Source organism: Tsukamurella soli (genome assembly GCF_039541155.1).
Lineage (GTDB): Bacteria > Actinomycetota > Actinomycetes > Mycobacteriales > Mycobacteriaceae > Tsukamurella > Tsukamurella soli.
The window spans coordinates 1-112,547 of record NZ_BAABFR010000002.1 but is presented as its reverse complement, the minus strand read 5'-3'; the positions used below and the strand labels follow the sequence as shown (position 1 = coordinate 112,547).

Genomic DNA, 112,547 nt, shown 5'->3' with positions numbered 1-112,547 from the left:
TCGAGGAACGCGTCGTCGACGCGCGCACCGACCCGGTCCGCGTTGTCGGCGCCGGCAACGTACAGGTCACGCACCCGACCCCCGAGCTCGAGCAGCTTGGCAGCGTCGAAACCGGTGAGCCGAATCTGCGGTGCCCGCGGGTTGTCGAACTTCGGATTCGAACCGAACTCGGTGTGTAGGCGCTGAGCGAGCGGTGGCAGCGACGCGATCCCCATCTGCCCTTCGAGGAATGCCGGGGTTCCGGTGACCATGAGGTAGAGGCCCGAGAACGAACCGTCCGAGATCTGGTCCACCAGCTGCCGCAGCACGTTGAGGCTCTTCTCCCGGGAGTCGCGGCGCATGCGCTGCACGGTCTCGACCTCGTCGATGACCAGGAACAGGCCGGCGTGACCGCTATCGCGCATGATCGTGACCACGCCGCGGAGGAACTCGAGCGCCATCCGGTTGTCGAGGTCACCCTTGACTCCTGCGGCGCGCTTGATCGCGGCGCTGATGTTCGGCTGCCCGCCCAGCCAACTGATCAGGCCGTCCGCAACATCCCGGTCACCCGACTCGGATGCCTTCCGGTACGCACGGATCACCTGGGGGAAGACGGGCGCGGTCGCCGCCACCACCGCGAGTCGCCGGTCGAGCACGTCGTCGAATGCGCGGCCCTGTTCGTACGCGTCGCTCTCGATGGTGTACAGCCAAGCGTCGATGAGCTGTCGGAAGCCGCCCCGCGGCACCGACGACGTGCGGATCCCGCTGATGCACTGCCGGTAGACAGCGTCGAGGCGGTACAACGGCGTCTCGATCTCGTTGACCTGGAGCTCGGACGCCGCGAAGCCTGCTCGCAGCGACCGCTCGGCGAGCCAGCGGGCGAAGAAGGTCTTGCCCGAACCGTACTCACCGCGGGCGACCTTGAACACGCCGCTGCCGCCCTTGACGACGTCGAGTTCGGCCCCGAGTGTCGCGGCGAACGGGGTCAGACCGACTGCGAGCTGGCCGAGCCCGGCCTCGGGCACGCTGCCACGACGGAGCGCGTCGAGCACCTCCCGACGACGGCGCTGCGAGATCTTTGGCTGTGCTGACAAAATCACCCTCCCCCTTGATGTTTCACTCCGTAATCACCGGGATGCCAGACTACAACGCCTCGAGCACGGTGCGGCCCCGAACAGGAGTGCCCCGGGTACCCTCGCGCCCACCGCGCAAACGCCGCGCGCGCTGCCAGGATCCGTAGACGTCCCCACGATCGGGGCGACGCGGAGTCGAGGAGGACTCGCCCGGGACGAGGAGCGACTGACCACGCTGCCGCCGTCACGGCCTGCGGCCTCGTCGTCACTCGCTCATGCGACGAATCATTGAGGCGACGGTGGGCGCTAGGGATTCGACGCCGAATCCGCAAGTTTGCACGCGGACCTCACCCTCGACCCGACCACCGATCCAATCGCGCGGGCACCGCTCGACGAAGAGGCCCTGCGCAGCACTGCGCGGCTATGCGCCCAGCGGTCCAGATCGCCGATGGCGCAGCAGCTAGGCCGCGTCGAGGACGTGGAACGAGAGGTCGACGCGGGGGACGTCGCGCGGCACCGCTGCGGTCTCGGGCACCCAGTCGTCGAGCAACACCCGCACCGCCCACCCGGTGAACTGCCCCTCCTCCTCATCGAACCCGAGGGGCAGTGAGAGTTCCAAGCGGACACCGTCGACGCCGCGGTGGTACAACACGATCCAGTTGCCGGGCGGCGGGTCGCCGGCGGCGTCGACGACTCGGCTGAACACGAGATCGGTCAGCGGGATCAACGACTCCTGTTCGCGCACCGCGCGCGCCGTGGCGGCGCCCTTTCGGCGCGCCGCGCGGGGCCCCACGACGCTGCCCGGGTCGCCGGTGGCGGCGTCCCCACAGACGACGGCGACGCTCCAGTCGCCGGTCCGATGGCGGCACACGGGCCGGTTTGCCGCGTCTCCCAGGCTCCACCGTCCGGTCTCGTCCAGCCGCCGGCGAAGCGATCCCACCATTGCGATCCAGCGCGCGAGGCCCGCCACGTTGTGCGGGTGATAGCCGGTGATCGTGGTCGCGGCCACCTCGCCGTTGGCGACGGCCGCATGGATGTCCGCGACGTCGACGTCCATCCGTGCGAGGTACCCGGCGGCTTGGTCCGGCGGGACGATCACGGGGCCCGAGACGGTGATGGGTTGTGTCATGGTGTACTCCTCCCTGGTGATCACGACGATAGAACAGGGGTACGACGGGTTTGCGAAAGTCGTTGACGCTCCGCTCCCGTCAGTGAGATGCCGACGAGCGTTCCTGTCAGTTCGCGTTCGTCAGGCAGTTGGCCCAGAGGCTCGACGCGAAGTCGTTGGTGACGATGTCGCCCGTCGTCATGTCCTTCACCTCGCAGTACACGTCGTCGTGGTCACCGACGGCGATCCGGGCCCCGAACACGTTGCCCGGGCGGATGTCCGACTGGACGACGCGGTACTGGCCGCCACACTGCGTCGTTGTATCGCCCCGCGGCCACGTGATCTGGGCGCAGTCGCTGCCGCCGTACCAGTCGAGCTCGACGAGCACGTTGCCGCCGATGGTGTAATCCGCATTGGCGACGCCCGTGCCGAGCGCGGTGAGCAGGAAGGCGGTGACGGTGGCGGCTGCGATCTTGGTCTTCATTTCGGTTCCTCCTCATCCCGGCGCGGTCTCGGCCAGGACCCCTGATGTTTTTCATTACCGCTGCGACACAGCTTGTTTGGTTCCCCGTTCTGTGTCAGTCATCAAGGTAGACGGAGGGTCTGACAAGTTTCGGCGACGAGCGGCACCCGGCTTCTCGGATGGCCCGAGTCTGTGCGCAGCGATGCGGTGCCCGCCTAACGACACGGGCGAGCGGGCGAAGAACCTGACGGCTCGTGGAGCATCACATCCGCGAGGACCGGTACCCGTATCCGAGCGCGCCGGCGAACACCGAGCCCCTCGGCCGCGACACCGCCACGAGACGATCCGCTCAGGTCGCCGCGGCGGACGTCGCGGCGCGCCCGCCACGCCCGAGGAGACATCGCCGCTTACCGACGGTGCAGACACTTACCGGCAGCGCCGGCCCCGACAGACGGTTCAGACGCTGACCGACGAGGACCTCCCCGATCGGCGCCTGGACGTTCGGTAAGGCGGTGCACCGTCGGTAAGCAGCTGAAGGCGCCGGAGCAGCCGATCGCACGTACCAGCCACATCAGCGGCGACACACCCACCTATCTCGGTGCCTTCGACGCCGCCAGGGCGGCGATGCGGAACGCGCGGTCGCACTCCTCCGCCTGCGTGCGCCGGGACGCGGTCTCGAAGTTCACGGCAGTACCCACCAGCGCAGTCCCCGAGGTGAAGACGACATAGCACTCGACCGACTGAGTAGTACGTCGGTTGCCAAGGGCGAATGTCCTTCCGTCCACGAAACGGTCTGATACCCAGGCATACTCGTGGTGGCTGGCCTTGTAGCTGGTCAGCGGGGGCTGATTGCCGACGATCTGGCTGACCCAGTTCCACCACCGCCCTCTGCTGTCACCATCCCGTCGCGTGAGCTCCCAGTGGCAGCCGCGATAATTCGGCGAGTCCGAGATCGCGGCGTCTTCGAGGGTCCTCGGATCCATCCCGAGCGCGAGAGCCTCGTTAGCCGAGTACGCGATGCACGGTTCGAATGACGTGCCGTCGTTGCGGCGGTTCCACCGTTCGGCAATCGTGGGCGCGAACGGCAACGGCGGTGCCGCGGACGCCATCGCCAGACCCGACACTGCACTTGGTGTACCTGCGACCGTCGTCGTGCAGCCAGCGGTCGCCAGAGCGACCGCGACCAGAGTCGCGCAGCCACCGCCCCTCACAGGGATGCCGTCCCCGATTCACGAATCGACGCTTCGCTCACCGAATCCGCGCGTTCGATCATCCCTGAGATTGCGCGGAGGTTGTCTGCCATGGCCCGCGCCCCGTGCTCGTTCGCCATCAGCGACGCCCTGAGCGACCGTGGATGTTCCACCGCCGAGGCGCGAATGTTCGTCGTTGCGGTGCGTCCTTCGGAGGTATTGCCGAGATGATTCAGCCGCCCGACATCAGTCAGCTCCAAGATTGACTTCCGCACCCTTTCCGCGTGCCGCTCGAAGGCCCGCGCCAACTCCTCGATCACGTCACCGTCGACCACCATCGACTGTCTGCCGGCCACGCGCTCGCGGGCGCGCGCCCGGATCGTCTCGACGTCCTCGGCCACCGTCTGCCCCCTCGCTCGTGCCCGGCACCGCAATACGGCCCTCGACAATTGGACGCACCAGCACCCCGATCGGTTCCCGATCCGTTCGATCCACGGCGAGCGCAAGGGTTCACCCAAGGGCCGCAACACATGACACTCGATGCCACCACCCACCCGAAGGGACACCCAGTGACTCGACAGCTTCACCTCGGCGGCTTCCAGATCGCCTCGCATGTCACCCACTCGCATGCGGCATGGCGCCACCCGGCGTCCGATCCGGCGTTCCTCACGCCGGAGTACTACCACCGCATCGGCCGGATCCTCGAGCGCGGCAAGTTCGACTTCGTGTTCTTCGCGGATCTGCTCGCGATCCCCACCAACTTCGGCGACGACATCGACGAGCCGCTGCGCCGTGGCACGCAGGCGAGTGCGACGCTCGATCCGTCGATCGTGGCGGCGTCGATCGGGGCGGTCACGAGCAGGCTGGGCATCGCGATCACCAAGTCCACCACGTACTTCCACCCGTTCGAGCTGGCCCGCATCTTCTCCAGCCTCGACCACATCACCCGCGGCCGCATCGCGTGGAACATCGTCACCTCGCTGAGCACCTCGGAGGCGCAGAACTTCGGCTACGACCAGCACCTCGACCACGACCTGCGCTACGCCCGCGCGCAGGAGTTCGTGGAGACCGCAGTGGAGCTTTGGGCGTCGTGGGAGCCGGACGCCCTGGTGCAGGACAAGGCCGATGGCATCTTCGCGGACCCCAGCCGTATCCATACGGTCGAGCGGGACTCCGAGCACTTCCGCACCCGCGGCCCGCTCCCCACGCCGCGGTCCCCGCAGGGGCGGCCGGTGCTGATCCAGGCCGGGTCATCCGACCGCGGAAAGGATTTCGCTGCGCGGTGGGCCGAGGCCATCTTCGAGATCGACCCCACGCAGGAGGGCCGGCGCGCGTACTACGACGACGTGAAGTCCCGCGCGGTGAACTTCGGCCGCAGCGAGGAGGACGTGAAGATCTTCCCGTCGTTCATCCCGTTCGTGGGCGAGACCGAGTCGATCGCACGCGAGAAGCAGGCGTTCCACAACGAGCTCGCCGACCCGATCTCGGGCCTCATCACGCTGTCGGTGCACACCAACCACGACTTCTCGCAGTACGACCTCGACAAGCCGGTGGAGGACGTCCAGGTGACCGGCACGCAGGGGCTGTTCGCGGTGGCGAAGCGTCTCTCGGACCGGGACAACCTCACCCTGCGCGACATCGGCAAGCTGTACGCGCAGGGTGTGCTCCTCCCCCAGTTCGTCGGCACCGCAAGCGATATCGCAGACCAGATCGAGGCGGGGTTCACCGGCGGCGAGGCCGACGGCTACATCCTGTCCGCCGCCAGCTCACCGGGCACATTCAACGACTTCGTCGACTTCGTGGTCCCCGAGCTGCAGCGGCGTGGACTGTTCCGCACCGAGTACACGGGCTCGACGCTCCGCGAGCACCTCGACCTGCAGGCCGACCCGTTCGCGAGCCGGCTGCAGACCGCGGGCTGAGCCCCGCGCCGAGGGGTCACCGCCGCAGGTGGTCCGTGGCCGTGAGGTGCACGGCCCGGACCGCCGCGCACACGGCCGCGACGGCCGCCAGCACCAACAGCGGCGGCACCACGCCGACGGCCGGGCGGATCGCCACGAGCAACAGCGGCAGCCCGAAGCCGAGATACGTGAACACGTAGAAGATCCCCGTCAGCATGCCGCGGGATCCCGACGGCGCGAGGGTCTCCACGTCCACGAGGCCCTCGCGCAGGCACAGTCCGTACGCGCAGCCGAGCACCACCCCGCACACCAGGAACATGGGCATCGACGGGTGCGAACCGGCGGCCGCAGCGACGCACATCCCGACGGCGGCGAGGGCGGCACCGCCCACACCGGCCCACGCGCCCCACTCGCCGCGCCGCGCGGCGACCTGGATCAGCACGCCCGCACCGAGTGTCACTGCGGCGGCCATCCCCGGCACCCACGGCCCGCCGAAGCGGTCGGCCATGAGCCCCACCATCGTCACCATCGGGACCGTGACGCTCGCGAACACCCACAGCGCCATCGGTACCGAGGCGGCCAGCGCCACGCGGAAGCCGCGCCGCGCATCATCGGGCCCGGGCCGCGCGACGACGGTGACGGGCGCACCCCCGCCCGCGGCGCCCGCCCGGGCCGCCGCCGCGACCACGGCCAGCGAGAGGACGACGGTGACGGCGAACGGCACCGTCAACCCCGGGCCGGCAGGCAGGAACTGCGCCAACAGCCCCGACACCACCGGACCGGCCGCGAACCCGATCGTGAGGATCGCACCGGACAGGGTGGTGCCACGCTTCCCGCCGAGATCGGCCGCCCACGCGGTGCCGGCGCTCACGGCGAGCCCCACCCCGACACCGACCACCGTGCGTCCCACGAAGATCCCCGCCGCGCCGTGCGTGAAGAGCATGATCAGGTTGCCCGACCCGGCCGTGGTCGCGCCGATCAGGACCACGGGCCGCCGGCCGACCCGATCCGACAGCCCGCCCCCGCCGAGCAGGCCCGGCAGCAGGCCGAGCGCGTAGACGCCGAACGCACCGTCGAGTACCGCGCTCGACAACCGCTCGGCGACGCGGAGCGCAGGGAGCATCGCCGTGAAGTGATTGGCGGCCCAGCCCGTCGCGAACAGCAGGAGCAGCACCGCGGCGAGGCCGCTCGCCGGTGGGACGCCGCGCCGACTCGCCGGTATGTCCGGATCATTCGTCACACGCAGTAGTCTCGCGTATGGGTACGACACCGCGCCGCAGCCCCTGATGAGGAATCGGCCACTTCCGGACGAACCACCGAAATGGCGTGGCGTCGAGCGGAGTCGATGCGCAGACTGGCGCCGGGAGGGGGACACGATGGATGACCTCGCGTTCACGTCGATGCTCAGCGTCGACGGTGCGGCATGCGCGCGGTACTACCGGATGCAACCGATCGCCGACGTGATGGGTGTGTGGACCGGGCTGCCGTACGTCTTCGGCGCCAGCTCGGCGGGCTGGGACGCGGCGCTCAGACGGCTCGCCGCCCAGGCGCGCACCCATGACGCCCAGGCCGTCATCGGCGTACGCCTCGAGAGTCGTCACCTGGGCGAGAACATCCACGAGTACCTGGCTTTCGGTACGGCCATACGATTCACCGACGGCACCGACACCGGCGCCCAGGTGCTGATGTCGATGCTGCCGATGGACGAGACCGTCTCGCTGCTCGAGTCCGACTTCATGCCCACCCGAATCCTGTGCGCCGCGACGTACAGCCGGTTCCCCAAGACGTCCTTCCTCACCACACGCGGCCGCAACATCGAACTGGCCGGGGCGACTCGGGCGCTCTCCGGCACGCGCCGGGCGGTGCGCGACGCCATCCAACACCGCGCGACCAAGCTCGGCTGCTTCGGCGTGGTAGGGATGTACTTCGAGAGCGACGTGGGCGACGCCCCGTACAACGACTACGAGCTCCAGGTGAACACGTGGGGCTTCGCGCAGGGCGTCAACCGCGTCGTCCGCGGCCGCAACGCCCCACGCACCATCGATCTGACCCCCACCCCCGTCGTCTCCCTCGCCGACGGTGACCGAAAGGATGCGCCGTGACCTCACCTACCGGAGTCCCCCAGGACGGCCTCAACCGGCTGCACACCAAGGTCTTCACGTCCGACCTCACCGTCAACGAGTTCCTGCTGGTGCGCCAGGCCGGGTTCCGTCCGCTGGGGCTGGTGTTCGGCAGCAGCGTCTACCACGTGGGTATCCAGCTCGGGCGGTGGAGCAAGAACCAGGAACTCGAGGTCCTCTCCCAGGCGATGTACCACGCGCGCGAGCTCGCGATGGCACGCATGGAGGTCGAGGCCCACGAGCTGGGCGCCGACGGTGTCGTGGGCGTACGCCTGGACATCGAGTTCAAGGAGTTCGGCAGCGACGTCGCCGAGTTCACCGCGATCGGGACCGCCGTGAAGGCCGATACCGCCGACGCGCCCGACGGGCACTCGTGGATCCCCAACACGGGTAAGCCGTTCACCTCCGATCTGTCCGGACAGGACTTCTGGACCCTGATCAACGCCGGCTACGCCCCGCTCGGAATGGTGATGGGCTCGTGCGTCTATCACATCGCCCACCAGGGAATCCTCAAGTCGATGAGCAACATCGGCCAGAACACCGAGGTCCCGGTCTTCACCGAGGCCCTCTACGACGCCCGGGAGTTGGCGATGACCCGGATGCAGGCGGAGGCGGAGGCCCTCGAGGCCGAGGGCATCGTCGGCGTCCAACTGCGCGGCCTACCGCACCAGTGGGGCGGGCACACCACGGAGTTCTTCGCGATCGGGACCGCCGTGCGGCCGATCCGCCCGGACCATACGATCCCCGTGCCCACGATGGTCCTCCCGCTCAACGACTAGCACTCGATCACCAGTGCTCGTCACCAGCGGAAGAGGGTGCCCATGAACAAGCCGGCGTTCACGTCGATGCTCAGCGTCGACGGTGCCGCCTGCGCGCGGTATCACCGGCTGCAGCCGGTGGCCGACGTGATGGGTGTCTGGGTCGGCGGCCCGACACAGTACGGGCTGAGCGAGAACCCGTGGGACACCGTGCTGTGGCGGATCGCCAGGGAGGCGCGGGATCGCGGCGCGCAGGCGGTGATCGGCATCCGGCTCGAGACCCGCCGCCTGGACGAGCAGTACCTCGAATACCTGGCATTCGGTACGGCCGTGCAGTTCACCGACGGCACCGCCACAGGCGGACTGGTGCTCACCTCCATGCTGCCGATGGACCAGACGGTATCCCTGCTCGAGGCCGGCTTCCTGCCGACGCACGTGCTGTCCGCGTCCGTCGGCGAGCGCTTCTGGAACACGGGGGCACTCGGCATGAGCAGCCGCAACTTCGAACTGGTCGAGGCGTCCCGGGCGTACGCGGCCGGGCGCCGGTGGGTGCACGACCGGATCCACAGCGAGGCGGCGCGACGCGGCTGCTCGGGCGTCCTCGGCATGCGGTTCGACACGTATCTCAGTGTCGACCCGCTACGCAACACGGCACTGGTGGTGAACACCTGGGGCTTCGCCCAGGGCATCGCCCCGTTCGTCCGCGGCGGGGGCGTTCCCCGCACGATCGACCTCACCCCGCGCCCCGTCGTCTCGCTCCGCTCCGACGGCCTGTAGGGCGCGCTGTGAGCGCCTCTCGGACCGAGGCGACTAGATTCGCGGCAATGACGGACGAATACTCGAGCGGGCTCGGCCCGCTGGGCGACGCCGCGATGATCGCGTCGATGGTGGGGCGGGACCGGTCGGACGCCGCGTCCTACGCCCGGCTGCTCACCGAGACACTGGCCGGGGTGCTGCCTGCCGACCTCGTACGGGTGGAATACCGGCGGTCCCTCGCCGACCGCATGGCGGGCCGCCCCGGCGAAGCCCGGCGGATCACCCTGGCGACCGACGCGGGCGAGTTCAGCCTGGACGCCGACGGTGACCGCCTCACCGGCGAGGCCCGCCGGATAGTCGGCGGCGTGGTGCTCTCCCGCAAGCCGATCACGGTCGAGGAATGGACGCATCGTCTCGCGGCCGAGCTGCGCACGCTGGCGGCGCGAAGCGACGCGACGCGACAGGCGTTAGGACGTGTGCTCGGTGTCGAATAGTTCGGTGTCCAACAATTCGGTAGCGCACAGCGACGACCTCTCGGTGCCGGGTCGAGTCGACGCAGCGGCACGGGGCGGGGAGCCGCTGCACGGGGGTTCGGGACCGGACGGCGCGGTCCCAGCGCCCCCGCCGATGGCGTGGCGGGAGGTGGGCGCGGTCGTCCTGATCGCGGCGATCGTCACCGTATTCACCGCCTGCCGCTATCACCTGTTCGGCGACGAGCTGTACTTCGTGGCCGCCGGGCGCCACCCGGCCTGGAGCTACGCGGATCAGGGCCCGATGATCCCCCTGCTCGCGCGACTGGGCGACGTCATGCCGGGGCACACGCTGCTGGGGTTCCGGTTCGTCGGCGTGATCCTGACGGTGGCGGCGGTCCTGATCGCCGCGCTCACCGCTCGCGAGCTGGGCGGCGGACGCGCGGCCCAGGTGCTCACCGCTGTGGCGTGTGCGACGTCGCCGATCCTGGTCCAGTGGGGCGCACTGCTGTGCACGAACTGTGTCGACACCCCGATCTGGACGACCGTCACCTGGTTGATGGTGCGCTGGGTCCGGACGAGATCGGATCGGCTGTTGCTGGCGGCCGGGGTGCTCACAGCGATCGATATGCAGGACAAATGGCTGATCCCGCTGCTGTGGGTCGGTATCGGCGTCGGCTGCCTCGCGTACGGGCCCCGGGAGCTGCTGCGGCGGCCGCTGCTGTGGGTCGGCGGAGCGATCACGGTGGCCTCGACGATTCCCGGGGTCGTGTGGCAGGCGCAGCACGGGTGGCCGCAGCTGAAGCTGACCGGCGTGGTCGCCTACGAGGACGGCTTCGTCGGGGGGCGGTGGATCCTGATCCCGGCCGCGATCTCGGGGGCCGGGATCCTGGGGGCGATCCTGCTGGTCTACGGCGCCTGGCGGCTCGCGAGATCGCAGTTCCTCCGCCGGTACCGGTTCGTCCTGGTCGCGGCCGTGGTCGTCGTCGCGGCGGTGGTGATCTCCGGCGGACGGGCCACCTACCCGTCCGGTCTGTTCGCGGTGCTGATCGCGGCCGGCGCGGTGGAGGCGACCCGCGGCGGCGCGCGGCGGTGGGCGCGGTGGGCGGTGACCCCGGTGGTCGTCGCCTCCATGGCACTCGTCTCGGCCACCATCCCGTACAAGCCCGCCGACACGGTGACGGTGCCCACCACCATCTATCCCGTCGCCGTGAACATGGCCGTGTACGGCCAGTTCGGCTGGCCCGGGCTGAGCCGTGAGGTGGAGGGCGCCATTGCCGCGCTACCGCCGGACCGGCGGCCGAGGGCCATCGTCACCGACTTCTACTGGACCTCGTCGGCGCTCGAGTACTACGGGCGCGACGCGCTGCCGCCGGTGTACAGCTACAACCGCGGGTACTACTACTTCGGCCGGCCCGCGGGCTCGGCGGTCGTGCTCTGGATCGGGGACCGGGACGACCTGACGCGCCCGCGGGCCGCCTGTGCGGAGATGACCCGGATCGGGACTGTGGGTGGGGATCTACCCGGAGTGGTTGCACGTCAACTCGTCATGCATCACATCGGATTCCCGGTGAGCTCGGCGGGTCTGGCCCTGGTGCTGTGTACGCCCCGCGCGCCGTGGGCGCAGACGTGGCCCACACTCGACAAGATCTGACGGCGCCGCGATGGCAGCCGAACGCGGACGCCGGTACGGTTGAAACCCGACCCCGTACGAATGGAGCAACCGTATGCGCATGCTGGCCGCGCCACCTCCAGGAGATGAGCGGCGGCCGGTGTACGGGCCGCGGTGGAACTCGTTGACCGCTGCGCTCAAGCTGAGCCGCGACCCCAAACAGATGGCACGCGAGCTGCGCGCCGAGTTCGGTGACGTGAGTTTCATCAGCGTCCTGGGCCGCAAGGTGGTCGTGGCCCTCGGGCCCGAGGCCGCCGAGCAGCTCACCCGGAACCGCGACCGGACGTTCGCCACCGGACCGGTGTACGACTTCGCGTTCGGTAGCTTCTTCCGCCGCGGCATGATCCTGCTGGACGCCGACGAGCACCGCAGTCACCGTCGGATCATGCAGCACGCCTTCACCACCGCACGGCTGGCCACCTACACCGACCAACTGCAACCCGTGATCGCGGACTCGATCGACGCGCTCCCCGACGGGCCCGTGGACATGCGGGCGGCGTTCAAGGCCCTGACCCTGGACGTGGCACTGCGCGTGTTCGTGGGCGTCACGTTGCCCCGCGCCGAGGCGGACGAGATCAACAAGGCGTGTGTCGACATGATCGAGGCGGCCGGCGCAGTGGTGCGCGCACCGATCCCCGGGACCAGATGGCAACGCGGCCTGCACGGTCGCAAGCGGGTCGAGCGGTTCTTCCGGGAACTACTCCCCGGCAAGCGCGCGACACCGGGACCGGACCTGTTCTCCGCGCTGTGCGCCGCCGAGGACGAGCACGGCGCGGTGTTCACGGACGACGACGTGATCAACCACATGATCTTCATCCTGTTCGCGTCGCACGACACCGCCACCGTCGCCCTCACCGAGGCCGCCTACCAGCTGGCCGAGTCCCCCGAGTGGCAGGAGAAGTCGCGGGCGGAGGCCCTCGCCGCGCCGGCGGCCCTCGCCTACGACGGGCTGGCCGACCTGCCGCTGCTCGACATGGTGGTCCGCGAGGCACTCCGGATCCGGCCGCCGGTCCCCGTGATCCCCCGGGCCGCGGTAGCCGACACCCACATGGTCGGCCACTTCGTCCCCAAGGGCACGTTCGTGGTCACGCTCACCGAGGCGAACCATCACCTCCCCGACGTGTGGCAGGACCCCGACACGTTCGACCCGCTGCGGTTCTCGCCCGAGCGGGAGGCCCCGGCACACCGGATGGCGTGGATGCCCTACGGCGGCGGCGTGCACCACTGCATCGGGATGATGTTCGCGCGCATGGAGGTATTGACGGCGCTGCACCACCTCCTGCGGGCGGTGGAGTGGTCCGCCGAACCGGGCCACACGATGCACGACCGCGGCCTCACCGCCCACGCGGGCTTCACCGCCGTCGTCCGGCGCCGCACGCCCGACGAGTGCTGCGGCGCCGTCCAGAGCCTGGTCGGCGACGAGCCGTGACCCGCGTCCTGGCGTACACCTCGCCGGGCCGCGGCCACCTGTTCCCCATGACACCGCTGCTCACCGAGCTCCGCGACCGCGGCGTCGAGGTGCACGTGCAGACGCTCGCCGACGAGGTCGAGCGGGTCGATGCGAGCGGGCTGCACGCGCGCGCCGTCGACCCGCGCATCGAGGCGATCCACGCCGCCGACGGTGACGCGCGGTCCGTCCGCGACGCGTTCGCGAGGTCGGTGCGGATGTTCGCCGACCGCGCCCGCCTCGAGGTGCCCGACCTGCGCGCGGCGGTGGACCGGGTCGACCCCGACTTCCTCCTGGTCGACGCGAACACGTGGGGCGCCATGGCCTACGCCGAATCCGCGGGCCTGCCATGGGCCTGCTTCAGTGCGTCGCCCATCCCCCGGCGCTCGCCCGGGCTGCCGCCCTTCGGCCCGGGGCTGGCACCGGACCCGTCGCCGGCCGGCCGGATCCGGGACGCCGTCGCGAACACCGTGATCACCAAGGCGATCACGAGCTCCGTGCGGCCCACATTGAACGAGATCCGCCGCGACGTGGGGCTGGCGCCGATCCACGATGCGGACGACGTGTTCCGGAGCCCGCCCATCCTGTTCCTCGCCACAGCCGAGCCGTTCGAGTACCGCCACGCCGACTGGGACAACCTGGTGTACCTGGGCGCGTGCGACTGGGATCCGCCGCAGCCGCCACCGCCGTGGCTCGGCGCGATCACCGACCCGATCGTGCTCGTGACCACGTCGTCGGACCCACAGAAGGACGAGGTCCTGGCGCGCCGCACGCTCGCGGCCCTCGCCGACGAGCCGGTGCACGTGGTCGCGACCATGCCGAGCGGGGTGCCGGCGGACCTCGACGTCCCGTCGAACGCGACGGTCGTGCGTTTCGCGGCCCACGGCCCGATCCTCGACCGTGCGGTGTGCGCGATCACCCACGGCGGCATGGGCGCCACCCAGAAGGCGCTGGCGCGCGGCGTGCCCGTGGTGGCGGTGCCGTTCGGCCGAGACCAGCTCGAGGTGGCGCGACGGGTCGTGGTGAGCGGGTCGGGTGTGCGTGTGCCGGCCCGTCGCCTGCGCCACCCCGGCGCCGGCAGCTGAGCCCGCGCAGGCACCCGAGCCGGTAGCGCCCGAGCCCGCCCAGGCCGAGGCGGAGGTCCGGGCTGAGGCCCAGACGGACGCCCCCGCGGCCGCCGAGAGCGCGCCGAAGCCCAAGGGGCTCGGCATCGCCGCGGGCGCCAAGCGGCCTGGTGGACGAAAGTGACGCGAGGGACGAGGCGCCGATCGGCGGCGTCTCGTCCCTCGCATACGGCAGACTGGACGACGTGCCGCGCTACCTGACCTACGAAGAATTCGGCCGCCGCTTCTTCGAAGTCGCAGTGACCGAGGAGCGTGTCGGCTCCGCTTTCGCGGACCTCGCCGGCGACGACTTCAAGGTGGGCCCCATCCCGTCCGGCCCGGGTGGCATGGCGCGGGTGTGGGCCGACGTCCGGATCGAGGAGCCCAAGCTGACCCGGGAGGTCGGCCGGCTGATCACGTTCACCGTGAAGATCCCGCTGCGCATCGGCCTACTGATCGACCTGCGGGTCGACCGCATCAGGTACGACGTGGACGGCCTGATCACGCTGCCGCTCACGGTGCAGGCCGCCGAGCCGCTGGAGCTGCGGATCGAGGTGCAGCCGCCGCGGCCGAGCGACGTGTGGGTCGACGTGTCATCGCATAACATCCGCGGGTCGATCGTCCGCGTGGTGGCCAGCGTCGACAACGAGATCCGGCGGTTCATCGCCCAGTACGTGGCTGAGGAGATCGACAAGCCCGAGGTGAAGGCCGCGCGGATCATCGACGTCGAGAAGGGCATCGAGGGCGCGTTCCACAGCCTGTAGCCCCCGAGATCGACACGTCGATTCCAGAGCTCTCGCGTCCGGCCGTCACGTCTCGGCGGGTGCGGATAAATCGGTTTGCCCCGTCCTGACACCATGTACTCATGAGTAGACCCCATGTGCACCACTCCCACACCGAGCTCAAGCCGCTCGAGCAGTCCGCGAAGCTGCAGAACGTGCTGTACGAGATCCGGGGACCCGTGGTGGCACAGGCGGCACGGCTCGAGGCCGAGGGGCACCGCATCCTCAAGCTGAACATCGGCAACCCCGCGACGTTCGGGTTCGAGGCACCCGACTCGATCGTCCGCGACATGATGGCCGCGCTGCCGATCTCGCAGGGCTACAGCGACTCGAAGGGCATCGTCTCCGCTCGCCGCGCGGTGGTGACGCGGTACGAGGAGATCGCAGACTTCCCGTTCTTCGACATCGACGACGTGTACCTCGGCAACGGCGTGTCCGAGCTGATCACGATGACGATGCAGGCGCTGCTCAACAACGGCGACGAGGTGCTGATCCCCGCACCCGATTACCCGCTGTGGACCGCGATGACCAGCCTCGCCGGCGGCACCCCCGTGCACTACCTGTGCGACGAGGACAACGGCTGGAACCCGTCCATCGAGGACATCGAGGCCAAGATCACCCTGCGCACCAAGGCGATCGTGGTGATCAACCCCAACAATCCGACCGGCGCGGTGTACTCCACCGAGACCCTGCAGCAGCTCGTGAACCTCGCTCGCCGCCATTCGCTGCTGATCCTCGCGGACGAGATCTACGACCGGATCCTCTACGACGACGCCAAGCACACGTCCATCGCGACGCTCGCGCCCGACCTGCTGGTGATGACCTTCAACGGCCTGTCCAAGGCGTACCGCGTGTGCGGCTACCGCGCCGGCTGGGCGGTGCTGACCGGGCCGAAGGACCACGCGGCGGGTTTCGTCGAGGGCCTCACGCTGCTCGCCTCCACCCGGCTGTGCCCGAACGTGCCCGCGCAGCACGCGATCCAGGTCGCGCTCGGTGGGTACCAGTCGATCAACGACCTGGTGCTGCCCGGCGGGCGGCTGCGCGAGCAACGCGACGTGGCCTACGAGAAGCTGAACGCGATCCACGGCGTGAGCTGCGTGAAACCCAAGGGCGCGCTGTACGCGTTCCCGAAGATCGACCGCGACGTCCACGAGATCCACGACGACGAGAAGCTGGTCCTCGACCTGCTGAACGAGGAGAAGATCCTCCTGGTGCAGGGCACGGGCTTCAACTGGCCCGACCCCGACCACCTGCGGGTCGTCACACTCCCCTGGGCGCGCGACCTGTCCGAGGCGCTCGACCGGTTCGGCAACTTCCTCAGCTCCTACAAGCAGAGGTAGTGCGGGCAGGCCCCGCAGTCAGACGGTGACGGTGTCCCGCTCCGGCTGCCGGGCCCGCGGCAGCGCCGGCCGCACGCCGAGGGCGAGCATCGCCAGTACCGCGCCCACCAGGCACGCGCCCACCGCGACGAGCGTGGCTTGGTGCATGGCGGCCACGAAGGCCGACCGCACGACAGCCTCCACCTGCAGGCCGACGGTGCCCGGCGCCGTCCGTGCCACCTGCGCGCCCGCGGCGACCGACGTGGCCGCCGCGTCCTTCAGCGGCGCGGGCAGCGGTAGCGCCGCGAGGCCCGACGCGACGTGCGAGGCGAACACCGTCGCCATCACCGATCCGAGCACGGCCACGCCGAGCGTGCCGCCGATCTCGCGGGTCGTGTCGTTGACCGCCGACCCCGACCCGGCGCGGTCCATCGGCAGCGTGGTCATGATGATCTCGGTCGCCGGTCCCTGCACTAGTGCCAATCCGGCGGCCATCAGCGACATCGAGACGATCACCACCCGCCAGTACGAGGTGTCGACGCCGGTCACGGTGACCAGCCCGAACCCTGCGGCCATCGTCAGCATCCCGGCGGTGATCACCAGGTGTGCGGGCAGCCGTTTGCCGGCGTGCATCGCGAGCGGCGAGAACACCGCCATCACCACCGCGAACGGCAGGGTGTGCAGGCCTGCGGAGAGCGTGCCGTAGCCGCGCACCAGCTGGAAGTACTGGGTGACCATGAAGATGAAGCCGAACAGCGAGAAGAACGCCACCGCGATCACCAGCGCGCCCACGGTGAACCGTCGATTGTAGAACAGGGTCATGTCCAGCACGGGGTGCGCCGCGCGCAGCTCCCGTGCGACGAACGCCACCGTCAGCGCGGCGGCCACAGCGAAACCCGCCAGACTCGCGGGCGACGCCCACCCGTGATGCGGCCCCTCGATCACCGTCCACACCAGCGTGCCGACGGCCGCGACCGACAGCGCCAGCCCGGCCCAGTCGAATCGCCCGGGCAACGACGGCCCGCGCGACTCGGGCAGCAGGACCGCGCCCGCCACCAGCAGCACGGCACCATAGGGCACCGTCACCCAGAACACCGAGGCCCACGAGTAGTGCTCGAGCAGCCATCCGCCTACGACGGGGCCGATCGCCACGCCCACACCGGCCATCGCGGCCCACAGTCCGACGGCGACGGCGCGGTGCGCCCGGGCCCTCGTGTCCTCGCCACCGAAGGTGTCCATGATCAGCGCCAGGGTGGCGGGGAAGATCAGGCTCGCCGCGACGCCGAGCCCAGCGCGGGCCGCGATCAGCGCATCCAGGCTGGTCACGGAGGCGGCGACCGCCGACATCGCGGCGAACCCCGCGACACCGAGCAGCAGCATCCGCTTCCGACCGAACCGGTCACCGGCGTGGCCGGCGCCGAGCAGCAGACCGGCGAATACCAGCGTGTAGGCGTCCACGACCCACTGCAGGCCCGACGTCCCGGCGTGCAGGTCGACGGCGATGGTGGGCAGGGCGACGTTGACGATCGTGTTGTCGATCATCACCAGCAGGACCGTCGCGCACAGGACGGCGAGCACGACCCACTTGCCGGTGCGCCCGCGCGAGGCTGCGGTGGGGAGGTCGGATGGGGGGAGGTTCGAGGAGAGGGGCATGAGCACTCCGAATCGTTGTAGAACGATGTTCTGCATTAATGGAACATCGTGCTACAGCTGGTGTCAAGACCGGTAGCATGTGTGGCCATGCCCAACGTCACGCCCCGGACGCGGACTGTCGATGTCCGCACCGCTCTCGTCGACGCCGCCATCGCGGTGCTCGAGCGTGACGGCCTGCGGGGCCTGACGGTGCGCGCGGTCGCGCAGGAGGCGGGCGTCGCGCCGATGGGCGTGTACAACCACTTCACCGACAAGCAGGGGTTGCAGCGGTCGGTGGTGGACTTCGGCTTCGCCCGGCTCACCGACACCATCCACGCGTCCGCCGATCCCGATCCCGGCGAGCGGATGATGCGCTGCGGGCGTGCCTACCGGCGGATCGCGCTGGAGCACCCCCAGGTGTACCGGCTGATGTTCGGGCCCGACCTCGGCCACGGCACGCTCGAGAATCCGGCGCGCGCGTTCGAGGCGTTGGTACGGACGATCATGTTCGCGCAGGCAGGCGGCGTCATCCGTGCGGGCGATCCAATGACGATCGCCAAGAACGTCTGGGCGGCCATCCACGGCGCGGTGATCCTCGAGATCGAGCGCGCCGGCCCGGAGATGCCGTCCAGTGCCGACGACGAGTACGAGTCGCTGCTGACGATGATCCAGCGCGGCCTCGCACCCGCGGGGTAACGCACAGCCTGATCCCGCGGGGTGGCGCCTGGCGGAAACGCCCTGCCACTCTCTGTAGGGTGCATCGCGTGAGCCCCGACCAGCACGAACACCACGAGCCCGAGTCGACCCTGCACACGCACAACCTGGCCCCCGTCTCCCTCGGCCGCGTCGCGTCCCGCACCGTCGTCGGCCTCCTCGTCGTGGTGGGAATCGCCGTCGTGATCGGCGCGATCGTTCTGTGGCCGGCCCACCTGCGCGTGTCGTTGCCCGGAGTGCCGGGCGCGTCCCCGACATACGGCGGAACCGTCGAGCAGCAGGTGGTCGGCGACTGCGACTTCACGGTCGCGGCCAACGGCACCGTCGCCAGCTCCGAGCCGGACCTGAAGGCGAACCCGCAGGGCGGCTGCCTCAACAGCTCCGTGCGGATCACCGACGGCCCCGACAAGGGAGCGTGGACCGAGTTCTCGGTCGGGACCCTCCGCGTGTCGACCTCGCTCACGCCCGGGGCCGCGACCGCAACACCCGTGGGCGCCGGCTCGTCCGGCGTCGACACCAGTAGGCCCGCCACTCCCGGGATCGGGCAGCCGAACCTCACGCCTGGCACCCACATCCGGATGGGCTACACGCCGGGCCAGAACGGTGCGGCACCGTCGTACCAGTTCTACGACTACGCGCGCACCGTCGCCCTGTGGGTGTGGGGCCTGCTGTTCGCCGCTGTGGTGATCGCGGTGGCCGTGTGGCGCGGCCTACGGGCCCTGATCGGCCTGGCCGTGGCGGCCGTGGTCGTGGTGGGCTTCGCGCTCCCGGCTATCCTTGAGGGTCACTCGGCGGTGTGGGTCGCACTCGTGGCCTCGGCGGCGATCCTGTTCGCGGTGCTGTATCTCGCGCACGGGCTGTCACTGCGCACCTCCGCCGCATTGCTGGGCACGCTCACCGCCCTGGCGATGAGCGCGTTACTGTCCTGGCTGGCCGTGATGACCACCCACGTCACGGGCCTGTCCAGCGACGACGCGACCAACCTGCAGGCCTACTCCTCGACCGTGTCGATCTCCGGGATCCTGCTGGCCGGCTTCGTGATCGGAGCGCTGGGCGTACTCAACGACGTGACCATCACCCAGGCCTCCGCGGTGTTCGAGCTGGCACACCTGTCTCCGAAGTCGTCTCGGCGGCGCACGTTCTGGTCGGCCATGCGTGTGGGTCGCGACCACATCGCCTCCACCGTGTACACCCTGGTGTTCGCGTATGTGGGGTCGGCGCTGCCGCTGCTGCTGCTGTTCTCGATCGCGGGCCGACCACTCACCGAGGTGCTCACGTCCGACACGGTCGCGATCGAACTGCTGCGCGCGTTCGTCGGCGGCATCGGGTTGGCGCTGTCCGTACCGCTCACCACGGCGATCGCGGTGCTGCTGGCGAAGCCCCGCCGGGCCGCGGTGAGTGAGGCCGCAATCGAGCGGTTCGCGACCGCCTACCCGGCGCTGGACATCTCCGACGTGCCAGTGCGACCGCCCCGCCCAGCGCCCCGCCGGGCACCGTCGGCGCCTCACTCGGCACCGTCTGCGCCCCAGCAGCAGGCACCGCCCGAGCCCCGGGGCGGCGGGCGGCACTCGCTGCCCGAATAGACGTCAGCCCTGCGGGAAGTTGAGGTACGCCTTGGACGGCGTCGGTCCGCGCTGCCCCTGATACTTGGAGCCGACGGCGGCGCTGCCGTAGGGATTCTCGGCCGGGCTCGACAGCTTGATCAGACACAGCTGGCCGATCTTCATCCTCGGCCACAGGGTGATCGGCAGGTTCGCCACGTTGGACAGCTCCAGCGTGATGTGGCCGGAGAAGCCTGGGTCGATGAACCCGGCGGTGGAGTGCGTCAGCAGGCCGAGACGCCCCAGGGACGACTTGCCCTCGAGCCGCCCGGCGAGGTCGTCGGGGAGGGTGCACACCTCGAGCGTGGAACCCAGCACGAACTCGCCGGGGTGCAGCACGAACGGATCGCCGTCAGCCGGTTCGACCAGGCTGGTGAGCTCGTCCTGCCGCTCGCGCGGGTCGATGTGGGTGTACCGGTTGTTGTTGAAAACCCGGAACAGCCCGTCCAGGCGCACGTCCACGCTGGACGGCTGGACCAGGGTGGGGTCGAGGGGATCGATGCCGAGGCGCCCCGATTCGAGCTGGGCGCGGATGTCGCGATCGGAGAGCAGCACGACTGCCAGGGTAATCACGGCCGCGGCGTGGTCAGGATCGCGGTCCCTCCGGGCCGACGCCCCATTATTCGCGACGCCCGCCCGCTACAGCCGTGATCCTGACCACCGACTACTTCAACGCGGCAGCCAGAGCCCGATAGCCCGAGGCCGGATCGTCGCCCAGCACCTGGATCGCCACATGATCGGCACCGGCGTCGAGGTGTGCGCGGATCCCCGCGGCCACGGTGTCGGTGTCTCCGTGCAGCGCGAGCGCGTCGACCAGCCGATCGCTGCCCTCGCCCGCGAGGTCGTCCTCGGTGAAACCGAGCCGCAGCAGGTTGGCCCGGTAGTTGCTCAGACCCAGGTAGAACTTCACCGTCTTCCGGCCGATCGCGCGGGCCCGGTCGGCGTCGACGTCGAGCACCACCTTCTGCTCGGGCGCCAGCAGCGGTCCGGCGCCCAGGATCTCGCGGGCGGAGCGGGTGTGTTCCGGGGTGGTGAGGTACGGGTGCGCGCCCGCGGTGCGCTCCCCCGCAAGCCGCAGGACCTTCGGGCCGAGCGCCGCGAGTGCCCGCTCACCGGTCGGCACACCTTCTGCGTCGAGTCCGTCGAGGTACGCCACCAGAGCCTCGTACGGCTTGACGTACCCCTGGGTCGCCTCGCGGTGACCGGCGCCGACGCCGAGGAGGAATCGGCCGGGGAACCTGTCCACGATCCGACGGTGCGCCGCCCCGATCGCCGCCGGATCGTCCTGCCAGATGTTGACGATGCCTGTGGCCACCACGAGGGTGTCGGTGGCGGCGAGGGCCTCGTCGACGAAAGCGAGATCACCGCCGGGTGAGCCGCCCGCCCACACCGCGCCGAAGCCGAGTCGCTCGGCGTCCGCCGCCAGCTGCGGGGTGATCGCGGAGTAGTGGGTCCAGATTCCGATGCGTCCGAGCTGTGCCGTCATAGCACCAGTCAACGCTCGCCGGCACCGGGTGCTTCCCTGCGCACTCGACGTGCATCGGTTCGACACCCGACCGGGCCGCAAGGGACCCGTGTTATGCTTTTGGCCGCGCGTTCGGAGCACCCGAGCGGGCAGGCCGATGTAGTTCAATGGCAGAACTCCTGCTTCCCAAGCAGGTAGCGCGGGTTCGATTCCCGTCATCGGCTCCACAGAGAATCCCCTGATCACAAGGGGTTCTCATAGTTCTGGAGTGCATCCACTCGGGCTCGTCACGCGTCCCCTGACACGCGGGTTGACACGCTAGGTGCCGCCAAAGCAGTTCAGCACAGTCTACGACGCGGATGAGAGCGAACCGGCGCCGGCGAGCGCACCCGACAGAGCATTCTGGTTGCCACCTCCGAACTGGTTTTGAGCGGGGTGTCGCGGGTACCACGATCGAAGACGTCCAGGCTGCGGCCGGGGTCAGTAAATCCACCTGTATCACTACTTTTCCAGTAAGAACGCTTGGTTCACACTGTCATCCAGTTCCAAGAAGAGGGAGTTGTGGGCGCACAAGAGCGAGCATTGGCGCATGTGGAGACCCTTGACGGCCTGCGATCCTCGGCCGACGCGGTTGTTGAAGTACAGCGCCAGTTGCGCTGTTGCGTCGGCTGTCCAATCGGCTCTCTCGGCAGCCAACTCGCCGAGTCCGACCTCGAGACCCGCTTCGACATCGCTGCGAGCTTCCAGCGCTGGGCCGATGCCATCCGCGACGGTCTGCACTCGATGCGAGCTTCTGGCTACCTCACCGCATCGGCTACCCCGACGATCTCCCCGTCGCTCTGTTCGCCTCCCTGCAGGGCAAATTCATCCTCGGTCAGGCCCAACGCTCTACTCGACCCCTGCGGATCGCTCTCGATGCGATGCTCGCCCTCATCGAGACCCACGCTGCCTTCCCAACCACATCGCCAGGGGCGTAGGAATGGGCTGCCACCTCGGCGACCCCAACGCCTGGACCTGAACCCCCCGACAAACTGACGGACAGAACCACTGGCGAGAGCGAGCGACCACGTCAGTCATGTGCTGCGGCCGGGATGCTTAGCCAGCGCGTCCGCCGCTGCGGTGACGGCGATGAGCAGCGCCTCGCGGTGCTGCTTGAGACGTTCCTGGCCCGGTCCGTCGGAGTCACGTATGGATCCGCCGGTCGTGGTCCATGCTTGAGCCATCGCCAGGCACAGCATCAGGATGTCCATCCCCCTGGTCTCCGTGACCCCTACCGACTCTGCGAGCTCGCGGACCTTGTCGGTCTGGGATTGGTATTCCTGCCATGCGGCTGCGGGGCGCTCGAGGAACTTCCATTGTGTGAGCCGAACCAGTTCCGGGTGCTCGACCAGGTGGTCGAACAGTGCGGCGATGTATCCGGGCAGGTCGTCGGGGGTGAACGGGACGAGGTCGGCCAGGGCTCCGAGGCGAGATCCGAGCATGGCGTCGAACAAGCCCTCCTTGGAATCGAAGTAGAGATAGATCGCCTGTTTGTTGGCGCCGGCCTCGGCCGCGATGCGATCGACCCGGGCACCGGCGAAGCCGCGCTCGGAGAACTCGGCGTATGCGGCGTCGATGAGCCTTGAGCGCGTTGCTGCGGAGTCGTAGACCATGACCCCAGTATAAATAAACTGTTTGGTTGACATCAAGACGCCAGCGAGCTACCGTGACTAAACCATCCGGTTGGAATAGTTGTGAAAAAGGGGAATGCCATGAGCACATGGTTGGTCACGGGCGCGACGTCAGGTATCGGTCGTGCCGTCACGGAGAAGCTGTTGGACCGAGGCGACCGGGTAGCCGCACTGGTTCGTCGGCCCGAAGCGCTCGAGGATCTCAGAGGGCATGGCGACCGGCTGTGGATCGCCTCGGTCGACGTCACGGATACGCCTGCTCTTCGTGACGCGGTGGAACGCGCTTTTCGTGACCTGGGGCGGGTCGATGTGGTCTTCTCCAACGCGGGTTCGGGTGCGTTCGGCGCCGGAGAGGAACTCTCCGATGACACTGTCGAACAGCAGATCGCGCTCAATATGGTCGCCCCGATCCAACTGATTCGCGCGGTGCTGCCTCATCTGCGCGAGCAGGGTGGCGGCCGAATCATCCAGACCTCGACGATGGGTGGCCAGATCACGACCACAGGCGGCAGCATGTACCACGCATCTAAATGGGGGATCGAGGGTTTCACCGAGACGATCATGGGCGAGGTCGCTGCGTTCGGGATCGGGATCACCCTGATCGAGCCCGGCGGCGTGCGTACACCGTTCGGCGCTGCCCTCTCGATCTCTCCCGCTCTGCCCGCGTACGCGGACACCCCGGTCGGCCGGTTCCGCCAGCTCATCGAAGGGGCCGGCGACAATCTGACCGGCGGCGCGCTCGGTGATCCACAGAAAGTCGCGCAGGCCATCATCGAGGTCGCAGCACAATCGCCGGCACCGCGACGCCTCGTCCTCGGCAGCGACGCCTACGCCGCAGTCCACGACGCGCTCAGCACCCGCCTCGCCGAATTGGAGGCAGCGAAAGCAATCTCCCCGACGACAGACCACCCGGCCGACGTCTAACCGGCGGGCCAGGCGATCCCGGAATAGTCACTGGTCGACCCGTGATGGCGCACTGGACCGACGGCGGCGAGGTCAGAGCATCGGGCTGCGGACCGAGATGGACATCGAAACCCTCCGCCCGGTTCGGCCCAATACCTCGCATGTCACGACCTTCGGCGCCGACCGCGACCCCGATCACCCCTCGCACTTCCTTTCCCTCACTTCGCTCACTCACTTCCCTCACTGGAGCCCCGCATGTCCACGTCCTCTGGCAGCGAAACCCGTACCGATCCGCCCTCCCTCGCAGGCAAGGCCGTCGATCCTCGACGACGATGGTTCGCTCTCGTCGTCTTGGCCCTCGCACAGCTGATGGTCGTGCTGGACGCGACGATCGTCAACATCGCGCTTCCCACAGCGCAAAGCGACCTCGGCTTCTCCAACGACTCCCGCCAGTGGGTCGTCACCGGGTACGCCCTCGCCTTCGGCAGCCTGCTGCTGCTCGGCGGACGCCTGGCCGACTTCTTCGGCCGCCGCCGCCTCTTCATCATCGGCCTGATCGGATTCGCTCTCGCCTCTGCGCTCGGCGGCTTCGCTGAGTCACTCGGTGTTCTTCTCACGGCGCGCGTCCTGCAGGGAGCATTCGGCGCCCTCCTGGCCCCGGCCGCGCTGTCCTTGCTGTCTGTAACGTTCACCACGGCCAAAGACCGAGGCCGCGCGTTCGGCATCTTCAGCTCCATCTCCGGAGGCGGCGGCGCCATCGGCCTCCTTCTCGGCGGCGTACTCACCGAGTACGCGTCCTGGCGCTGGTGCCTTTTCGTGAACCTCGTCATCGCCGCGATCGCACTCATCGGCGCAGCCATGTTCCTGGACCGAGACACCCCGGCGACAAGGCCCAAACTCGACCTTCCCGGAGTCTTCACCTCCGTGCTCGGGCTCGTCGGAATCGTGTACGGACTCGGAAACACCTCCACCCACGGCTGGACCGAGATCCTCACCCTGGGGCCGGTCATCGCCGGAGCCGCGCTTCTCGTCGCGTTCGTCATCATCGAACGACGTGGAAGCCGCCCCCTGCTACCGATGCGGGTCGTCGTCCACCGGAACCGCGGCGCCGCCTATCTCGTGGTCGCCATCACCGGCATCGCAATGTTCGGAATCTTCCTGTTCCTGACCTACTACATCACCGACATCCTGAAGTTCACACCGATCGAGACCGGCGCGTCGTTCCTGCCCATGATCGTGTTCCTCATAATCGGCGCCACGGTGTCAGGATCCGTCCTCCTCCCGAAGTTCGGACCCAGGCCCATCGTCCCCGTGGGCGCCGCGATCGCCGCGGTCGGCCTTGTCCTGCTCACCCGCCTCGATTTCGACAGCTCCTACGCCGCCGGCGTCCTTCCCGCTCTGACGATCATCGGCCTCGGTCTGGGCATGGTCTTCGGCCCGATCCAGAACGCCGCCACATCTGCCGTCGAAACCCGCGATTCCGGTGTCGCGTCCGCCATGGTCAACACGGCCTCGCAGCTCGGTGGGTCCGTCGGCACGGCGATCCTCAGCTCGTTCTTCGCCACTGCGGTGACGACCTACGTCTCCGACCACGCCGCGAAGGCTGCAGGAGCATCGAAGGCCGTCCTTGCACAAGTCACCGCCGAGGCGAACCTCGCCGGATATCACACGGTGTTCTGGTACGCCGCCGGATTCCTCATTCTCGGTGCCATCATCGCGACGGTCATCTTCAAGAGCGGCCCCCTCGAGATCGACCCCGACGCCGACCTGGTCGTCGCCCACTGACCCGGTTCGCGTGCCAGCAACTCGCTGTAACGCGCCGGCCGAATGGGCCATCCAGGCAGCCGACAGCCACGTCGACAACGCTGGCGTCGCCTTTCTCGGGCCGACCGAAGCCGCCTCCGAAAAGAGTTCGATGAGACTTTCGGACTCAACGTCAAGACTCGAGTCCAGGCGGGCGCCAAGCTGTCCCAAGCGGACCCAGACCCGCGCATCCGGACGGTCCCTCCCGCTGTCTCATCACCTCATCGCGGTGTTGTCCGCCGCGAAGAATCGGCACGACAGGCATGCGACGCGGTTGGGTGACGCATACGACCCGGGCGGCTACGTCGCGGCCAACGAGGCTGGACGCCCGTACTCGCTCAGCACATTGAATCGACGGTGGCGCACGGTGAGCGACGCAGCCGGGGTGAAGCGAATCAAGCTCCACGAGGCGCGCCACACGGCTGGCACGTCGATGCACCTCAAGGGAGTACCGCTCGCGGTGATCGCGGCATGGCTCGGCCACGCAAACGCCAGTATCACCGGCGCGATCTACGCACATTCACAGGACGGCGCACTCGTTTCAGCGGCAGAGCTCTTGGGGCAACTCGGGGCTGCATCCGGTGACACGCGAGAATTCCGAATGACACGGAAAATGACATGGACACCATATCGGTCTGTCACGCACACCGACGCAGGTTGTGGCCATCTCAAGCCGCGGCGCGCACACGGTAGCAGGTTCCGTACGTGCTTCCCAAGCAGGTAGTGCGGGTTCGATTCCCGTCATCGGCTCCATATCTCGTCATGGCCGCCGGCGCGATCACGGTCAGTCTGCAAGTACCTGCTCGCGCAGGATGTCGGCGTGCCCGCAGTGCTGGGCCAGCTCGCGCAAGACCTGTAGATACACCCAGCGGAGCGTGCGCGGTCCGGTCCGGTGCCCGGTCACGACGGTGTCCAACGACACGCCTGCGACCGCCGATCGGGCCGTGGCGCAGGCCTCCCGGTAGGAGGCCCGGACCGAGGCGACGGTGTCGTCGTCGGAGAGCCGGAAGGATTCGTCCGGGCTCTGCACCAGGCCGAGTTCTCGCCGGGACGTGCCGCCGACGCACTCCTCGAACCACACCCGCTGCATCCACGTCACGTGCTTGAGCAGGCCGAGCAGCGTCGTCGCCGACGGGACCAGCCGACGCCTCGCCTGCTCCTCGGTGAGGCCGGCGAGCGTCGCCTCGATGGCACCGCGACACTCCTCTACGAAAGCGTCGAGCTGCGCGCGCTCGTCACCCAGCGGTACGTCGAACGAACCCATGAGAGCCTTCTACCACGCCGCGGGCACACCGTCGTCATCGTCGCACCCCTCGTCGCGGCTGATCTCCCGGTAGTGCCGGTTGCGTGCGCGCAGCACGAAGGACGCGAGCACCGCGGCGGTCGACGACGCGATCAGCACCGCGACGGTCACGTGGTCGCCGTGCGGCGAGCCGGGTCCGTACGCAAGGTCGCCGATCAACAACGACACGGTGAACCCGATCCCGGCGAGCATCGCGATGCCCAGCACGTCTACCCACGCGATGGTGTCGTCCAGGGAGGCTCGCGTCACCGCTGCCAGCAGCCGGGTGGTCCCGAAGATCCCCACGGTCTTGCCTACCACCAGCCCCACGATCGCCCCGAGCGCGACGGGGTCCGTGACTGCGGCGACCAACCCGTGCCACCCGCCGATCGTCACGCCCGCCGCGAAGAACGCGAAGACCGGCACCGCGACGCCCGCCGACAGCGGCCGGAACCGGTGCTCGAAGTGCTCCGCGAGGCCGGGTCCCGCGTCGGGTCCGCCGCCGCGCTCGCTGCGAACGACAGGGACGGCGAACCCGAGCAGTACGCCGGCGACGGTCGGGTGGATACCGGACTCGTGCATCAGGGCCCAGGTCGACGCGGCGAGCGGCAACAGCAGCCACCACGAGCGGATGCGGCGCTGCACGCACACCGCGAACAGCGCCAGGGGCACCAGCGTCAGCGCGAGGTAGGCCGGCTTCAGGGTGTCGCTGTAGAAGACGGCGATCACCGTGATCGCGAGCAGGTCGTCGACCACCGCGAGCGTCAGCAGGAACGTCCGCAGCGCCGACGGCAGGTGCGTCGACAGGACCGCGAGCACCGCGACCGCGAACGCGATGTCCGTGGCGGTCGGCACCGCCCAGCCGTGCACCGCCTCCGGTCCGGCGTGGACGGTGATCGCGACGAACAGCCCGGCCGGCACGATCATCCCGCCGACTGCGGCGGCGATCGGCAGTGCGGCGCGGGACATCTCACGGAGGTCACCGGCCACGAACTCCCGCTTGAGCTCCAGGCCCACGACGAAGAAGAAGACCGCGAGCAGCCCGTCGGCCGCCCAGTCGTGCAGGCTCAGGTCCAGATGCAGCCCCGCGACGGTGGCGCCGACACGGGCCTCGGACAGCCGCATGTAGGCGTGCTGCCACGGCGTGTTCGCCCACAGCAGCGCCGCGACCGCTGCGGCCAGCAGCAGGAATCCTCCGAAGGTCTCCTTACGCAGCAGGTCGGCCACCCGGGACGCCTCGGCCCAGGACCCGCGGGCGAACAGCGCCCGTCGCCGATTCTCGCCCACGCCGATCGCCCCCTACCGCCGGTATCTGCTACGAGGGGACCGCGCGCATTACGAGTCGCCCCGCCGACCAGACTTCCCGGCACACCGCCGCCCAGACTACCGGCAGAGCGCCGGCCCGTCCCCCGGCTGCCGAGCACCGGAACTACGCTGCTGGCGTGGCAGAGGACAACACCCGCAGCTGGACCGCGAACCGCAGCCTGGGGCGGGGGATGGTCCCCGGCCGTCTCGAGCTGTCCCCCACACACGTCACGTTCGAGCCCGGCAGGGTCGCGCGGCGCACGGTCGGACTCCGCTTCAGCGTGCGGCTCGAGCACATCGCCGCGGTCGGCGTCGCGCCGGGCGCCGGACGGTGGCTGGGCGGCGGCAAGCGGGAACGCCTCGTCCTCACGCTCGGCGACGGCTCGGAGGTGCTGTTCGTGGTACCCGAGCTCGAGCCTGCGGTGGCGGCGATCCGGGCCGCCCTCCCCCGGCGGGCCTGAAGGTGCGAGCATCGTCGGCATGAGCGACGAGCGGTTCGAGGCCGGGATGGCGATTCGGCGGCGGGTGATGGGCGACGGTTACGTCGACCGCGCCGTCGCGCGCACCGAAGGGACGGAATCCGCGCAGGTACAGCGCTTCATCACCGAGAACGTCTGGGGTTCGGTGTGGACCCGAGACGGCCTCGCGCCGCGGGACAGCAGCCTGCTCACCATCGGGATCCTGACCGCGCTGCGGACCACCGAGGAGCTCGCCGGCCACGTCCGCGGCGCGCTCACCAACGGCCTGACCCGCGACGAGATCACCGAGGCGATCGTGCAGACGGCGGGTTACTGCGGCGCCCCCGCAGCGCTGGCCGCGATGCGCGCCGCGCAGCAGGTGTTCGACGAGGCCTGATCGCTGCCCAACGTCACCCCGCGCCGGTGACCTCCGCCGTCGCCTCCGCCGTGATCCGGTCGAACTGCGCGCCCATCGCCTCGGCGAGCGCGGTCGCGCCGGACAGCGGCCGCACCATCACCATGAAGTCGTCGATCAACCCGTCGGCATTCGTGTGGATGAAGTCGCAGCCGGTGATCCGGCGGCCCGACACCGTGGCCTCGAACACCAGGGCGTGGTCGGCGCCGCCCCCGATCTCGCGGACGTAGCGGAAGTCCTCGAACACCCGCAGCACAGCGCGCAGGATCGCCGCGGTGACCGGCTTGCCGGGGTAGGGCTTGAAGGCGACCGGGCTGGTGAAGACCACGTCGTCAGCGAGCAGGGCGGCCATCGCGTCGGCGTCCCGCGCCTCGACGGCCTGTCGGAATGAATGCATACCGGCACCCTAGCTCCGGGGCCGGACATCCAGCCCGACGATCCCGTCGACCAGGCGATCCACGTCGACGTCGGACACGAACGCGTGCGCCGACGCCCGCACGGCTGCCGTCAGGCCCCGCGCGGTCATGTCCCGCAGCGTGGAGCCGCGCCGCGTCACCGAGACGACGACGCCCCGGTCGAACAGGGCGGCCTGCACGCGGTCGGGGTCGACCCCGTCGACGGTGAACGACACGATCCCGCCCAGCGCACCGCCCACGGGATCGCGGACCGTGACAGCCGGCAGCGCCGCGAGCCGCTCGCGGATCCCGGCGGCCCGGCGCGTGATCGCGGCGAACACGTGGTCGGGCCCCAGCTCGAGCAGGTACCTCACGGCGGCGCCGAGCCCGAGGCGCGCCGCGACGTCGGCCTCCCAGGTCTCGAACCGGGCCGCGTCTGACGCGACGCAGTACTCCCCCTCTGCCACCCACTGCGCCGAGTGCAGGTCCAGCGAGCGCGGCTCGATGCGCTCGATCAGCTCGGGACGGACGTACAGGAAGCCGGTCCCGCGCGGCCCGCGCAGCCACTTGCGCCCGGTCGCGGTCAGCGCGTCGACGCCCAGTTCGCGGGCGTCGACGGTGACCTGACCCACCGACTGGCAGGCGTCCAGCAGCACCGGCGCACCCACCGCGTGCGCGCGGTCGGCGATCTCGCGCACGGGCGCCACCAGGCCGCTGTTCGTGGGCACGTGCACCAGCGACACCAGCGCGACCCGCTCGTCGAGCACCGCGTCGAGCGCGTCCAAGTCCACCCGCCCGTCGGCGTCGCTGGGCAGGACCACCACCTCGGCGCCCGCGGCCCGCGCCCGCTGCAGGGCGGCGATGGCGTTGCTCGCGTAGTCGACGCCGGTCACCACGATCCGCTGCCCGGCCCGCAGCGGGACGGCGTAGAAGAAGTCGCACCACGCGCGGGTGGCGCTGTCGCTCAGTGCGATCGTCCCGGCGGGAGCCCCGATCAGCGCGCCTATCGCGTCCTTGACCGCCGCAAGGTCCGCCGCCCGCTCGGCCGCCGCGCGGTAGCCGCCCACCTCCGCCTCACGCCGCAGGTGGCCGATGACGGTGTCGAGCACGGGAGCCGGCGGCAGCGACGATCCGGCGCTGTCGAAGAACGCCAGGTCGTGGCAGCCGGGCGTCTCCGCCCGAATCCGGTGCAGGTCCAGCGCCATGCCCCGACCCTACCGAGCGGAAGGATCCGCCCTGGTCGGCCCTCGCTCCACCCGAACCCGTGTGTCCTGATGGGACAGGTTACGAACTCCGCTCGTCCCTCGCTTCGCTCGAACCTGTCGGACCCTCGCCGTAGGGTGGCGAACATGACCCCCCAGCGAGCGGGCATCACCCGACGAGCGGCCACAACCGCCCTCGACGGGCGAGCCGGCGCGGAGGAGTACACGGCCCGGCACTACATCAGACTCGGGCCCCCGCAGCGCGTCGGCGCCGAGATCGAGTGGTTCGCCGCACTGCCGGACGGGTCGCGGCCGCCGCTGGCGCTCGTGGCCGAGGTACTAGGCGACCACAGTCCGCGGTCGCTCGCCCCGGCTTCCCCCGCGCTGCCGCTCGCGGCGGGCGGCCGGGGCACCGTCGAGCCCGGCGGGCAGGTCGAGGTGTCGAGCGCGTCGGCACCGTCGGCCGGTCGGCTGATCGACGCGCTGGCCGCCGACGCGCAGCAGCTGCGCCGGCTGCTGGCCGCGCGCCGCATCCGGCTCGTCGCGGGTGCCGCTGACGCCGCGCGACCCCCCGAGCGGCTGCTGCGGCTGCCCCGCTACTCCGCGATGGAGGCGCGATTCGATGGGATCGGCCCGTTCGGGCGGGCGATGATGTGCGCCACCGCGGCCACCCAGGTGTGCGCGGACGCCGCCGCCGACGCGGCCGACGACGGGTCCCGGTGGGCAATGCTCGACGCCGCCGGCCCCGCCCTGATCGCGGCGTTCGCCGCATCCCCCGAGCTCGCCGGGGTGCCGGACGGCCGGTGGGCGTCGCAGCGGATGCGCACCTGGCTCGCGCTGGACCCGGCGCGCACCGGCTCCGTCGCCCTCGCGGACTACCCCGCATGGGCGGTCGGCGCGCCTCTGCTCTGCCTGCCGCGCGACGGCGACGACTGGACCGCCCCGCCCGGCGCGACGTTCGCCGACTGGGCCGACGGCGCGCTCGACCATACCGTCGACCGCCGCCCCGGGCCGTCGGACCTCGATTACCACCTCACCACGCTGTTCCCGCTGGTGCGCGCGAGCGGGTACTTCGAGGTGCGCTACCTCGACGGGCAGCCCGACGGTGGCTGGCACGTCCCGATCCGGGCCGTGGCCGCACTGACCGCCGAGCCCGACACCGTCGCCGCCGCGACCGACCTCTCGCGCCCGACCGCCGGAAGGTGGCGCGACGCGGCGCACTCCGGCCTCGCCGACCCCGAACTCCGCCGCGCAGCGGCCGACCTGCTCGAGCTCGCCCACTCCGTCGACCCCGACCCGTCGCTCGCCCACGCGGCCCGCCGAACCCGGGCCGGCCGCAGCCCCCTGGAGGACCGCCCATGACCACCCGACCCGACTCCCGCCCCCACTCCGCCGACACCGACGATCTCCGCAGCCGCATAGCTGCCGTCCTGACCCGCGCCCGCGACCGCACGCGCGCGCTCACCGACTGCCTCGACGACACCGAACTCATGGCACAGCACTCGCGGATCATGAGCCCGCTGGTGTGGGACCTCGCGCACATCGGCAGCCAGGAGGAGCTCTGGCTGGTGCGGGACGTCGGCGGCCGGGATCCGCTGCGCCCGGATCTCGACGACATGTACGACGCGTTCAAGCACGCCCGGTCCGATCGTCCAGCGCTGCCGCTGCTCGACCCCGCCGCCGCCCGCGGCTATGCGGCCACCGTGCGGGACAAGGCGCTCGACGTCCTCGACCACAGCCGCCTGTCCGGCAACGCGCTGGAGCGGGACGGCTTCGCGTTCGCCATGATCGCGCAGCACGAGCAGCAGCACGACGAGACGATGCTCGCGACGCATCAGCTGCGCGCGGGCGCCGCCGCCCTCACCGCCCCACCCGCTCCCCGCGGTGAGTACCGCGGCCCGGTCGAGATCACGGTCCCCGCAGGCCCGTTCGCGATGGGGACGGACACCGACCCGTGGGCCCTCGACAACGAACGCCCCGCCCACGTCGTGGACGTTCCGGCCTTCGCCATCGATGCCGTGCCGGTCACCAACGCGCGGTTCCTCGAGTTCATCGCCGACGGCGGCTACCAGCGACCCGAGCTGTGGACCGAGCGCGGCTGGGCACACCGCACGGCCGAAGGCATCACCGCCCCACGGTTCTGGGAACGCGACACCGACGGCACCTGGTGGCGGAGACGGTTCGGGACGACGGCGGCTGTGCGCCCGCAGCAACCGGTGGTGCATGTCAGCTGGTTCGAGGCGGACGCGTTCGCGCGCTGGGCCGGCCGGCGGCTGCCCACCGAGGCGGAGTGGGAGAAGGCCGCCCGGTTCGATCCCGCGGCCGGTCGTTCGCGCCGGTTCCCGTGGGGCGACGACGATCCCACGCCCGACCGGGCGAATCTCGGCCAGCGGCACCTGGAGCCGGCCGACGTCGGTGCGTACCCCGCGGGCGCGTCACCACTGGGCGTCCAGCAGCTGATCGGCGACGTGTGGGAGTGGACGTCCTCGGAGTTCCACGGCTATCCCGGCTTCGCAGCGTTCCCGTACCGCGAGTACTCGGAGGTGTTCTTCGGCGGCGACTACCGGGTGCTGCGCGGCGGCTCGTTCGGCACCGACGAGGTCGCGTGCCGGGGCACGTTCCGCAACTGGGACCACCCGATTCGGCGCCAGATATTCTCCGGGTTCCGCTGCGCCCGTACCCTTCCCGAGCGACGCTGACATGTGCCGCCACCTCGCGTATGTCGGCCCCGCGGTGCCCGTCGCCCACCCGGTTACCGGCGGGGAGCACTCGCTGCGCACCCAGGCCTGGGCGCCCCGCGACATGCGCGGCGGCGGCACGATCAACGCCGACGGATTCGGCGTGGCGTGGTGGCCCGACCCCGGCGGCGCTCGCGGAGGTGAGTCCCCCGGCGCTTCGAGCACGGCGGTGCGCTATCGCAACCCCGCCCCGATCTGGACCGACCCCGCGGTCGACGAGGTGCTGCCGCTGCTGACCGCGCGGGCCGTGCTCGCGGCGGTGCGGTCCGCCACCGTCGGCACACCCGTCGCGCGCGAGGCGTGCGCACCGTTCACCCACGGCCGATTCGCGTTCAGCCACAACGGCGTCGTACCCGACTGGGCCGAGCTCCTGACACCCGCCGCCGCGGACCTGGAGGCACTCACCGACTCCGCAGCACTATGGGCCCGCCTGCTGGCCGCACTGCCCGGCTCCGACCCGGCAGACGCGCTCGCCACGCTGGTCCGCGACGTTACGGAGCAACGCCCGGGCGCCCGCATCACCACGCTGCTATGCGACGGCGAGAGTGCCTGGGGCACAACGTATTACCACTCGCTCTGGTTTCGCGACACCGGCGATTCGGCGTGGCTGGCCTCCGAGCCGGTGGACGACACCGACGACTGGCACCAGATCCCCGACCACAGCATCGTCGTCGCCCGACCCGGGCGCGTCACCGTCGCACCCCTGTAGGAGGCCCATTTTGACCGCCCATCAGTCCACATCCACCTCTCCCCTCGAGGTGCACCTCACCGACGCCGACCTCGCCGAGGCGCTCCGCGCGGACGTGCACGCGGGGCTCACCGCCCACCCGAAGCAGCTGCCTCCCAAGTGGTTCTACGACGCCCGCGGCAGCGAGTTGTTCGAGCAGATCACCACGCTGCCGGAGTACTACCCCACCCGCACCGAGCGGGAGATCCTGCGCCAGGGCGCGCCCGCGATCGCCGCTGCCGCCACCCCGGACGTACTGGTCGAACTGGGCTCCGGGTCGTCGGAGAAGACGCGGCTGCTGCTCGACGCGATGGCCGACACACTCACCACGTATGTGCCGCAGGACGTATCGGTGTCCGCGCTCACGGGCGCCGTCGACGCCCTCGCGGCGAGCCACCCCGGGCTGCGGGTCCGCGGAATGGTCAGCGACTTCACCGACACGCTGCACCACCTCCCGGCCGGCGGTCGACGGATGATCGCCTTCCTGGGCGGCACGATCGGCAACATGATCCCCGCGGAGCGCGCGGAGTTCCTAGCGTCCATCGCCGCAGCGCTGCGCCCGGGCGAGACCCTGCTGCTGGGCGCCGGCCTGGTGGTGCCGCCGGCGGTCGTGGTGCCCGCGTACGACGACGCGGCCGGCGTCACCGCCGAGTTCGACCGGAACGTGCTGCGCGTGGTCAACGCGCGCCTACACGCCGACTTCGAACCGGACGCGTTCCGGCACGTCGCCCTGTGGGATGCCGCGAACGAGTGGATCGAGATGCGGCTCGAGGCGACGCGCGCGATGCGCGTCACGGTCGCCGACCTGAATCTGGCCGTCGACTTCGCGGAGGGCGAGCAGCTGCGGACCGAGATCTCCGCGAAGTTCCGGCTCGACGGGATCGCCCGCGAGCTCGCCGACGCCGGCCTCACCCTCGTCCATACGTGGACGGACGACGACCACCGGTTCGCGGTGCTCCTGGCGGAGCGAGGCCGACGGTGACCGCCCACACCTGCCCTGATCTGCCCGCGGCCACACGATTCGGCACAATGGTGAGATGCCCGACGGCCCCCTGATCGTCCAATCCGACAAGACGCTGCTGCTCGAGGTCGACCATGACCTCGCCGATGCAGCGCGTCAGGCCATCGCACCGTTCGCCGAATTGGAGCGCGCGCCCGAGCACGTGCACACCTACCGCGTCACGCCGCTGGCGCTGTGGAACGCCCGCGCGGCGGGGCACGACGCCGAGCAGGTGGTCGACGCGCTCGTCACCTACTCCCGCTACCCGGTCCCCCAGCCGCTACTGGTCGACGTCGTCGACACCATGTCCCGGTTCGGCCGGCTGCAGCTGGTCAAGAACCCCGCGCACGGCCTCAGCCTGGTCAGCCTCGACCGAGCGGTGCTCGAGGAGGTGCTGCGGCACAAGAAGATCGCGCCGATGTTGGGCGCCCGGATCGACGACGACACCGTCGTCGTGCACCCGTCCGAGCGCGGGCACCTCAAGCAGCTGCTGCTCAAGGTCGGCTGGCCGGCGGAGGACCTCGCGGGCTACGTCGACGGCGAGGCGCACCCCATCACGCTCGACCACACCACGCATCCGTGGGAGCTGCGTGACTACCAGCAGTTCGCGGCGGATTCGTTCTGGGCCGGCGGGTCCGGCGTCGTGGTGCTGCCGTGCGGCGCGGGCAAGACGATGGTCGGCGCGGCCGCGATGGCGAAGGCGAAGGCCACCACCCTGATCCTGGTCACCAACACCGTCGCGGGGCGCCAGTGGAAGCGCGAGCTGATCGCACGCACCTCGCTCACCGAGGAGGAGATCGGGGAGTACTCGGGCGAGCGGAAGGAGATCCGCCCGGTCACCATCGCCACCTACCAGGTGCTCACGCGCCGCTCGAAGGGCGAGTACCGCAACCTCGAGCTGTTCGACTCGCGCGACTGGGGCCTGATGATCTACGACGAGGTGCACCTGCTGCCCGCGCCGGTCTTCCGGATGACTGCTGACCTGCAATCCCGCCGCCGCCTCGGCCTCACCGCGACGCTCGTGCGGGAGGACGGCCGCGAGGGCGACGTCTTCTCGCTGATCGGCCCCAAGCGCTACGACGCACCGTGGAAGGACATCGAGGCCCAGGGTTGGATCGCGCCGGCCGAGTGCACCGAGGTCCGCGTGACGCTCACCGACAACCAGCGCCTGCAGTACGCGACCGCCGAGCCCGAGGAGCGCTACAAGATGTGCGCGACGACGCCGGCCAAGGTCCCCGTCGTCAAGTCGATCCTCGCGCGCCACCCCGGCGCGCCCACGCTGGTGATCGGTGCCTACGTCGAGCAGCTCGAGCAACTCGGCGCCGAGCTCGACTGCCCGGTGATCCAGGGCTCCACGCGGAACAAGGAGCGGGAGCGGCTGTTCGACCTGTTCCGCGCCGGCGAGATCCAGACGCTCGTGGTGTCGAAGGTGGCGAACTTCTCCATCGACCTGCCGGAGGCGTCGGTCGCCGTGCAGGTGTCGGGGACGTTCGGCTCGCGGCAGGAGGAGGCGCAGCGCCTGGGCCGTCTACTCCGTCCCAAGCACGACGGTGGCCAGGCCCACTTCTACTCGATCGTCTCCCGCGACACCCTCGACGCCGATTACGCCGCCCACCGGCAGCGGTTCCTCGCCGAGCAGGGCTACGCGTACCGGATCACCGACGCCGACGACCTGCTCGGCCCCGCCATCGGCGACGCCGGGCAGTAGCGCGCAGGCCGTGACGTCGCCAGGGCGGCAGCGCCGACGGTGACCGCTCAGGACAGGTCGCGGAAGGCGAGCGCGAAGCCGGAGACGGCCAACACGACCGCGATCACGTAGCCGATCGTCGACCACCATCCGATGTGCATATAGGCGGTCACCGCGACGAGCGCCATCGCCGCGAACACCAGAACCATCCCGTACAGGGGCGGTCGCGCCGCATACCGATTGCTTGCCATGGGATCTCACTCCTTGCTAGCGGGCGTCTGCTACTCGTCGTCGGCGGGCTTCTCGGGGTCCACCGGGCGGTTCGCCACGACCGGGAACCCGCCGGTGTAGCCCTCGCGCACCCGCGCCTCCGCCAGGACCCGGCCGCGCACCAGGTACCAGCCCCCGATCAGCATCGGGATCAGCACCACCAACGTCGCGACGGTCCACGTGCCGATCGGGTGGTCGAACGCCATCAGCACGAGCACGGCGAACAGGAACAGCAGCGTCAGGTAGCTCGACCACGGTGCGAACGGCATCCGGAAGTTCGGGCGCGTCATCAGCCCGGCCTCCGCCTTGCGCTGCAGCCGGATCTGGCACAGCACGATGGTGCCCCAGGAGGCGACGATGCCCAGCGCCGACATGTTCAGCACGATCTCGAACGCCTGTCCCGGCTGGAAGGCGTTGAGCACCACACCGAACAGGCAGATCACGGCGGTCAGCAGGATGCCGCCGAACGGGACGCCGTTTCGCGACATGCGTGCCGTGAACTTGGGGCCGCTGCCGTTCATGGCCATCGACCGCAGGATCCGGCCGGTGGAGTACAGCCCCGCGTTGAGGCTGGAGAACGCGGCGGTGAGCACCACGACGTTCATCAGGTCGCCGGCGCCGGCGAAGCCGATCTTGCTGAAGAAGGTCACGAACGGGCTCTCGCTGGACGAGTAGGCCGTGTACGGCAGCAGCAGCGCGAGTAGCACCACCGATCCGACGTAGAAGATCGCGATGCGGGCCACGACCGAGTTGATCGCGCGGGGCATGATCTTCTCCGGGTCCTCGGTCTCGCCGGCCGCGGTGCCCACGAGTTCCACTGCCGCGTAGGCGAACACGACGCCCGAGGTCACCACCACCAGCGGGATGACGCCCGTCGGGAGCAGCCCGCCGTGGTGCGTCCACAGGCTCAACCCCGTGCTCTGCCCCTGGATGTGGTAGCGCCCCGCCAGGAATATGGTGCCGACCACCAGGAAGGCCATCAGCGCGACCACCTTGATCAAGGCGGCCCAGAACTCCAACTCGCCGAACAGCTTCACCGAGATCAGGTTCATCGCGAGCACGATCGCCAGCGCGATCAGCGCGAGCAGCCACTGTGGCACAGCGACGAAGGTGTGCCAGTAGTGGAAGTAGGTGGCGATGGCCGTGGTGTCCACGATGGCCGTCATCGCCCAGTTGAGGAAGTACATCCAGCCGGCGACGAATGCCGCCTTCTCGCCGTAGAACTCACGCGCGTACGACACGAACGAGCCCGACGACGGCCGGTGCAGCACCAACTCGCCCAGTGCCCGCAGGATCAGGAACACGAAGACGCCGCAGATTCCGTAGATCAGGAACAGGCCGGGCCCGGCGGACGCGAGGCGGCCGCCCGCGCCGAGGAACAGCCCGGTGCCGATGGCACCGCCGATAGCGATCATCTGCAGTTGCCTCGGCTTGAGGCCCTTGTGGTAACCCTCGTCCTCGCGCTGGAGGTTGGGATCGTGGCCCTTCCCGACGCCGGAGGGTGTGGTGGGGTGCGTAGTCATCGGGATTCCTGTCGCGCGAAGGAATATCGGACCATACCTGTTCGGCTGTCAGACAGCTTCTTCCAGTGTGATCCGGGTCACATAGGCTGTCAAGCCCGCAGGGCGTCCGCCGACTCCGCGACCCGGTCGAGGTGCTGACGCATGCGGTCGCCGGCGTGCGCGAAGTCGCCCGCCACGATGGCCTCGACGATCCTGCGGTGTTCGCCGTCGGCAGCGGCCCGGCGGGCAGCGAGCACGGCGGTGCGCTGCAGCGGCTGCTTCGCGAGCGCGGCCCGGATCGCCCCGACCACCGACACGAAGACCTCGTTGCCCGACGCCTCGGCGATCGCCAGATGGAATTCGGCGTCCAGCCGCAACCAGCGGGTCGCGTCGGGCTCCCCGGCCATCGCATCCACGATCCGCTGCAGGTTCTCCAGCTGCTCGGCGGTGCGCCGCCGCGCCGCCCAGCCGGCGGCGGGCACCTCGACGTACGGGCGCGCCTCGACGAGATCGCGTGTCGAGAAGGTTCCATAGCGCGGCGTCGCGGGGCGCGCGGACTTGACGACGGTGCCCGAGCCCGTCCGGGTCTCCGTCAGCCCGAGCGCCTGACACGACCGCAGCGCCTCCCGGACCACCGAACGGCTCACGCCGTAGCGCTCGGCGAGCGCGGCCTCCGGCGGCAGCTTGACCCCGACCGGGAGCTCACCGCTTCCGATGGCGGTGCGCAGATCCTGGAACACCGCCTCCGACGCACTGTGCCGCTGGATCGCGGCCGACCGACCTGTCCAGCTGTCGGGCAGACTCATGCCCCAACAGTAGGCCGCCCGGCCGCCGGATACCCGGCACCGGAATCCCCGGATCCGCGCAACCCGGACGAAGCGGGTTGCCACGCGCGGAGCAGGCGGATATCAACGCGGTATGCCAGACCCCATCACCGCGCTCGTTCAGGGCGCCGTCGCGACCGTCCGCCGCGCCGCCGCCGAACTGCTCCGCCCGCTCGAGAGCGCACGCGACGAGGCGCAGCACGACATCCAGTCCGTGACCAAGGGGCTGAACGCCGAGGCGCAGTTGATCCCGCTGCTGGTCGAGCAGCTGGCGGTGCTGAACGCAACCCTCGGCGACCTCACGGAGATCCTGCGCCCGCTCGCCGAGGTGGAGCAGGGCGTCGCCTCCGTCGAGACGAGGCTCACCCACGGCCTGTTCCACCACCCGCACGACACGAGCACCGGCACCACCGGGCAGCAGCCGCCGCCCGCTTAGAGCGACCGCAGCACCGCCTGCGCGGCGTGCCATCCCGGCATGCCGTGCACGCCCGGCCCCGGGGCGGCCGCGGCGGAGCACAGCCACACGCGGTCGGTGAGCCGGTAGGGCCGCCACAGGGTCGGCCGACGCAGCAGCTGCGACGGCACTGCAGCGCCCGCGGCGATATCGCCGCCCACGTAGTTGGCGTTGGTCGCCTCGAGCTCGGCCGGACCCACGGCCCGCAGGTCGACGATGCGTTCGCGCGTGCCCGGCGCGTGGCGCTCGACCTCGCGCAGCAGGTTCTCGGTGAGGTCGCCGGGAAAGCCGTTGGGGGCGTGTCCGTACAGCGAGACCGGAGCCAGGGATCCGGCGCAGCGCGACGGGTCGGCGAGATACTGCTGGGACAGGATGATCACAGGCCGCTCCGGCATCCGGCCGCGGCTGACCATGAGCTCCTTGGCGGCGATATCCCGCACCTCGCCGCCGAGGTGCACGAAAGCCGCCTCGCGGCAGAGCCTCTCGCGCCACGGCAGGCCACCGTCGAGCACCAGGTCGAGCTTGAACACCGCGGGTCCGGTGCGCCACCGTCGCCGCCGCAGCCACCCCGGTGCACGCTCGCCCAGCAACCGCACTGCACCGGGCAGCCCCGTGTCCAGCAGCACCACGTCGGCGTCTGGCAGCGCGGTGACCCGCTGCCCCGTCCGCACCGAGCCACCGTGTGCGGCGACGATTCCCGCCAGTCCGTCGGTGATCGCCTGCGATCCGCCCACCGGCACCGGCCACGGGCGCACCCCACCGAGCAGGTAGGCGATCGACGACGTCATCGGGTAGTGCAGCGGCGTGATGGCGTGCGCGGCGATCCCGGCGAACACCGCGCCACCCACGCGGCCCAGCGCGCGTGCGGTCAGCAGGGCGGGGGCACCGAACAGCGGCCCCCACCGCAGCGCGTCCCGCGGGTGGCGCGCGAGCTGCGGCACCGGCCCGAAGAACGACGCCATCACGTCCGGTCCGCAATCCGGGACATCGGCCAGCGTGCCCACGGCGCCGAGGAGCGGGTGCGCGAGGTCCACGTCGGCGGTGGCCCACTCGACCTCCAGGCCCACGTCGCGGAATGCGGGAGACACCGACGCAAGGGGATGGCCGGTGGAGAACCGGTCGACCAGCGTGCCGCGCATCCGATCGGACCGCGCGCCACCGCCGATCGTCGGCTCCGCCTCCAGTACCGTCACGTCCAGCCCGGCGCGCGCCAGCACCGCCGCGGCCGTCAGCCCGTTGGGTCCGGAGCCCACCACCACCGCCGTCGTCACGCCTTCGGTTCTACCCCGGCCCGCCGAGCTACAGCGCAGTTCTACCCGGCCCGCCGAGCTACAGTGCGTTGCATGCGCACCGTGGCCCGCCTCCAGCCGTTCACGTCGACGATCTTCGCCGAGATGTCCGCGCTCGCCGTCCGCGCGGGCGCGATCAACCTGGGCCAGGGCTTCCCCGACACCGACGGGCCCCAGGGGATGCTGGACGCCGCGCAGAAGGCGATCGCGTCGGGGATGAACCAGTACCCGCCCGGCGACGGCCTGCCGGAGCTGCGCCGCGCGGTGTCCGAGCAGGTCCGCCGCGAGTACGGCCTCGAGTACGACCCCGACGGGGAGGTGCTGGTCACCGTCGGCGCGTCCGAGGGCATCGCCGCAGCCGTGCTGGGCCTGGTCGAGCCCGGCCGCGAGGTGATCCTGATCGAGCCGTTCTACGACTCCTACGCGGCGACGGTCGCGCTGGCCGGCGCGCGGCGACGGGTGGTGCCGCTGGTCGTGTCCGAAGGGCGGTACGTGCTCGACCCGGAGATGTTGCGCGCGGCGGTCACCCCCGCCACCGTCGCCATCATCGTGAACTCGCCGCACAACCCCACCGGCACGGTGCTGTCGGACGTCGATCTGAACCTGGTCGCCGACGTGTGCCGTGAGCACGACCTGATCGCGATCACCGACGAGGTATACGAGTACCTGCTCTTCGACGGACGCCGGCAGCACCCGATCGCCTCGCTCCCCGGGATGCGCGAACGCACCGTCCGGATCTCGGGCGCCGCCAAGACGTTCAACGTGACCGGCTGGAAGATCGGCTGGATCACCGCGCCGCGCGAGCTGGTGGACGCGTGCCGCGCCGCCAAGCAGTGGCTCACGTACACCGGCGCGACGCCGCTGCAGGCGGCCGTGGCGCACGCGCTCGACGCCGAGCGCGACTGGCTCACCACGACGCCCATCGCACTGCAGTCGGCGCGCGACCTGCTCACCCGCGCCCTCGACGAGGTCGGCTTCGCCGTACATCCCTCGGAGGGGACGTATTTCGTGTGTGCCGACCCGCGCCCGCTGGGCTACGACGATGCCGCCACGCTGTGCCGGGAGCTGCCCGCGCGGGTCGGCGTGGCCGCCGTCCCCGTCAGCGCCCTCGCCGACGACATGGATCGGTGGGCCCACGTCGTCCGGTTCGCGTTCAGCAAGCGGCCGGACGTGCTGGCACGCGCCGCCGAGCGCCTGCATGCGCTGCGCCCGGCGCTCAGCTGAACTGCGGGATCACCTCCCGCGCGAACCGCTCCACGCCGGAGAGATCATGCGCGGCATCCGGGAAGTAGCAGATCACGTAACCGAGCCCCAACGCCTCGAGTCGGCGCAGGTTCGCGACGATCTGCTCAGGGGTCCCCACGCCGGGCATCCCACGGTAGGAGCCGATCTCCCGCTCGGCGGCCTCCTCGGGCACGTGTGCTCGGAGGTGTGCGAGATGCGCGTCGACGCGGGCCTGCACCTGCTCCTCGGTGCTCTCGATCATGATGTTGTAGTTCGCGGAGCGGGTGATGGCAGTGAAGTCGGTGCCCACCTCGGCGCAGTGCTGCCGGAGGATCTCCGACTTGTGCGCGAAACCCTCGGGCGTGCCGTCGAAGTTGGTGTACTGCGCGTGCTTCGCGGCGATCCGGAGCGTCTTCTTCTCGCCGCCACCCGCGATCCACAGCGGGATCCCGCCGGGCTGCAACGGCTTCGGCTCGCAGATGGCACCGTCCACCTGGTAGTACCGGCCGTCCAGCGTCGAGCGCCCCGCGGACCACGCCTGCCGCATGATCTGCACGCCCTCGTCGAGCCGGCCCAGCCGCTCGCCCGCCGACGGGAACCCGTAACCGTAGGCGCGCCATTCGTGCTCGTACCAGCCGCCGCCGATGCCCATCTGGGCGCGCCCGCCCGAGATGACGTCGACGGTGGCGGCCACCTTCGCGAGGTACGCCGGGTTGCGGTAGCCCATCGCGGTGCACATCTGCCCCAGCTTGACGTTCTGCGTGGTCGCCGCGAACGCCGACATGAGCGCCCACGCCTCGTGTGTCGCCTGGTCGGTGGGGTACGGATTGGTGTGGAAGTGGTCGTACACCCAGATCGAGTCCCACGGCCCGGTGTCGGCGACCTGAGCGACACCGTGCATCGCGGCCCACTGCCGCTCGGGGTCGATGCCCACCAGATCGAGTCGCCAGCCCTGCGGAATGAACAGTCCGAATCGCATGCGGATCACGCTACGTGCGATGGCCGGGACCGTGGGCGCCGACTCGGAGGTAACGTGGAGGCCGTGCAGGAAAGTCTGTTCGATATTGCAGCGGACCGTCGCAACCTGGGCGATGGCGCATGGGTCGAGCTGCGCACGAGGTGGCTACCGAGCGCCGGCAGTGTGTTCGAGACCCTTCGAGACGAGGTGCCGTGGTACGGCGAGCGACGACGGATGTACGACCGGATCGTGGACACCCCGCGGCTGCTGAAGTTCTACGAGGCGGGCGCCGCCCTGCCGCATCCGGCGCTCGCGGCCGCACGCGACCGGCTCTCCCGGGATTTCTGGGCCGACCTACACGAGCCGCTGACGTCGGTGGGGCTGTGCTACTACCGCGACGGCGACGACTCCGTTGCCTGGCACGGCGACACGATCGGCAGGGGCGCGACCCACGACACCGTCGTCGCCATCGTGTCGCTCGGGGCGACGCGGCCGTTCCTGCTGCGGCCCCGCGGCGGCGGGGCGTCGACGAGACTCAGTGTGGGCCACGGCGATCTGCTGGTGATGGGCGGGTCATGCCAGCGCACGTGGGAGCACGCCGTCCCCAAGCAGCCGGGCGCCGGGCCGCGGATCAGCCTGCAGTTCCGTCCGCGTGGCGTGCGGTAGCCGGGCTCAGATACGGAACCGCACGCCCGTCAGGTCCTCGGACAGTGTCCACAGCTTCGCCGCGACGTCGGTGTTTCGGGCGGCGCGGGACGATCCCGACGGCCCCGGGGCGCCGCGCATCCCGAACAGCGCCTTCGGCCCGTAGAACCCGCCGCTGCGGGCATCGGGCGAGACCGCCGCGTACAGGCTGGGGCGGGCGCCGTCATCGGCCGACTGCGCGAGCAACCGGTTGCCGAGCTCCATGATCGGGTTCAGGATCGAGGTGTTACGGGTCTGCAGCGCGGTGGCCGCGTAGCCGGGGTGGGCGGCGACGGCCCGGACGGTGGACCCGGCAGCGTCGAGCCTGCGCGCGAGCTCGAACGAGAACATGAGGTCGGCGAGCTTGGACTGTGCGTAGGCGGACCACCGCTCGTACCGCCGTCGCTCGTAGTCGGGGTCGACCAGATCGATCGACCCGAACTGGTGCGCCAGCGAGCTGAGCACCACCACCCGGTCGGCGATCCGATCGAGCAGCAGCCCCGTCAGCGCGAAGTGGCCCAGGTGGTTGGTGCCGAACTGCAGCTCGAACCCGTCGCGGGTGCGGCGCAGCGGCGGCGCCATCACGCCGGCGTTGTTGATCAGCACGTCGATGTCGCCGGCCACAGCGGCGAACTCGCGCACGGAGGCCAGGTCGGCGAGGTCCAGCCGGCGCACCGACGCGCGGGTGCCGATCTCGCGGGCGACCGGCTGCGCCTTGAGCACGTCGCGACACGCGAGGGTCACCGTCGCCCCCGCCCTGCCGAGGGCCAGCGCGGTCGCGCGTCCCAGGCCGGAGTTGGCGCCCGTCACCACGAAGTGGCGGCCCGTCTGGTCGGGGATATCTGCTGCGTTCCATGCACCCACGACCGCGAATCTAGCCGTGCCGGCCCGCGCGCCGGACGCCGAGGTGGCCGGGGCGTCTGCAGCGGAGGTCACAGTGTGGTCAAACCCGATGATTGGTCATGACAATATGTGACAGCATGTTCGGCATGATCGAAGACGGCACCGTGCCGAAGCACGAGCAGCTCCGCGTCATCCTGGAGGCCCGCTGCCGTGACGACCTCGCGCCCGGCGACATGCTGCCGAGCGAACGGCAGCTGTGCCTCGACTACGGGGTCAGCCGGATCACGGTGCGAGAGGCCCTGGGCCAGATGGTGTCCGACGGACACCTGGTGCGGATCCGGGGGAAGGGCACGTTCGTGGCCGAGCGTCACGCGCGCTCGCGGCTGCACCTCGCATCGTTCCATGAGGACATGCGCAGGCTCGGCCGCAACCCCACCACGGTCGTCCTGCAGACCGAGCTGCGCGTACCGACACCGTCGACCACCGCCGCGCTGGCACTGCGTGCGAACGAGAAGGCGTACCACGTCAAGCGGCTGCGGCTGGCCGACGGGAACCCCATCTCCATCGATGATGCCTGGTACACCGCGGCACTGGTCCCCAACCTGGACAGGTACGACCTGTCGCAGTCGATCTACCAGCTGCTGAAGGTGCGGTATCACCGCCCCATCGACCACGCCGAGCAGACGATCAGCGCCGAGGCGGCCGACAAGGACAAGTCGACGCTGCTGCGGGTCCCCAAGGGGGCCCCGCTACTCGCGTTCGACCGGATCTCGTACGCCGGCGAGCATCGGATCGAGCACTGCTGGTCGTGGTACCGGTCGGACATGTACCAGGTGCAGATGACGGTCACCGACCCCGGCTGACCGCGGTCAAGCGCGGAACAGCACCTCACCGGCGGCGACGAGCCGCTCCGCCGGGTCGGGCACCGCGCCCGGCGCCGAGTCCATCAGCACCACGGGACACACTGCGCTCAGGCCGCGCGCGCGGACCGCGGCCGGGTCGAAGTCGATCAGCGGGTCGCCGGCCCGCACCACGGCCCGCTCGGTGGTGCGCGGGGTGAGCCCCTCGCCCCGCAGCCCGACGGTGTCGATGCCCACGTGCACCAGCACGGCCACCCCGCCCGCGCCGAGCACGACAACGGCGTGTGGGTGCAGTTTGAGCACCGTCCCGTCGAGCGGGGCGCCGACGGTGACCGCGCCCTCTCCCGTCGGTTCGATCGCGACGCCGGAGCCCACGAGCTGCCCCGCGAACACCGGGTCCGGGACGGCCGAGAGCGGGATCAGGCGCCCGGCGAGCGGTGCCAACACATCCGCGCGATCGGTCACAGGAGGCGCCCGGCGGTCACAGTAGGTCCCGAACATCCTCCGCGAGCGCGTCGGCCGTGGGGCCCACCACGACCTGGACTGCGGAGCCGGACACCATGACCCCGTGCGACAGCTTCTTGAGCGCGCCCTGGTCCACCCCGGTCGGATCCGCAACCTCGCAGCGCAGTCGGGTGATGCAGCCCTCCACCTCGAGGATGTTCTTCGCGCCTCCGAGTCCCGCGACGATGTCCTCCGCCTTGCCCATACCCGTGAACTCCCTTCGCCGAACGCCCTGCACCGGAACGCTACTGGTAATAACCTGCACGCACAGCGTTGCCAGCGAACAGGAGTCGAAATGAGCCCCTCCGCCGGGTCCGGTATATCAGCACGGCGGCTGGATATCTCCGGTCTCCAGAAACTCGGACGGTCGCTGATGCTACCGATCGCCGTCCTACCCGCGGCGGGTCTGCTGTTGCGACTGGGCCAGGACGACATGCTCGGCCGATTCTCGTCGATGAAGACCGCCGCCGCCGTCATCGGAGGCGCGGGCGACGCGGTGATCTCCAACCTGCCGCTGCTGTTCGCCGTCGGCATCGCGATCGGCTGGGCCAAGAAGGCCGACGGCTCCACGGCGCTCGCCGCGCTGGTCGGCTACCTCGCGTTCCAGGCGGTCGAGAAGGCGATGTCGCCGGTGGTGCTGACCGGCGAGGTGGATCAGAACGGCGCCCAGACTCAGGTCGACTTCGGGGTCCTCGGCGGCATCGTCATCGGCCTGATGTCCGCGACGCTGTGGCAGCGGTACCACCGCACGACGCTGCCCGACTACATCGGCTTCTTCAGCGGCCGCCGGCTCATCCCGATCCTCACCGCCGTGGGTGCGATCGCGGCTGGGGTCGTGATGTCGTTCGTCTACCCCGCCTTCAACTGGGTCCTCACGCGTCTGGGTAGCTGGGTCTCGCACAACGAGGTGGTGGGTGGCGGCGTGTTCGGCGTGGCCAACCGCCTGCTGCTGCCACTCGGCCTGCACCACATCATCAACTCGGTCGTCTGGTTCATCATCGGCGACTACCGGTCCGGCGGCCAGATCTACCACGGGGACATCGCGCGCTTCCTCCACGGCGACCCCACCGCGGGCACCTTCATGACCGGCTTCTTCCCGATCATGATGTTCGGGCTGCCCGGCGCCGCCCTCGCGATCTACCGGTGTGCCAAGCCCGAGAACCGCCGCGTCGTCGGCGGCGTCATGCTGTCGGTGGCGCTCACCAGCTTCTTCACCGGCATCACCGAGCCGCTCGAGTTCTCGTTCGTGTTCGTCGCGTGGCCGCTACTCCTGCTGCACGCGCTGCTCACCGGCACATCGCTGATGCTGTGCAACGCACTCGGGATCCACGACGGCTTCACGTTCTCGGCGGGCTTCATCGACTACGTCGTCAACTTCGGGAAATCGGCCGAGATGCACGGCGGTACCAACCCGATCTGGCTGATCCCTATCGGACTCGGATACTCGGTGGTCTACTTCTTCTCGTTCAGCTTCATCATCCGCCGGTGGAACCTGAAGACCAGCGGCCGCGAGGACGACGAGATCGAGGAGGCCACCACGCCATGACCGAGCCGATGATCCTGCGCGGCACGGTGGTCACCCGCGACGGGCTGATCGCCGACGGCGTCGTCTCCGTCTCGGGCGAGTTCATCGACTGGGTGGGTCCCACAGCCGCCTTCCCGGGCGGGGGTGCCGACGGTGCCGGTGCGAACCCGGCGGTGCCGCCACCGTCGGACTCGGTGCTGGTGCCGGGCATGGTCGACGTGCACTGCCACGGCGGCGGGGGCTACGGCTTCCCCGACTCCCCCGCCGACGGTGCCCGCTACGCCGCCCGGCATCACCTCCGGCGGGGAACCACCACGCTGCTCGCCTCGCTGGTCTCCGCGTCGCCGGAGAGGCTGCTGGAGCGGATCGCGATGCTGTCACCGCTGGTCGACGACGGCACTGTCGCCGGGCTGCACCTCGAGGGACCGTTCCTGGCTACCGAGTGCTGCGGCGCGCAGGACCCGCGGTTCATCATCGACGGCGACCCCGAGCTCCTGGCCCGGCTGCTGGCGGCGGGCGGCGGGCGCATCCGGTCGATGACGGTGGCGCCCGAGACCCCGCACTTCGCGGAGCTCGCGATGGCGCTGACGGCCGCCGGCGCCGTGGTGTCCGTGGGCCACACCGCCGGCGACTTCGACACCGTCACGGCCGGGATCGCCGGGGCCGGTGGACCGGTCAGCATCACGCACCTGTTCAACGGGATGAAGCCCATGCACCACCGCGACCCCGGGGCGGTCGCGGCGTCGCTCGCCGCCGCGTCCCGCGGCGCGGCGGTGGCCGAGCTGATCGGAGACGGCGTGCACCTGGCCGCGGGCACCGTCGCCCTCGTGCTCGCCGCCGCGGGCGCCGACCACACCGCCTTCGTCTCCGACGCCATGCAGGCCGCAGGCATGCCGGATGGGCAGTACCGGCTGGGCCCGCTCGACGTGACGGTGGGCGGTGGCGTGGCGCGGCTGACCACCGAGGACGGCTCGCCCGGCGCTATCGCCGGCGGCACGTCGTCGGTGCTGGACGTCTTCGCGCGGGCGGTGCGGCTGTCCGGGGCGAGCCTGGTGGAGGCAGCCCGGGCTGGAGCGACCACCCCCGCCCGGTTGCTGGGGCTGACCGATCGAGGCGCGCTGGCCGCCGGCCTGCGGGCGGACGTACTCGAGCTGGATCCGGATCTCACGCTGCGCCAAGTGATCCGCGGCGGGACGCCGGTCGAGTAGACCGCGCTTCGCACGTGCAGGCCGCGTAGTGTTCGCGGGCATGGAGGAACCGACGCTCGACGACATCCGCGCCGCCGCCGCCCGCCTCGCCGGGGTCGCGCATCGGACCCCGGTCCTGAGCAGCCGCCGCGTCGACGAAGCCGTGGGCGCGTCGCTGTTCTTCAAGTGCGAGAACTTTCAGCGCGCAGGCGCTTTCAAGTTCCGCGGCGCGTACAACGCGGTCGCCTCGCTGCCCGACGATGTGCGTTCGCGCGGCGTCGTGACGTTCAGCTCCGGCAATCACGCGCAGGCACTGGCACTCGCGGCCCGGCTGCACGGGGTTCCCGCGACGATCGTGATGCCCAGCGATGCACCGGCGGCGAAGCGAGCCGCAACAGAAGGCTACGGAGCGCGGGTCGTCGAGTACGACAGGTACACGCAGGACCGCGCGGCGATCGCGCGAGACCTGGCGGAATCCGCTGGGGCCGCCGTGGTCCCACCGTTCGACCACCCCGCGGTGATGGCCGGGCAGGGCACCGCTGCGCTCGAGTTGCTGGAGGAGACCGGCCCGTTGGATCTGCTGTTCTGCCCGCTCGGCGGCGGCGGGTTGCTGTCGGGAACGCTGCTGGCGGTGCACGGGACATCGCCCAGCACAAGGGTTTACGGTGTGGAGCCCACGGCGGGTGACGACGGCCGGCGATCGCTCGTTGCGGGCCGCATAGTCACGATCGAGACGCCGCGCACCATCGCCGACGGTGCCCAGACCCCCGCGCTCGGCGCACTCACCTTCCCAGTGATCGCGCGCCTCGCGGCGGGGGTAGTGACCGCCACCGACGACGAATTGATCGTGGGCGTGCGGGATTTCGCCCTCACCCTGAAGGCTGTGATCGAACCCACCGGTGCGCTCGGCTTCGCCGCAGCCCGCCGCGAGGCGGCGGGATCGGGCCTGCGGGTCGGGGTCATCGTGTCCGGCGGCAACATCGACCCCACGCGCCTCGCCGCGTATCTACAGTGAGCCCGGTGCAGCGAGTCCCTGCAGCTGGGTCGATGCAGCTGGGTCGATGCAGCTGGGTCGATGCAGCTGGGCCACGCGCACTAGGCCCGGCGCAGAGCCCTGCGCCGGCCTAACGTTCGTCCGACCCACGCGGCCCGCGCCGTCAGAAGGGCGGTGGTCCGTCCGCCTCGTTCGGTGGCTCGGCATCGGGCTGACGCGGCCTCGGCGGCGGGGGTGGTGGTTCTCGGAAGTTCCGCTCGGCGGCTTCGCATTGCCAGACCCAGCGGATGCGGTCCCACTCGTAGTCATCGAGGTCGTCGCAGTACTCGGCGATGGCGTGGTCGTAGATCCGCTTCTGTTCCTCGTACTCCGTGAGGCGATACTGTTCCGCGGCCCGCTGCTCGGCCTCGTGGATCAGTCGGGCGTTCTCGTTGACCTGGTGCCGCTGCCGGCGAAGCCGTTCGGCCCGCTGGCTGCGCGGGGCGGATGCGGAGGGTTGCCCGTCGGCCGACGCGGGGGCCGCCCACGCCACATCGACCTGAGCGAACAGGTCGGGGAAGAGCGCCCGGACGACGGCGCCGGTGTCGCTGGTGAATCTCCGTCCGGTAGGGTCGGTCCAGTCGATGACCCCGGGGTGACCGGGGCGGGCAGTGCACGCCCAGTTGCCGAATGTCTTGAGCCGGTGATGTGCCGGGCAGAGCGGCTGCAGGTTCGAAGCGGCGGTCCGCCCGCCGACCGCGGGTTCGAGGTGGTCGTAGGCGATGCGGTGATCGATCTCGCACGCGGTGGCCGGGCGTGTACAACCAGGGAACACGCAGGTGGGGAACATGATTCGCACCAGGCGAGCCAGTGACGCGGACGGTCGGTACCCGACCGCAGCGGGCTTCGCGGACGTGAACGGTTCCGCCGCAGCAGGGTCCGTAGCATCTGCCGGTGCGGTGTCTGATGTAGTCGCGAGGGGCGCCGTCGCCTCGCGGTTCCACACCTCCGCACAGCCGGACACGACTTCGCCATCGGACACCGTCTGGCCGTCCAGCACTGCATCATCGTCCAGCACTGCATCATCGTCCAGCACTGCATCATCGTCGAGCACTGCATCATCGTCGAGCACTGCATCATCGTCGAGCACCGCCGCGTCGGTTGGCGCGGCCTGCGCGGCAAGGGCCTCGAATGCTGCGTCGAGGGTCTCTGCCGCCTCGGCATCGCCGTCTGAGACGATCGTCCCGTGTCCGAGGGGTGCATCCTCGGCGTGTTCGTCGGCTGCAGCAACGGGATCGGCCGCGGCGTCCGGCACACTCTCCGAGCCGGTCTCGCCGGGCACGGTGACCGGCCGCAGGCGCGCATCCGGCCGGGCGGCGAGGTCCCGGACATGTCCGGCGGAGATCACCCCATGACCCGCCAGATACCCCGGTTCCTCCCCGGTGCCAGCCACCGTGGACGCGGAAGCGACGACCAGGATCTCCACGATCGTGTCCAACCCCGCCCCGCCGCCGCGACGCCGCTCCCGCAGCGTGCAGTCCGCCAGCGGGCACTGGCAGCCCAGGGTCGAATAGCCCTCCAGCACCGCCATCAGAGCGTCCGCCCACAGCTGATCCCGGGTCCGCGGATCCTCGCGGCAGACGGTGCCGGCGAGCTTCTCCAACCGTCCGTGCACCTCCCGCGCCTCACTCGCGGTCAAATGGGCGTTCACCCAGGCCATCCCATCGAGGTCGGGGGTGAACTCCACCCTGCGGTCCAGCTTCGCCGTCTCGTGCTGCTGCTCCACCCCATCCAGATCGATCCGGTGCACCAACTGATCGCACAGGTCGATCAATTGCCCCTTGGAGAAGATCCGTTCCGGTTCCGCCTCCAACTCCCCGGCGAGCAGCGCATCGAAGCGGGCGACCTGCTCGACGTCGAGGATCCGAGACCGGTGCAAGATCAGCTCCACCCGGTAGTACGGGATCACCGCCAACCCGGCCAGAGCGAACACTCGCGGCAGGCGTTCAACGAGGGCCACGGCGGTGTCGATCTGCGCCCGCGCCGCGAACGTCGACACCCGCAGCCGGACCGCGATAGCCGCGTACATGTCGGCCTCCCGCACCGCCAACCCCCGACGCTTCCGCAGACCTTCGGCAGCCGTGGACTGGGGTGCGGAGAGGACCTCTTGTTCGATCCGCCCATACATCTCCTGATACAGCACATACAGGGCGACGATCCGGTGTCCCCATCCCAGAGCTTCGCCGACCACCCGCGCACGCAGCACATCCCCGGCGTCCGCCACGTCCCCCGCGGGAGCCAGAGCCGGGTCTGGCACCAGATGCGGTGCGAGGTGTTCGATCAGCTTCATAGGATCCACATTATCGTTCGATACGTGGCCCAGTCTGAAAAGTCACTGAGAATGTATGTTCGAATCGTCCGACGGACGCGATCACCCGCTCAGTAAAGTTGCTGCCGCTCGTACGCCTCGCCGTAGTAGCGATCGAGTTCCTCGAGCGAGTCTTCGGGACGCTCCAGCGCCTTCGCGATCACCGCACGCCGGGGCACGGCGTCACCGTCCCACCCGTCGGGGTCCCATGCCCGCGACCGCAGGAATGCCTTGCTGCAGTGGAAGAACACCTCGTCGATCGCGATCTCCGTGATCAACTGCGGCAGCCGGCCGTCCACCGCGAAGCGCTCGGCGTACGGCGCATCCGACAGGATCGTGGCGGTGCCGTTGATCCGCAGTGTGTCGCCACGCCCGGGTATCACGAACTCGACCGCGATATGGCTGTCCTGCAACATGTTCCGGAAGCCGTCGACACGACGGTTACCGGGGCGGTCGGGGAGCGCCACGGTGACGGGGTCCAGCACCAGGACCGAACCCGCAGGATCACCCTTCGGCGAGACGTCGAGGTTCCCCTCGGCGTCGGAGGTCGCCACGAAGTACAGCCGCGCTGCGGCGAGCCATTCGACGTGAACATCCGTCAGCTCGCGCCGGACCTTGTCCCTGACCCGGGGCACCGGATCGGAGACGATGGCGCGCAACTGGTCGAGCGTGGTCACCTCGGTCCGCCGGTGTGTCATGCGCCCACGGTAGGTGTCCGGCCCCGCCGCCGCCACCCGGTTATCCACTCGCCGCCGCCCCGTCGAGCGGATCGAGTATGCGGCGCAGGAACTCCCGCGTCCGTGGCTGCTTCGGCGCCCCGATCACCTCCGCCGGCGTCCCGGACTCGAGCACCACGCCGCCGTCCACGAACAGCACCTGGTCGGCCACCTGCCGGGCGAAGGCGATCTCGTGGGTCACCACGACCATCGTCCAGCCCTCCGCGGCGAGATCCTTCATCACCGAGAGGACGTCGCCCACCAGCTCCGGGTCGAGCGCCGAGGTCGGTTCGTCGAACAGCACCACCTTGGGCCGCAGCGCCAGCGCCCGGGCGATCCCGACGCGCTGCTGCTGCCCGCCCGACAACTCGTGCGGATACCGATCCGCGTGTTGGGCGAGCCCCACCCGGCCGAGCAGCTCGCGCGCGTGCTCCTCCGCCTCCGCGGCGGGCGTGCGCTGCACGACTATCGGGCCCTCGGTGACGTTCCGCAGCACGGTCAGATGCGGGAACAGGTTGTGCGATTGGAACACCATGGCGCTCTGCGATCGGAATCGCGCCAGCTCTGATCGGCCGGGGGCACGCGCCCCGAAGTCGACGGTGACGTCGCCGACGGTCACGGTGCCCGCGTCCGGCGTCTCCAGTGCATTCAGGGAGCGCAGCACCGTCGTCTTCCCGGAGCCGGACGGTCCGATGACCACCGTCACCGACCCCTCCGGCACGCGGAACTCGACTCCGCGCAGTACCACGGTGTCGCCGAACGACTTCCGCAGCCCGTTCACCACCACCAGATCACCGGCCGTGCCGCCGTCCGTATCCGCGCTCACCGTGCCACGTACCTCTCCAGTCGGGTCTCGAGCCGGCCCTGCACCAGCGAGAGCAGTTGGCAGATCACGAAGTAGTAGATCGCCGCCACCACGTACATCGCGAAGAAGTCGAACGTGGGGGCCGCGGCGATCTGCGCCTGCCGCAGCAGCTCGGTCACCAGGATGGTCGATGCCAGCGAGGTGTCCTTCACCAGCGAGATCAGCGTGTTGGCGAGCGGCGGGGTGGCGGTACGCGCAGCCTGCGGAAGGATGATGCGCCGCAACGACGTCCGGTAGTCCATACCGATGGTCGTGGCGGCCTCCCACTGCCCCTTGGGCACACCGCCGATCGAGGCCCGGATGATCTCGGCGGCGTAGCCGCCCACGTTGAGCGAGAACGCGATCGCCGCCGCGGGGAACGGGTTGATCACGATGTGCAGCCCGGGCAGCGCGTAGAAGATGATGAACAACTGGACCAACAGCGGCGTGCCGCGGATCACCGAGATGTACGCCCGGGCCAGGCCGCTGAGCAGCCGATTACCGGAGATGCGGGCCAATGCGACCAGCAGTGCGATCACCAGTCCCACCGCGAAGCTGATGATCGTGAGCGGGATGGTGTATTGCCCGGTGGCTCGTAACAGGGGAACAAGGTTGCGCCGCACCAGGTCCCACTTGCTCTCGGGCTTCACGGTAACCGCCGTCGCGCCGAAGTACTTGTCGTAGATCCGCTGGGCGGTGCCGTCGGCCTTGATCTCCGCGAGTGCCCGGTCGACCTCGGGCATCAGGCCGGACCCCTTGCGCGCCGCGAACGCGGACTGCCCCTTGTCGGGCGTGTCGCCCGCGATCTTGACCTTCGCGCCGGGATTGACCTTGAGGAAGTTGCGCACCACCAGACCGTCGTTGATGATCACGTCGACGCGCCCCTGGGCCAACAGGTTCGCCGCGTCGGTGAAGCTGTCGACGCCCACGATCTGCGCCCCCGCCTGCCGCGCGTCGTCGCCCCAGTTGCTGGTCAGGCTCTCGGCGGCCCGCTTGCCGCGGATATCGGCGAGCGAGTGGATGGAGTTCTCGTCCGAGCGCACGACGATCGAGCCGGTGGTGTCGATGTACGGGTCCGACAGGTCGTACTGTGCCTTCCGAGCGTCCGTTATCGTTACCTCGTTGGCCACCAGGTCGAACCGACCCGCGGCCAGCGCCGCGAACATGGAGTCCCACGGGGTCTCGACGAACTGCACACGGAGATGCAACTTGTCGGCCACGGCGGAGATCATGTCCACGTCGTACCCGGTGAGCTTCCCCGACTGGTCGTGGTAGCTGTAGACCTGGTACACCCCCTCGGTGCCCACCCGGAGCACGCCCGGAACGGGCAGCACCGGTGCGGCCTTCGGGTCGGCGAGCGCGGGCGCAGGCATGCCGATCGCCACGATGAGCAGGGCGACGACGGCGACCAGCAGGCCCCGCAGCCCCCTCACGTCCGGGCCTCCGGCCGCGCCCCGACGGGCACGCCTGCCAGCGTCGGGAACGGGGCGAGCGCCTCGAACTGGTACGCGGCGTCGAGCAGCGTCGCCTCGTCGCCGAATCCTCCCCACAGCTGCACGGAACCCGGTAGACCGCAGGGCATCTCCGTGTGCGGCAGGGATACAGCCGGAGCTCCCGAGAGGTTGTTGACGGGCGTGAAGCCGACGTAGTCCACGAGCCTGGCGAGCAACTCGTCGAACGGCTGGTCCGGGCGGTACTCGCCGAGCAGCGGCGGCGGTGTCGAGAGGACCGGGCTGAGCAACAGGTCGTAGGTGCCCAGCTGCTCGGCGTAGATCCGTGGCGTGTTGCGCAACCGCGCGACGGCGGGGCCCACGCGCCACGAGCTGCGCTTGAGCAGGCCGAGCAACCCGGTGGTGAACGGATCGAGGTCCGCGGGTCGGAAGTCGCGGCCGTGCGTCGCCTTCGACGCAGCCACCAGCGCCCCGGCGAGCGCCGCCCAGTACAGGGTGAAGTCCTCGATGAGTCGCGGATCGATCTGCAGATCAACGGGTTCCACGGTGTGGCCGGCGCCCGCGAACACCTGCGCCGCCGACTCGACGACCGCACGCACCTGCGGGTCCACGTCCCGGCCGCGGACGTCCCGGACCACGAGACCGATGCGCAGCCGACGCCCCGACGGACCGCGCACCAATCCAATCGGTGCGAGTCCCGCTGCCGGAGAGTAGGATTCGGCAGCGGCGAGATAGTGCGCGGTGTCCCGCACGGTGCGGGTGAGCACCCCCTCGGTCACCAGGTTGACGGGCAACTGCCGCGTGCCCGGCGCGTCCTGCATGCGCCCGCGCGACGGCTTCAGCCCCACCAGCCCGGCACACGCGGCCGGGATCCGGAGGGACCCGCCACCGTCGTTCCCGTGCGCGAGCGGCACCACGCCGGCGGCGACGAGGGCCGCGGCGCCTCCCGACGAGCCGCCGACCGACCGCTCGGGGTCCCACGGGTTCCGCGTGGCCGGGATCCCGGACGCGGATGCGTATTCCGTGCTCGCCGTGAGCCCGAACTCCGGCATCGTCGACTTGCCCAACGGCGTGAAGCCCTGCGCCAGGAGTTGACGCGCGGGGGCACTCGTCCGCCGGCTCGGCCGGTCGGCGAACGCCGCCGAACCGTAGCGCGTGGGCATGCCCGCCACGTCTGTGTTGTCCTTGACGTACGTCGGCACGCCCGCGAACAGCCCACCGGCGGCGGGCGCGGCCTCGTCGTAGCCGTCGTACGCGACGGCTTGTAGGCCGGCGAGGGTGTCGGCCCGTGCCAGGGCGGCGCGCGCCAGCTCGCGCGGGTGGACGGCGCCGGTGCGTACGGCCTCAGCGAGTCCGAGTGCGTCCGACTCACCGAGGGCGTCGTCCGTGAAGGCATGAGTGCGCATGGTGTCGTTCCTAGCATCCCGGGGTGCCGGCGCACACCATTCCGATCTTTCTTCAACCTGCGGGTTGAATGGCAAGGCCGACCGGTGTAGCGTTCGTATTCAATAGATCAGTTGAATACGAACGGTTCGAACGGCGGACCGGTCGAATACTGCCGAACACTCGGTGATCGAAGGGAGACACCACGGACCTGTTGTCCCGGGCGTTCGCCGCCCTCGCCGACCCGACGCGGCGCGATATCGTCGCGCGACTCTCGGTGGGCGACGCGACGCTCAGCCAGCTCGCCGAGCACTACGACGTGAGCATCCAGGCCGTGTCCAAACACCTTTCGGTCCTCGAGAAGGCGGGGCTGATCAGCCGTAGCCGACGAGCACAGACCCGGCCGGCGCACCTCGAGGCCGCGAAACTCGGCGAACTGACCACCTGGATCGAGCACTACCAGCGGCGCGCAGAGGAGCGGTACTCGCGTCTCGACGCGCTACTCGCAGAACTGAACGAGACTCCACGACCACCCCGACGAACACAGAAGGATCAGGCATGAACACCTACACCCGGGCCGTCGTCGCCGCCGACCCCGACATCCCCGCCATCAGCATCACCCGCGACTTCGCCGCCACCCCGGCGCAGCTCGTGCGCGCGCACACGGACCCCGACCTGTACCGGAAGTGGGTCGGGCCCGACGATCTCGAGACCACCATCGACTACTGGGACGCACGTACCGGTGGCAGCTGGCGCTTCGTCCAGACCCGTGGCGGCGACACGTTCGGCTTCCACGGTTGTTTCCACGAGGTCTCGGACACCCGCCTGGTCCAGACGTTCACGTGGGAGGGCCAGCCCGACGGCGTCTCGCTCGACACGCTGACGTTCGAGGACCTCGGCGACGGGCGCACGCGCCTGCACGGCCGCAGCCTCGTCGACGGCTTCGCGGTGCGTGACGCGATCCTCGCGAGCGGGATGGAGCGCGGGATGACCGAGGGTTACGCCAAGCTCGACCGGCTGCTCGCGGACGGAACCGTCGGAGCCGCAACGACGTCCCGATAGCCGCGCGGACCGCCGGAGATCCGCAGCGTGCCGCCGGTGACGGTCACGGTGCGCACCCCGTCGAACGCCTGCCGGAACTGTGCCCCGGCGTCCCGACGGATGCAGGCCATCATGGTGGAGATCAACGGCCCGAACGTGATCCACGCCTCGGTCGCGCCCTGCGGGGTCACGTGTCGGTCGGCGACGCGCGCATCGCCGCCGATACCGTTGCACCCGTCGTCGCCCGACGACGTCCCCTGCTGCGTGAGGGTGATGTGCGCGAGCGCGCCGCGGTACCGCGTGGGCGCCGTGCGCGCGAAGCCGCTCGCCTCGAAGCGCCATCGGGTGCCCACCAGGGGCGGGTTCGCGTGCGACGGTGTCGCGCCGGCTATCCGGGAGCCGCAGCCCCCGCGCGCCCGAGCCGCAGCATCGAGATCAACTCGGCGTAGGGACCGATGATGTAGGCGACGTCGCCGGCATCGAACTGGCTGTCACGCCGCGGGTTCCGCTCCAGATCGCCGGCGGCGTGGTCGATCGCCACCACCCGGGTGGCGGGCGAGAGCTCCCGCAGCCGCACGCCGTCGAGGCCGCCGCCGGACTCGATGGTCACCGCCCCCACCATGAACGAGTCCTGCCACACCGTGAACGTGCCCAGCACGTCCAGGCCCAGCGCCGCGCCGATGAACCACGGCGCCGCGAGCTCCACCGTCGAACGCACGTTGCGGAACCCGAAGCGCTTGGCCACGAGTCGGCCCAGCGGCAGGTCGAACATCCGCAGCACCACCGGCACCGAGGGATGTCCGGCACCGTCGTCCCAGCGATCGCCGAGCAACTCGCGTACCACCAGCCCGACCTCGATGTTGGCCATCTCGCTGGACGTGAGGATCGCTACCGCGGCGGCCCGCTCCAGCCCGGCCGCCAGTAGCGTGTCGCGCTGCGTCCCGTCCCCGAACACCACAGCCACGCCCAGCTTCTCGGCCGCGTCGAGGTTTCGGTGTTCGCGCTCCAGCTCGATCGCGACCACCTCGTGGCCCTGCGCCACCAGTTCGGCGGCGACACGGATGCCCACCTCACCCAGGCCGACCAGGAGGATCTGGCCCCTCATCATCCGCGCGCGACGACGCCCCACCGAATGCGCGAGCCGCCGACTGACCAGCAGGTCGGATACGAACGCCACGAGCACCGCTGTGTTGGTCACGCCGCACACCATGAGGAAGATCGCGTACAGCCGCAGCAGCGGGGGCTGCCCCAGGAAGCTGAAGTCGCCGTACCCCACGGTCGCGATGGTCTCCGCCGAGAAGTACAGGGCGTCCAGGAAACTCATGCCGGGGCGACTGTAGGTGTAGCGCAGCAGGATCATCGATGTCAGCACCAACGCCGCCATCACCGCCACCGCACGGAAGAAGTTCGGGTCGACGTCGTCGAGCAACTGCGCGACGCCCACGCGCAGGCGCACGAACGGGTGTCGGCGCCGATGCGGCCGGGACCTGTCGGGCGCCATCAGCTCCGATACCGCGAGACCCCGCGCCGCCAGTTCGGCGGGGGTGCCGATCACCGCAGCCCAGTCTCCGGGGCCGACGGCCGTGTCCCGCGGCGGACACGGCACGGCGGTCCCGGCATACGGGTTGTCGACTCCGCTGACCACCGCGATCGGTCCGAGATCACCGTAGAACTCGCGAAGGGTGCCGGGCTGCGTGACCTCGTCGGTGGCCACCACGAGGTCGAGGCCCGGCACCTCGACAGGATGCATCGCCCGGCGCAGGCAGTCCTCGACCACAGACGGTGCCGCGAGGTCCGCCACGGCGAGCACCGCGCCGGGCCCGTTGTCGACGGCGACGGCGTCGCGGACCACGGGGTTCGCCAGCCGCGCCACGACGCGGACATCGGACCGCAGTCGGCGCGCGACCAGCGCCGTCTCGAGATTCACCACGTCGGACGGGTCGACGCACACCACCGAGGCCGCGGCCGCGATACCGGCGTCGGTCAGCGCTGTGGCGCCGCTCGCGCCGCGCACCAGGTAGCGGATGCCCCACCCGTCGAGGACGGCCTCGGCGCGCGCGTCGTGCTCATGCAACACCACGACCACGGCCTCGCCGAACCCGTGCAACTGCTCCACGATCCGCAGGCCCAACAGGTCCATGCCGCACAGGATGGTGTGCCCACTCACCTGCGCCGGCGCGTCCATGCGCCCATCGTCGCACCCACCGGGCGCGTCTGCCCGCTCACCACGCGGCAACGTGCGTCGCCCTCAGGCGGTCACCTTGTGCTTGTCCAGCCAGTTCCGTGCGATGGTCTGCGCGGACTGCTTGTCCGTGGTGCTGCTGGTGTTCATCGCGATGAGGTCGTCGGTGGTGAGGATCGACTGCAGCTTGTCCAGCACGGCGGTGACCTTGGCGGAGGCCTTCTTCCGCGCCAGTAGCGGCACGATGTTCTGCGCCAGGATCATGTGCTGCGGATCCGCGAGGGTCACGAAGCCGTTCTGCTTGATCGCCGGCGTCGTCGAGAAGATGTCCGCGACCTGGACCTGCCCGTCGATCAGTGCCTTGACGGTGATGGGGCCGCCGCCGTCGTTGATGGGCACCAGCGTGGCGTCGAGTCCGTACTTGGACTTCAGGCCGGGCAATCCGTAGGGCCGCGTGCTGAACTCGGGCGGCGCGCCCACCTTGATCGGGATCTTCAAGCCGGCCAGCTGGGCCAGGCTGGTCACGTGGTGGGTGTCGCTGAACTCCTTGGTCACGTTCAACGAATCCGCATCCTCCGCCGCGGCCTTGTCGAGCACCGTCAGCCCGGACGGAACCGCCTTCGTGAGCGCGCTGTACACCTCGTCGGACGACTGAGCGGTGGCCTTGGCGTCGAAGTACTGCAGCAGGTTGCCGGTGTACTCGGGCACGGCGTCGATCGAGCCGTCCTTCAGCGCGGCGATGTACGCGTCGCGCGCACCGATGCCCGGCTTCACCGTTGCCTTGATCCCGTTGTCCTGCAGGGCGTCGGCGTAGAGATAGCCGAGGATCTCGCTCTCGGCGAAATTCGCCGTGCCGACGGTGACGGTGTCGCTCGCGGAGGTGGACGCGCCGCTGCTATCGAGCGGGTTTCTCGACCCGCATCCGGCCAGGACGACGGTCGCGGCGGCGATTCCGGCCGCCGCGGCCACGAGGTTCTTGGGGAGGGTCACGACAGACGGTCCTTTCACACTGCGAGAGAGGCGGATCCAGAGCGCTGCCGCAACCGTACCCCGGTCGGGGTGACGCGGCGTTGAATGAAGGCGACCACGCCGTCGATCACCAGGGCGAGCACGATCACGATCACCGAACCGCCCAGCATCTGTGCATAATCGCGGGTGGCCAGCCCGTCGATGAGGAACCGCCCCAAGCCGCCGACCGGCAGGAACGCGGCGGCGGTCCAGGTCGCGATCACCTGCAGCGACGCCGCCCGGATCCCCCCGACCAGCAGCGGCAGGGCCAGGGGCAGCTCGACCCGCCACACCACCTGCCACTCGGTGAACCCGCTGGCGCGCGCCGCATCCACCGTCGTCGGATCGACGGCCTCCACGCCGGAGTACGCGCCGGCCAGGACAGGCGGCAGGGCCATGATCACCAACGCGATCATCGGTGCCAGGATGCCGATCCCGACCGCCAGCGCGAGCACCGCCAGTAGGCCCAACGTCGGCAGGGCGCGCAGCGCGCCGGTGAACGGCACGATGACGCCGCCGCGCCGGTAGTGGCCGATCGCGATGCCGATCGGGAGTGCGATCGCCGCCGCGATGACGACGGTGACGGCGGAGTACTCGAGGTGCTGGGCGATCCGAGTGGCGATGCCGGTGGCGCCCCGCCACTGGGCGGGATCGGTCAGCCAGTGCAGCGTGCTGCTCAAGGAGTTCACGGCGTGACCGCCGCCCGCGTCGCCGCGGCGTCCCGCCTCTGGCGCAGCCACCTGCCGCCGAGTCGCCCGCTGTTGCCGGACCTGCGCGCCCACGGCATCAGCCACCAGCCGAGCAGCACCAGGATCTGATCGAGGAACAGGGCGATCACGACGGTGCCGACGATGCCCACCCAGATCTCGGTCGGGAAGTCGCGCTGGTAGCCGTCGATGAAGAAGTACCCGAACGAGTTCACGCCGATCAGCGAGCCCACGGTGACCAGGCTGACGGTGCTCACCGCGACCACCCGGATCCCCGCCAGCAGGACCGGCCCTGCCACGGGGATCTCGACCCCCCAGAACCGCCGCCATCCGCCGTATCCGACCGCCACCGCCGACAGCGTGATCCCACCGTCGACGGCGGCGAACGCGTCGGCCGCCGAACGCACCATCAGCGCCACCGCGTAGATGGTCAGGGCGACTACGACATTGACCGGCGACAGGATCTTGGTGCCCAACAGCGACGGCAGCACCACGAACAGCGGCAGCGACGGGATCGCATACAGCACACCGGTTATCGACAGCAGGACACCTCGGGACAGCCGCCGCCGGTTGGCCACCCAGCCGATCGGCACGGCCACGACGGTACCGATCACGATCGGGATCACGCTCAGCCAGACGTGAGCGAGCCCGTATGTGGCGATCTGGCCCCAGTTCTCGCCGACCCAGTTCACCGCAGCACGCTCCGGGGCCGCCCGGCATCGATGAACTCGGCCACGAAATCGTCCGCGGGAGCGTCGAGGACCTCCTGCGGGGTCCCGTGCTGGGCGAGCACTCCGCCCGGTTTGAGGATCGCGACCTGGTCGCCGACCAGGAAAGCCTCGTCGATGTCGTGCGTGACGAACACGATCGTCTTGCCGAGTTCGGCCTGCAGGCGCATCAATTCGTCCTGCAGCTCGCGCCGCACCACGGGGTCGACGGCGCCGAACGGCTCGTCCATCAGCAGGATGTTCGGGTCCGACGCCAGGGCCCGGGCGACGCCGACCCGCTGCTGCTGGCCGCCGGAGAGCTGGTGGGGGTAGCGGCGGGCGATCGAGGCGTCCAGCCCTACCCGGGTCAACAGCTCGATCCCCGCCTCCCGCGCGCGACGGGCCGGGACCCCGTTGAGCACCGGCACCGTCGCCACGTTGTCGATCACCGTGCGGTGCGGTAGCAGGCCTCCCTGCTGCATCACGTATCCGATGGACCGGCGCAACGCGACCGCGTTCCGGTCGCGGATGTCCTGACCGTCGATCGTGACCCGGCCGCCGCTCGGCTCCACCATCCGGTTGATCATCCGCAGCAGGGTCGTCTTGCCCGACCCGGACGAGCCGACGAACACCGTCGTCGTATGCGAGGGCACCGTCAGAGAGAAGGCGTCGACGGCGATCGTCCCGTCCGGGTACACCTTGGACACCACATCGAACTCGATCACGCGCGCCTCCACAGGTCGTCGTCCGAACCACCCTACGCAGAGCGCGCGCCGCCGCCACCCGACCGGCCGACACGGATCGAAGTGGTCGAAAACCTACAGCTCGAGCAGCAGCACGTCGTCGATGCAGGCGATCGAGCCGACGGTGAATCGCCGCTCGCCCACGATGTCGAAGCCGGACTTGGCGTAGAACCGCTTCGCTCGGGCGTTGCCGCGGTTGGTACCGAGGAACGCCGCGCGGCAACGGTCCGCGCGGGCACCGTCGAGCACCGCGGCCATCAGCCCGGCGGCCACGCCCGCGCCGTGCTGCGCGGCGTCGACGTAGATCTTGGAGATGTACGCCGTGTGCCGCGCCGCCCACCGTCCCGGCGCCTCCGATCGGATGCCATGCAGCACAAGGGCGTAGCCGTCGGGATGGGTAGCCGTACCCGAGAGGTAGACGTGTGCGGCGGGATCGTCGAGGTGGTCGGCGAACACCGATGGGGACAGGTGGACGTCGACGAACGCGGCGATGTCGGACGGCGGCAGCTCGGCCGGGCACGCGAGCGGGAACGTGCGGGCGGCGAGCGCCGCCAACACGGCCGGGTCCACGTCCCCGAGGTGCACCCGCCGTACCCGTTCCTGTGCCCGATCGCTCACGCGGCCAGTCTGTCACTGCGCTCCTCCGCAGCAGGACCCTGCCACCGGCGCGAGCCCCACTATTCGGACGGCGGCGCTGTCAGGGCCCGGTTACGGGGACGCTCCCGGTCCCCGGCTCGGGGAGCAGCATGGCAAGCACTACCGCGGCGACCGGCACGACGCACAACGCCGTCAGGACCGCGCCGGGCCCGTGCGCATCGGCCAGTGCGCCGAACAGCGGCGTGAACAGGCCGCCGATGCTCACCGCGAGCCCCAGCGTCACCCCGGCGGCCGTGCCCGGTCGGCTGGGCAGGTAGTCCTGCCCGAGCTTGACCAGCACCGCGAACGGGATGTTGACGGCGATGCCGGCCAGGGCCGCCAGCGCCAGCGCCGCGTGCGCGTCCGGGACACAGCGCAGCAGAACCAGAGCGGGGATCGCGAGGACGCTGCCGATCCGGATCGTGCGCACCGAGCCCCAGCGGTCGCCGAGCCGGCCGCCGGTCAGGGTGCCCACGACGCCCCCGATCAGGAACGCGGCCAGCGCGACGCCGCCGAGGGACTGCGAGCCGCCGAGATCGCGGATCCAGTACAGCGCGATGAACGTGTTGACGCCGAAGAACACGGTGGACCGCACCACCTCGAGCGCGGTCAGCAGCGAGAAGGGCAGCCAGCGGTCGCGGCCGGTGACATGCACGCCGCCGGCGTGCTGTGCTCCCCGGCGGCGCTCCTGCTGCCACAGCACGAAGCCGATGATCGCCGCGGGCGGGATGAACACCGCCGTGCCCGCCAGGCCCAGTCCCACCAGTGCCGGCGTGACCAGCGCCGGTGCGAGGAAGAACCCCACGCTGCCGCCCGCCGCGAACAGGCTCATCGCCGATGCGCTTCCGCCCGCGTCTCGTCGCGCTCCGCGGCCGGCCGCGGGGTGGAACGCCGCCACACCCAGCCCGGACACGAGCAGCAGCAGCCACACCAGCCAGTACTGCTGCGCCAGCCCGGCCAGACCTGCGCCGACGCCCGCCACCGTCACACCCAGCGGCGTGAGCCAGGGCAGTCGACGGCGGTCGGCGAGGATGCCGAAGAGCGGCTGCGGGAGGGAGCTGCCGAGCGTAGCGGCCATCGTCAGGCCCGACGCCGCCACGTAGCTGTAGTGCCGCTCGAGCACGAAGAACGGCACCGCGGCCGGGATCAACCCCTGGTAGAAATCGTCGACGGCGTGCGCCGTCATCCACACCCACATGCGCCGCAACGCGGAGGGTTCCGGCCCCGCGGCACTCTGGGCCACACCATCCTCAGCCACATCGGCATCCGAGCTTGTCACATCGATCCTCCTGTCGATCAAGTGGATTCGACGCTACGGCGGCTCGCGACCTGCCGACTTCCGGTATTCTGCCCTCTTATGTCGGATATCGGCCAGTGGCACCCGCAGCCCACCGCGTCGCAGACGCGCGCCGCCGGTGAGCACATCGAGCGGCACTACCACGACGAGCACCAGGTCGCCTACACGAGCAGCGGGGCCACCGCGGTGACCACGGCGCGGGGCACGTGGATCGCGCCGCGGGATCGCGCGGTGTGGATCCCCGCGTGCACGTGGCACGAGCACCGGTTCCACGGTCCCGCCCGGTTCCACTGTGTGGCATTCGATCCCGCGGTGCACAGCCTCGACTCCGACGGACCCACGGTGATGACGGTGACGCCGCTGCTGCGCGAGCTGATCGTCGCGTGCTCGGACCCCGTCGGCCTGGGCGCCGACGAGGCCGAGCGGTTGCGCACCGTCCTCGTGGACCAGCTGCGCCGGCGGCCGCGCGAACCGCTGAGCGTGGCGGAGCCCAGCGACCCGCGGCTGATCCAGGCGCGGGACGAGATCGTTGCCGACCTCTCACAGCCCGTCGGTATCAAGCGGCTCGCCGCGCGCTGCGCCACCAGCGAGCGAACGCTCAGTCGCCTGATCCGCGCCGAGCTGGGCATGAGCTATCCGCAGTGGCGCGCGCAACTGCGGTTGCATCAGGCCCTGATCCTGCTGGTCGAGGGCGAGTCCGTGACCACCACCGCCGTCCGCTGCGGCTGGCCGACGCCGAGCGCGTTCATCGACGCCTTCCGCGGCACCTATGGCCGCACCCCCGGCTCGTACGCCGAATCCCCCGCTTAACCCACGAACTGCCCTGCACCCCATCATGTTTTCTCAATCCCACGGGCACGGATGGGCTAGCGGACATCCAGCGGGCGGGAGGTCACCGGATGGGCGGGAAGCATCGCCTTCGATTCGGCATCGGTGGGATCCAGCGGACGACCGGCAGCCTCGTCCAGCATCGATACAGTGTCACTTTCCAGCGGAAGCTGCTTTTCGGACCGCCGTAGATCCCTGCTCCCGCCCGAGCATGCCGTCGGCATTGTCGCCGATCCACGCCAGGAGAGGCAGCATCCGGTCCATCAGCTCCCGCCCGAGCGGAGTGAGGCTGTACTCGACGTGCGGAGGCACCGCCGGGAACGACTCCCGGTGCACCAGACCGTCTCCCGCCAGCGTCCGGAGGGTCGAGGCGAGCATCTTCTCACTGATGCCGGTGACCTCGCGCCGCAGCTCGCCCCACCGCAGCGTGCCGTCGGAGAGGCTCGCGAGCACCAGGACGCCCCACTTGCTCATGACGTGGTCCAGGATCACGCGGGTGCCGCATCCCTCGTCGAACAATTCGGGCTGATCCCCCTTGATCCGCGCAAAACTTACCTTCATGTAGGTATCTTACTTCAAAGTGGGTACCCCTCGAATGGAATGCACCGCGGCGTCCTCCGGTTGAGCCGGATGATCACACTACGAAGGGAAGCCCATGACCATCCTCGTCACCGGTGCGACCGGCAAGCTCGGACGCCTCGTCATCGATAGCCTCCTCGAGCACGGCGCGGAGCCGCGCAGTATCGTCGCCGGGGCACGGGACACCGCGAAGGCCGCCGACCTCGCCGAGCGCGGCGTGCGCGTGGTCCCGCTCGACTACGGCGACGCCGCCACCGTCGGCGCCGCGCTCGAGGGCGTCGACTCGGTGCTGCTGATCTCCGGATCCGAGGTCGGCAGTCGAATCGCGCAGCACCAGGCCGTGATCGACGCAGCCAAGGCGGCGGGCGTGTCCAAGTTCGTCTACACGAGCGCACCGAAGGCCACGACCACCGACCTCGTCCTCGCCCCCGAGCACAAGGCCACGGAGGAGGCGATCGCCGCGGCCGGACTGCCCGCGGTGATCCTGCGCAACAACTGGTACACCGAGAATTACGCCGACCAGGCGCGCAAATCCGAGACCGGGGTGATCGTCGCGAGCGCCGGCGAGGGGCGAGTCGCGTCGGCGAGCCGCAAGGACTACGCGGACGCCGCCGCGGTCGTTCTGCTCGAGGACGGGCATATCGGGTCGGTGTACGAGCTGGGCGGCGACATCGCCTGGAACTTCCACGACCTCGCCGCCGCGATCGCCGAGATCTCCGGGCGCCCGGTCGAGTACCGCTCCCTGACCACCGAGGAGCACGCCGCAGCGCTCCAGGCGGCCGGACTCGACGCGGGGACGATCGGCTTCGTGACGACCCTCGACGCCGACATCCGTGACGGCGCACTCGCCGACACCGACGGCACACTCGCCCGCCTCATCGGCCGCCCGACGACCCCGCTCGTCGACGGCCTGCGCGCGCTCATCTGAGCCCGGGGCGGCAACGACGCCGAGAGCCGGTAGGACTACCGGACAGCAAGGAAGGCACCATGTCGAGACTCGATCGATACCGGGCGTTCAGCGATACACAGGAGGGTGGGAACCCTGCCGGCGTGGTCCTGGACGCACGCGACCTGGCAGACGAGGACATGCAGCGGATCGCTGCCGACGTCGGCTACAGCGAGTCCGCGTTCCTCACCACGCCGATCACGGAGCGTGCACCGATCCGCGTGCGCTACTTCTCTCCTGAAGGCGAGGTCGACTTCTGCGGGCACGCGACCATCGCGACTGCGGTCGCATTGGGAGAAACGTACGGGCCGGGCTCCTACACGCTGACATCGAATGCGGGTGTCATCGACATCAGTTCACGCAGGGACGAATCGGGCACCGTCGGCACGCTCGACAGTCCAGCAGTCGATTGTCTCCCGCTCGATGGCGTGCTGCTCGACCAGCTGCTCGCTGCTCTGCGCTGGACTCACGCCGACCTCGACCCCACCTACCCGCCGGCTGTCGGATTCGGTGGGAACAAGCACCCCGTGCTGGTGCTGCGGGACCTCGAACGCCTGGGACACCTCGACTACGACTTCGCAGCGCTGCAACAGCTGTGTCGTGCCCAGACCTGGATCACGATCCAGGCCGTCGTGCCGACCAGTCCCGCTCACTGGCGGGCCCGTGACCCCTTCGCCTGGGGCGGAGTCGTCGAAGATCCCGCCACCGGCGCTGCGGCCGCCGCGCTCGTCGGCTACCTCCGTGCGCACCGTCGTCTGGCCGCCGAGGAGACCATCGTGATCACGCAGGGGGTGGAGATGGGCCGGCCCAGCACGATCCACGCCACTCTCCACGAAGACCTCGCCCGCATCAGCGGCCACGCCACGCGGATCACTCGGGGCTGAGCCGTACCCGCACCCCTGCGCCGCCCCACTCAGTGCGCGCGTCGAGCCACGAGTCATGCAGCGCAACGTCCGGTGCCACCAACTCGATATCCCTGATGCCGATCATCCTTTACGCACCTCGACGGAGATCTGCGCCGGTCGCCTGATCCAATCCGGCGGCACGCGTCCGTTGTCCGGGCGCCGGTAGTCGCCGTTCCCGCCGACGCAGAGGCTCGGCGTAGTGTCCGCGCCCGCGGCCCGACACAAGCCGAGCCGACACCATCAGGGGCCTATACACCACCCGTGCCGCCAGATGTCCCAGTCGATCCCTCGCTGCCCACGATCCGGGTGTCCGAGGCCCGTCACCGGGCGGCGGCGCTGGCACTGCTGATGGTGATTCCCGTACAACATACGCGTTGCGAGACAGCTGATATCCAGCGCTTGACGACTATCGCCCACCGCTCGCCGCGCGGCATCGCGCCCTCAGCCCTCGAACCCACCGCCGGTCACCAGTAGCTGCCCCGACACGTAGTCGGCCTCGGGGTAGGTGAGCATGACGACCGAGCCCGCAGCCTCCTCGGGCGTGCCCGAACGTCCCAGTGGAATGCCCGATTTCAATGCCTCGAGGACCGCGGGGTTGACGCCTACCTTGATCTCGCGTCCCTCGATATCGATCGTGGCGTCGCCGTCCGCCGACACCTCCGTCAGGCGCGTCAGGATGAAGCCGAACGCGACGCAGTTGACGTTGACGTTGTACCGGCCCCACTCCTTGGCCAGGGTCTTGGTCAGCCCGATGACCCCCGCCTTGGCGGCCGAGTAGTTGGCCTGCCCGGCATTGCCGAACACCCCTGCGACCGAGGAGATGTTGACCACCTTGCGGTGCACCGCACGCCCCTCGGCCTTCTCCGCCTTCGCAGCGGCGCTGATCACTGGCTGCGCGGCGCGGAGGATGTCGAACGGCGCCTTCAGGTGGAGGTCGACGATCGCGCGCCACTGATCGTCGGTCATCTTCTGGATGACCGCGTCCCAGGTGTATCCGGCGTTGTTGATGATGATGTCGACACCGCCGAATTCGTCGACCGCAGTCTGCACGAACCTCTCGGCGAACCCGTCCTCGACGACGCTGCCGGGCACCGCGACGGCCTCGCCGCCCAGCGCACGGACTTCGTCGACGACCGCATGCGCCGGCTCCGAGTCGAGGTCGTTGACCACGACGCGCGCGCCCTCTGAGGCGAGCTTGAGCGCGATGGCCCGGCCGATTCCTCGGCCGGCTCCGGTCACGAGAGATGATTTGCCGTCGAGCTTTCCCATGTTTTCTTCTCCTCGAGATATGTGGGTCGTGTTCGGTTCTCAGTGCGAAGCCGAATGGGACGGGCGCGTCATTCGACGACGACCGCCTCGCCGAGCAGGGTGACGGTGCCGTCGGCGAGCGCTACGGACAGGTCGAGGGTCGCGCGGCGCTCGCCGTCGATCTCGTCGACCTCGCGGGCCGTCGCCCGACACGTGGGCCGGCCGTGGACCGGGGTGATCGCCGCGAACCTGACCCGGTACGACCGCAGCCGTTCGACTGGGAAGTTGTCGGTGAGCAATCTCGCCAAGTAGGCCATCGACAGCATGCCGTGGGCGAAGACGTCATCGAGACCAGCCGACTTCGCGACGTCGATGTCGATGTGGATCGGGTTCAGATCGCCGGACGCCCCGGCGAACAGTGCCAGCGTGGTGCGGGAGATGGGCGGAACGACCAACTCGTCGAGCTCCGCTCCGGCTTCGAGCGCACTGTACTTCGCCTGCTCAGTCATCACTGCACCCCCGCCAGCCGCCGCACGACCAGTGTGTTGCGCAACGTGACCACCGGCTCCCCCACGTGATCGACGATCGGTGAATCGGTCACAAGGAACTGCAACGCCCCGGCCTTCTTCTCGTAGACATCGGTGATCACAGACGACGACGTGAGCTGGTCACCGGCGTGCGCAGTCCTGTGGTATTCGAATTCCTGCTCGCCGTGCAGCACGGTCCGCAGGTCCACGCCCAGGTCGGCGAGGTAGGAGAACGAATCGGGCACCTCCAGTTCGACCCCGAAGTAGAACGTCGGGGGCACCGGAAGATCGGGGTGCCCGGCGCGGCGCGCAGCGTCGACGTCGGTGAACACCGGGTCCTGTTGACCTGTGGCCAGGGCGAACAGGCGCAGCCGGCTGCGGGTGATGAGCAGCGTGCCTCCGGGCCTGCTGCTGCCGATGAGGTCCTTGGTCAGCGTCATCAGCCGTCGACCTTCCGGTACATGGTCACGACGCACGCCCCGCCGAGGCCCAGGTTGTGCTGCAGTGCAGAGGTCACGCCGTCCACCTGCCGGGCCTCTGCCTCGCCGCGCAGCTGCCAGACGAGCTCCGCGCACTGCGCCAGCCCCGTCGCACCGAGCGGGTGTCCCTTGGAGATGAGTCCGCCGGACGGGTTCGTCACCACCCGACCGCCGTAGGTGTTGTCACCGTCGAGCACGAACTTCTCGGCCGTGCCCTCGGGCGTGAGGCCGAGGGCCTCGTAGGTCAGGAACTCGTTCGTGGTGAAGCAGTCGTGCAGCTCGGCGACTCGAACGTCCTCGGGCCCGATACCGCTCTTCTCGTAGACGTCGACCGCCGCGGCTGCCGCCATGTCGTACCCGATCAGGCGCTTCATGTCGCCCTCGAAGGTGCTCTGGAAGTCCGTCGTCATGGCCTGCGCAGCGATCCGCACGCCGGAGCGGAGTCCGTGCTTACGCGCATACTCCTGCGACACGATCACAGCCGCCGCCGCGCCGCACGTGGGCGGACAGCATTGGAACCGGGTGAGCGGACCGTAGATGTGGGGCGAGGCGATCACCTCGTCGAAGGTCAGCGGAGCCCGGAAGACCGCGAACGGGTTGTTCGCCGCGTGCTTACGGGACTTGACCGTGATGTGCGCGAACACCGCCGGGTCGATGCCGTGCTCTTCGACGTACCGCTGGCCCGCCGCACCGAAGAAGGTCGCCGCGTTCGGCACTGAGGGATCGGGCCTGCCGAAGTACTCATCGCGAACCCTCTCGAAGTTCTCGAGCGCCGCAGGGCTGTCCGTGAACACCTGCTGGATCGCACCCGGCAGCATCTGCTCGAAGCCGAGGGCCAACGCCACGTCGACCGCGCCGCTCTCTACCGCCTGACGTGCCAGGTACAGCGCCGACGATCCCGTCGAGCAGTTGTTGTTGACGTTCACCACCGGGATTCCGGTACCACCCAACCGGTACAGCGCCTTCTGGCCCGAGGTCGAGTCACCGAAGACGTACCCGACGTATGCCTGCTGGATCGCGCCGTAGTCGACACCCGCATCGGCCAGCGCGCGGCGCGCCGCCTCCGCGCCCATCACGTCGTAATCGTCGCTCTTCCCGGGCTTGGTGAACGGGATCATGCCGACCCCTGCCACCACTACTTCATCGGACATCGTTCTCTCCGTCTTTATCGATTTCGGTTCTATTCATCGGTTTTCGGGCGCGGCGTCAGGCGGTCGTCCCCGAAGCGGTCGACCACCGCGGGACACCGTCGACGGTGCGTGGCGGCCGCGGCTCGGCGCACGGGGTGCGGGAGAACCGCGGCGCCGGACTCGGTTGGTCGACGCCGTCGATCCGGGTGAAGATCCCACGGGCGCTCATGTGCGGATGGGTGAGCGCCTCGGAGTAGGTCAGGACCGGCGTGACACACGCGTCCGAGCCGTCGAAGGCCTCCGCCCACTCCGCCATCGGCCTCGACGCGAAGGCTGCGGTCAAGGTGGCGCGCAGCTCGTCGTGCCGGTCCTCGTCGTCCTGCGCGGGCAGCCCCGCCGGATCGAGTCCGAGTCGCTCCAGCATGAGGGCGAAGAATTGCGGCTCGATGCATCCCACCGCCATACTCCGCCCGTCGGCACACAGGTAGGTGTCGTAGTAGGGCTTGGACCCGTCGAGGAGGTTCGATCCCCGCTGATCACTCCACTCACCCGCGCCGCGCAGCGACCACATCAGAGTGGAGAGCAGGCTGGCGCCGTCGCACATCGCCGCGTCCACGACCTGCCCGCGGCCCGAGCGCTCGCGCTCGAGCAGCGCCGACACCACACCGAGCAGGAGGAACATGGTGCCGCCCCCATAGTCCGCCACCATGTTGAGTGGCGGAACTGGGCGCTCACCCGCCCGGCCGATGTTCTCCAGGATGCCGGTCAGCGACAGGTAGTTGATGTCGTGGCCGGCGGTGTCGGCGAGCGGCCCTTCCTGGCCCCACCCCGTCATCCGGGCGTACACCAGCCGGGGATTGCGCCGTGCGCACTCGTCAGGGCCCACGCCGAGCCGCTCCGCGACCCCGGGACGGAATCCCTCCACCAGCACGTCTGCGTCGGCCACCAGGTCGAGCACTCGGGAGACATCCTCCGGATCTTTGAGATTCGCAGTGAACAGCCGCCTGCCGCGCAGCGTCTGGTCCGCGTGTCCGGCAGCGGATCCCGCGCGCTCCACCCGGATCACCTCGGCTCCGAGATCCGCCAGGATCATGCAGGCCAGCGGCCCCGGACCGATGCCCGCGAGCTCCACGACCCGAACGCCGTCCAAAGGTCCCGCCATCATTCCTCCTCGTCTCGTTCGGCCGCTGTTCCCGCTGCCGTCCGGAAAGCCCTCTTCGATGCCTCTGCCAGTCCGCCGATCACCTGGGCCCGCGCCTCGGCCTCGAGATGCTCGTTCAGCCCGGTCGACCCGCCGGCGTTGATCAGCTCCTTGCTGACCCGCACGCCGTACCAGGGATAGGAGGCGAGCCGCCGCCCGTAGGCGAGTGCACCCGCCAGCGGGTCCGCGCTCACCTCGGTCGCCAGGCCGTACTCGACCGCGGTCCGCGCGTCGATCACCCCGGCGTCGTAGAAGATCCGGTTCGCCCGTCCGGCGCCGACGATCCGCGGCAGGAACCAGGACAGTCCCAGATCGCCCACCGTCATCCCGAGCTTCAGGAAGGGTGCGGAGAAGCGCGCCTCCGGGCCGATGAAGCGCACATCGCTGGCCGCGGCGAAGGCGAAGCCGGCGCCGATCGCCCACCCGTGCACCGCCGCGATGATGGGTTGCGGGATCGAACGCATCGCTCGCACCACCTCGACCCCGTCCCGCAACCACGCCTCGCAGTCCAGCGCCGGGTCCTCGCTCGCCGGGTCGTACAGCCCCGCCCTCACGTCCAGGCCGGCGCAGAAGGCCCTGCCCTCGCCTGCCAGCACCACTGCCCGGACGTCGTCACGATCCGACACGTCCAAAAGCGCCCTCCGCAGCTGCCGCAGCAGCGTCACCCGGAGCGCGTTGAGCTGCGCCGGACGGGCCAGCATGACGAGCGCGACACCGTCGGCGATCTCGACCCGGATGTCCTGCTCCCCGGTGACCGGTACGGCCGTACCAGCGGTCACCTCAAGCCCCGACCCGGTCGGGCCAGTACTTCACTTTGAGCCGGCGCTTGAACAGCTTGCCCGAGTCCTCGCGGGGCAGTCGCTCATCGAAGACGACGACCTTGGGCACCTTGTAGCTCGCCAGGTTCTCCCGGACGTGCCGGCGCACGTCGTCCTCGGACAGAACAGCGCCCGGTACCAGCTCGACGTGCGCGGCGAGCGCCTCGCCCATGCGCTCGTCCGGGATGCCGAACACCGCGACGTCCGCGACACCATCGAGCCCGAGCAGGCAGGATTCGATCTCGGCGGGGTAGATGTTCACGCCGCCCGAGATCACCATGTCGTTGAGCCTGTCCGACAGGTAGAGGAAGCCGTCCTCGTCCACGTGCCCGACGTCGCCGACGGTGACGAAGCCTTCGCCGGCGTCGATCTCCCGCCGCTTGGCGTCGTTGCCCAGGTAGGTGAACTCCGGCCAGAAGGACGTGGCGCGCCCGTAGATGATCCCGGTCTCGCCGGTGGGGACCTCTTCGAGGTCCGGGGTCAGGATCTTGATCGCACAGTCGGGACACGGTTTCCCTACGGTGCCGGGATGCGCCAACCAGTCCTCGGAGCCGCACTCGACCCAGGAACCGCCCTCCGACCCGCCGTAGTACTCCCACACGATGGGACCGACCCAGTCGATCATCGCCCGCTTGACCTCCGGCGGGCAGGGCGCCGCGGCATGCACGATGGCCTTCAGCGACGACAGGTCGTAGGACGCGCGCACCTCTCCGGGCAGTTGCAGCAGACGGACGAACATGGTGGGGACCATCTGCACCGTGTCGACCCGACTCTCCTGGACCAGGCGGAGGAACTCCTCGGGATCGAACTTCGGCATGATGATCATGTTCATCCCGAGTGCCGCGGCGAAGGTCACATTGACGTTGGGCGCTGTGTGGTACAGCGGGGCGGGCAGGATGCAGGTCCACTCCGGATCGAGGTGGATCAGCTCCTTGATGAAGGTGAGCAACCCCGCCGTCTGATCCCGTCGGACCGGTTCCCGGACGATCCCCTTGGCCAGGCCCGTGGTGCCGGAGGTATAGATGACGCCCATCGGCGGGGCTTCGGTGCTCACCTCGGCCGGATCGAAGGCGGCGATCAGCTCGTGTAACACCGGGTACCGGCCGGTGAGCGGGACCTCGCCGAGGCCGTAGGCGGTGCGCACCTCGTCCGGCACCTGCGCCTCGACGATCTGCAGCCCGTCGGGCGCCTGCTCCTCGACGCCGTCGATCAGGTCGGTGTGCACGACCGCGACCTTCACACCCGAGTCGCCCAGGAGATGCTCGAGGTCGGCACCGGTCCAGTGCCAGTTGACGGGGACGGGAATCGCACCGATCGGGGTCGCGGCCAGGTTGACCTCGACGAAGCCGATCTCGTTGCGCATGACGATCGCGTAGCGGTCCCCGTGTTCGATGCCGAGCGATCGGAGTGCAGCCCCGAACCGGGCGGCGTTCTGCTTGACCTCGGCGAGCGTCTTCTCTCGTTGTCCGGACCGGACGAACGATTCATTCATCGTGACTACAGCCTTTCGACGTTGTTCTACAGCGATCGAGCGATCAGGTCCTTCATGATTTCGTTGGCGCCGCCGTAGATCTTCTGGATCCGGGCGTCCTGATACATGCGCGCGATCGGGTATTCGCGCATGTACCCGTAACCGCCGTGAAGTTGCAGGCACTCGTCGATGAGCCGCACCTGCTGGTCGGTCAGCCACCATTTGGCCATCGCCGCGGTGGCCGCATCGAGCCGTCCGCCGAGGTGCCGCTCGATGCACGAGTCGAGGAAGACGCGGGCGATGTGCGCGTGGGTAGCTGCCTCGGCGAGAACGAACTTCGAGTTCTGGAAATCGAACAGGCACTGCCCGAACGCCTTGCGCGCCTTGGTGTACTCGACGGTCTCCCGGATCGCCGTCTCCATACCGGCCACCGCGGTGACCGCGACCAGCAGGCGCTCCCGCGCGAGCTGCGTCATCAGCTGACCGAACCCCTTACCCGGGATTCCACCCAGGACGCAGTCGCTCGGCACACGGACGCCGGAGAAGGACAGCTCGGAGGTGTCGGCACCGAGCTGCCCCACCTTGTCCAGGATCCTGCCGCGCTGGAATCCGGGGGCGTCGCGCACATCGACGAGGACCAGCGAGATCCCCTTCGAGCGCGCGGTGGGATCGGTCTTGGCGACGACGACGATCAGGTCGGCGTTGTACCCGTTGGAGATGAAGGTCTTCGCGCCGTCGATCACCAGCTCGTCGCCATCGGCGACCGCCTTCGTCTTCACCGCCTGCAGGTCCGAGCCCGTGCCCGGCTCGGTCATGGCGATCGCCGCGACGACCTCTCCGGTGGCCATCAGCGGGAGCCACTGCTGCTTCTGCTCCTCGGTTCCGTACGCGAGCAGGTAGTGGGCGACGATGCCGCTGTGCACCATGTTCCCCCAGGTGGTGTCGCCCGCTGCGCCCTGCGCCTCGTTGATGGCGAACTCGTGCGCCATCGTGCCGCCTCCGCCGCCGTACTCCTCTGGAATGGAGCAGCACAGCAGTCCGAGATCACCCGCCTTCCGCCACACCGCGCGGTCGAGGTGCTTCTGGCCTTCCCACTTCTCCCGATGAGCAGTGACCTCGGACTCGACGAACCGGGTGGTGGTGTCGAGGACCGCCAGAACCGAATCGTCCTTCCAGGACGAGACGTAGCCGCCGTTCATACATACTCCCATCTATCTGAATCTAGATATACTTATTTGACTAAATAGCTGGGTGCTTGCGGTATATAGCGTCGTATAAGGTAGATCTATCATTACTCTAGATTCACTTCGTGTCAAGGTCCACAGTCGGGGCCGCCGCGGAGGAGCTTCGTAACGGCGGGTCAGGACGGCGCCGATCGCAGCGGCGGCCGGAACGATCACCGGCGGCACCACTGGAAGTGGTCGAGTGGGACGTCAGGCGGACGGGCCGCCGGAGGGAGATCCGTCGAGCAGGATCGCGAGCACGAGATGCCGGAGGTTCTCCTGGAACGAGGCCCGTCGCGCGATCCGGTGATTGCGCTGCAGGTCCGAGACGAGGAACAGAGCGAGTTGCACGCGGACTCGTGCCGCCGGTTCACCGACGTGGGGCAGCGTCGCCTGGAGCAGGGCCACCCATTCGCCGACGTACTCCCGCTGGGCCCCCTTCGTGACCTCTTCGGTGTCGGTCTCGTCGGTCGGGTCCTCGAGCAGACCGACCCAGGACCGGGACAGCACGATGTACGACCCGACCACACGCGCCAGAGCCGCATCCGGGACCGCCGAGGTCGAGAGGGCCTGATCCAGCCCCAGCCACAGCGCGGTGATCGATCGATCGATCACCGCGCGCAGGAGATCCGCCTTGTTCGCGAAATAGGCGTACAGGTTCTGCCCGCTCACCTCGGCAACGGCACCGATATCGGCCATCGAGGTGTCCCGGAAGCCGCGTCGGCCGAACTGGTCGGCGGCGGCCGTCAGCAGCCGCTCACGCATCGACCGAGGGCGCAACAAGGGGCCGTGCGGCTCCTCCGCGTCCCCGGTCGGGATGAGCGCGGCGCTCGTGATCGCGTTCATCGCGGTGCGGACGCCGTCGAGCAGGACCGGAGCCGGCGCATGCATGGCACGCCGCCCAACGGAGGACAACAGCGACAGGAGCGCCCACTGGAGCAACTCCACCTGCCCCTCGTCGACCCCTGGGCACCGTCGACGGAGCGCGGGGGCGAAGGTACCCGCCCAGGACCGGATGCGGGTGCGCAGCTCCCTGCGCGCCTCCTCCGGTAGGTACCTGATCTCGCGGATCCACAGGTCCGACAGATACGGTCGATCGATCACGCGGGAGATCGCGTCCTCGACCACAGCTTCGAATTCGCCGTCCTCGATCGGGGTGTCGAGGTAGGTGAAGCTGTCGGCGACGACCCCGCTGAGCAACGCCGTCTTGTTATCGAAATGGCGGTACAGCGCCCCCGCCGTGATCCCGACGGCTTCTGCGATCTGCGCCATCGTGACGTTCGGGTAGCCGCGCGCTACGAACTTCTCCCGCGCAGCTATCACGATCTGCTGCTTGCGATCACGGGGGCGCCGGCTCCGCACGACCTTCTCGCCCTCCATCACACCCGCACCATGACGAGCCGCGTGACTGGGCGCGGATCGTCTCGGTCTCCGCCGCGATCGATGATCACGGCGTGCCGGGCGGGATCACTCGCATGATCCAGGTCATCCGGGCCGAGACGAGACCCAGGGACAACGCTCCGCCCTATCGCCCCGAGCGTGCAGTCGATGCTCTCCGTCGCCATTCCGAACTCCTTGGCCCCTGGGCTGTGAGGAACTACGCCCGCGTAGACCATCTCACGGGCCGCCGGACAGGTGTCGACTCGGACACCGTTCGCCACGTCCCCACCGGAGTCACCCGGCGACCGGCCGAATGAGGCTCGGACGTGACTTCTCTTCGTATACATCTATGCCCGTATTCCACTATCGGGGCGTCATACGGCATGCCCTCCGATTACATGTCGTTCGCTTGTCGGCTCACGTAGCGTCGGCTCACGTAGCGTCGGCTGCCGCTCGGTCGGCCGCGAACCACGAGCCGGCGCCTCGGGGCCGAGCTCGTGCGGCTCCGTCGGACGGGAGGGGTCCGGAGTGGGTGCGGCGGCCGCGACGGTCACGGGTTACGCATCGAGGGCGGGACCTGCTGGGAGTGGACTGAAACAGCCTGCGAATAGGTGTCACCGCGTCACGCGGCTCACCTCAGCCGACCCGCGCTGAGATATCACCCCGGGCCGGTTCTCGGCGACGTGGTCGACGGACGCCTGAGACTGAGCGACGTTCGGGTCGTCGATCCGGACCTCACCGCCGCCGGTAGTGAACATCGATGCGATGCGCCGGACCGGGGCACGGCCCCGAACACCGCGACGGGGCGGTGTGAGCAACGAGTCGAAGGTGTGGACGTAGCTAATGTGTGGCAATACTGCTGGTTCAGCTGATTCCGGCGATGCCGGACACGTGGGTGTCCAGGTCGGCCAGCAGCCGCTTACCGCGGCCGTCGCCCGAGCCGGGCAGCGGCACCGTGTAGACGTGCCCGGCCAGGTCCGAGACGTACACGGTGCGCGCCTCGATGTCGACGACCAGGCCGATGGCTTCCTCGAACCCGTCGGCGAGGATCTCCGGCTGCCCACCCCGTTCGCCCGAGGCGGGCAGGGGTGCCTGGTTGACCGTGTTGCCGTTCGGCGGCGCGCCACGATCGGTCCAGTAGAGATCGCCGTCGGCGATCTCCAGATCGATCGGTTCAGGCAGATGATCCCAGAGGACCTCGATGTCGCTGCGTGTCCGCGGGGTCTCCCCTGCCGCGAGCCCTACCGGCGCCCGCAGGATCCTCCCGACACCGCCCTTCGCCGGGCCCTTCTGCGTCCAGTACAGGTAGTTCCCGGCGGGGTCGACGGTCACGCCCACGCACTGGTTCTCGATGCCGGGTTCGTTGACCACGAGGTCCTGGCGGTCGGTGCCGTCAAGGCGAGCGCGGCTGACCCGGTGCCCCTCGCGGTCACCCCAGTAGAGCCAGTCGCCGTGCAGGGTGAGCTGCTTGCCGGTGGTGATGTCGCCGGGCGCGGTGAGGTCGCGGCGGTCGGTGCCGTCGATGTTGATCGCGTGGACGCCGCCGTTGCGGGCGCTGTAGTCCAGCGCGGCCTCACCGGTCTGCTTCGGGTCATAGGTGGGCCTGCCCATAGTCGTCCAGTACGCGACCCCGCCGGCGATCTGCAGCCCGTCCGGGGAGGCGCCGGTATCGGCGTAGACCTGCTCGATCTCGCCTGTGGCGATGTCGACGGTGAAGATGCTGTCGGTCGAGATGCCCAAGGCGACCAGCTTGCGGTACATGTCCACTCCTCCCGATGGTGCGGCTAGTCCTGGCCCTGCGCTTGGGCGTCGCTGGCGGCGAGCGCTTCGGTGATGGCGCGGGTTCGGCGGTCGCGGCGCCGCACGTTCGCCTCGTACGCTTCCGGACCAGCCCCGAATGTCGTGTCCACCGCTTCGAGCACCGGGCCGTACGCGGCCGGATCGGGTTCGCCGAGCGAATAGTTCATCTCCGCTCCGACATTCTGCAGCAGGTGCAGCATCCCGTCGGGGCCTCCGCCGAGCTGCATGCTCTCGAACGGGCCGATCGTCGCCCACCGGATACCGAGGGATGCCTTGACCAGTTCATCGAGGTCGCCGGGGCTGATCACACCCTGCTGCACCAGATAGATGGCCTGGTTGTTGAAAGCTCGCTGCAATCGGTTGCCGACGAAGCCGGGGATCTCCTTCTTCAGCCGGATCGGCAGTCTGCCCAGCGACCGGTACACCTCGACGGCTCTGTCGACGATGGCGGGGGCGGTCGCGGCTGAGGGGACCACCTCGACCAGCGGGATCAGTTGCGGCGGGTTGAACGGGTGACCGATCAGGATCCGGTCGGCAGCAGGGTTGCCCTCGGAGAACGACGACGCCAGCAGCGACGACGACGATGACGCGAGGACGACACCGTCGCCGGTCACCGCCGCGAGCGTGGCGAATATCTGCTTCTTGAGCTCGGGACGTTCGGGGCCGTTCTCTTGGACGAAGTCCGCACCCCGCGCGGCCTCGGCGAGATCGCCGAACGCCGTCACCGGCAGACCGGCGAGTTCACTGTCAACGATCTCCTCCAGGTCGGGCCGAGGATCGCTGACCCGCACCTGCCACCCTGCCTCCGCGAACAGCCGCGCCCAAGACAAACCGATGACGCCCGCACCGACGATCGCAGCTGTCGACATGTCCGAACCCCCCATTCCCTCGAGAAGACCTGCACCGCTACCGGCAGGTAGCTTTCGCCACCCTACTTCGGCACCACCCGCGAGATCCGGCACTTGCATGAACGTCGCGCGCCGGACTGCCCGATTCGACGACACTCCGTGAGGGTTGTTCTCCATTGACTTTTCGAGGCCGATTTGCGGAGGCACCAACGGGGCTCGACACGCCCTCCGTACGAAGGTCTGTGTTCAGAGCACTTTTCGGGTGGGGCGGGACGGTCGTGGGGGTGCGCCACTGTGGCGAGCGCAAACCGCGCGGATCCGCCGAGGAGACCGCAAGTGACGGCCCTACCGACCGACCTCATCACCCGCCCTGCGACCGGCCGCCGACTCGGCGGTCTCGGTACCGCGACGTTCCGCGGCTTGTCGACCTGGGCGAGCTGGACGCCCACCCGTCGGCTCCCGCGTACTGGTGTCGGACAGCAGCGTCGGCGCGCGCCTGGAACGCTGCCGTATCGTTCCGACTCGGGTCGCCTGACGAGCCCCGAAGCTGGGTTATAGGCCACAACACGGGCCCGGAGAGCGTCCTCTAGAACGAGAAAACCCGCTGTCACCAGCGGTTTTTCTAGGTGGCCAGAGCCGGGGTCGAGCCCGCAACCTTCCGCTTTTGGGTTGGGTTGAGAGCTTTCGACACGCCGTGATGGTCACTGATCCTGCTGCCCCACAAGACACTCGTGCTGATTACCAGACCGAAAGATTCCGTTGCTTTTCGGCGTGTCGCGGGCACAAATGTCGAATGTCCGATAACTCACGGGCGATCCGCGCTACGCCGCGGCCGCGCGCCGACGGGCGTCGAGCACCCCGGCGCGCACGTAGATCGTGACCTCGATCGCCGCCAGCACGGCGAGGAACAGCCACGCCCACACCGGCACGCCGACCAGAAGGAACACCATGGCGACCAGCGGCAGGATCCCGTAGCTGAGGGGCGGCCGGCGCGGCGTCTTCGTCGTCATGCCGCCATGATGCACCCGCACTCTGACAAGTACCGCTTTCAGAACTGCGTCCGACCGTTTCCCCAGTTCGCCGGTTCGCACCCAGCCTCGCTTACCTGGGTGTTGTCCCCACGCCCCGCAGCGGGCATGACGGCTTGTGCGTCACCTCTACGTCACATCGGGCTATCACGTCGCGAGCATTTCAGTACGTCCGTGCCAGTTAGTTCCGAGCGTGAACCTGCCTACACCCGCGGAATCGGTTCGAGCAGCCGGCGCGGTCGGCGAAACGCCGTGCTGACCGGGTCGTCGCGCAGGACACGCTCGCGTGGCCGGCGTGGCGGATCCACGAGGAGATCGGCGACGTCGGGCAGCTGTCCGCACGACATGCATCTCCGGTCCGGTCCGATGGCGCCACCGCAGTCGGCGTGCCGGTAGCTCCGCCGTTGCAGCTGTTCGACGTAGTACTCGTCGCCCCAGCCGGCCAGCGACCAGAGTATCGGCCAGAGCCGAAGGCCCTTCTCAGTCAACACGTACTCATCGCGGCCTCGGCCACCCTCCGCCTTTACCAGCACCCCTTCGCCGATGAGCAGTGAAAGCCGTTCGGAAAGCACCGCTTTGGGAATACCCAAGTGAGCACAAAAGTCGCTGAATCTGCGGACGCCGTAGAAGGCGTCGCGCACGACCAACAGCGTCCACCGCTCACCGACGATCTCCAACGACCGCGCGATGGGACAACTCTCGGCGACGTATTCACGAGGCAGGGCCACCACCGGATCGTACCCTTGCGGGTTCGTTGACCGAACCATAGACTCGGGCCTCGGAGAGTTCGGTCACTGAACCATAGGAGTCGGATCGGATGACAGTCGGCTATCACCGCCAGCAGCACACCATGACCCGCATCGACATCGACACCGGCGTTCCTTTTGCGCAATTCATCGACGCGCTGGATGAGGCCGCGCCGCCGTCCGACCCGGCGACGCTGGCACGCGTCGTCGAGTCCGGGGGCGACTGGGACGACGTGCGGGCGGCCGTGGCGGAGAACGCGCCGAACGGTCTGATCAGGTACCACAGGATCGACGCCAGCGGATTCCTCGGCCTCGCCGGGCATCACACCCGGGCGATCGAGTACCTGATCGGCAACGCCGTCATTGCCGAGTCGATGTTCCGTCACGACCCCAGGGCCATGTTGTACGCGCCGCTGCGCATGCTGGTCTACAGCGACAGCGACGGCAACGCTGTGTTCACCATGGACCAGCCGGGTCCGGCGTTCGGCAGTCTTGGACCGGCCGAGGTGGCCGCCGTCGGCAAGGATCTCGACCGCAAGGTGGTGAATCTGCTCCGCATCGTCGGCGTGGACGTCGGACCGGCCTTCGACCAACTGTGAAGATGGGGTAACCACCATCCGCGTGGGTGCTGTTCTTCAGGTCGCGCCGGTGGTGGGCTGGTGTCGACGTGCTCCGAGCCTGACCCTTCGACTAATGGGTTGCTGGCGGTCTACGGGTTCCGCCGCGGGGAGATCCTCGCGCTCGGCTGGGATGCCGTCGACTTCGACGCGAACACCATCGGGATCTGCGCGTCGCGGCTCGCGGTATCGGGTGGCAGTGAGACCGGTGCTACGAAGACGAAGACGAGCACCCGGACCCTGCCGACGCCAGCCGACCTGGCTCGCGCATCGAAGGCCGAGCGGAAGCGTCATCGCGAGATGCAGTTGCAACTGGGAACGCTGTGGCCGAACTCCGGTCTCGTCGTCGTCGACGCGCTCGGGAATCCTCCGCACCCGGACACGCTCACTCACGCGTGGCGCGACGCCCTCGTCGATGCGGACCTCCCCACCTCAGACTGCACGACGCACGGCATTCCTGCGCGACGTTGATGCACATGCGAGGGGTCCCGGTCGCGGTCATCGCGGCGTGGTTGGGACACCAGGACGCGGGCTTCACCCTCCGCACCTACGCGCACTCGACCAACGACGCCCTCACCGACGCCGCGGCGGTGCTCAACGCCATCACGACGGCGAAGCCCAAGAAGAGCGCGCGGTGACCCGGCCGTGGGTCACCGGACCGGGTTCGCACCGGGTCAACGGAGCCGAATCCGAAGTGAATGGGTCAACGGCGTCGGGCCCGGAAACAAGAAAACCCCCTGCTACCAGGGGGGTTCATTGTGGCCAGAGCCGGGATCGAACCGGCGACCTTCCGCTTTTCAGGCGGACGCTCGTACCAACTGAGCTACCTGGCCGAACGGTGCCGGCTGTGCCGTAACCGCCGAGTCCTACGACTCGGATTTGCGACCCTGACGGGACTCGAACCCGCGACCTCCGCCGTGACAGGGCGGCGCGCTAACCAACTGCGCCACAGGGCCATATGTAATTATCACGTCTTGCGACGTACCCCCTACGGGATTCGAACCCGCGCTACCGCCTTGAAAGGGCGGCGTCCTAGGCCACTAAACGAAGGGGGCTTGCGAGCACGACCTGGGCCGTTCCCCGCACCGCTTCCGCGTTCCGTTGGGAGCTGGGATAGCTTATGCCACGCCCGTCCGAGTTCCCAAATCGCCAGGTCAGGACCCAAAACCGAGCCAGCAACGTGGCTATCTCGGCTACGCGCTCGCCGAGGGGACGCCGTGGCCGCCGCCGCGGCGGCGGCCACCTACCCGTGCCCCCCGTGGGACTCGAACCCACAACCTACGGATTAAAAGTCCGCAGCTCTGCCAATTGAGCTAGAGGGGCAGCCCACGAAGGGTACCAAGACCGATCTCGTCAGCTGCCTGAGTGCCGCGAGGTCGTCGCCGCTCAGCGAGACGGTGATCGGGTCACCGTCGGTCGGCGTCATCGAGTTCGGCGCAGGTGGTGGATCGTCGGTGAAGCTTCTGCCACCGACGATCCTGCCACCGGCCCGGGCGGACAGGGGCGATCAGTCGTCGCTGCTGCACGACGCGATCGCGAAGCGACCCGTCGCCGTCTTCGTCCCGATCACCGTGCCGTCGACGCTCACCGTGCACCCGGCGAAGTAGCCGCCGGTCTGTATCGACCCGACGACCGGCTGGTACGTCGAGCGAGATGTGAACGACTCTGTGCCCCAGTACCTCCCGTTCGATGCGACCCGCGGGAGGTTGGCGCTCTCGAGCTGCGAGATGTCACCGTCGGCGTTGAACCACGTGAGACCGTTGCCGCCCGGCACGTCCGAGTAGAAGGTGTAGACGACGGTGTCGCCCACGGTGGGATCGTCGGTCGACGCGTAGGACGGCGCCGCGCCACACAGGCCGGCGAGCAGAGCGACGGCGATGGCCGTGATGCGGAAGATGTTCATGATCCTGCTCCAAGATTGTGGTGCCGAAAGGGGGACGACGAGGGGAGCCGGACGGGCCGGCATCCGCCCGGCTCCCTTCGTCTGCGAGAAGTGTGCAGCCACCCTCTGACAGGTTCTTCGCACCGAAATGCCGGGCGAGGAACGACATCGATGTAATTCTCGGTCCCCAGTGTTGGCCGGATCGACCCGCGCCGTTCACCCCGCCGCTCGCGTGCGGGCGTCCGCGCACGCTTGCCTGGCGACCATGCATATCGTGCAGCTGGCCAACTTCTACGGCCCGCGCTCCGGCGGGCTCCGCACCGCCGTCGATCAGCTCGGCGCCGGCTACGTCGCGCACGGGCACCGCGTCACGCTGGTGGTGGCGGGCACGGCGCACGACAGCGACACGCTCGACACGGGCGTGCACCGCATCGTCGTCCCCGGCCGACGCTTCTTCGCGCTCGAGGGCTACCGCGCCGCGAACGCGATCGGGATCCGCCGCCTGCTCCCCCGCCTGACCCCCGACAGCCTCGAGGTCTCGGACCGACTCACGCTGCGCGGGATGGGCCCGTGGGCCAAGGCTCGGGGGATCGGCTCGATCATGATCAGCCACGAGCGCCTCGACCGGATGATCGAGTTGGGCGCACCGAAGGTATTGGCGCACTGGGCATCTGATGTCGCCAACCTCGGCACGGCGCGCAGCTACGACACCGTCGTCGCCGCCACCGCGTTCGCCGGCGAGGAGTTCGCCCGCGTGCGGGCACCCAACGTCGAGACGGTGCCGCTCGGCGTCGACCTCACCACGTTCCGCCCCGACCGGGCCGACCCCACGATCCGCGCACGCTGGGCCGAGGGCGCCGACGTGCTGCTGGTGCAGTCGTGCCGGCTGTCGATGGAGAAGCAGCCCGCGCGCGGCATCGAGGTACTGCGCGCCCTGGGCGCCGACGGTGTCCGGGCTCGCCTCGTCGTGGCCGGTGACGGCGCGATGGCCGAGGAGCTGCACCGCCAGGCGGACGGGCTGCCCGTCACCTTCACCGGCTACCTCGCCGACCGCGAGGCCCTCGCCGGGCTGCTCGCCAGCGCCGACGTGGCGATCTGCCCCGGACCGCACGAGACGTTCGGTCTGTCGGCGATGGAGGCGCTGGCGTCGGGCACCCCGATCGTGGTGTCCCGCAACAGCGCCCTGGCCACCGTCGCCGCGCCCGACTGCGGCCTCCCCGCGGCCGACACCGGCGCCGCATTCGCCGCCGCTGTCTGCGCCCTACTGCGGCGTGGTGGCTACCGGGAGCCCGCCCGCGCTCGCGCCGAGGAATTCACCTGGGACCGCGCGGTCGAACGGATGCTGGAGCTGCACACCGCCACCGCGGAGCGGCGACGGTTCCTGCGCGCCCGAGACGCCCCCGGTCCTATCGTCCTGAGTCCGCGGACGAGAACGGGGACGCCGACGGCGACGCAGACAGGCCGCCGTCGAACAGAGCCGCCAGCCGCCGCATCCCGTCCGGGTTCATGACGGAGCCCGGATCCAACAGCGAGCCCCCTCCGCGGGCCAGACTCATGGCCGCGCCCACAACGGCTCCGACGATCGCGCGCACGGCATCGGGATCGACGGGCCCCGTCGCGTTCTCGAGGACCGAGCGTTCCATCGCAGCGGCCGTCTGCTCGATCTCCTTGGCCTGGGCTGCTCGCAACGAAGGCGAGGACCCGAGCAGGCGGGCACGGTCGAGCTCGGTGGAGCGGGCTTCGTCGTCGAGCTCATCGAACAGATCGGCCCCGCGACGAAGGATCTGCGCGGCCAGGTTCTTCGCGGGATCGAGCGGGCCGATGTTGGCGAGGAACACGGCGTCGTAGTCGTCCTCGACGACGAGGGCCTCCTTCGTGGGGAAGTAGCGGAAGAAGGTGGCCGGCGAGACCTCGGCGGCGGCGGCGATCTGCGCGACCGTGGTCTCGTCGTAACCCTGCTCCCGGAACAGCTCGTACGCCACCTTGCGCAGGGTCACCCGCGTCCGGAGCTTCTTGCGCTCACGCAGTCCGAGCGGCTTCGTCGTGCTCACCTGCTTCGGCGTCTGCTGGGCCACGTGCCGATTGTGCCGGAATCAGCAGGCAGAGTGCCACCAGGACGACCGACACGCCGCAGCCGACGAGAGCCGACATCGCGAGCCCGTGTTGGTAGGCGCCGACTATCCCGGCGACGCTGTCGGGCGCGACGCGGCGCGCGCTCGTGGTCCCGGCGACGACCCCACCCTGCGCGGCGGCGCGCACGGACGCCGGCATGGTCACGCCCACCAGGCGGGCCCCGTACGCCGCCGCGACCGCCGAACCGAGGACCGCCACGCCGAGCGCGCTCGCGATCTGCCGGATCGCCTGCAGCAGAGCCGATCCCGACCCAGCATCCGAATCGTCGAGGTCCATCGTCGCCATCGCCATCGCCATCGGGATCACGCCGCCGAGGCCGAGCCCCAGCAGCACCGACATGATCGCGTACACGCCGTACGAGCCGTCCGCCACGACCGCCTGCACCCCGCACGCGGCGAGCAGCAGGACACACGAGGCCATGGCCACCGTCCGGCGCCCCAACCGGCGCCCGGCCATGTCACTGATCCGCGTGCCGACGATCAGCGCGCCGACGATCGGCAGCAGGCGCAGCCCCACCCCGAGCGCGTCGGCATCGAACGCCGCCGAGAACTCCTGGGAGAGCTGGAATGTGGCACCCGACAGCAGCAGCATGGTCGCGGACGCGAGGACGGTGCCGGCGAGGAACCCGCGCCGGCGCAGTAGTTCCAGCCGAACCAGGGGGTGCGGGGTGGTGAGCTGCCGCCACACGAAGAGCACAAGGAGGGCGACCGCCACGGCGAGCCATCCGACGAATCGCGCGGACGTCCAGCCCCGCTCTCCCGCCTCGGTGAACGCGTACACGAGCGACCCGAATCCGACCACTGACAGCGCCACTCCCGGGATGTCGAGGCGGGCGCCGGGCACGACGGTGCCGCGACTGTCCGGGACCATGAGCCACACGGCGACGGCCCCGACGGCGGCGACGGGCACGTTGATCAGGAAGACGGATCCCCACCAGAAGTGGCGCAACAGCAGCCCGCCCAGGATGGGCCCGAGCGGCAACCCGAGCGCGGACGACGCCATCCACACACCCATCGCGCGCTGCCGCTCGTGCGGGTCCGGGAACAGCCCGGGCAGCACCGCCATCGACAGCGGCATGGCCGCGGCGGCGCACAGACCGAGCAGCGCCCGCCCCACGACCAGCATCGCCGCGCTGCCACTGAAGGCGCACAGCGCGGACGCGGCACCGAATCCGAGGAGCGACAGCGCCAGCAGCCGGGACCGGCCGAGCCGGTCCCCCAGAGCTCCGAACGGGACCATGAACGCACCCAGCACCAGGGGATACACGGTGGTCACCCACTGCAGCTGGCTCGTCGTGGCGCCGAGTTCCCGCGACAGCGACGGCAGCGCCACCGTCAGCACCATCGCATCGAGACCGATCACCAACATCGCCAGGGCCAGCACTCCGAGAGCCGCCCACGGCGACCGGGCTCGGGTTGTCGAGATAGACATGACACCACCTCTTTTATGAGAGTTTGTATCTATTGATATCATCTCTCATTACCGCTGGGTGTCAACCCTCGATCCGACATGGTGGATGCGAACGTGACAGACACCACACTTCGGTCGCCCCGACCGGGGAGGAGGTCACGGGGAACGGCCGCCGCCGGGCCGCGACCGGCCGTGGACCGGCCTGCGGAACGGAGCCCCACGTCGTCGACCGATCGGCGTCAGGTGACCCGGGGAGCCGGACGAGGTCGGGCAGCGTGAACGGCAGGAACGACGGGAACGGCGGGTCGTTCCACGCCCGAAGGTGCGCCGCGACTCCGGATCTCGGCGAGGGGGGCGCGGCATCCGCGGATCGCCCCCACGTGGCGGGTACGTCGAGTGGTCGGCGTCACGCACAACGACGTCCAGCATTCGAGCGATGGTGAGACGAACCTCATACCGCCGATCGGTAACGAACAGATGACCGCTCGACGAAGGCCAGGAGACACGTGCATCCCGACGGCGCCCGCCGCCGAACGAGTCGCATTCGCGACATTCGCAGCATCTGGGAATAAAGCAGGGGTGATCCGGTAAGGATCACCTAGTAGCATCGGGAGGCGACCAATCGCGCGACGGAGGATAAATGCAGCGAACATTGACCCAGCTCGAGATCTTGAGCGAGTTGTCCGGTGTCGCGGAAGCCAACGTCAACCGTCACCTGTCGATGGCGAAGGACTGGAACCCGCACGACTACGTGCCGTGGGACGAGGGGCGCAACTTCGCCACCCTGGGCGGACAGGACTACGACCCGTCCCAGAGTCGGCTGTCCGACGTCGCACGCGCGGCGATGATCACAAACCTCCTCACCGAGGACAACCTCCCCAGCTACCACCGTGAGATCTCCGAGAACTTCTCCATGGATCACGCCTGGGGCCACTGGGTCGGGCGCTGGACGGCCGAGGAGAACCGGCACGGCATCGTCATGCGGGACTACCTGACGGTGACGCGGGCCGTCGACCCCGTGCAGCTCGAAGAGTTCCGGATGATCCACATGGGCAACGGCGTGACCTCCGAGGGCCACGTCGGCGAGCGGATCGGCGACCAGGAGGTCGATCCGTACGCGCGCAGCCTGCTGCATGTCGTCGCATACGTCACCTTCCAGGAGCTGGCGACCCGGGTCAGCCACCGCAACACCGGCAAGGCGTGCAACGACCCCATCGCCGACAAGATGCTGCAGCGCATCGCCGCCGACGAGAACCTGCACATGATCTTCTACCGCAACATCTGCCAGGCGGCGATCGACCTCGCACCCGACCAGGCTCTGCGCGCGATCGCGGACATCCTGCTCAACTTCCAGATGCCCGGCCTCGGCATGCCGGACTTCCGACGCAACGGCGTCCTGATGGCAAAGCACGGCATCTACGACCTGCGCCAGCACCGCGAGGAGGTCGTTATGCCCGTCCTCAAGAAGTGGAAGATCTTCGACCGCAACGACTTCGGCCCCGACGGTGAGAAGGCCCGCGAGGAGCTCGCCGTGTTCGTCGAGGAGCTCGACCACCAGGCGACCCGGTTCGAGGAGATGCGCGACCGCTCCCTGGCCCGCGAGGCCAAGAAGCGCGCCGCGGCGGCCTCCTGAGACCCGCGCACACCCTGTGACCAGGCCCGCGACACGCGCGGGCCCGGTCACAGCTGTTTGAGACGGTTTCGCGAGTCGCGTACCGTGTCCAGATACGACCGAATGGCGTCAAGCATGTCCGGAGGAAGAATGACGACCCGTCACCTGACCCAACTCGAGCTGCTCCAGGAGCTGTCCGGGGTGGCCGAGAAGGAAGTCGACCGACACCTCTCGATGGCCAAGGACTGGAGCCCCCACGACTACATCCCGTGGGAGGACGGCAAGAACTTCGCAGCCCTCGGTGGCACCGACTACGACCCCGAGCAGAGCCGGCTCGGCGAGGTCGCCAAGGCCGCGATGATCACCAATCTGCTCACCGAGGACAACCTCCCGACGTACCACCGGGAGATCGCCGACAACTTCTCCATGGACCACGCGTGGGGCCACTGGGTCGGCCGCTGGACCTCCGAGGAGAACCGGCACGGCATCGTCATGCGCGACTATCTCGTGGTGACGCGCGGCGTGGATCCGGTGAAGCTCGAAGAGGCTCGCATGATCCACATGACCAACGGCTGGAACCCGCAGGGCAAGGTCGCGGAGCACACCGACGAGCCGATGAACATGCTGCACTCCGTCGCGTACGTGACGTTCCAGGAGCTGGCGACCCGCGTCAGCCACCGCAACACCGGCAAGGCGTGCAACGACCCCATCGCCGACAAGATGCTGCAGCGCATCGCCGCCGACGAGAACCTGCACATGATCTTCTACCGGAACATCAGCGCAGCCGGCCTGGACCTGGTCCCCGACCAGGCGATCCGGGCGATCACCGACACGATCATGAACTTCGAGATGCCTGGCGCCGGGATGCCTGATTTCCGCCGGAACGGCGTCCTGATGGCCAAGCACGGCATCTACGACCTGCGCCAGCACCGCGAGGAGGTCGTCATGCCCGTCCTCAAGAAGTGGAAGATCTTCGAGCGCGACGACTTCGGCCCCGAGGGCCAGAAGACCCGCGAGGAGCTCGCCGTGTTCCTCGAGGAACTCGACCAGCAGGCGACCCGATTCGAAGAGATGCGCGACCGCTCCCTGGCCCGCGAGGCCAAGAAGCGCGAGATGGCCGCCGCCAGCGCCTGACCCTGCGCCGATGAGCACCGACACCTCCTGATATCTCCGCGATATCAGGAGGTGAGTGCGTTGGAAGGAAGATGATCACGTGACCACCGAGACCACGACGCGGCCCCGCGTGCGGATCGGCCCGTTCGAGCTGGCCAGCCCCGTCGTGCTCGCGCCGATGGCCGGTGTCACCAACGTCGCCTTCCGCACCCTGTGCCGGGAGCTCGAGCTCCAGCGCTCCGGCACCGTCGCCGGCCTGTACGTGTGCGAGATGGTGACCGCGCGCGCCCTCGTCGAACGCCACCCCGTCACCATGCACATGACCACGTTCGGTCCCGACGAGAACCCGCGCTCGCTGCAGCTGTACACCGTGGACCCCGAGTACACCTACGCGGCGGCGCGGATGATCGCCGACGAGGGCCTCGCCGACCACCTCGACATGAACTTCGGCTGCCCCGTCCCCAAGGTCACCCGGCGCGGCGGCGGGTCGGCGCTGCCCTACAAGCGCAACCTGTTCGCGCGCATCGTCGACGCCGCCGTCCGCGGCGTCGCGGGCACGGACATACCGGTCACCGTCAAGTTCCGCGTCGGCATCGACGACGAACACCACACCCACCTCGACGCCGGCCGGATCGCGGCCGAGCGGGGGGCCGTCGCCGTCGCCCTGCACGCCCGCACAGCCGCCCAGCGCTATTCCGGCCAGGCCGACTGGGGCGAGATCGCGCGGCTCAAGGACCACATGCACGACCGGTTCGGCGACGCGATCCCCGTCCTCGGCAACGGCGACATCTTCTCGGCCGACGACGCCGTGGCGATGATGGACCGCACCGGCTGCGACGGCGTGGTGATCGGCCGCGGCTGCCTGGGCCGGCCGTGGCTGTTCTCCGAGCTGTCCGCAGCGCTGAGTGGCACCCCGATCCCCACTCCCCCGGACCTCGGGGAGGTGGCCGCGATCATGTACCGGCACGGCGAGCTGCTCGCGGCACACCACGGCGAGGACAAGGGCATGCGGGAGATCCGCAAGCACGTCGCCTGGTACATGCGCGGCTTCCCGGCCGGCTCGGATCTGCGGGTCGAGCTGGCCCGGGTCGAGCGGCTGGCGCAGCTGCGGCAGCTGCTCGACACCCTGGACCCGACGGTGCCGTTCCCGCCCGACGCCGAGGGCCCGCGCGGTCGGCAGGGCACCCCCGGCAAGGTGGTGCTCCCCGAGGGCTGGCTCGACGACCCGTACGACGACGCCTCACCCGACGCCGACGCCGAGGCGGGCCTGCCGCACTCCGGCGGGTAGCCACCGGCGAGCGGGACCACCCACCGTGCGCGCGACCCGCCGAACCGGGCATACGCGCAGTTCATCCGATGTTCACCGGGTGGGGTCGGCGGTGGCGGGGGCCACATCACCACGCGGATATACTCCGCACATGCGTACCGCGTACATCCAGCAGATGGGTGCCTTCAACGACACATTGGGCGATATCTGCGGGCGTTCCGGCGTCGCGATGGAGAAGGCCACCAACGCGCTGCTGCAGGCCGACCTCGCGATCGCGGAAGAGGTCATCACCGAGCACGACGAGATCCGGAAGCTCTCGAAGCGCGCAGAGGAGGAGGCCTTCACTCTCCTCGCCCTGCAGGCCCCCGTCGCCGGCGACCTGCGCGTGGTGGTGTCCGGCTTCCAGATCGTCGCCGACGTCGACCGCATGGGGGCGCTGGCCCTGCACGTCGCGAAGGTGGCCCGGCGCCGGCACCCGAAGCGGGCCCTGCCCGAGGAGGTCAACGGGTACTTCGCCGAAATGGGCAGGCTCGCCGTCGAACTCGCCTACTCCGCCCGTGAGGTCCTGCTGACCCAGGACCCGCACCAGGCCGCGGAGATCGAGGAGCAGGACGACGCGATGGACGACCTGCACCGGCACCTGTTCACGGTACTGATGGACCGCGATTGGAAGCACGGCGTCGCAGCCGCCGTCGACGTCACCCTGCTCGGGCGCTACTACGAGCGGTTCGCCGACCACGCCGTCGCGGTGGGACGCCGCGTGGTGTTCCAGTCGACCGGCGTCGTGCCCGACGAGAACTGAGCCCGACGCCGTCCGACCGCGCACTTCGGATCGGCGCGGCTCAGCCGCCGTCGTTGGCCTGCAGTACCAGAACCCGGCCGCCGATGTGGATCTCGGAGCCGATCGCCAACGCGACCGGCTGCCTCGGCGCCAGCGGGAACGGAGCCGGTACCCCGGGCGGCCGCACCCAGGTGCCGTTCGCCGATCCCACGTCCACCGCCAGGATCGTCCACCCGTCCAGCCGCAGCTCGAGGTGCGCGCGCGACAGCGCACCCGTGCGGTCCGACAGCGCGATGCCCACGGCGCGGCCGACACCGTCGGCGGCCCGGCCGCCGCGGCGGTCCAGGAACGGAGCCGGGTCCCGGCCGATCACCACGTCGGTCTGCAGGACGTAGGCCGAGCCGTCGTCGGCAACGAGCGTGCCGAGCGGCGGCCGCGGCCCCGTCTCCGTGAGAGCACTCTTGTCGACCAGCGCCCCGCAGCGCGTGCAGAACGCCGCGTCGGGTGCGTTGAGGTGGCCGAAGGCGCAGCGGCGCCCGGTCACGAGCGGGCCTGATATGGTCGCCCGCTCGCCGCTGCCCACCGCGGCGAGGTCCATGTCGGTCGGTGCGAAGGACTTGTCCCCGGGGCCCGGCTCGGCACCCGGCACGTCCGCGGGGTCCGCGCCGGGCGGTAGCGACTCCTGGGCAGCCGTGGCCGGCGCATCCGGGACGGGAACCGTCAGGCGCACGCGGCCCGCCGCACCCTCGACCGGGTCGGGCTGCTCCGGCGGCAGACTCGGCACCGGGTCGACGGGGCGCACCACGGGGAACGGTTCGGACTTGGGCCCGGCCTGCGGACCGGTCGCGCGCGGAACTCCCACCGGGGGCTGCCACACGACCACACCGGAGCCGGGCACGGCACCGTCGTACAGGGCCAGCGAGGTGGGGCGACACGCCCCTGCGGGCGGCGACGGGGGCCCGACGGTGACGGTGACCACGTTCCCGGGTGCGAGGGTCGCGACCCGCTCGATCGGGCCGGGACCGTCGGCGCCGGTCAGCACGTGCTCGGGAGCGACGTCGCCGGGTGTCGCGAATATCGCGATGGTGGTACCTGCGCCGGCGAGCGCGACACGGACGTCGGAGCCCACGTGCTCGACCGCGCCGAAGGACAGACCCGGCGCGGCGGCCCTGGCGATCACGTCGACCCAGTCCGCCCGCGGCGCAGCGCCGCCGAGTGCCGAGAGTAGGGCGGGAACCGCGGCCGGCGCATCCGCGGCAGACGCGTCGATCACCACGACGAGGCCGCGGACCCGCGCGACGACGCGATCGCCGGGAAGCACCGTCGTACGCCGTTCGATCACCGGTCCACCCTATCGGCACACGGTGTCCGAAGCCGAGAGGTGGAGCGGGACGTCGAGCGATTCTGCAGTGCCGAGCCCCTCGGGGCGAGGGGCGGACCCCAGCGAGGCGACGCTCTCTACTCCTCGGCGCCTCGAGTCGACCTACCCGAACCGGCCCGAGATGTAGTCCTCGGTCGCGCGCTCGTCGGGGTTGGAGAACATCTTCTCCGTGTTGTTGATCTCGATCAGCTGCCCCGGCTTGCCGGTCGCCTCGAGGTTGAAGAATGCCGTGGTGTCGGAGACGCGGGCCGCCTGCTGCATGTTGTGCGTGACGATGACGATCGTGTACTGCTTCTTGAGCTCGCCGATCAGGTCCTCTATCGCGAGCGTCGAGATCGGGTCGAGCGCCGAGCAGGGCTCGTCCATCAGCAGCACGTCGGGGCTGACGGCGATGGCGCGGGCGATGCACAGTCGCTGCTGCTGACCACCGGACAGGCCGCCGCCGGGCTTGCCGAGGCGGTCCTTGACCTCGTCCCAGAGGTTGGCGCCGCGCAGCGACGACTCGGCGACATCGTCGAGGGTCGACTTGCCGCGCACACCCTGCAGCCGCAGGCCGGCCACGACGTTGTCGCGGATCGACATGGTGGGGAACGGGTTGGGCCGCTGGAACACCATGCCGATCGTCTTGCGGACACCCGCCGGGTCGACGCCGGCGCCGTAGATGTCCTCGCCGTCGAGGGTGATCCGACCGTCGACGCGCGCGCCCGGCGTGACCTCGTGCATGCGGTTGATCGAGCGCAGCACGGTCGACTTGCCGCAGCCGGACGGGCCGATGAACGCGGTGACGCTGTTGGGCGGCACCACCAGCGACACGTCCTGCACGGCGTGGAACGCACCGTAGTAGATGTTGACATCCTCGAGATCGAGCCGCTTGGCCATCCCTTTGTCTTCTTCCTCGGTATGGGGGCGCCCGGGCGTACCTGACCGCCGTGTGCAGTCGCCCGGGAGCTACTTCGTCTTCGGTGCGATGAGCCTGGAGATGACAGCGGCGAGCGCGCTCGCGACGGCCACGAGGATCACCAGCGTGAGCGCTGCGCCCCACTCGCGGTACTGGCCCGCCGGCCCCGGGTTGCTGCTGAACTGCTGGTAGATGAACAGCGGCAGGGAGGACATGTTGCCGTCGAAGACGTTGGTGTTGATCTTGTCGCTCACCCCCACCAGCAGCAGCACCGGCGCGGTCTCGCCGACCACGCGGGCGATCGCCAGGAACACACCCGACACCATGCCCGACGCGGCGGTCGGCAGCACGATCGCCGTGATCGTCTTCCACTTGGGCACGCCGAGGGCGTACGACGCCTCACGCAGGTCGTTGGGGACCAGTTTGAGCATCTCCTCCGTCGACCGCACCACCACGGGGATCATCAGCAGGATCAGGGCGAGGCAGACCGCGAACGCGCTCTGTGGCAGCCCGAGCGTGGTGATCCAGACGCCGTAGATGAACAGGGTCGCGACGATCGACGGGATACCCGCGAGCACGTCGACCATGAACGTGGTCACACGGCCGAGCCGGGTGCCCGCCCCGTACTCGACCAGGAACACGCCGACCAGGATCCCGACCGGCACGCTGATCAGGGCCGCGATGAGCGCCTGCGCGAGCGAGCCGAAGATCGCGTGGTAGACGCCGCCGTCGTAGGACGACGGGGAGACCCGGTACATCGAGTGGGTCCACCAGTGCGGCTTCACAACGGCCGCCATGCCCTTGCTGATCACCATGTACAGCAGCGAGATCAGCGGGGCCACGGCCAGCAGGAAACACACTCCGAAGAGCACGGCGGCGATGTCGTTGGTCAGGCGCCGCCGCAGCGAGGTCTTGTGGAAGGTGGCGCCCGGCTTGACCGCGGCGGCGAAGTCGGTGGCGCTCATCCGTTGACCCGTCCCCCGCCGATCCAGCGGGCGACCGCGTTCACGACGAACGTGAGCAGGAACAGCACGAGGCCGGCGGCGATGTAGGCGCCGCGGGTGTCCGGGTCTGAGAACTCCGTAGCGGCGGAGGCGATCTTGGAGGCGAAGGTGTAGCCGCTGTCGAACAGCGACCAGATGGAGTCCTTCGTCGCGGCGTTCAGGATGATCAGCACCGCGATCGTCTCGCCCAGCGCCCGGCCCAGCGCGAGCATCGCCCCGGCGACGATGCCGCTGCGGCCGTAGGGCAGCACCGTCAGCCGGATCATCTCCCACTTGGTCGCGCCGAGGGCCAGCGCGGCCTCCTGGTGCGCGACCGGTGCCTGCCGCAACGCCTCGCGGCTGATCGACGTGATGATGGGCAGGATCATGATCGCCAGCACCACTCCCGCGGTGAAGACCGTGCTGCCGAGCGCGATCTCGACGTTGCCGGTCTTGAACAGGAAGATCCAGCTCAGGTGGGTGTTCAGCCACTGTTGGAAAGGCACCATCCAGGGTGCCAGGACCAGGATGCCCCACAGGCCGAAGATGATCGACGGCACCGCGGCCAGCAGGTCGACGACGGCCCCCAACACCCGAGACAGCCGCGGCGGCACGTACTGCACCAGGAAGGTCGCGATGCCGACGGCGACCGGTACCGCGACGATCAGCGCCATCACCGAGGCCATGACGGTGATCTTGAGCAGTTCGAGGATGCCGAACCGCATGTCGTGCGGATCGCTCGTGTTCCACTCCGAGCTGGTGAGGAAGTTCGTGTGGTCCTTCGCGGTCGACGGCACCGCCTGCACGACGAGCGTGGTGAAGATGCCGGCGATCACGACGATCAGCAGGATCCCGGCCGCGTAAGTGAGCCACTTGAACGCCGACTCGCCGCTGAGGCCGCTCCTGCGCCGCGCGAGGGCGGGCGTCGCACCGGCGCCCGCCGTCAGGTCGCGCTCGATCCCACCCCTGTCATCCTCACCCCCGTCATCGTCGACCCGCGGTTCCGGCTGCACCGCACCCCCTGCGCTTGACGTCTCCCGTCGGTCGACCATGAACGGCCCAACCCCTTCGCTGTCTCAGTGTCTCAGTCGGCCCTGCGCCCACGTGTTAGTGGATCGAGTCGATCGAGGCCTGGAGCGTGGTGCGGAAGGAATCGGGGATCGGTGCGTAACCCTCGCCGGTCAGCTGAGACTGCACGGCCGAGTTCGCCGCCACCGACAGGAACGTCTTGACGCCGGCACCCACCTGGGCGTCCGAGTACTTCGAGCAGACGATCTCGTAGGTTGCGAGCACGATCGGGTAGGCGCCGGCTGTGGTCGGCTTGTAGAAGGCCGTGGTGTCCAGGACCAGGTTCTTGGCTCCGGGCATCTGGAACTTCGCGTTCGCGATGGTCTTGGCGACGGAGTCGCTGTCGAGTGCGACCGGGGTGGGGCCGGCGGACGTGATGATGTCGGCGGTCTTGAGCTTCTGGGCCTGCGCGAAGCTCCACTCCGTGTAGGTGATCGCACCCTCCGCCTTGTTGACGGTGGCCGCGACCTGCGGGTTGCCGTTCGCGCCCTGGCCCGTGCCCCCGTTGAACGTCTTGCCGGCGCCCTTGGTCCAGTCCGCGGGGGCGGCCGACGAGAGATACTTCTGGAAGTTGTCGGTGGTCCCCGACTGATCGGAGCGGAACACGACGGTGATCGGCAGGTCGGGCAGCGCCACGCCCTTGTTCTCGGCCGCGATCTCGGGCGCGTTCCACTTGGTGATCTTGCCGGTGAAGATCTTCGCGATGGTGGGGGCGCTCAGGGAGATCTGGACGTCGCCGGGCAGCCGGTAGGCGACGGCGATCGGGCCGAAGACCAACGGGAGGTTGTAGGCGTCGGAGCCACACTTCTCCGACGCCGCCTTCTCTTGATCGGGGGTCAGCGGCGAGTCCGAACCGCCGAAGTTGGTGACCCCGCTCGTGAAGTCGGTGATGCCCTGACCCGAGCCGTTGCCGGTGTAGTCGACGTTGGCACCGTTGCAGTCCTGCGCGAAGGCGTTCTTGAACACCGTCATCGCGTTGGCCTGGGCGGTCGACCCGCTCGCCTTGAGGTCGAGCTTGCCGTCGCACTTGACGCCGCTCGCGGCGCCCGCGCTGCCGCTCGCACCCGACGAGCTTGCGGAGTTGTTGTCGCTGCCACACGCGGCGAGCGAGACGGTCAGGGCTGCGACGGCCGCCACAGCGACTACAGGTCCACGCTTGATGGTCACGAGATTCCTCCGTGGGTGTTTCCGCGACGGCCGGGAGCAGGTGCAGGCCGGCGTACACGCGGTGTGGTGTCGGCTCGAACGTAGGGAGGAAGGGTGTCCGGATGCCCCCCAGGCGATGAACGGCGGGTTAACATCGCACGTCAGCGGGCATTTCCAAGCATATCGAAGGACTATATGAAGTCTTTACCCGCTGATCGACAAGCGATTCACAACGCCCCGGTTCGTAGGAACTCGTGAAGCCGCGCGACGTACGGCTGCGGGTCGATCCCACTGCCGGTCAGCCACTCGGCCGAATAGTATTTGTCCAGATAACGGTCACCTGAGTCACAGATCAGCGACACCACGCTGCCGGTCCGCCCCAGCGCCTTCATCTCCGACACGATCCGCAGGGCCGCCCACAGGCCGGTACCCGTCGATGCGCCCACGCGCTTGCCGATCAGCTCCGCCAGGACGTGCACGGCGGCGATCGCCGCACCGTCGGGCACCCGCATCATGCGGTCCACCGCGGCCGGGACGAAGCTCGGTTCCACGCGCTGCCGTCCGATGCCCTCGATACGGGAGCCGACGGCGGTGGTCACGGTGGCGTCGCCGTCGCGCCAACCGGGGAAGAAGGCGGAGTTGTCGGGGTCGGCAACGCAGATCCCGGTGGCGCGCCGGGTGTAGTGCACGTAGCGGGCGAGGGTCGCCGACGTGCCGCCGGTACCGGCCGTGGCAACGATCCACGACGGCTCGGGGAACCGTTCCTGCGCGAGTTGCTGGAAGATCGACTCGGCGATGTTGTTGTTGCCGCGCCAGTCGGTCGCCCGCTCGGCATAGGTGAACTGGTCCATGTAGTGGCCGCCCGTACGGCGCGCCAGCCCCTCGGCCGCGTCGTACACCGCGCTCGGATCGTCCACGAAATGGCACGTACCGCCATATGACTCGATGAGTCGCACCTTCTCGGCACTGGTCGACCGCGACATCACGGCTACGAACGGGACGCCGATCAGCCGAGCGAAGTACGCCTCGGACACCGCCGTCGACCCGCTGGAAGCCTCGATCACCGGGGTGCCGCGGCGGATCCACCCGTTGCACAGCGCGTACAGGAACAGCGACCGCGCCAGCCGGTGCTTGAGGGAGCCGGTGATGTGCGTGGACTCGTCCTTGAGATAGAGGTCCACACCCCAGTCGTCGGGCAGCGGCACCCGGATCAGGTGGGTGTCGGCGGACCGGTTGGCATCGGCCGACACGCGGCCCACCGCCTCGGCCAGCCACGACCGGTAGTCGGGGTCGTACCGGTCGATGTCCGCGCCGTCACGAGTCATGATGTCGCGGCTCGACGGTGATCGGCCCGTCGTACGCCTTGCGTCGCTGCCGGTCCAGGCCGGTGATGTCGACCAGCTGCTCCGCCCGCGGATACAAGTAACCCAGCGCCTCGTACGCGTCGCCCACCATCGCCGGTGTCACCCCGCGCGGATCCTCACACAACCGCAGCCACGTATGCGCACCCTCCCTCGTCACCGTCGCGGACGCGGGCAGCCTCCCCGGATCCACCGGATTACCCTCCGTGGGGAACACGTTCAGCCACGCCACCCGCACCGGATCGACAGGACGAGCGACCAGCCCGGCATCCGCCAGCGCCCACAACCGCATCTCGCGAGTCGCACTAGTTGCGAAGCTCGAGCTGTACCTGCAGGAGAGCGTGTCCACCCGCAGACCCCGCATCACACACCGCACGGCACCGAGAACCTGCGCGGTCTCCGCCGCGACCGGGTTGATCACCGCATTGATCTCCACCTTGGCGATCGACGCGAAGTCGATCCCCGAAAGCGTGATCGGCGTACGGTCGACCGGGATCCCCAACCCCAGCTTCACCTCGATCCCCTCTGTGGTGAACGCCCAATGGGTGCGCTTGTCCGTACCGTCCTCCAGCGCCACCGCCGCGGACACGTCCTCGTACCCGGTCGACGACAGCGGATACCCCCGCCCACTCGGCCCCCTCAACCACCACGGCCCCGCCCACCCCGGCAACACCGCCAGATCCGTCAACAACCGCGACAACAACCCCACACCCGCACCGAAATCCGCCGCCTCATCGAAGAACTGCGCCGCGATCACCATCGGGTCGTACCTCGTACTCAACGAACCATCTCTCCTTCGTCGCCGACGGCGTCCATCGGTGTCAGGCTATCGGCCCCGCAGCGGCGGGCGCGAGCGTCTGGTGTGCGAGGCAGGGATCCTACTCGTCTGCCGCCTCCTCGGCGGCCATGCCCTCCGCCATGGCCTGCGTCATCGCCTGGGCTTCCAGCTCCGATGCATTCTCCGCAGCCCCCGCGAATATCCCGCTGGTGACTGCATCATCGTGCGCCTCTGCGGCGGTAATGACACCGGATTTCGATCCGCCGAAGAGCTCGGCTGCCAGGGCGTTCGGGTCTCCCCCGATGGTCTCCGCCTCGGTGACCGGTACCCCGGCCCCCGCAGCGCCGGGTACCGCCGGATCGGTGGCCAGCGGCGGTGTCGCGATGCTCGGCTGCGTGGGGGTGAAGTCTGGGAACTCCTTCCGGAAATCTTCCAGGGTCATTACCCGCACAGCAGCGATCTTGTCCGCTGGCCACTCCTGCGACACCATCACCTTGTGCAGAAGGTCGGGCACCAGAGGGTCGTTGGAGACGATCAAATGCTCCACGTTGGAATTCTGCCCGGTGAGCTTGTTCTGCGCCAATGCCTTCTGCTGATCCTCGATCTGCTCGAGCATTCCAGCTACGCGGGGGTCGAGTATGCCGCTGTCGAGGCTCTGTTGCAGGCGCTTACCGTAGCCGAGTTTTGCGTCAATGAATAACTCTTTGCCGTTGGCGAATCCGTGGCCATCGAACTTGAGGCCCCCGGTCACGCGCAACGCCGGCTTGACGGGAACTTTGTACGCGTACTCCGGGTCGACCCCGGTGACCTCCTGTTGGAACCGTGCCCAGCCCCTCAGCCTGCCGGTCTTGCGGTCGATGATGCCCTCCCCAGCCTTCACCCACGCGCCTACACCAGCTGCCCCCAAGCCACCCACCCCACCCGCTCCCACGGACGCCTGAACGACATCGTCGGGGCCGAGAACTTTCGCGAGTGTCGCGGGATCGGCGTGGGGGTACACCGTCTGCGAGATGTGCGGCTCCGCAGGAGCACGGTCGGCGGCGGCGGTCGCGCGCGCGGCACTGTCTGTGTCGGCGATCTGCTGGCGTGCCGTGCTCAGGGTGATGTCGGCGAGACTCTGGATCTCGGCGGCGCCGACGCTGTCCCCATCCTGCTGGCACACGGCCTTGAGCGCTGCGCAGTACTCCAGATCGCTGTTGGCTTCGGACGCGATCCCGGCGATCGTCACCTTCGTCTCGGACACCAGACGGGACAACCGCTCCAGGCGCGATCCGCGTGCAGTGAACCAATCCGCCACGCCGCCACCCGTCTCGGTCGCCAACCGGCGCTTCGATGCCAGCGAGGCATCCACCCATTGCCCATGCGACCCGGACCGGACCACACCGACCACCTGATCCATCAGCGTGGCAGAGGCCTGATGCGCAATCTGCGCATTGGCGTGCTCGACCGTCGCGTTGGAGAACAAGGTGTCCTCGAGACCGTCCGCCGGCCAATGCCTCCCGATCAGCTCATCGATGTACTTTCCAGTCGGCTTTGCTACTCCCATCCGCTTCGCCCCATCCGCCGACTCCTTCGGGCCAGCGCCCCGGGATCGACGAGACGCTAATAAGCTGGACAGCGGGATCGCAACACTTCCTCAGCAGCACGCCGATCTCAAACGCCCTGATTCGCCGATACCCGACAATGGCATACCGTGCGGCATCGAGAACGGCGATGCGGTGCATGCTCGGCATCTCACCGCCATACTGACCCCATGGCAGACTTCTACGTCGACACCGACGCAGTGCTGGCGGCGACCGCCTTCGTTCCGTTCGCACCAGGGCCTGGCGCTTCCTATCCGCAGGGAAGCAGCGATCTCGACGGCGCGATCGACGCCGATACCGCCCAAGACGCCGCTGACATCATGCCCGTAGTGAACGCCTTCACCCACGGTGTCGCGACGCTGGCTGCGGCCGACAAGGACAGCGTTCGGGTCACCGAGCTCCTCGACAAGGCGGCGGTCGCCAAGTACCGCAAGATCGTCGGCCGGTGAGCGGGTTCCCAGCAAGTGCGCCCGTCATCGCGCGTACGCCGCGTCCCGGCGGTACTCGGTGAAGCCGAGCCGACGGTACGTGTGCAGCGCGGCGTGGTTGTCGCCCTCCACGTACAGCTCGACCTCCGCGAGCCCGCGCGCAGCGAGGTAGTCGAGCCCGCGGGCGGTGAGCAGGCGGCCGAGGCCGCGGCCCTGGCCCTCGGGCGCTACGGCCACGATGTACACCTCGCCCAGTGCGGGCTCCTCTTCGGTGGCGGGATGCACCTTGGTCCAGTGGAATCCGAGCAGCGTCGGCTCCGCGCTGCCGACGGGGTCGGCGAACGCGAGGAACAGTCCGGTCGGGTCGAACCAGTCCGAGCCGGTGCGCTCATCGATCTGCTCCTGGCCCCAACCGCCCTGCTCGGGGTGCCACGCGAACGCCGCGTTGTTGACGGCCAGCAGGGCGGCGTCGTCCGACGGCCCCGCGTAGGTGCGGACGGTGACGCCGTCCGGCACGCGCGGCGCGGCCGGCAGGTCGGACCCGGCGCCGGGAGCGGAGCGGGCGGGCCGAATTCCACCCAGCGGCCGGCGCAGCTGCAGCAGTTCGCGCACGGTGCGCAGGCCGAGCTCCGCGGCGACGGCGCGGGCGGCGGGCAGGTCCCCGTGCGCCCACACAGTGGCACCCTCACCCGCGACGTCCAGCGCAGCGACGACCAGTGCCCGGCCGATCCCCCGACCGCGGGCGGGCGGGTCGACGAACGCCTCCACCGCGGCGGGGCCGCCGCCGGGCGCGGTGACGATGCCCGCGTAGCCGGCACCATCGCCGGCGAAGACGTGCGGCCCCGCACCGTCGAGCGCGATCCGGAACTGCTCCGACAGGGGCGCGACACCGTCGACGCGCTCCGCCGCCGCAGCCAGCTCCGCCACCTGCACCGCGCGCTCGCCCAGCGCGCCACGCACGACCTCCACCCCGATCCGCGTCGCATCACTCATGACGGCAACGCTACGTGGCCGCCCGTGACGCCGGGCCGGGGTCGCCCACGACGGTGCTGGTAGCGCGTCGTCACCGATGCGACACACCACCAGCCGCTCCACTCGGTCGCCGGGGCGGTCCTCGGTATCGAACGGAGAAGCCGGTCGCTTACCGGCGATGCAGCCACCTACGGAAAGTGCCGATGCGTACTGACGGCTCGGACGCTGACCGACAAGCGCCTCCCGGATGAGCGTCTGGATGTTCGATCAGCGGACGCATCGTCGGTAAGCGCCTGATGACGCGGACGACGCGAGCCGCAACAGCCGATCACGCATACCAGCCACATCAGAGGCGACGCGCCGCTAGTCCAGTTCGGCCGTCACGGTCTCGTCGTCGGGGTCCTCGCCCTTGCCCCGACCCGCCGGGCGCACGGCCTTGTAGCCCACGTTGCGCACGGTGCCGATCAGCGACTCGTGCTCCGCGCCCAGCTTGGCCCGGAGCCGCCGCACGTGCACGTCGACGGTACGGGTGCCACCGAAGAAGTCGTACCCCCACACCTCCTGCAGCAGCTGTGCCCGGGTGAACACGCGGCCCGCGTTCTGCGCGAGGTACTTGAGCAGCTCGAATTCCTTGTACGTCAGGTCCAGCGGACGGCCGCGCAGCCGCGCCGTGTAAGTGCCCTCGTCGATCACCAGCTCGCCCAGCGCGATCTTGTCGGCCGACTCCTCAGCTGTCGCGCCCCCGCGCCGAGCGACCACGAGCCGCAGGCGCGCGTCGAGCTCGGCCGGGCCGATGCCGGGCAGCAGGAAGTCGTCGAGCCCCCACTCCGCGTTGGCGGCGACGAGGCCGCCTTCGGTGAGGATCGCCACCACGGGCACCGACTCGGTGGTGGTGCCGAGCAGCCGGCACAGGCCCCGCGCGGCGACCAGGTCGGTGCGCGCGTCCACCAGCGCCACGTCCGCTGCACCGACCTCGAGCAGCGACGAGACGTCCGCGGGAACGGCGCGCACGCTGTGCCCGAGAAGCGACAGAGCGGGGACGACGGCGGCCGGGTCCGCCTCCGGGGTCAGCAGCAGCAGGTCCACGTGCCCCCTCTCAGATGCCGTACACAAGTGACGTTGTCCGGGTGTCAGAATAGCCCGATGACCCGCACCGCCTCGCAACAGCGCCCACCGACGGTGCCGCGCCGTCGCGCGGGGCTGCGCTGGTCACTCGCATCGGTCGCGCTGGTGATCGTCGTCGCGACGCTGTTCGACTTCGGCTCGGCCACTGTCGCGGAGTACCGCCTGTCGCGCACGATCCGGGCTGCGGCGGGCTTCCAGACCGACCCCGAGGTGACGATCGCGGGTTTTCCCTTCGTGACCGCCGCGCGCGACGGACGCTACCGCCGGGTGTCGATAGCGGTACCGAACGTCGGTGTGGGTGACGGGCGGGTGGCGCAGCTCGAAGCCGAGTTGCACGACGTGCACCTGCCGGCGGGGACGCACCTGGTGTCGGCCGATACTCCGCTGCACGTGGCGGTCATCGACGCGCGGGTCCGGCTGGCGCAGAAGGACTTCGGCCGGCTCCTGGGGATCGTCGACGTCCAGGTGCACACGCCGGTCCCCGGGAACGTGGCGGGCGCGGGCGGCCCCGCGGACGGCCTGGTCAAGTCGGCGACCGGCGTCATCCTGACCGGCGAGATCCCCCTTCCGACACCGACCGACCCGCGGCGCACGGTCACCGTGTCGGTCAGCTGCGACTTCTCGGCGGTGAACAACGCCGTGTCGGTGCGCGCCACACGCATCTACACAGGCCCCGAGGACCACGCGACCGCCCACCTACTCCCGGGCGACATCCCCCGCGTCCTCGCCGCCTTCACGAAGACACTGCCGCCGATGCGGCTGCCGTTCGGGCTGACCGCGACGGGGGCCGAGGGCGAGAACGCGGACGTGGTGCTGCTCGGCTCCGCGCGGGACACGACGGTGACCCCGGCCGCCTTCTATCGGGTGGGCCCGTGACGTACCCCTCTCTCGCCGGGTACCCTATCGGCATGCGCAACCGCAGTGGGCTGCTGCTCACCCGACGCCGCGCGGTCGATCTGTGCCGCCTGGCTGGTTGTTGCTGTCTGGGCTGATCCGCCCTGGCCCGCGCCGTCTCATCGGCAGGCCACCGCTAAGGCGCGAGGACCCGCGGTCCGCGCCGCCGCACTCCCCGATCGGGCGGCATCCGAATATGTCACCAGGTCTCATCACGTCACCACACGGAAAAGACGAAAGGGAAGCGAAATGGCTCGCTCCGACGTCCTGGTCTCCGCAGACTGGGCTGAGCAGAACCTCGACACCGACAAGGTCGTGTTGGTCGAGGTCGACGAGGACACCAGCGCCTACGACACCGGCCACATCGCCGGGGCCGTGAAGCTGGACTGGAAGCAGGACCTGCAGGACCACGTGAAGCGCGACTTCGTCGACGTGGAACAGTTCGGCAAGCTGCTCTCCGAGCGCGGCATCGCGAACGACGACACCGTGGTGCTGTACGGCGGCAACAACAACTGGTTCGCCGCCTACGCGTACTGGTACTTCAAGCTGTACGGCCACGAGAACGTCAAGCTGCTCGACGGCGGCCGCAAGAAGTGGGAGCTGGACGGCCGCCCGCTGTCCACCGACACCGTGTCGCGCCCGGCCACCACCTACACGGCGAAGCCGGCCGACAACACGATCCGCGCGTTCCGCGACGAGGTCGTCGACGCGATCGACGTCAAGAACCTGGTCGACGTGCGCAGCCCGGACGAGTTCTCCGGCAAGATCCTCGCGCCGGCACACCTGCCCCAGGAGCAGAGCCAGCGCCCCGGGCACATCCCCGGCGCCATCAACGTGCCCTGGAGCAAGGCCGCGAACGAGGACGGCACCTTCAAGTCCGACGCCGATCTGGCCGAGCTGTACAAGGAGGCGGGCCTCGACGGCGAGAAGGAGACCATCGCCTACTGCCGCATCGGCGAGCGATCGAGCCACACGTGGTTCGTGCTGCAGGAGCTGCTCGGCCACAAGAACGTCAAGAACTACGACGGCAGCTGGACCGAGTACGGTTCGCTGGTCGGCGTGCCGATCGAACTGGGAGCGTGATCAGATATGTGTGCAGCACCGAAGCAGGGCCAGAAGCTGCCTGCGGGTGTCGACGTCGAGAAGGAGACCGTCCTGACCGGCCAGGTCCTCGACGCCACCGGTAATCCCGTCGCCGGCGCGTTCGTCCGACTGCTGGACGGCACCGGCGAGTTCACCGCGGAGGTCGTGGCCTCCGGCACCGGCGACTTCCGGTTCTTCGCCGCCCCCGGCACCTGGACCGTCCGGGCCCTCTCGCCCGCCGGCAACGGCGAGATCACCGTGAGCCCCGACGCCAACGGCGTGTTCGACCAGGACATCACGGTCGCCAAGTAGCGCGATCCCGCACACGAGGGCGCACGTCCACCCGGGCGTGCGCCCTCGTCGCGCGTGGGCCTACGATTGCAGCCATGGTCATTGCATTCGAGATCCTCCTGGTCCTGGCCTCGGTCGCGATCCTCGGGTTCGCCGTGTTCGTGATCTGGCGACTCCTGCACGACGGCCAGTAGGCCGCGCCGTGACCGCAGACCAACACCCCGCAGACGAGACTCCGGCAGACGAGACCGCGGCGGATGAGGCCCTCGAGCCGGGCGTCCTGGACCGCGCCGCCGAGCGCGCGAAGCACACGGGCGCGCGCAACATCCCTGGGCTCCCCGGACTTCCGCTACCGGACGATACGGCGAACCTGCGCGAGGGCCCGGACCTGCACCCCGGCCTGCTCGGCCTGCTGCCGCTGGTCGGTATCTGGCGCGGCGAGGGCGAGGGAAACGACGGTGCCGACTACCGCTTCGGCCAGCAGGTGATCGTGAGCCACGACGGGCAGAACTTCCTGTCCTGGGAGTCGCGGTCGTGGAAGCTCGATAAAGAGGGCGCGTACACCGAGCCCGACCTGCGCGAATCCGGCTTCTGGCGGATCGGAGAGGACGACTCCATCGAGTTCCTCGTCGCGCACGCGTCCGGAATCGTGGAGCTGTACTACGGCGCCCCCGTCTCGCAGACCGCGTGGGAGCTCGCGACCGACGTCGTGATCCGCACCAAGACCAGCCCGCTCGTGGGGGGATCGAAGCGCCTGTACGGCCTGGTCGAGGACGGTGCCAGCCTGGCATACGTCGAGGAGCGGGTAGGGCCCGACGGTGGCCTGTCGCCCCGGCTGAGCGCCAAGCTCGACCGATACGCCGGATAGGCGGCCCGTGCTCCCCAGCGCGACCGATCCGGTCGGCCGGCGCGTCTTCCTCCATGTCGGGCTCCCGAAGACCGGCACGACGTACCTGCAGGATCGCCTCTGGCGTAACCGCTCCGCCGCCCTGCGGCAGGGTGTGCTGTACCCCGGTGACCGGTCCACCGACCACTTCCACGCCGCGGTCCACCTGCAGCCCGAGCGCTACCTGGACTGGGTCGATCCGGCCTTCGACGGTGCGTGGGACCGGCTCGTGGGCGCGGTCCGGGCGTGGCCGGGTACCTCGGTGATCTCCCACGAGTTGTTCGCCAGCGCGACCGCGCCGCAGGCGGCGGCGGCACTGGCGGACCTGTCCTTCGCGCAGGTGCACATCGTGGTCACGGCCCGAGACCTCGGCCGCCAGATCCCGTCCGCCTGGCAGGAGGACGTGAAGAACCAGCAGACCGCCACGTTCGACGAGTTCCTCGCCACCACAGCGGAATCGGAGGGCGGGCCGAACACCTTCTGGGAGTTCCAGGACCTGCCGCGGGTCCTGGACACCTGGGCCGGCGGCCTGCCCGCCGACCGGGTCCACGTGGTGACGGTTCCGCCCGCGGGCGGGCCGCGCGACGAGCTGTGGCGCAGGTTCACCGCCACCGTCGGGCTCGACGCCGACGCCCTCCCCGCGACCGTTCCGGGCTCGAACGCGGCGCTGTCGACCGCGCAGATCGAGCTGCTGCGCAGGATGAACACGCGACTGCAGCCGGAGCGCATCGAGTGGGCGCGGTACGAGGCGGCCGTGAAGGAGTTCCTGATCGGGTCCGTGCTGTTCGACCTCCCGGCCCCGGACAGGCCGGCGCTGCCGCCCGCACATTCACCGTGGGTGCGCGAGCGGGCGCACGCGGCCGCAGCCGTCATCCGTGAGCGCGGCTACGACGTGGTGGGCGACCTGAGTGAGCTGGAGCCGGTCCCACCCCGCCGCCCGGCGGCGGCACCCTCCGACGAGGAGTTGCTCGAGCTGGCGCTCGACACCCTCGCCGAGACGGTGCGGAGGATGCCGCTGCCCCAGCCCACGCTCGCGGACAGGGCCCGGCCCACGCTTCGCCGGGTCTATAAGCGAATGGGCCCGCTGCGCACGATCGTCGACCGATTCCGCTGACCCACGTCCCCGCCTGGCGTCACTGCGCGGCGAGCGCGGCCACCACCAGCTGCGCCATGTCTTCCGGAGCGCCGTCCCCGGGGTGCAGCACCACCTCGGCGTTCAGCGGCACCTCGTACGGGTCGTCGACACCGGTGAACCGCGGCAGCTCGCCCGCCCGCGCGCGGGCGTACAGCCCCTTGGGGTCACGCTCCTCGCACCGCGCGAGCGGGGTGTCGACGAACACCTCCACGAACGGCAGGCCGGCACGTCGGTGCGCTGCGCGCACGCGCGCTCGGTCGGATGCGTACGGGCTGATCAGGGACACCACAGCGACCACGCCCGCCGCGGCGAACAGCCGGGCCACCTCGCCGACGCGACGGACGTTCTCGGTCCGGGACTCCTTGTCGAAGCCCAGGTCCGAGCACAGGCCGGTACGCAGGGTGTCACCGTCGAGCAGGTACGCGGCCCGCCCCGAGTCCGCCAGCAACCGGTTCACGGCGGCGGCGACGGTCGACTTGCCCGAGCCGGAGAGCCCGGTGATCCAGATGGTCGCTCCATCCGACTTCGCTGCACTACCCATGCCGGGCAGTATGCCCGATCATCCTGGGATCTCCCCGACGCGAATACTTGACACGCCCGGACACGTGACGGGTCCGGAGACGTGACAGGTCCCGAGAACGCGGAGAACCCTCGGGCGCGCGGCTCTCACGCGACCCGAGGGTCCTCGTCATTCCAGGTGGGCGACCGCCGTCAGGCGGCGGCCACCTCCTCGATCCTGAAACTCACCATTTCTCGGACCACCTCCTTTCTGTAGTACGCGAGCGACGCTACTCCCGCGCCGAGGACGGTGGCAACGGATTTATCCGCGGCACGTCACCTACTGTGAACCCCTGATGTGCATCAGTACGTTCACGCCGCACGCATCGGCTACGAGGAGACCACGACATGGCCTACCACCACGGCGATCTGCCGGCCGCGATGATGCGCGCCGGTCTGGACGTCACCCGGACGGGCGGCGTCGCCGCGCTCACCATCCGTGAGGTCACCCGCCGCGCGGGCGTGACGCCGAATGCCGCCTATCGACACTTTCCCGACCGTAGGTCGCTGGTCATGGCCGTGTCTGCCGCCATAGGCAAGCAGATGGCCGAAGGTATGGCCGCCCCACTCACCGACGAGACGTCGCCGACCGAGCGCCTGCGCGCCGTGGGCCTGGGCTACATCCGGTTCGCGCTCACCGAGCCGGGCTGGTTCTCCACCGCGTTCTTCGGGATCGGAGCGCCCGCCACCGATGCAGTCGAGCAGGCCCCGCCCTACCTGGCCCTGACCGCGGCGCTCGACGCGATGGTCGACGCGGGTGAGCTGACGCCCGCGGCTCGCGTCGACGCACCGTGGGCCTGCTGGGCCGCGGTGCACGGCTTCGCCGAGCTGGCGCTGAACGGTCCCCTTCGGTCCGCCGACGAGGAGACCGTCGAGCGGTACGCACGCTTCACCGTCGACACCGCGATCGCGGGGATCCGCGGCGCCTGAACCCGACCGCCGCCGCCCGCAGTCAGCGGCGAGGTCGGCTCGACGTCACGTCGGCCTCGACATCGTCTCGGATCTCAGGCTTCCGGGATCTCGCGCCCGAAGCTCGCGAGGGTGACGTCCTCGGGCTCCGGGCCGCCGCGTACACCGGTGTCGAGAGCGTCGATCGCCGACAGCTCGTCGCCGGTCAGCCGGAAGTCGAAGACGTCGAAGTTCTCTCGGATCCGGCTGGGCGTCACGGACTTCGGGATCACCTGGCGTCCCTCGTCGAGGTGCCAGCGGAGCATCACCTGGGCCGGGGTCTTCCCGTGTGCCGCCGCGATCCCGCCGATCACCACATCGTCCAGCGTGCTCCGCCCGCTGCCGCGGGCACCACCTGCGCTTCTGGTAGCAGCCGGTCCAGGTGGCGCGGCATGAAGTTGGAGACGCCGATCGCCCGGACCCGGCCGTCGGTGTACAGCCGCTCCAGCGCCCGGTAGGCGCCGATGGTCTTCTCGAACTCGCCCGGCAGGGCCTGGTGCAGGATCAGCAGATCGATCCGCTCGACCCCCAGCTTGCCGGCCGACTTGTCGAACGCGTGCAGCGTCTCGTCGTACCCGTAGTCGGAGATCCAGACCTTGGTCTCGACGAACACCTCGTCCCGCGCGAGCCCGGAGCGGCGGATCGCCTCGCCCACCTCCCGCTCGTTGCCATAAGCGGCGGCGGTGTCGATGTGGCGGTAGCCCACCTCCAGCGCCGTCTCGACGGCCGTGACGGTCTCGTCGGGGGCGGTCTGGAAGACGCCGTACCCCAGCGCCGGGATCTGTACGCCGTTGTTCAGCTCGATCGTCGGAATGCTCATGCCTGCAACGGTAGGCGCCCGGCGCACGCCGAGACAGGGCCTGCCGATCCAGGTACCGGCGTTAAGCCCCTCCGACGGTGACTGTCGGTACCCCGGGCGGCGGCCGGTGGCCCGCGACCACCACGGTACGGCCGGCGAACAGACCGGCGGGGTCGAGGATGTCGGCGAGCACCGCATCGGCGTCGCCGCGGTCGAGGTGCTCGGCCGGCTCGTCCAGGAGGACGACGGGGGCGGGCGACAGCAGCGCCCGCGCGAGCAGCAGCCGCCGCCGCTGGCCGCCGGACAGGGACCCGGCACCGTCGGGCAGGAGCGTACCGACACCGTCGGGCAGGCCGGCGAGCCACCGCTCCAGCCCGACCCGCCGCAGTGCGGCCTCGATCTCGGCGTCCGTCGCGGAACCCGTGGCGACCCGGCAGTTCTCGGCGACACTGGTGGCGAACACGTGCGCGTCCTCGCCGAACAGCGCGACGGTGGCGGAGGGTTCCGCGTAGTCCGTCGACGGCCGGCCGTCGACGGTGACGGTGCCGCCCCGCTCGTCGAGCCCGGCGAGCGCGAGGAGCATCGTGGTCTTGCCCGCGCCGCTCGGCCCGGCGACGAAGAGTCGTCCACACCAGTCGATCTCGACGTCCTCATCGCCGTGGCGCAGGCGCAGCACGGGCTCGGCCGGGGCGGGTAACGGGCCCCGCGGCCTGGCCGGCGGCGCGGTGAGCAGCGGCGCGATCCGGGACGCGGCGTCCGCCGAGCGGAGTACCTGCCGGGCGGCGTCGGCGAGGGGCGTGACGGTCTCGAATGCGGAGAGCGGCAGCAGGATCAGGACGCCGAGGGTGGTGACGTCGGCGCCACGCGCGGCGAGAGCGACGGCGAGGACCAGCGCCGCCGCGGCGGCGATCCCCACGGCGAGTGGCACCGCGGCGTCGGCCAG

Annotated in this window: 114 protein-coding genes, 5 tRNA genes and 2 pseudogenes (1 of these 121 running past the window's edge); 51 read left to right on the top strand and 70 right to left on the bottom strand. The window is 69.7% G+C overall.

Going from position 1 to position 112,547, the window contains the following annotated elements; all coding sequences use genetic code 11:
- The 5 genes from brxD to ABD908_RS01305 all read right to left on the bottom strand — a co-directional run.
- A protein-coding gene (gene brxD / locus ABD908_RS01325) for a BREX system ATP-binding protein BrxD (RefSeq protein ID WP_344989777.1) crosses the window boundary here: on the bottom strand, positions 1-1,073 show its 5' portion. 235 nt of this gene lie to the left of the window's left edge; only the first 1,073 of its 1,308 coding nucleotides appear in the window; it begins with the start codon at positions 1,071-1,073; its stop codon lies beyond the left edge, outside the window.
- A 439-nt stretch (positions 1,074-1,512) separates the two neighbouring features.
- The gene (locus ABD908_RS01320; protein WP_344989775.1) at positions 1,513-2,181 is read right to left on the bottom strand and encodes a hypothetical protein; all 669 of its coding nucleotides are present in this window, start codon (positions 2,179-2,181) and stop codon (positions 1,513-1,515) included.
- A 106-nt stretch (positions 2,182-2,287) separates the two neighbouring features.
- Positions 2,288-2,644, bottom strand: a complete 357-nt coding sequence (locus ABD908_RS01315; RefSeq protein WP_344989772.1) for a hypothetical protein — start codon at positions 2,642-2,644, stop codon at positions 2,288-2,290.
- Between the two features lie 569 nt (positions 2,645-3,213).
- Positions 3,214-3,834, bottom strand: coding sequence for a DUF3558 family protein (locus ABD908_RS01310; protein WP_344989769.1), 621 nt, complete (start codon positions 3,832-3,834; stop codon positions 3,214-3,216).
- Positions 3,831-4,214: a hypothetical protein gene (locus tag ABD908_RS01305; RefSeq protein WP_344989766.1), complete on the bottom strand. Its 384-nt coding sequence runs from the start codon at positions 4,212-4,214 to the stop codon at positions 3,831-3,833. Before ABD908_RS01305 ends, ABD908_RS01310 begins: the two co-directional genes overlap by 4 nt.
- A 168-nt stretch (positions 4,215-4,382) precedes the next feature.
- Between ABD908_RS01305 and ABD908_RS01300 the strand changes: the two genes are divergently transcribed.
- Positions 4,383-5,732 (top strand): LLM class flavin-dependent oxidoreductase, encoded by a 1,350-nt coding sequence (locus ABD908_RS01300; protein ID WP_344989763.1) that lies wholly within the window; start codon positions 4,383-4,385, stop codon positions 5,730-5,732.
- A 16-nt stretch (positions 5,733-5,748) separates the two neighbouring features.
- On the opposite strand, the gene ABD908_RS01295 is transcribed toward ABD908_RS01300, so the two are convergent.
- A complete protein-coding gene (locus ABD908_RS01295; RefSeq protein WP_344989760.1) occupies positions 5,749-6,951 on the bottom strand; it encodes an MFS transporter in 1,203 nt (400 codons plus the stop codon).
- Between the two features lie 136 nt (positions 6,952-7,087).
- On the opposite strand from ABD908_RS01295, the gene ABD908_RS01290 reads away from it, so the two are divergent.
- From ABD908_RS01290 to ABD908_RS01250, 9 genes are all read left to right on the top strand, one after another.
- A complete protein-coding gene (locus tag ABD908_RS01290) occupies positions 7,088-7,813 on the top strand; it encodes a heavy metal-binding domain-containing protein (RefSeq protein WP_344989757.1) in 726 nt (241 codons plus the stop codon).
- A complete protein-coding gene (locus ABD908_RS01285; protein WP_344989754.1) occupies positions 7,810-8,610 on the top strand; it encodes a heavy metal-binding domain-containing protein in 801 nt (266 codons plus the stop codon). Before ABD908_RS01290 ends, ABD908_RS01285 begins: the two co-directional genes overlap by 4 nt.
- Before the next feature lie 42 nt (positions 8,611-8,652).
- A complete protein-coding gene (locus tag ABD908_RS01280; protein WP_344989751.1) occupies positions 8,653-9,366 on the top strand; it encodes a heavy metal-binding domain-containing protein in 714 nt (237 codons plus the stop codon).
- A gap of 47 nt (positions 9,367-9,413) precedes the next feature.
- A complete protein-coding gene (locus tag ABD908_RS01275; protein ID WP_344989748.1) occupies positions 9,414-9,839 on the top strand; it encodes a hypothetical protein in 426 nt (141 codons plus the stop codon).
- A 4-nt stretch (positions 9,840-9,843) separates the two neighbouring features.
- Positions 9,844-11,469, top strand: coding sequence for an ArnT family glycosyltransferase (locus ABD908_RS01270; RefSeq protein ID WP_344989745.1), 1,626 nt, complete (start codon positions 9,844-9,846; stop codon positions 11,467-11,469).
- A gap of 73 nt (positions 11,470-11,542) precedes the next feature.
- On the top strand, positions 11,543-12,916 hold the full coding sequence (locus ABD908_RS01265; protein WP_344989743.1) for a cytochrome P450: 1,374 nt from the start codon (positions 11,543-11,545) through the stop codon (positions 12,914-12,916).
- Complete coding sequence (locus tag ABD908_RS01260; protein ID WP_344989740.1) at positions 12,913-14,019, top strand: glycosyltransferase; 1,107 nt, start codon at positions 12,913-12,915, stop codon at positions 14,017-14,019. The genes ABD908_RS01265 and ABD908_RS01260 overlap by 4 nt, the downstream gene beginning before the upstream one ends.
- Before the next feature lie 224 nt (positions 14,020-14,243).
- Positions 14,244-14,801, top strand: a complete 558-nt coding sequence (locus tag ABD908_RS01255; protein ID WP_344989831.1) for a hypothetical protein — start codon at positions 14,244-14,246, stop codon at positions 14,799-14,801.
- A gap of 101 nt (positions 14,802-14,902) precedes the next feature.
- Positions 14,903-16,159, top strand: a complete 1,257-nt coding sequence (locus ABD908_RS01250) for a pyridoxal phosphate-dependent aminotransferase (protein WP_344989737.1) — start codon at positions 14,903-14,905, stop codon at positions 16,157-16,159.
- Between the two features lie 18 nt (positions 16,160-16,177).
- Here ABD908_RS01250 and ABD908_RS01245 read toward each other — a convergent pair whose 3' ends face one another.
- Positions 16,178-17,791, bottom strand: a complete 1,614-nt coding sequence (locus ABD908_RS01245) for an MFS transporter (protein WP_344989734.1) — start codon at positions 17,789-17,791, stop codon at positions 16,178-16,180.
- A gap of 87 nt (positions 17,792-17,878) precedes the next feature.
- On the opposite strand from ABD908_RS01245, the gene ABD908_RS01240 reads away from it, so the two are divergent.
- Positions 17,879-18,466: a TetR/AcrR family transcriptional regulator gene (locus tag ABD908_RS01240; RefSeq protein ID WP_344989732.1), complete on the top strand. Its 588-nt coding sequence runs from the start codon at positions 17,879-17,881 to the stop codon at positions 18,464-18,466.
- 68 nt (positions 18,467-18,534) lie between these two features.
- Positions 18,535-20,067 carry a YibE/F family protein gene (locus ABD908_RS01235; protein WP_344989730.1) on the top strand — a complete coding sequence of 511 codons (1,533 nt, stop codon included), beginning with the start codon at positions 18,535-18,537 and terminating at the stop codon, positions 20,065-20,067.
- Between the two features lie 3 nt (positions 20,068-20,070).
- Here the strand turns inward: ABD908_RS01235 and dcd are convergent, their stop codons facing one another.
- Complete coding sequence (dcd, locus tag ABD908_RS01230; RefSeq protein ID WP_344989727.1) at positions 20,071-20,640, bottom strand: dCTP deaminase; 570 nt, start codon at positions 20,638-20,640, stop codon at positions 20,071-20,073.
- 109 nt (positions 20,641-20,749) lie between these two features.
- Entirely contained in the window at positions 20,750-21,571 is an 822-nt protein-coding gene (locus tag ABD908_RS01225) for an LLM class F420-dependent oxidoreductase (protein ID WP_344989725.1), read from the bottom strand.
- Positions 21,572-21,703: 132 nt separating this feature from the next.
- Between ABD908_RS01225 and ABD908_RS01220 the strand changes: the two genes are divergently transcribed.
- A tRNA-Gly gene (locus ABD908_RS01220) sits at positions 21,704-21,777 on the top strand.
- 274 nt (positions 21,778-22,051) lie between these two features.
- On the opposite strand, the gene ABD908_RS01215 is transcribed toward ABD908_RS01220, so the two are convergent.
- Complete coding sequence (locus ABD908_RS01215; RefSeq protein ID WP_344989722.1) at positions 22,052-22,330, bottom strand: hypothetical protein; 279 nt, start codon at positions 22,328-22,330, stop codon at positions 22,052-22,054.
- Between the two features lie 293 nt (positions 22,331-22,623).
- Positions 22,624-23,202, bottom strand: coding sequence for a TetR/AcrR family transcriptional regulator (locus ABD908_RS01210; protein WP_344989719.1), 579 nt, complete (start codon positions 23,200-23,202; stop codon positions 22,624-22,626).
- A 99-nt stretch (positions 23,203-23,301) separates the two neighbouring features.
- On the opposite strand from ABD908_RS01210, the gene ABD908_RS01205 reads away from it, so the two are divergent.
- The 3 genes from ABD908_RS01205 (at position 23,302) to ABD908_RS27545 (ending at position 26,650) form a co-directional block, all read left to right on the top strand.
- Positions 23,302-24,144, top strand: coding sequence for an SDR family oxidoreductase (locus ABD908_RS01205; RefSeq protein ID WP_344989716.1), 843 nt, complete (start codon positions 23,302-23,304; stop codon positions 24,142-24,144).
- A gap of 234 nt (positions 24,145-24,378) precedes the next feature.
- Positions 24,379-25,908, top strand: a complete 1,530-nt coding sequence (locus ABD908_RS01200) for an MFS transporter (RefSeq protein WP_344989713.1) — start codon at positions 24,379-24,381, stop codon at positions 25,906-25,908.
- Positions 25,909-26,038: 130 nt separating this feature from the next.
- On the top strand, positions 26,039-26,650 hold the full coding sequence (locus ABD908_RS27545) for a tyrosine-type recombinase/integrase (protein WP_385924529.1): 612 nt from the start codon (positions 26,039-26,041) through the stop codon (positions 26,648-26,650).
- A 60-nt stretch (positions 26,651-26,710) separates the two neighbouring features.
- Here ABD908_RS27545 and ABD908_RS01195 read toward each other — a convergent pair whose 3' ends face one another.
- Positions 26,711-27,190 (bottom strand): DinB family protein, encoded by a 480-nt coding sequence (locus tag ABD908_RS01195; RefSeq protein ID WP_344989710.1) that lies wholly within the window; start codon positions 27,188-27,190, stop codon positions 26,711-26,713.
- A gap of 9 nt (positions 27,191-27,199) precedes the next feature.
- Positions 27,200-28,495 (bottom strand): Na+/H+ antiporter NhaA, encoded by a 1,296-nt coding sequence (gene nhaA, locus ABD908_RS01190; RefSeq protein ID WP_344989706.1) that lies wholly within the window; start codon positions 28,493-28,495, stop codon positions 27,200-27,202.
- Between the two features lie 155 nt (positions 28,496-28,650).
- Here nhaA and ABD908_RS01185 point away from each other — a divergent pair, with 155 nt between their 5' ends.
- Together ABD908_RS01185 and ABD908_RS01180 are read left to right on the top strand one after the other, a co-directional pair.
- Positions 28,651-28,974 (top strand): hypothetical protein, encoded by a 324-nt coding sequence (locus ABD908_RS01185; protein ID WP_344989703.1) that lies wholly within the window; start codon positions 28,651-28,653, stop codon positions 28,972-28,974.
- 19 nt (positions 28,975-28,993) lie between these two features.
- Positions 28,994-29,368, top strand: a complete 375-nt coding sequence (locus ABD908_RS01180; protein WP_344989700.1) for a carboxymuconolactone decarboxylase family protein — start codon at positions 28,994-28,996, stop codon at positions 29,366-29,368.
- 13 nt (positions 29,369-29,381) lie between these two features.
- Here the strand turns inward: ABD908_RS01180 and ABD908_RS01175 are convergent, their stop codons facing one another.
- Entirely contained in the window at positions 29,382-29,783 is a 402-nt protein-coding gene (locus tag ABD908_RS01175; RefSeq protein ID WP_344989698.1) for a nuclear transport factor 2 family protein, read from the bottom strand.
- A gap of 9 nt (positions 29,784-29,792) precedes the next feature.
- Positions 29,793-30,986 carry an aminotransferase class V-fold PLP-dependent enzyme gene (locus ABD908_RS01170; RefSeq protein ID WP_344989695.1) on the bottom strand — a complete coding sequence of 398 codons (1,194 nt, stop codon included), beginning with the start codon at positions 30,984-30,986 and terminating at the stop codon, positions 29,793-29,795.
- Between the two features lie 144 nt (positions 30,987-31,130).
- Between ABD908_RS01170 and ABD908_RS01165 the strand changes: the two genes are divergently transcribed.
- The 5 genes from ABD908_RS01165 to ABD908_RS01145 are packed head-to-tail and all read left to right on the top strand — an operon-like array spanning position 31,131 to position 37,156.
- Positions 31,131-32,345: a glutamate-cysteine ligase family protein gene (locus ABD908_RS01165; protein WP_344989693.1), complete on the top strand. Its 1,215-nt coding sequence runs from the start codon at positions 31,131-31,133 to the stop codon at positions 32,343-32,345.
- Positions 32,342-33,682: an ergothioneine biosynthesis protein EgtB gene (gene egtB, locus ABD908_RS01160; RefSeq protein ID WP_344989690.1), complete on the top strand. Its 1,341-nt coding sequence runs from the start codon at positions 32,342-32,344 to the stop codon at positions 33,680-33,682. Before ABD908_RS01165 ends, egtB begins: the two co-directional genes overlap by 4 nt.
- Position 33,683: 1 nt before the next feature.
- Positions 33,684-34,430, top strand: a complete 747-nt coding sequence (gene egtC, locus ABD908_RS01155) for an ergothioneine biosynthesis protein EgtC (protein WP_344989687.1) — start codon at positions 33,684-33,686, stop codon at positions 34,428-34,430.
- 10 nt (positions 34,431-34,440) lie between these two features.
- Complete coding sequence (gene egtD / locus ABD908_RS01150; protein ID WP_344989684.1) at positions 34,441-35,430, top strand: L-histidine N(alpha)-methyltransferase; 990 nt, start codon at positions 34,441-34,443, stop codon at positions 35,428-35,430.
- 55 nt (positions 35,431-35,485) lie between these two features.
- Positions 35,486-37,156 carry a DNA repair helicase XPB gene (locus ABD908_RS01145; RefSeq protein ID WP_344989681.1) on the top strand — a complete coding sequence of 557 codons (1,671 nt, stop codon included), beginning with the start codon at positions 35,486-35,488 and terminating at the stop codon, positions 37,154-37,156.
- Between the two features lie 47 nt (positions 37,157-37,203).
- On the opposite strand, the gene ABD908_RS01140 is transcribed toward ABD908_RS01145, so the two are convergent.
- From ABD908_RS01140 to ABD908_RS01130, 3 genes are all read right to left on the bottom strand, one after another.
- Entirely contained in the window at positions 37,204-37,386 is a 183-nt protein-coding gene (locus ABD908_RS01140) for a hypothetical protein (protein WP_344989679.1), read from the bottom strand.
- 30 nt (positions 37,387-37,416) lie between these two features.
- Complete coding sequence (locus ABD908_RS01135) at positions 37,417-38,928, bottom strand: amino acid permease (RefSeq protein ID WP_344989676.1); 1,512 nt, start codon at positions 38,926-38,928, stop codon at positions 37,417-37,419.
- Between the two features lie 89 nt (positions 38,929-39,017).
- Positions 39,018-39,713 (bottom strand): FadR/GntR family transcriptional regulator, encoded by a 696-nt coding sequence (locus ABD908_RS01130; protein ID WP_344989674.1) that lies wholly within the window; start codon positions 39,711-39,713, stop codon positions 39,018-39,020.
- 112 nt (positions 39,714-39,825) lie between these two features.
- On the opposite strand from ABD908_RS01130, the gene ABD908_RS01125 reads away from it, so the two are divergent.
- On the top strand, positions 39,826-40,167 hold the full coding sequence (locus tag ABD908_RS01125) for a hypothetical protein (protein WP_344989672.1): 342 nt from the start codon (positions 39,826-39,828) through the stop codon (positions 40,165-40,167).
- On the opposite strand, the gene ABD908_RS01120 is transcribed toward ABD908_RS01125, so the two are convergent.
- Complete coding sequence (locus tag ABD908_RS01120; protein WP_344989669.1) at positions 40,164-41,456, bottom strand: phytoene desaturase family protein; 1,293 nt, start codon at positions 41,454-41,456, stop codon at positions 40,164-40,166. The two genes, ABD908_RS01125 and ABD908_RS01120, sit on opposite strands and share 4 nt — an antisense overlap.
- Positions 41,457-41,528: 72 nt before the next feature.
- Between ABD908_RS01120 and ABD908_RS01115 the strand changes: the two genes are divergently transcribed.
- On the top strand, positions 41,529-42,698 hold the full coding sequence (locus ABD908_RS01115; RefSeq protein WP_344989666.1) for a pyridoxal phosphate-dependent aminotransferase: 1,170 nt from the start codon (positions 41,529-41,531) through the stop codon (positions 42,696-42,698).
- Here the strand turns inward: ABD908_RS01115 and ABD908_RS01110 are convergent.
- On the bottom strand, positions 42,691-43,677 hold the full coding sequence (locus ABD908_RS01110; RefSeq protein ID WP_344989663.1) for an LLM class F420-dependent oxidoreductase: 987 nt from the start codon (positions 43,675-43,677) through the stop codon (positions 42,691-42,693). The genes ABD908_RS01115 and ABD908_RS01110 overlap by 8 nt on opposite strands.
- 63 nt (positions 43,678-43,740) lie before the next feature.
- On the opposite strand from ABD908_RS01110, the gene ABD908_RS01105 reads away from it, so the two are divergent.
- Positions 43,741-44,322: an alpha-ketoglutarate-dependent dioxygenase AlkB gene (locus ABD908_RS01105; RefSeq protein WP_385922750.1), complete on the top strand. Its 582-nt coding sequence runs from the start codon at positions 43,741-43,743 to the stop codon at positions 44,320-44,322.
- A 6-nt stretch (positions 44,323-44,328) separates the two neighbouring features.
- On the opposite strand, the gene ABD908_RS01100 is transcribed toward ABD908_RS01105, so the two are convergent.
- On the bottom strand, positions 44,329-45,204 hold the full coding sequence (locus ABD908_RS01100) for an oxidoreductase (protein WP_344989658.1): 876 nt from the start codon (positions 45,202-45,204) through the stop codon (positions 44,329-44,331).
- Positions 45,205-45,329: 125 nt separating this feature from the next.
- Between ABD908_RS01100 and ABD908_RS01095 the strand changes: the two genes are divergently transcribed.
- On the top strand, positions 45,330-46,046 hold the full coding sequence (locus tag ABD908_RS01095) for a GntR family transcriptional regulator (RefSeq protein WP_344989655.1): 717 nt from the start codon (positions 45,330-45,332) through the stop codon (positions 46,044-46,046).
- Between the two features lie 6 nt (positions 46,047-46,052).
- Here ABD908_RS01095 and ABD908_RS01090 read toward each other — a convergent pair whose 3' ends face one another.
- Together ABD908_RS01090 and ABD908_RS01085 are read right to left on the bottom strand one after the other, a co-directional pair.
- Positions 46,053-46,508, bottom strand: a complete 456-nt coding sequence (locus ABD908_RS01090; RefSeq protein ID WP_344989652.1) for a PTS sugar transporter subunit IIA — start codon at positions 46,506-46,508, stop codon at positions 46,053-46,055.
- 16 nt (positions 46,509-46,524) lie between these two features.
- Complete coding sequence (locus tag ABD908_RS01085; RefSeq protein ID WP_344989649.1) at positions 46,525-46,752, bottom strand: PTS sugar transporter subunit IIB; 228 nt, start codon at positions 46,750-46,752, stop codon at positions 46,525-46,527.
- A gap of 90 nt (positions 46,753-46,842) precedes the next feature.
- Here ABD908_RS01085 and ABD908_RS01080 point away from each other — a divergent pair, with 90 nt between their 5' ends.
- The 3 genes from ABD908_RS01080 to ABD908_RS01070 are packed head-to-tail and all read left to right on the top strand — an operon-like array spanning position 46,843 to position 50,274.
- On the top strand, positions 46,843-48,093 hold the full coding sequence (locus tag ABD908_RS01080) for a PTS transporter subunit EIIC (RefSeq protein WP_344989646.1): 1,251 nt from the start codon (positions 46,843-46,845) through the stop codon (positions 48,091-48,093).
- An 8-nt stretch (positions 48,094-48,101) separates the two neighbouring features.
- Entirely contained in the window at positions 48,102-49,280 is a 1,179-nt protein-coding gene (locus ABD908_RS01075; protein ID WP_385924533.1) for an N-acetylglucosamine-6-phosphate deacetylase, read from the top strand.
- A 40-nt stretch (positions 49,281-49,320) separates the two neighbouring features.
- Complete coding sequence (locus ABD908_RS01070) at positions 49,321-50,274, top strand: threo-3-hydroxy-L-aspartate ammonia-lyase (RefSeq protein WP_344989640.1); 954 nt, start codon at positions 49,321-49,323, stop codon at positions 50,272-50,274.
- 142 nt (positions 50,275-50,416) lie between these two features.
- Here ABD908_RS01070 and ABD908_RS01065 read toward each other — a convergent pair whose 3' ends face one another.
- From ABD908_RS01065 to ABD908_RS01045, 5 genes are all read right to left on the bottom strand, one after another.
- Positions 50,417-52,582, bottom strand: a complete 2,166-nt coding sequence (locus tag ABD908_RS01065) for an HNH endonuclease signature motif containing protein (protein WP_344989637.1) — start codon at positions 52,580-52,582, stop codon at positions 50,417-50,419.
- 89 nt (positions 52,583-52,671) lie between these two features.
- Positions 52,672-53,298: an MSMEG_1061 family FMN-dependent PPOX-type flavoprotein gene (locus ABD908_RS01060; RefSeq protein ID WP_344989634.1), complete on the bottom strand. Its 627-nt coding sequence runs from the start codon at positions 53,296-53,298 to the stop codon at positions 52,672-52,674.
- Positions 53,299-53,338: 40 nt separating this feature from the next.
- The gene (locus ABD908_RS01055) at positions 53,339-54,142 is read right to left on the bottom strand and encodes an amino acid ABC transporter ATP-binding protein (protein ID WP_344989631.1); all 804 of its coding nucleotides are present in this window, start codon (positions 54,140-54,142) and stop codon (positions 53,339-53,341) included.
- Positions 54,139-55,593, bottom strand: coding sequence for an ABC transporter permease subunit (locus ABD908_RS01050; protein WP_344989628.1), 1,455 nt, complete (start codon positions 55,591-55,593; stop codon positions 54,139-54,141). The genes ABD908_RS01055 and ABD908_RS01050 overlap by 4 nt, the downstream gene beginning before the upstream one ends.
- Positions 55,590-57,017, bottom strand: a complete 1,428-nt coding sequence (locus ABD908_RS01045; RefSeq protein ID WP_344989625.1) for an amidase — start codon at positions 57,015-57,017, stop codon at positions 55,590-55,592. Before ABD908_RS01045 ends, ABD908_RS01050 begins: the two co-directional genes overlap by 4 nt.
- A 191-nt stretch (positions 57,018-57,208) precedes the next feature.
- On the opposite strand from ABD908_RS01045, the gene ABD908_RS01040 reads away from it, so the two are divergent.
- Together ABD908_RS01040 and ABD908_RS01035 are read left to right on the top strand one after the other, a co-directional pair.
- Entirely contained in the window at positions 57,209-57,556 is a 348-nt protein-coding gene (locus ABD908_RS01040) for an ArsR/SmtB family transcription factor (RefSeq protein WP_344989622.1), read from the top strand.
- Positions 57,553-58,056, top strand: a complete 504-nt coding sequence (locus ABD908_RS01035; RefSeq protein WP_344989621.1) for an SRPBCC family protein — start codon at positions 57,553-57,555, stop codon at positions 58,054-58,056. Before ABD908_RS01040 ends, ABD908_RS01035 begins: the two co-directional genes overlap by 4 nt.
- Here ABD908_RS01035 and ABD908_RS01030 read toward each other — a convergent pair.
- The 8 genes from ABD908_RS01030 to ABD908_RS00995 form a co-directional block, all read right to left on the bottom strand.
- Positions 57,993-58,388 (bottom strand): META domain-containing protein, encoded by a 396-nt coding sequence (locus ABD908_RS01030; protein WP_344989620.1) that lies wholly within the window; start codon positions 58,386-58,388, stop codon positions 57,993-57,995. The two genes, ABD908_RS01035 and ABD908_RS01030, sit on opposite strands and share 64 nt — an antisense overlap.
- Positions 58,389-58,423: 35 nt before the next feature.
- Complete coding sequence (locus ABD908_RS01025; protein WP_344989619.1) at positions 58,424-60,220, bottom strand: NAD-binding protein; 1,797 nt, start codon at positions 60,218-60,220, stop codon at positions 58,424-58,426.
- Positions 60,221-60,283: 63 nt separating this feature from the next.
- The gene (locus ABD908_RS01020) at positions 60,284-61,207 is read right to left on the bottom strand and encodes an ABC transporter substrate-binding protein (protein WP_344989618.1); all 924 of its coding nucleotides are present in this window, start codon (positions 61,205-61,207) and stop codon (positions 60,284-60,286) included.
- Positions 61,208-61,221: 14 nt separating this feature from the next.
- Positions 61,222-61,965 (bottom strand): ABC transporter permease, encoded by a 744-nt coding sequence (locus ABD908_RS01015; RefSeq protein ID WP_344989616.1) that lies wholly within the window; start codon positions 61,963-61,965, stop codon positions 61,222-61,224.
- Positions 61,911-62,624 carry an ABC transporter permease gene (locus ABD908_RS01010; protein ID WP_344989614.1) on the bottom strand — a complete coding sequence of 238 codons (714 nt, stop codon included), beginning with the start codon at positions 62,622-62,624 and terminating at the stop codon, positions 61,911-61,913. Before ABD908_RS01010 ends, ABD908_RS01015 begins: the two co-directional genes overlap by 55 nt.
- Complete coding sequence (locus tag ABD908_RS01005) at positions 62,621-63,364, bottom strand: ABC transporter ATP-binding protein (RefSeq protein WP_344989612.1); 744 nt, start codon at positions 63,362-63,364, stop codon at positions 62,621-62,623. The genes ABD908_RS01010 and ABD908_RS01005 overlap by 4 nt, the downstream gene beginning before the upstream one ends.
- A gap of 93 nt (positions 63,365-63,457) precedes the next feature.
- Entirely contained in the window at positions 63,458-64,000 is a 543-nt protein-coding gene (locus ABD908_RS01000; protein WP_344989609.1) for a GNAT family N-acetyltransferase, read from the bottom strand.
- A gap of 79 nt (positions 64,001-64,079) precedes the next feature.
- The gene (locus ABD908_RS00995; RefSeq protein ID WP_344989829.1) at positions 64,080-65,216 is read right to left on the bottom strand and encodes an MFS transporter; all 1,137 of its coding nucleotides are present in this window, start codon (positions 65,214-65,216) and stop codon (positions 64,080-64,082) included.
- Positions 65,217-65,375: 159 nt separating this feature from the next.
- On the opposite strand from ABD908_RS00995, the gene ABD908_RS00990 reads away from it, so the two are divergent.
- Positions 65,376-66,125, top strand: a complete 750-nt coding sequence (locus ABD908_RS00990) for an AraC family transcriptional regulator (RefSeq protein ID WP_344989606.1) — start codon at positions 65,376-65,378, stop codon at positions 66,123-66,125.
- 171 nt (positions 66,126-66,296) lie between these two features.
- Here ABD908_RS00990 and ABD908_RS00985 read toward each other — a convergent pair whose 3' ends face one another.
- A complete protein-coding gene (locus ABD908_RS00985) occupies positions 66,297-66,704 on the bottom strand; it encodes a winged helix-turn-helix transcriptional regulator (protein WP_344989603.1) in 408 nt (135 codons plus the stop codon).
- Between the two features lie 94 nt (positions 66,705-66,798).
- On the opposite strand from ABD908_RS00985, the gene ABD908_RS00980 reads away from it, so the two are divergent.
- Both ABD908_RS00980 and ABD908_RS00975 read left to right on the top strand, forming a co-directional pair.
- Positions 66,799-67,650, top strand: a complete 852-nt coding sequence (locus ABD908_RS00980) for an SDR family oxidoreductase (RefSeq protein WP_344989601.1) — start codon at positions 66,799-66,801, stop codon at positions 67,648-67,650.
- 59 nt (positions 67,651-67,709) lie between these two features.
- Entirely contained in the window at positions 67,710-68,552 is an 843-nt protein-coding gene (locus ABD908_RS00975; RefSeq protein WP_344989599.1) for a PhzF family phenazine biosynthesis protein, read from the top strand.
- Positions 68,553-69,014: 462 nt separating this feature from the next.
- Here ABD908_RS00975 and ABD908_RS00970 read toward each other — a convergent pair whose 3' ends face one another.
- The 13 genes from ABD908_RS00970 to ABD908_RS00910 form a co-directional block, all read right to left on the bottom strand.
- On the bottom strand, positions 69,015-69,842 hold the full coding sequence (locus tag ABD908_RS00970) for an SDR family NAD(P)-dependent oxidoreductase (RefSeq protein ID WP_344989596.1): 828 nt from the start codon (positions 69,840-69,842) through the stop codon (positions 69,015-69,017).
- A gap of 68 nt (positions 69,843-69,910) precedes the next feature.
- Positions 69,911-70,330: a MaoC/PaaZ C-terminal domain-containing protein gene (locus tag ABD908_RS00965; protein WP_344989593.1), complete on the bottom strand. Its 420-nt coding sequence runs from the start codon at positions 70,328-70,330 to the stop codon at positions 69,911-69,913.
- On the bottom strand, positions 70,330-70,788 hold the full coding sequence (locus ABD908_RS00960; RefSeq protein ID WP_344989591.1) for a MaoC family dehydratase N-terminal domain-containing protein: 459 nt from the start codon (positions 70,786-70,788) through the stop codon (positions 70,330-70,332). The genes ABD908_RS00965 and ABD908_RS00960 overlap by 1 nt, the downstream gene beginning before the upstream one ends.
- Positions 70,788-71,978 carry a lipid-transfer protein gene (locus ABD908_RS00955; RefSeq protein ID WP_344989588.1) on the bottom strand — a complete coding sequence of 397 codons (1,191 nt, stop codon included), beginning with the start codon at positions 71,976-71,978 and terminating at the stop codon, positions 70,788-70,790. The genes ABD908_RS00960 and ABD908_RS00955 overlap by 1 nt, the downstream gene beginning before the upstream one ends.
- A gap of 55 nt (positions 71,979-72,033) precedes the next feature.
- On the bottom strand, positions 72,034-73,119 hold the full coding sequence (locus tag ABD908_RS00950) for a CaiB/BaiF CoA transferase family protein (RefSeq protein ID WP_344989585.1): 1,086 nt from the start codon (positions 73,117-73,119) through the stop codon (positions 72,034-72,036).
- The gene (locus ABD908_RS00945; RefSeq protein WP_344989583.1) at positions 73,119-73,937 is read right to left on the bottom strand and encodes an enoyl-CoA hydratase/isomerase family protein; all 819 of its coding nucleotides are present in this window, start codon (positions 73,935-73,937) and stop codon (positions 73,119-73,121) included. Before ABD908_RS00945 ends, ABD908_RS00950 begins: the two co-directional genes overlap by 1 nt.
- Before the next feature lies 1 nt (position 73,938).
- A complete protein-coding gene (locus ABD908_RS00940; RefSeq protein ID WP_344989582.1) occupies positions 73,939-75,468 on the bottom strand; it encodes an AMP-binding protein in 1,530 nt (509 codons plus the stop codon).
- A gap of 26 nt (positions 75,469-75,494) precedes the next feature.
- The gene (locus ABD908_RS00935) at positions 75,495-76,658 is read right to left on the bottom strand and encodes an acyl-CoA dehydrogenase family protein (protein WP_385922771.1); all 1,164 of its coding nucleotides are present in this window, start codon (positions 76,656-76,658) and stop codon (positions 75,495-75,497) included.
- 222 nt (positions 76,659-76,880) lie between these two features.
- A complete protein-coding gene (locus tag ABD908_RS00930; RefSeq protein WP_344989580.1) occupies positions 76,881-78,050 on the bottom strand; it encodes a TetR/AcrR family transcriptional regulator in 1,170 nt (389 codons plus the stop codon).
- Between the two features lie 864 nt (positions 78,051-78,914).
- On the bottom strand, positions 78,915-79,811 hold the full coding sequence (locus ABD908_RS00925) for a hypothetical protein (protein ID WP_344989578.1): 897 nt from the start codon (positions 79,809-79,811) through the stop codon (positions 78,915-78,917).
- 23 nt (positions 79,812-79,834) lie between these two features.
- Entirely contained in the window at positions 79,835-80,719 is an 885-nt protein-coding gene (locus tag ABD908_RS00920; protein ID WP_344989577.1) for a 3-hydroxyacyl-CoA dehydrogenase NAD-binding domain-containing protein, read from the bottom strand.
- 800 nt (positions 80,720-81,519) lie between these two features.
- A complete protein-coding gene (locus tag ABD908_RS00915; RefSeq protein WP_344989575.1) occupies positions 81,520-81,708 on the bottom strand; it encodes a hypothetical protein in 189 nt (62 codons plus the stop codon).
- Between the two features lie 221 nt (positions 81,709-81,929).
- Entirely contained in the window at positions 81,930-82,457 is a 528-nt protein-coding gene (locus ABD908_RS00910) for a winged helix-turn-helix transcriptional regulator (protein ID WP_344989572.1), read from the bottom strand.
- A 119-nt stretch (positions 82,458-82,576) separates the two neighbouring features.
- On the opposite strand from ABD908_RS00910, the gene ABD908_RS00905 reads away from it, so the two are divergent.
- The 3 genes from ABD908_RS00905 to ABD908_RS27540 all read left to right on the top strand — a co-directional run bounded on the left by ABD908_RS00905 (position 82,577) and on the right by ABD908_RS27540 (position 83,727).
- Positions 82,577-83,071 (top strand): DUF302 domain-containing protein, encoded by a 495-nt coding sequence (locus tag ABD908_RS00905; protein ID WP_344989569.1) that lies wholly within the window; start codon positions 82,577-82,579, stop codon positions 83,069-83,071.
- Positions 83,072-83,170: 99 nt separating this feature from the next.
- Positions 83,171-83,560, top strand: coding sequence for a site-specific integrase (locus ABD908_RS00900; protein ID WP_385924787.1), 390 nt, complete (start codon positions 83,171-83,173; stop codon positions 83,558-83,560).
- A complete protein-coding gene (locus ABD908_RS27540; RefSeq protein WP_385922778.1) occupies positions 83,485-83,727 on the top strand; it encodes a tyrosine-type recombinase/integrase in 243 nt (80 codons plus the stop codon). The genes ABD908_RS00900 and ABD908_RS27540 overlap by 76 nt, the downstream gene beginning before the upstream one ends.
- A 121-nt stretch (positions 83,728-83,848) precedes the next feature.
- Here ABD908_RS27540 and ABD908_RS00895 read toward each other — a convergent pair.
- The 5 genes from ABD908_RS00895 to ABD908_RS00875 form a co-directional block, all read right to left on the bottom strand.
- Positions 83,849-83,922: transfer RNA gene (locus ABD908_RS00895), tRNA-Phe, on the bottom strand.
- A 49-nt stretch (positions 83,923-83,971) separates the two neighbouring features.
- Positions 83,972-84,045 (bottom strand) — tRNA-Asp (locus ABD908_RS00890).
- Positions 84,046-84,071: 26 nt separating this feature from the next.
- Positions 84,072-84,144 (bottom strand) — tRNA-Glu (locus ABD908_RS00885).
- Between the two features lie 195 nt (positions 84,145-84,339).
- Positions 84,340-84,412: transfer RNA gene (locus tag ABD908_RS00880), tRNA-Lys, on the bottom strand.
- Positions 84,413-84,596: 184 nt separating this feature from the next.
- Complete coding sequence (locus ABD908_RS00875; protein ID WP_344989566.1) at positions 84,597-84,992, bottom strand: hypothetical protein; 396 nt, start codon at positions 84,990-84,992, stop codon at positions 84,597-84,599.
- A 244-nt stretch (positions 84,993-85,236) separates the two neighbouring features.
- Between ABD908_RS00875 and ABD908_RS00870 the strand changes: the two genes are divergently transcribed.
- Entirely contained in the window at positions 85,237-86,481 is a 1,245-nt protein-coding gene (locus ABD908_RS00870; RefSeq protein WP_344989565.1) for a glycosyltransferase, read from the top strand.
- On the opposite strand, the gene ABD908_RS00865 is transcribed toward ABD908_RS00870, so the two are convergent.
- Both ABD908_RS00865 and ABD908_RS00860 read right to left on the bottom strand, forming a co-directional pair.
- Positions 86,378-87,046, bottom strand: coding sequence for a TetR/AcrR family transcriptional regulator (locus ABD908_RS00865; protein ID WP_344989562.1), 669 nt, complete (start codon positions 87,044-87,046; stop codon positions 86,378-86,380). The genes ABD908_RS00870 and ABD908_RS00865 overlap by 104 nt on opposite strands.
- On the bottom strand, positions 86,991-88,535 hold the full coding sequence (locus tag ABD908_RS00860; protein ID WP_344989559.1) for an MFS transporter: 1,545 nt from the start codon (positions 88,533-88,535) through the stop codon (positions 86,991-86,993). The genes ABD908_RS00865 and ABD908_RS00860 overlap by 56 nt, the downstream gene beginning before the upstream one ends.
- A 619-nt stretch (positions 88,536-89,154) precedes the next feature.
- Between ABD908_RS00860 and ABD908_RS00855 the strand changes: the two genes are divergently transcribed.
- The 4 genes from ABD908_RS00855 to phoU all read left to right on the top strand — a co-directional run bounded on the left by ABD908_RS00855 (position 89,155) and on the right by phoU (position 93,308).
- Positions 89,155-90,147 carry an acyl-ACP desaturase gene (locus tag ABD908_RS00855; RefSeq protein WP_344989556.1) on the top strand — a complete coding sequence of 331 codons (993 nt, stop codon included), beginning with the start codon at positions 89,155-89,157 and terminating at the stop codon, positions 90,145-90,147.
- Positions 90,148-90,276: 129 nt separating this feature from the next.
- Positions 90,277-91,260, top strand: a complete 984-nt coding sequence (locus tag ABD908_RS00850; RefSeq protein WP_344989554.1) for an acyl-ACP desaturase — start codon at positions 90,277-90,279, stop codon at positions 91,258-91,260.
- Between the two features lie 79 nt (positions 91,261-91,339).
- Positions 91,340-92,527, top strand: a complete 1,188-nt coding sequence (gene dusB, locus ABD908_RS00845; RefSeq protein ID WP_344989552.1) for a tRNA dihydrouridine synthase DusB — start codon at positions 91,340-91,342, stop codon at positions 92,525-92,527.
- 130 nt (positions 92,528-92,657) lie between these two features.
- Positions 92,658-93,308: a phosphate signaling complex protein PhoU gene (phoU, locus tag ABD908_RS00840; protein ID WP_344989550.1), complete on the top strand. Its 651-nt coding sequence runs from the start codon at positions 92,658-92,660 to the stop codon at positions 93,306-93,308.
- 40 nt (positions 93,309-93,348) lie between these two features.
- Here phoU and ABD908_RS00835 read toward each other — a convergent pair whose 3' ends face one another.
- From ABD908_RS00835 to ABD908_RS00800, 8 genes are all read right to left on the bottom strand, one after another.
- Entirely contained in the window at positions 93,349-94,629 is a 1,281-nt protein-coding gene (locus ABD908_RS00835) for an FHA domain-containing protein (RefSeq protein WP_344989548.1), read from the bottom strand.
- A gap of 141 nt (positions 94,630-94,770) precedes the next feature.
- Entirely contained in the window at positions 94,771-95,547 is a 777-nt protein-coding gene (gene pstB, locus ABD908_RS00830; protein WP_344989545.1) for a phosphate ABC transporter ATP-binding protein PstB, read from the bottom strand.
- Between the two features lie 69 nt (positions 95,548-95,616).
- Positions 95,617-96,531, bottom strand: coding sequence for a phosphate ABC transporter permease PstA (pstA, locus tag ABD908_RS00825; protein WP_344989542.1), 915 nt, complete (start codon positions 96,529-96,531; stop codon positions 95,617-95,619).
- A complete protein-coding gene (gene pstC, locus ABD908_RS00820; RefSeq protein ID WP_385922783.1) occupies positions 96,528-97,601 on the bottom strand; it encodes a phosphate ABC transporter permease subunit PstC in 1,074 nt (357 codons plus the stop codon). The genes pstA and pstC overlap by 4 nt, the downstream gene beginning before the upstream one ends.
- 55 nt (positions 97,602-97,656) lie before the next feature.
- Positions 97,657-98,784, bottom strand: coding sequence for a phosphate ABC transporter substrate-binding protein PstS (pstS, locus tag ABD908_RS00815; RefSeq protein ID WP_344989537.1), 1,128 nt, complete (start codon positions 98,782-98,784; stop codon positions 97,657-97,659).
- Positions 98,785-98,990: 206 nt separating this feature from the next.
- The gene (locus ABD908_RS00810) at positions 98,991-100,088 is read right to left on the bottom strand and encodes a PLP-dependent cysteine synthase family protein (protein WP_344989534.1); all 1,098 of its coding nucleotides are present in this window, start codon (positions 100,086-100,088) and stop codon (positions 98,991-98,993) included.
- The gene (locus ABD908_RS00805) at positions 100,078-100,905 is read right to left on the bottom strand and encodes a hypothetical protein (protein WP_344989531.1); all 828 of its coding nucleotides are present in this window, start codon (positions 100,903-100,905) and stop codon (positions 100,078-100,080) included. Before ABD908_RS00805 ends, ABD908_RS00810 begins: the two co-directional genes overlap by 11 nt.
- 97 nt (positions 100,906-101,002) lie before the next feature.
- A complete protein-coding gene (locus ABD908_RS00800; RefSeq protein WP_344989528.1) occupies positions 101,003-102,448 on the bottom strand; it encodes a Tox-REase-5 domain-containing protein in 1,446 nt (481 codons plus the stop codon).
- Between the two features lie 207 nt (positions 102,449-102,655).
- Here ABD908_RS00800 and ABD908_RS00795 point away from each other — a divergent pair, with 207 nt between their 5' ends.
- Positions 102,656-102,934 (top strand): hypothetical protein, encoded by a 279-nt coding sequence (locus ABD908_RS00795; protein ID WP_344989525.1) that lies wholly within the window; start codon positions 102,656-102,658, stop codon positions 102,932-102,934.
- A 24-nt stretch (positions 102,935-102,958) separates the two neighbouring features.
- Here the strand turns inward: ABD908_RS00795 and mshD are convergent, their stop codons facing one another.
- Both mshD and ABD908_RS00785 read right to left on the bottom strand, forming a co-directional pair.
- Positions 102,959-103,906 (bottom strand): mycothiol synthase, encoded by a 948-nt coding sequence (gene mshD / locus ABD908_RS00790; protein ID WP_344989523.1) that lies wholly within the window; start codon positions 103,904-103,906, stop codon positions 102,959-102,961.
- 342 nt (positions 103,907-104,248) lie between these two features.
- Positions 104,249-104,971, bottom strand: coding sequence for a winged helix-turn-helix transcriptional regulator (locus ABD908_RS00785; protein ID WP_344989520.1), 723 nt, complete (start codon positions 104,969-104,971; stop codon positions 104,249-104,251).
- Positions 104,972-105,028: 57 nt separating this feature from the next.
- Here ABD908_RS00785 and ABD908_RS00780 point away from each other — a divergent pair, with 57 nt between their 5' ends.
- From ABD908_RS00780 to ABD908_RS00760, 6 genes are all read left to right on the top strand, one after another.
- On the top strand, positions 105,029-105,886 hold the full coding sequence (locus ABD908_RS00780) for an LmeA family phospholipid-binding protein (RefSeq protein ID WP_344989518.1): 858 nt from the start codon (positions 105,029-105,031) through the stop codon (positions 105,884-105,886).
- A 32-nt stretch (positions 105,887-105,918) separates the two neighbouring features.
- A complete protein-coding gene (locus ABD908_RS27535; RefSeq protein ID WP_385924536.1) occupies positions 105,919-106,002 on the top strand; it encodes a putative leader peptide in 84 nt (27 codons plus the stop codon).
- Between the two features lie 151 nt (positions 106,003-106,153).
- Positions 106,154-106,987, top strand: a complete 834-nt coding sequence (locus ABD908_RS00775; protein WP_344989515.1) for a sulfurtransferase — start codon at positions 106,154-106,156, stop codon at positions 106,985-106,987.
- Positions 106,988-106,993: 6 nt separating this feature from the next.
- Entirely contained in the window at positions 106,994-107,299 is a 306-nt protein-coding gene (locus ABD908_RS00770; RefSeq protein WP_344989512.1) for a DUF1416 domain-containing protein, read from the top strand.
- Positions 107,300-107,444: 145 nt separating this feature from the next.
- On the top strand, positions 107,445-108,146 hold the full coding sequence (locus tag ABD908_RS00765; protein ID WP_385924539.1) for a heme-binding beta-barrel domain-containing protein: 702 nt from the start codon (positions 107,445-107,447) through the stop codon (positions 108,144-108,146).
- A gap of 7 nt (positions 108,147-108,153) precedes the next feature.
- On the top strand, positions 108,154-109,278 hold the full coding sequence (locus ABD908_RS00760; RefSeq protein ID WP_344989509.1) for a sulfotransferase family protein: 1,125 nt from the start codon (positions 108,154-108,156) through the stop codon (positions 109,276-109,278).
- A 19-nt stretch (positions 109,279-109,297) separates the two neighbouring features.
- Here the strand turns inward: ABD908_RS00760 and cysC are convergent.
- Positions 109,298-109,816: pseudogene (cysC, locus tag ABD908_RS00755) on the bottom strand (adenylyl-sulfate kinase); the annotation flags it as partial.
- Between the two features lie 389 nt (positions 109,817-110,205).
- On the opposite strand from cysC, the gene ABD908_RS00750 reads away from it, so the two are divergent.
- A complete protein-coding gene (locus ABD908_RS00750; protein WP_344989507.1) occupies positions 110,206-110,787 on the top strand; it encodes a TetR/AcrR family transcriptional regulator in 582 nt (193 codons plus the stop codon).
- 74 nt (positions 110,788-110,861) lie between these two features.
- On the opposite strand, the pseudogene ABD908_RS00745 reads toward ABD908_RS00750, so the two are convergent.
- Positions 110,862-111,625: pseudogene (locus ABD908_RS00745) on the bottom strand (aldo/keto reductase).
- A 61-nt stretch (positions 111,626-111,686) separates the two neighbouring features.
- The coding region (locus ABD908_RS00740) for an ATP-binding cassette domain-containing protein (protein WP_344989504.1) at positions 111,687-112,547 on the bottom strand (861 nt) is incomplete at its 5' end.

Bases quoted from the DNA above. Each gene is read 5' to 3' on its own strand.
- ABD908_RS01125 (WP_344989672.1), top strand. From the start codon at position 39,826: ATGCCAGACCCCATCACCGCGCTCGTTCAGGGCGCCGTCGCGACCGTC.
- ABD908_RS00985 (WP_344989603.1), bottom strand. From the start codon at position 66,704: ATGAAGGTAAGTTTTGCGCGGATCAAGGGGGATCAGCCCGAATTGTTC.
- egtC (WP_344989687.1), top strand. From the start codon at position 33,684: ATGTGCCGCCACCTCGCGTATGTCGGCCCCGCGGTGCCCGTCGCCCAC.
- ABD908_RS01115 (WP_344989666.1), top strand. From the start codon at position 41,529: ATGCGCACCGTGGCCCGCCTCCAGCCGTTCACGTCGACGATCTTCGCC.
- ABD908_RS00995 (WP_344989829.1), bottom strand. From the start codon at position 65,216: ATGTGGGTGTGGATGACGGCGCACGCCGTCGACGATTTCTACCAGGGG.
- ABD908_RS00810 (WP_344989534.1), bottom strand. From the start codon at position 100,088: ATGACTCGTGACGGCGCGGACATCGACCGGTACGACCCCGACTACCGG.
- ABD908_RS01175 (WP_344989698.1), bottom strand. From the start codon at position 29,783: ATGCATTCATTCCGACAGGCCGTCGAGGCGCGGGACGCCGACGCGATG.
- ABD908_RS01165 (WP_344989693.1), top strand. From the start codon at position 31,131: ATGACCCCCCAGCGAGCGGGCATCACCCGACGAGCGGCCACAACCGCC.
- ABD908_RS01095 (WP_344989655.1), top strand. From the start codon at position 45,330: ATGATCGAAGACGGCACCGTGCCGAAGCACGAGCAGCTCCGCGTCATC.
- ABD908_RS00850 (WP_344989554.1), top strand. From the start codon at position 90,277: ATGACGACCCGTCACCTGACCCAACTCGAGCTGCTCCAGGAGCTGTCC.
- ABD908_RS01080 (WP_344989646.1), top strand. From the start codon at position 46,843: ATGAGCCCCTCCGCCGGGTCCGGTATATCAGCACGGCGGCTGGATATC.
- mshD (WP_344989523.1), bottom strand. From the start codon at position 103,906: ATGAGTGATGCGACGCGGATCGGGGTGGAGGTCGTGCGTGGCGCGCTG.
- ABD908_RS01110 (WP_344989663.1), bottom strand. From the start codon at position 43,677: ATGCGATTCGGACTGTTCATTCCGCAGGGCTGGCGACTCGATCTGGTG.
- ABD908_RS00955 (WP_344989588.1), bottom strand. From the start codon at position 71,978: ATGTCCGATGAAGTAGTGGTGGCAGGGGTCGGCATGATCCCGTTCACC.
- phoU (WP_344989550.1), top strand. From the start codon at position 92,658: ATGCGTACCGCGTACATCCAGCAGATGGGTGCCTTCAACGACACATTG.
- ABD908_RS01070 (WP_344989640.1), top strand. From the start codon at position 49,321: ATGGAGGAACCGACGCTCGACGACATCCGCGCCGCCGCCGCCCGCCTC.
- ABD908_RS01135 (WP_344989676.1), bottom strand. From the start codon at position 38,928: ATGACTACGCACCCCACCACACCCTCCGGCGTCGGGAAGGGCCACGAT.
- ABD908_RS27545 (WP_385924529.1), top strand. From the start codon at position 26,039: ATGAGACTTTCGGACTCAACGTCAAGACTCGAGTCCAGGCGGGCGCCA.
- ABD908_RS00930 (WP_344989580.1), bottom strand. From the start codon at position 78,050: ATGGAGGGCGAGAAGGTCGTGCGGAGCCGGCGCCCCCGTGATCGCAAG.
- ABD908_RS00875 (WP_344989566.1), bottom strand. From the start codon at position 84,992: ATGAACATCTTCCGCATCACGGCCATCGCCGTCGCTCTGCTCGCCGGC.
- ABD908_RS00855 (WP_344989556.1), top strand. From the start codon at position 89,155: ATGCAGCGAACATTGACCCAGCTCGAGATCTTGAGCGAGTTGTCCGGT.
- ABD908_RS00990 (WP_344989606.1), top strand. From the start codon at position 65,376: ATGTCGGATATCGGCCAGTGGCACCCGCAGCCCACCGCGTCGCAGACG.
- ABD908_RS01075 (WP_385924533.1), top strand. From the start codon at position 48,102: ATGATCCTGCGCGGCACGGTGGTCACCCGCGACGGGCTGATCGCCGAC.
- ABD908_RS00920 (WP_344989577.1), bottom strand. From the start codon at position 80,719: ATGTCGACAGCTGCGATCGTCGGTGCGGGCGTCATCGGTTTGTCTTGG.
- ABD908_RS01140 (WP_344989679.1), bottom strand. From the start codon at position 37,386: ATGGCAAGCAATCGGTATGCGGCGCGACCGCCCCTGTACGGGATGGTT.
- ABD908_RS27535 (WP_385924536.1), top strand. From the start codon at position 105,919: ATGCGCAACCGCAGTGGGCTGCTGCTCACCCGACGCCGCGCGGTCGAT.
- ABD908_RS01275 (WP_344989748.1), top strand. From the start codon at position 9,414: ATGACGGACGAATACTCGAGCGGGCTCGGCCCGCTGGGCGACGCCGCG.
- pstA (WP_344989542.1), bottom strand. From the start codon at position 96,531: ATGAGCGCCACCGACTTCGCCGCCGCGGTCAAGCCGGGCGCCACCTTC.
- ABD908_RS01200 (WP_344989713.1), top strand. From the start codon at position 24,379: ATGTCCACGTCCTCTGGCAGCGAAACCCGTACCGATCCGCCCTCCCTC.
- ABD908_RS00915 (WP_344989575.1), bottom strand. From the start codon at position 81,708: ATGACGACGAAGACGCCGCGCCGGCCGCCCCTCAGCTACGGGATCCTG.
- egtB (WP_344989690.1), top strand. From the start codon at position 32,342: ATGACCACCCGACCCGACTCCCGCCCCCACTCCGCCGACACCGACGAT.
- ABD908_RS01060 (WP_344989634.1), bottom strand. From the start codon at position 53,298: ATGACACACCGGCGGACCGAGGTGACCACGCTCGACCAGTTGCGCGCC.
- ABD908_RS00970 (WP_344989596.1), bottom strand. From the start codon at position 69,842: ATGGGAAAGCTCGACGGCAAATCATCTCTCGTGACCGGAGCCGGCCGA.
- ABD908_RS00965 (WP_344989593.1), bottom strand. From the start codon at position 70,330: ATGACTGAGCAGGCGAAGTACAGTGCGCTCGAAGCCGGAGCGGAGCTC.
- ABD908_RS00860 (WP_344989559.1), bottom strand. From the start codon at position 88,535: ATGTCTATCTCGACAACCCGAGCCCGGTCGCCGTGGGCGGCTCTCGGA.
- ABD908_RS01245 (WP_344989734.1), bottom strand. From the start codon at position 17,791: ATGCCCCTCTCCTCGAACCTCCCCCCATCCGACCTCCCCACCGCAGCC.
- ABD908_RS01225 (WP_344989725.1), bottom strand. From the start codon at position 21,571: ATGACGGCACAGCTCGGACGCATCGGAATCTGGACCCACTACTCCGCG.
- ABD908_RS01170 (WP_344989695.1), bottom strand. From the start codon at position 30,986: ATGGCGCTGGACCTGCACCGGATTCGGGCGGAGACGCCCGGCTGCCAC.
- ABD908_RS01240 (WP_344989732.1), top strand. From the start codon at position 17,879: ATGCCCAACGTCACGCCCCGGACGCGGACTGTCGATGTCCGCACCGCT.
- ABD908_RS00975 (WP_344989599.1), top strand. From the start codon at position 67,710: ATGTCGAGACTCGATCGATACCGGGCGTTCAGCGATACACAGGAGGGT.
- ABD908_RS01290 (WP_344989757.1), top strand. From the start codon at position 7,088: ATGGATGACCTCGCGTTCACGTCGATGCTCAGCGTCGACGGTGCGGCA.
- ABD908_RS00925 (WP_344989578.1), bottom strand. From the start codon at position 79,811: ATGTACCGCAAGCTGGTCGCCTTGGGCATCTCGACCGACAGCATCTTC.
- ABD908_RS01210 (WP_344989719.1), bottom strand. From the start codon at position 23,202: ATGGTCTACGACTCCGCAGCAACGCGCTCAAGGCTCATCGACGCCGCA.
- ABD908_RS00750 (WP_344989507.1), top strand. From the start codon at position 110,206: ATGGCCTACCACCACGGCGATCTGCCGGCCGCGATGATGCGCGCCGGT.
- ABD908_RS00935 (WP_385922771.1), bottom strand. From the start codon at position 76,658: ATGGGAGTATGTATGAACGGCGGCTACGTCTCGTCCTGGAAGGACGAT.
- ABD908_RS00770 (WP_344989512.1), top strand. From the start codon at position 106,994: ATGTGTGCAGCACCGAAGCAGGGCCAGAAGCTGCCTGCGGGTGTCGAC.
- ABD908_RS01145 (WP_344989681.1), top strand. From the start codon at position 35,486: ATGCCCGACGGCCCCCTGATCGTCCAATCCGACAAGACGCTGCTGCTC.
- ABD908_RS01065 (WP_344989637.1), bottom strand. From the start codon at position 52,582: ATGAAGCTGATCGAACACCTCGCACCGCATCTGGTGCCAGACCCGGCT.
- ABD908_RS00800 (WP_344989528.1), bottom strand. From the start codon at position 102,448: ATGGGAGTAGCAAAGCCGACTGGAAAGTACATCGATGAGCTGATCGGG.
- ABD908_RS01025 (WP_344989619.1), bottom strand. From the start codon at position 60,220: ATGGACGCGCCGGCGCAGGTGAGTGGGCACACCATCCTGTGCGGCATG.
- ABD908_RS00950 (WP_344989585.1), bottom strand. From the start codon at position 73,119: ATGGCGGGACCTTTGGACGGCGTTCGGGTCGTGGAGCTCGCGGGCATC.
- ABD908_RS00775 (WP_344989515.1), top strand. From the start codon at position 106,154: ATGGCTCGCTCCGACGTCCTGGTCTCCGCAGACTGGGCTGAGCAGAAC.
- ABD908_RS01320 (WP_344989775.1), bottom strand. From the start codon at position 2,181: ATGACACAACCCATCACCGTCTCGGGCCCCGTGATCGTCCCGCCGGAC.
- ABD908_RS01280 (WP_344989751.1), top strand. From the start codon at position 8,653: ATGAACAAGCCGGCGTTCACGTCGATGCTCAGCGTCGACGGTGCCGCC.
- ABD908_RS01035 (WP_344989621.1), top strand. From the start codon at position 57,553: ATGAACACCTACACCCGGGCCGTCGTCGCCGCCGACCCCGACATCCCC.
- ABD908_RS00780 (WP_344989518.1), top strand. From the start codon at position 105,029: ATGACCCGCACCGCCTCGCAACAGCGCCCACCGACGGTGCCGCGCCGT.
- ABD908_RS01205 (WP_344989716.1), top strand. From the start codon at position 23,302: ATGAGCACATGGTTGGTCACGGGCGCGACGTCAGGTATCGGTCGTGCC.
- ABD908_RS00905 (WP_344989569.1), top strand. From the start codon at position 82,577: ATGACCCGCATCGACATCGACACCGGCGTTCCTTTTGCGCAATTCATC.
- ABD908_RS00795 (WP_344989525.1), top strand. From the start codon at position 102,656: ATGGCAGACTTCTACGTCGACACCGACGCAGTGCTGGCGGCGACCGCC.
- ABD908_RS01250 (WP_344989737.1), top strand. From the start codon at position 14,903: ATGAGTAGACCCCATGTGCACCACTCCCACACCGAGCTCAAGCCGCTC.
- ABD908_RS00870 (WP_344989565.1), top strand. From the start codon at position 85,237: ATGCATATCGTGCAGCTGGCCAACTTCTACGGCCCGCGCTCCGGCGGG.
- ABD908_RS01130 (WP_344989674.1), bottom strand. From the start codon at position 39,713: ATGAGTCTGCCCGACAGCTGGACAGGTCGGTCGGCCGCGATCCAGCGG.
- ABD908_RS01265 (WP_344989743.1), top strand. From the start codon at position 11,543: ATGCGCATGCTGGCCGCGCCACCTCCAGGAGATGAGCGGCGGCCGGTG.
- ABD908_RS01085 (WP_344989649.1), bottom strand. From the start codon at position 46,752: ATGGGCAAGGCGGAGGACATCGTCGCGGGACTCGGAGGCGCGAAGAAC.
- ABD908_RS00980 (WP_344989601.1), top strand. From the start codon at position 66,799: ATGACCATCCTCGTCACCGGTGCGACCGGCAAGCTCGGACGCCTCGTC.
- ABD908_RS01195 (WP_344989710.1), bottom strand. From the start codon at position 27,190: ATGGGTTCGTTCGACGTACCGCTGGGTGACGAGCGCGCGCAGCTCGAC.
- ABD908_RS01180 (WP_344989700.1), top strand. From the start codon at position 28,994: ATGAGCGACGAGCGGTTCGAGGCCGGGATGGCGATTCGGCGGCGGGTG.
- pstC (WP_385922783.1), bottom strand. From the start codon at position 97,601: ATGGTCGACCGACGGGAGACGTCAAGCGCAGGGGGTGCGGTGCAGCCG.
- ABD908_RS01315 (WP_344989772.1), bottom strand. From the start codon at position 2,644: ATGAAGACCAAGATCGCAGCCGCCACCGTCACCGCCTTCCTGCTCACC.
- ABD908_RS00960 (WP_344989591.1), bottom strand. From the start codon at position 70,788: ATGACGCTGACCAAGGACCTCATCGGCAGCAGCAGGCCCGGAGGCACG.
- ABD908_RS00940 (WP_344989582.1), bottom strand. From the start codon at position 75,468: ATGAATGAATCGTTCGTCCGGTCCGGACAACGAGAGAAGACGCTCGCC.
- ABD908_RS01045 (WP_344989625.1), bottom strand. From the start codon at position 57,017: ATGCGCACTCATGCCTTCACGGACGACGCCCTCGGTGAGTCGGACGCA.
- pstB (WP_344989545.1), bottom strand. From the start codon at position 95,547: ATGGCCAAGCGGCTCGATCTCGAGGATGTCAACATCTACTACGGTGCG.